This window comes from Pseudarthrobacter sp. efr-133-R2A-89 (assembly GCF_030209315.1).
In the GTDB taxonomy this organism is placed as follows: domain Bacteria; phylum Actinomycetota; class Actinomycetes; order Actinomycetales; family Micrococcaceae; genus Arthrobacter.
Genome location: NZ_JARVSE010000004.1, coordinates 222,658 through 325,413, shown reverse-complemented (window position 1 = coordinate 325,413; position 102,756 = coordinate 222,658). Strand labels below are relative to the sequence as shown.

At 67.2% G+C, this 102,756-nt stretch carries 85 protein-coding genes, 5 tRNA genes and 1 riboswitch (1 of these 91 only partly in view); of the genes, 44 read left to right on the top strand and 46 right to left on the bottom strand.

From position 1 onward, the window contains the following. Positions 1-347 (top strand): hypothetical protein (locus tag QRM95_RS09160; protein WP_285247466.1); only part of this gene is annotated, 347 nt, incomplete at its 5' end. A gap of 197 nt (positions 348-544) precedes the next feature. On the opposite strand, the gene QRM95_RS09155 is transcribed toward QRM95_RS09160, so the two are convergent. From QRM95_RS09155 to QRM95_RS09145, 3 genes are read right to left on the bottom strand one after another with little or no spacing between them, the layout of a single operon-like run. After that, on the bottom strand, positions 545-4,210 hold the full coding sequence (locus QRM95_RS09155; RefSeq protein ID WP_285247465.1) for a 1,4-alpha-glucan branching enzyme: 3,666 nt from the start codon (positions 4,208-4,210) through the stop codon (positions 545-547). A gap of 1 nt (position 4,211) precedes the next feature. After that, positions 4,212-6,005: a maltose alpha-D-glucosyltransferase gene (gene treS / locus QRM95_RS09150; protein ID WP_285247464.1), complete on the bottom strand. Its 1,794-nt coding sequence runs from the start codon at positions 6,003-6,005 to the stop codon at positions 4,212-4,214. Beyond that, positions 6,002-8,044 carry an alpha-1,4-glucan--maltose-1-phosphate maltosyltransferase gene (locus tag QRM95_RS09145; protein ID WP_285247478.1) on the bottom strand — a complete coding sequence of 681 codons (2,043 nt, stop codon included), beginning with the start codon at positions 8,042-8,044 and terminating at the stop codon, positions 6,002-6,004. Before QRM95_RS09145 ends, treS begins: the two co-directional genes overlap by 4 nt. A 192-nt stretch (positions 8,045-8,236) precedes the next feature. Between QRM95_RS09145 and glgP the strand changes: the two genes are divergently transcribed. Then, positions 8,237-10,855 carry an alpha-glucan family phosphorylase gene (gene glgP, locus QRM95_RS09140; protein ID WP_285247463.1) on the top strand — a complete coding sequence of 873 codons (2,619 nt, stop codon included), beginning with the start codon at positions 8,237-8,239 and terminating at the stop codon, positions 10,853-10,855. 75 nt (positions 10,856-10,930) lie between these two features. Here the strand turns inward: glgP and QRM95_RS09135 are convergent, their stop codons facing one another. The 8 genes from QRM95_RS09135 to QRM95_RS09100 form a co-directional block, all read right to left on the bottom strand. Further along, on the bottom strand, positions 10,931-11,287 hold the full coding sequence (locus QRM95_RS09135) for a barstar family protein (RefSeq protein WP_285247462.1): 357 nt from the start codon (positions 11,285-11,287) through the stop codon (positions 10,931-10,933). Positions 11,288-11,294: 7 nt separating this feature from the next. Continuing rightward, positions 11,295-11,783 (bottom strand): guanyl-specific ribonuclease, encoded by a 489-nt coding sequence (locus QRM95_RS09130; RefSeq protein ID WP_285247461.1) that lies wholly within the window; start codon positions 11,781-11,783, stop codon positions 11,295-11,297. 32 nt (positions 11,784-11,815) lie between these two features. Next, positions 11,816-13,924: a glycogen debranching protein GlgX gene (gene glgX, locus QRM95_RS09125; protein WP_285247460.1), complete on the bottom strand. Its 2,109-nt coding sequence runs from the start codon at positions 13,922-13,924 to the stop codon at positions 11,816-11,818. Between the two features lie 91 nt (positions 13,925-14,015). Beyond that, on the bottom strand, positions 14,016-15,005 hold the full coding sequence (rlmB, locus tag QRM95_RS09120; protein WP_109044715.1) for a 23S rRNA (guanosine(2251)-2'-O)-methyltransferase RlmB: 990 nt from the start codon (positions 15,003-15,005) through the stop codon (positions 14,016-14,018). 104 nt (positions 15,006-15,109) lie between these two features. Continuing rightward, positions 15,110-16,576 carry a cysteine--tRNA ligase gene (gene cysS / locus QRM95_RS09115; RefSeq protein ID WP_285247459.1) on the bottom strand — a complete coding sequence of 489 codons (1,467 nt, stop codon included), beginning with the start codon at positions 16,574-16,576 and terminating at the stop codon, positions 15,110-15,112. Positions 16,577-16,585: 9 nt separating this feature from the next. Then, a complete protein-coding gene (ispF, locus tag QRM95_RS09110; protein ID WP_285247458.1) occupies positions 16,586-17,086 on the bottom strand; it encodes a 2-C-methyl-D-erythritol 2,4-cyclodiphosphate synthase in 501 nt (166 codons plus the stop codon). Between the two features lie 8 nt (positions 17,087-17,094). Then, on the bottom strand, positions 17,095-17,874 hold the full coding sequence (gene ispD, locus QRM95_RS09105) for a 2-C-methyl-D-erythritol 4-phosphate cytidylyltransferase (protein ID WP_285247457.1): 780 nt from the start codon (positions 17,872-17,874) through the stop codon (positions 17,095-17,097). A 107-nt stretch (positions 17,875-17,981) separates the two neighbouring features. Beyond that, positions 17,982-18,464: a CarD family transcriptional regulator gene (locus QRM95_RS09100; protein WP_011690592.1), complete on the bottom strand. Its 483-nt coding sequence runs from the start codon at positions 18,462-18,464 to the stop codon at positions 17,982-17,984. 271 nt (positions 18,465-18,735) lie between these two features. Here QRM95_RS09100 and QRM95_RS09095 point away from each other — a divergent pair, with 271 nt between their 5' ends. Beyond that, a complete protein-coding gene (locus QRM95_RS09095; protein ID WP_285247477.1) occupies positions 18,736-19,299 on the top strand; it encodes a hypothetical protein in 564 nt (187 codons plus the stop codon). A gap of 106 nt (positions 19,300-19,405) precedes the next feature. On the opposite strand, the gene QRM95_RS09090 is transcribed toward QRM95_RS09095, so the two are convergent. Then, the gene (locus QRM95_RS09090; protein WP_026264738.1) at positions 19,406-20,086 is read right to left on the bottom strand and encodes a response regulator; all 681 of its coding nucleotides are present in this window, start codon (positions 20,084-20,086) and stop codon (positions 19,406-19,408) included. Beyond that, entirely contained in the window at positions 20,083-21,324 is a 1,242-nt protein-coding gene (locus QRM95_RS09085; RefSeq protein WP_285247476.1) for a sensor histidine kinase, read from the bottom strand. Before QRM95_RS09085 ends, QRM95_RS09090 begins: the two co-directional genes overlap by 4 nt. A 205-nt stretch (positions 21,325-21,529) precedes the next feature. On the opposite strand from QRM95_RS09085, the gene phoU reads away from it, so the two are divergent. After that, positions 21,530-22,192 (top strand): phosphate signaling complex protein PhoU, encoded by a 663-nt coding sequence (phoU, locus tag QRM95_RS09080; protein WP_285245793.1) that lies wholly within the window; start codon positions 21,530-21,532, stop codon positions 22,190-22,192. Between the two features lie 140 nt (positions 22,193-22,332). Here phoU and QRM95_RS09075 read toward each other — a convergent pair whose 3' ends face one another. Beyond that, a complete protein-coding gene (locus QRM95_RS09075; RefSeq protein WP_018762316.1) occupies positions 22,333-23,079 on the bottom strand; it encodes a phosphoglyceromutase in 747 nt (248 codons plus the stop codon). Between the two features lie 100 nt (positions 23,080-23,179). Here QRM95_RS09075 and QRM95_RS09070 point away from each other — a divergent pair, with 100 nt between their 5' ends. Beyond that, positions 23,180-24,034 (top strand): class I SAM-dependent methyltransferase, encoded by an 855-nt coding sequence (locus QRM95_RS09070; RefSeq protein ID WP_502934951.1) that lies wholly within the window; start codon positions 23,180-23,182, stop codon positions 24,032-24,034. Here QRM95_RS09070 and QRM95_RS09065 read toward each other — a convergent pair. Both QRM95_RS09065 and QRM95_RS09060 read right to left on the bottom strand, forming a co-directional pair. Continuing rightward, positions 24,019-24,372 carry a DUF2516 family protein gene (locus QRM95_RS09065; RefSeq protein WP_285247455.1) on the bottom strand — a complete coding sequence of 118 codons (354 nt, stop codon included), beginning with the start codon at positions 24,370-24,372 and terminating at the stop codon, positions 24,019-24,021. The genes QRM95_RS09070 and QRM95_RS09065 overlap by 16 nt on opposite strands. 9 nt (positions 24,373-24,381) lie before the next feature. Then, positions 24,382-25,572, bottom strand: coding sequence for a trans-sulfuration enzyme family protein (locus QRM95_RS09060; RefSeq protein WP_285247454.1), 1,191 nt, complete (start codon positions 25,570-25,572; stop codon positions 24,382-24,384). A 135-nt stretch (positions 25,573-25,707) separates the two neighbouring features. On the opposite strand from QRM95_RS09060, the gene tmk reads away from it, so the two are divergent. From tmk to QRM95_RS09040, 4 genes are all read left to right on the top strand, one after another. Further along, positions 25,708-26,400, top strand: a complete 693-nt coding sequence (gene tmk / locus QRM95_RS09055) for a dTMP kinase (protein WP_285247453.1) — start codon at positions 25,708-25,710, stop codon at positions 26,398-26,400. Then, a complete protein-coding gene (locus QRM95_RS09050) occupies positions 26,397-27,560 on the top strand; it encodes a DNA polymerase III subunit delta' (protein WP_285247452.1) in 1,164 nt (387 codons plus the stop codon). The genes tmk and QRM95_RS09050 overlap by 4 nt, the downstream gene beginning before the upstream one ends. Continuing rightward, the gene (locus tag QRM95_RS09045; protein ID WP_285247451.1) at positions 27,557-29,125 is read left to right on the top strand and encodes an alpha/beta hydrolase; all 1,569 of its coding nucleotides are present in this window, start codon (positions 27,557-27,559) and stop codon (positions 29,123-29,125) included. The genes QRM95_RS09050 and QRM95_RS09045 overlap by 4 nt, the downstream gene beginning before the upstream one ends. Positions 29,126-29,230: 105 nt before the next feature. Then, positions 29,231-29,303, top strand: a tRNA-Thr gene (locus tag QRM95_RS09040). A gap of 117 nt (positions 29,304-29,420) precedes the next feature. Here QRM95_RS09040 and QRM95_RS09035 read toward each other — a convergent pair. After that, positions 29,421-29,828: a hypothetical protein gene (locus tag QRM95_RS09035; RefSeq protein WP_285247450.1), complete on the bottom strand. Its 408-nt coding sequence runs from the start codon at positions 29,826-29,828 to the stop codon at positions 29,421-29,423. A gap of 173 nt (positions 29,829-30,001) precedes the next feature. Here QRM95_RS09035 and QRM95_RS09030 point away from each other — a divergent pair, with 173 nt between their 5' ends. From QRM95_RS09030 to QRM95_RS09015, 4 genes are all read left to right on the top strand, one after another. Beyond that, positions 30,002-30,313, top strand: coding sequence for a hypothetical protein (locus QRM95_RS09030; protein WP_285247449.1), 312 nt, complete (start codon positions 30,002-30,004; stop codon positions 30,311-30,313). A gap of 2 nt (positions 30,314-30,315) precedes the next feature. Further along, positions 30,316-30,450, top strand: a complete 135-nt coding sequence (locus QRM95_RS09025; protein ID WP_285247448.1) for a hypothetical protein — start codon at positions 30,316-30,318, stop codon at positions 30,448-30,450. A 377-nt stretch (positions 30,451-30,827) separates the two neighbouring features. After that, on the top strand, positions 30,828-31,175 hold the full coding sequence (locus QRM95_RS09020) for a hypothetical protein (protein ID WP_285247447.1): 348 nt from the start codon (positions 30,828-30,830) through the stop codon (positions 31,173-31,175). Continuing rightward, positions 31,172-31,312: a hypothetical protein gene (locus QRM95_RS09015; protein ID WP_285247446.1), complete on the top strand. Its 141-nt coding sequence runs from the start codon at positions 31,172-31,174 to the stop codon at positions 31,310-31,312. Before QRM95_RS09020 ends, QRM95_RS09015 begins: the two co-directional genes overlap by 4 nt. Before the next feature lie 482 nt (positions 31,313-31,794). Here the strand turns inward: QRM95_RS09015 and QRM95_RS09010 are convergent, their stop codons facing one another. Next, positions 31,795-32,526, bottom strand: a complete 732-nt coding sequence (locus tag QRM95_RS09010) for a PspA/IM30 family protein (protein WP_285247475.1) — start codon at positions 32,524-32,526, stop codon at positions 31,795-31,797. A 374-nt stretch (positions 32,527-32,900) separates the two neighbouring features. On the opposite strand from QRM95_RS09010, the gene QRM95_RS09005 reads away from it, so the two are divergent. Both QRM95_RS09005 and QRM95_RS09000 read left to right on the top strand, forming a co-directional pair. Beyond that, positions 32,901-33,815, top strand: coding sequence for a polysaccharide deacetylase family protein (locus tag QRM95_RS09005; RefSeq protein WP_285247445.1), 915 nt, complete (start codon positions 32,901-32,903; stop codon positions 33,813-33,815). Positions 33,816-33,937: 122 nt separating this feature from the next. Next, positions 33,938-34,576, top strand: coding sequence for a hypothetical protein (locus QRM95_RS09000; RefSeq protein WP_285247444.1), 639 nt, complete (start codon positions 33,938-33,940; stop codon positions 34,574-34,576). 16 nt (positions 34,577-34,592) lie between these two features. Here the strand turns inward: QRM95_RS09000 and QRM95_RS08995 are convergent, their stop codons facing one another. Continuing rightward, complete coding sequence (locus QRM95_RS08995) at positions 34,593-35,834, bottom strand: NAD(P)/FAD-dependent oxidoreductase (protein WP_285247443.1); 1,242 nt, start codon at positions 35,832-35,834, stop codon at positions 34,593-34,595. Between the two features lie 124 nt (positions 35,835-35,958). On the opposite strand from QRM95_RS08995, the gene QRM95_RS08990 reads away from it, so the two are divergent. The 4 genes from QRM95_RS08990 to QRM95_RS08975 all read left to right on the top strand — a co-directional run bounded on the left by QRM95_RS08990 (position 35,959) and on the right by QRM95_RS08975 (position 39,693). Continuing rightward, positions 35,959-36,933, top strand: a complete 975-nt coding sequence (locus QRM95_RS08990; RefSeq protein ID WP_285247442.1) for a hypothetical protein — start codon at positions 35,959-35,961, stop codon at positions 36,931-36,933. A gap of 181 nt (positions 36,934-37,114) precedes the next feature. Continuing rightward, a complete protein-coding gene (gene gad / locus QRM95_RS08985; protein WP_285247441.1) occupies positions 37,115-38,515 on the top strand; it encodes a glutamate decarboxylase in 1,401 nt (466 codons plus the stop codon). 18 nt (positions 38,516-38,533) lie between these two features. Further along, a complete protein-coding gene (locus QRM95_RS08980) occupies positions 38,534-39,403 on the top strand; it encodes a class II glutamine amidotransferase (RefSeq protein ID WP_285247440.1) in 870 nt (289 codons plus the stop codon). A gap of 104 nt (positions 39,404-39,507) precedes the next feature. Further along, on the top strand, positions 39,508-39,693 hold the full coding sequence (locus tag QRM95_RS08975) for a hypothetical protein (protein ID WP_285247439.1): 186 nt from the start codon (positions 39,508-39,510) through the stop codon (positions 39,691-39,693). A 180-nt stretch (positions 39,694-39,873) separates the two neighbouring features. Here the strand turns inward: QRM95_RS08975 and QRM95_RS08970 are convergent, their stop codons facing one another. From QRM95_RS08970 to QRM95_RS08930, 9 genes are all read right to left on the bottom strand, one after another. Beyond that, positions 39,874-40,719: an aldo/keto reductase gene (locus tag QRM95_RS08970; RefSeq protein ID WP_285247438.1), complete on the bottom strand. Its 846-nt coding sequence runs from the start codon at positions 40,717-40,719 to the stop codon at positions 39,874-39,876. Between the two features lie 117 nt (positions 40,720-40,836). Further along, complete coding sequence (locus QRM95_RS08965; RefSeq protein ID WP_285247437.1) at positions 40,837-41,280, bottom strand: hypothetical protein; 444 nt, start codon at positions 41,278-41,280, stop codon at positions 40,837-40,839. Between the two features lie 7 nt (positions 41,281-41,287). Then, positions 41,288-41,914 (bottom strand): bacterial proteasome activator family protein, encoded by a 627-nt coding sequence (locus QRM95_RS08960; RefSeq protein WP_285247436.1) that lies wholly within the window; start codon positions 41,912-41,914, stop codon positions 41,288-41,290. Positions 41,915-41,992: 78 nt separating this feature from the next. After that, on the bottom strand, positions 41,993-42,196 hold the full coding sequence (locus tag QRM95_RS08955) for a YbdD/YjiX family protein (protein WP_285247435.1): 204 nt from the start codon (positions 42,194-42,196) through the stop codon (positions 41,993-41,995). Then, complete coding sequence (locus QRM95_RS08950; RefSeq protein ID WP_285247434.1) at positions 42,196-44,493, bottom strand: carbon starvation CstA family protein; 2,298 nt, start codon at positions 44,491-44,493, stop codon at positions 42,196-42,198. The genes QRM95_RS08955 and QRM95_RS08950 overlap by 1 nt, the downstream gene beginning before the upstream one ends. 177 nt (positions 44,494-44,670) lie before the next feature. Then, on the bottom strand, positions 44,671-47,526 hold the full coding sequence (locus tag QRM95_RS08945) for an FtsX-like permease family protein (RefSeq protein ID WP_285247433.1): 2,856 nt from the start codon (positions 47,524-47,526) through the stop codon (positions 44,671-44,673). After that, positions 47,526-48,263 carry an ABC transporter ATP-binding protein gene (locus tag QRM95_RS08940; protein WP_285247432.1) on the bottom strand — a complete coding sequence of 246 codons (738 nt, stop codon included), beginning with the start codon at positions 48,261-48,263 and terminating at the stop codon, positions 47,526-47,528. The genes QRM95_RS08945 and QRM95_RS08940 overlap by 1 nt, the downstream gene beginning before the upstream one ends. Next, complete coding sequence (locus tag QRM95_RS08935) at positions 48,260-48,865, bottom strand: PadR family transcriptional regulator (protein ID WP_285247431.1); 606 nt, start codon at positions 48,863-48,865, stop codon at positions 48,260-48,262. Before QRM95_RS08935 ends, QRM95_RS08940 begins: the two co-directional genes overlap by 4 nt. 117 nt (positions 48,866-48,982) lie before the next feature. Next, a complete protein-coding gene (locus QRM95_RS08930) occupies positions 48,983-49,966 on the bottom strand; it encodes an NAD(P)H-quinone oxidoreductase (RefSeq protein ID WP_285247430.1) in 984 nt (327 codons plus the stop codon). Between the two features lie 109 nt (positions 49,967-50,075). Between QRM95_RS08930 and QRM95_RS08925 the strand changes: the two genes are divergently transcribed. Together QRM95_RS08925 and QRM95_RS08920 are read left to right on the top strand one after the other, a co-directional pair. Further along, positions 50,076-50,163: transfer RNA gene (locus QRM95_RS08925), tRNA-Ser, on the top strand. A gap of 421 nt (positions 50,164-50,584) precedes the next feature. Continuing rightward, positions 50,585-55,102: an ExeM/NucH family extracellular endonuclease gene (locus tag QRM95_RS08920; RefSeq protein WP_285247429.1), complete on the top strand. Its 4,518-nt coding sequence runs from the start codon at positions 50,585-50,587 to the stop codon at positions 55,100-55,102. A gap of 87 nt (positions 55,103-55,189) precedes the next feature. On the opposite strand, the gene QRM95_RS08915 is transcribed toward QRM95_RS08920, so the two are convergent. Then, complete coding sequence (locus QRM95_RS08915; RefSeq protein WP_285247428.1) at positions 55,190-57,121, bottom strand: FAD/NAD(P)-binding protein; 1,932 nt, start codon at positions 57,119-57,121, stop codon at positions 55,190-55,192. A gap of 83 nt (positions 57,122-57,204) precedes the next feature. On the opposite strand from QRM95_RS08915, the gene QRM95_RS08910 reads away from it, so the two are divergent. The 4 genes from QRM95_RS08910 to QRM95_RS08895 all read left to right on the top strand — a co-directional run bounded on the left by QRM95_RS08910 (position 57,205) and on the right by QRM95_RS08895 (position 61,937). After that, on the top strand, positions 57,205-59,454 hold the full coding sequence (locus tag QRM95_RS08910; protein WP_285247427.1) for a prolyl oligopeptidase family serine peptidase: 2,250 nt from the start codon (positions 57,205-57,207) through the stop codon (positions 59,452-59,454). Then, positions 59,455-59,985: a GNAT family N-acetyltransferase gene (locus QRM95_RS08905; protein ID WP_285247426.1), complete on the top strand. Its 531-nt coding sequence runs from the start codon at positions 59,455-59,457 to the stop codon at positions 59,983-59,985. Positions 59,986-60,120: 135 nt separating this feature from the next. Beyond that, a tRNA-Ser gene (locus tag QRM95_RS08900) sits at positions 60,121-60,209 on the top strand. A gap of 246 nt (positions 60,210-60,455) precedes the next feature. Beyond that, positions 60,456-61,937: an MFS transporter gene (locus QRM95_RS08895; RefSeq protein ID WP_285247425.1), complete on the top strand. Its 1,482-nt coding sequence runs from the start codon at positions 60,456-60,458 to the stop codon at positions 61,935-61,937. Here the strand turns inward: QRM95_RS08895 and QRM95_RS08890 are convergent. Then, the gene (locus tag QRM95_RS08890) at positions 61,861-64,056 is read right to left on the bottom strand and encodes a RecQ family ATP-dependent DNA helicase (protein WP_285247424.1); all 2,196 of its coding nucleotides are present in this window, start codon (positions 64,054-64,056) and stop codon (positions 61,861-61,863) included. The genes QRM95_RS08895 and QRM95_RS08890 overlap by 77 nt on opposite strands. A 152-nt stretch (positions 64,057-64,208) precedes the next feature. Between QRM95_RS08890 and QRM95_RS08885 the strand changes: the two genes are divergently transcribed. The 4 genes from QRM95_RS08885 (at position 64,209) to QRM95_RS08870 (ending at position 67,893) form a co-directional block, all read left to right on the top strand. Continuing rightward, positions 64,209-65,627 (top strand): phosphomannomutase/phosphoglucomutase, encoded by a 1,419-nt coding sequence (locus QRM95_RS08885; RefSeq protein ID WP_285247423.1) that lies wholly within the window; start codon positions 64,209-64,211, stop codon positions 65,625-65,627. A 6-nt stretch (positions 65,628-65,633) separates the two neighbouring features. Then, entirely contained in the window at positions 65,634-66,131 is a 498-nt protein-coding gene (locus tag QRM95_RS08880) for a hypothetical protein (RefSeq protein WP_285247422.1), read from the top strand. Between the two features lie 13 nt (positions 66,132-66,144). Continuing rightward, positions 66,145-66,594 carry an RrF2 family transcriptional regulator gene (locus tag QRM95_RS08875; protein WP_285247421.1) on the top strand — a complete coding sequence of 150 codons (450 nt, stop codon included), beginning with the start codon at positions 66,145-66,147 and terminating at the stop codon, positions 66,592-66,594. Positions 66,595-66,732: 138 nt separating this feature from the next. Next, positions 66,733-67,893 (top strand): globin domain-containing protein, encoded by a 1,161-nt coding sequence (locus QRM95_RS08870; protein ID WP_285247420.1) that lies wholly within the window; start codon positions 66,733-66,735, stop codon positions 67,891-67,893. Between the two features lie 97 nt (positions 67,894-67,990). Here the strand turns inward: QRM95_RS08870 and QRM95_RS08865 are convergent, their stop codons facing one another. Beyond that, positions 67,991-69,817, bottom strand: coding sequence for a phosphoenolpyruvate carboxykinase (GTP) (locus QRM95_RS08865; protein ID WP_285247419.1), 1,827 nt, complete (start codon positions 69,815-69,817; stop codon positions 67,991-67,993). Positions 69,818-70,094: 277 nt separating this feature from the next. On the opposite strand from QRM95_RS08865, the gene QRM95_RS08860 reads away from it, so the two are divergent. The 5 genes from QRM95_RS08860 to QRM95_RS08840 all read left to right on the top strand — a co-directional run bounded on the left by QRM95_RS08860 (position 70,095) and on the right by QRM95_RS08840 (position 75,193). After that, positions 70,095-70,171: transfer RNA gene (locus QRM95_RS08860), tRNA-Arg, on the top strand. Between the two features lie 76 nt (positions 70,172-70,247). Beyond that, positions 70,248-71,702, top strand: coding sequence for a dihydrolipoyl dehydrogenase family protein (locus tag QRM95_RS08855; RefSeq protein ID WP_285247418.1), 1,455 nt, complete (start codon positions 70,248-70,250; stop codon positions 71,700-71,702). 67 nt (positions 71,703-71,769) lie between these two features. Beyond that, complete coding sequence (locus QRM95_RS08850) at positions 71,770-72,519, top strand: ABC transporter ATP-binding protein (protein ID WP_285247417.1); 750 nt, start codon at positions 71,770-71,772, stop codon at positions 72,517-72,519. Further along, positions 72,516-74,552, top strand: a complete 2,037-nt coding sequence (locus tag QRM95_RS08845) for a YhgE/Pip family protein (protein ID WP_285247416.1) — start codon at positions 72,516-72,518, stop codon at positions 74,550-74,552. The genes QRM95_RS08850 and QRM95_RS08845 overlap by 4 nt, the downstream gene beginning before the upstream one ends. Next, complete coding sequence (locus QRM95_RS08840) at positions 74,549-75,193, top strand: TetR/AcrR family transcriptional regulator (protein WP_285247415.1); 645 nt, start codon at positions 74,549-74,551, stop codon at positions 75,191-75,193. Before QRM95_RS08845 ends, QRM95_RS08840 begins: the two co-directional genes overlap by 4 nt. A 604-nt stretch (positions 75,194-75,797) precedes the next feature. Here QRM95_RS08840 and QRM95_RS08835 read toward each other — a convergent pair. After that, a complete protein-coding gene (locus QRM95_RS08835) occupies positions 75,798-76,802 on the bottom strand; it encodes an EamA family transporter (RefSeq protein WP_285247414.1) in 1,005 nt (334 codons plus the stop codon). 73 nt (positions 76,803-76,875) lie between these two features. Between QRM95_RS08835 and QRM95_RS08830 the strand changes: the two genes are divergently transcribed. Beyond that, entirely contained in the window at positions 76,876-77,805 is a 930-nt protein-coding gene (locus tag QRM95_RS08830; RefSeq protein ID WP_285247413.1) for a LysR family transcriptional regulator, read from the top strand. On the opposite strand, the gene QRM95_RS08825 is transcribed toward QRM95_RS08830, so the two are convergent. The 3 genes from QRM95_RS08825 to QRM95_RS08815 form a co-directional block, all read right to left on the bottom strand. Beyond that, a complete protein-coding gene (locus QRM95_RS08825) occupies positions 77,783-78,310 on the bottom strand; it encodes a SixA phosphatase family protein (RefSeq protein WP_285247412.1) in 528 nt (175 codons plus the stop codon). The two genes, QRM95_RS08830 and QRM95_RS08825, sit on opposite strands and share 23 nt — an antisense overlap. A gap of 89 nt (positions 78,311-78,399) precedes the next feature. Continuing rightward, entirely contained in the window at positions 78,400-79,263 is an 864-nt protein-coding gene (locus tag QRM95_RS08820) for a winged helix-turn-helix domain-containing protein (RefSeq protein WP_018762395.1), read from the bottom strand. A gap of 571 nt (positions 79,264-79,834) precedes the next feature. Next, positions 79,835-80,764, bottom strand: a complete 930-nt coding sequence (locus tag QRM95_RS08815) for a hypothetical protein (protein ID WP_285247411.1) — start codon at positions 80,762-80,764, stop codon at positions 79,835-79,837. A 230-nt stretch (positions 80,765-80,994) separates the two neighbouring features. On the opposite strand from QRM95_RS08815, the gene QRM95_RS08810 reads away from it, so the two are divergent. From QRM95_RS08810 to QRM95_RS08785, 6 genes are all read left to right on the top strand, one after another. Beyond that, positions 80,995-81,735, top strand: coding sequence for a response regulator transcription factor (locus QRM95_RS08810; protein ID WP_285247410.1), 741 nt, complete (start codon positions 80,995-80,997; stop codon positions 81,733-81,735). A 13-nt stretch (positions 81,736-81,748) separates the two neighbouring features. Next, positions 81,749-83,224, top strand: coding sequence for a sensor histidine kinase (locus tag QRM95_RS08805; protein WP_285247409.1), 1,476 nt, complete (start codon positions 81,749-81,751; stop codon positions 83,222-83,224). An 82-nt stretch (positions 83,225-83,306) separates the two neighbouring features. Beyond that, complete coding sequence (locus tag QRM95_RS08800) at positions 83,307-84,734, top strand: bifunctional glycosyltransferase family 2/GtrA family protein (protein ID WP_285247408.1); 1,428 nt, start codon at positions 83,307-83,309, stop codon at positions 84,732-84,734. Continuing rightward, positions 84,731-86,836 carry an ArnT family glycosyltransferase gene (locus QRM95_RS08795; RefSeq protein ID WP_285247407.1) on the top strand — a complete coding sequence of 702 codons (2,106 nt, stop codon included), beginning with the start codon at positions 84,731-84,733 and terminating at the stop codon, positions 86,834-86,836. Before QRM95_RS08800 ends, QRM95_RS08795 begins: the two co-directional genes overlap by 4 nt. 6 nt (positions 86,837-86,842) lie before the next feature. Further along, positions 86,843-88,876, top strand: coding sequence for a glycosyltransferase family 39 protein (locus QRM95_RS08790; RefSeq protein WP_285247406.1), 2,034 nt, complete (start codon positions 86,843-86,845; stop codon positions 88,874-88,876). 146 nt (positions 88,877-89,022) lie between these two features. Further along, positions 89,023-89,183, top strand: a riboswitch (cyclic di-AMP (ydaO/yuaA leader). Between the two features lie 5 nt (positions 89,184-89,188). Continuing rightward, entirely contained in the window at positions 89,189-89,896 is a 708-nt protein-coding gene (locus tag QRM95_RS08785; RefSeq protein WP_285247405.1) for an aggregation-promoting factor C-terminal-like domain-containing protein, read from the top strand. A gap of 66 nt (positions 89,897-89,962) precedes the next feature. On the opposite strand, the gene QRM95_RS08780 is transcribed toward QRM95_RS08785, so the two are convergent. From QRM95_RS08780 to QRM95_RS08770, 3 genes are read right to left on the bottom strand one after another with little or no spacing between them, the layout of a single operon-like run. Beyond that, entirely contained in the window at positions 89,963-90,364 is a 402-nt protein-coding gene (locus QRM95_RS08780) for a glyoxalase superfamily protein (protein ID WP_285247404.1), read from the bottom strand. A gap of 44 nt (positions 90,365-90,408) precedes the next feature. After that, the gene (upp, locus tag QRM95_RS08775; RefSeq protein WP_109044758.1) at positions 90,409-91,044 is read right to left on the bottom strand and encodes a uracil phosphoribosyltransferase; all 636 of its coding nucleotides are present in this window, start codon (positions 91,042-91,044) and stop codon (positions 90,409-90,411) included. Between the two features lie 12 nt (positions 91,045-91,056). Beyond that, positions 91,057-91,860: a phosphatase PAP2 family protein gene (locus tag QRM95_RS08770; RefSeq protein WP_285247403.1), complete on the bottom strand. Its 804-nt coding sequence runs from the start codon at positions 91,858-91,860 to the stop codon at positions 91,057-91,059. A 55-nt stretch (positions 91,861-91,915) separates the two neighbouring features. Between QRM95_RS08770 and QRM95_RS08765 the strand changes: the two genes are divergently transcribed. Next, complete coding sequence (locus QRM95_RS08765; RefSeq protein ID WP_285247402.1) at positions 91,916-92,422, top strand: nucleoside deaminase; 507 nt, start codon at positions 91,916-91,918, stop codon at positions 92,420-92,422. A gap of 62 nt (positions 92,423-92,484) precedes the next feature. Here QRM95_RS08765 and QRM95_RS08760 read toward each other — a convergent pair whose 3' ends face one another. From QRM95_RS08760 to QRM95_RS08745, 4 genes are all read right to left on the bottom strand, one after another. Beyond that, positions 92,485-93,567 carry a glycosyltransferase family 4 protein gene (locus QRM95_RS08760; protein ID WP_285247401.1) on the bottom strand — a complete coding sequence of 361 codons (1,083 nt, stop codon included), beginning with the start codon at positions 93,565-93,567 and terminating at the stop codon, positions 92,485-92,487. Positions 93,568-93,569: 2 nt separating this feature from the next. Beyond that, positions 93,570-93,965, bottom strand: a complete 396-nt coding sequence (locus QRM95_RS08755; protein WP_285247400.1) for a 6-pyruvoyl trahydropterin synthase family protein — start codon at positions 93,963-93,965, stop codon at positions 93,570-93,572. A gap of 8 nt (positions 93,966-93,973) precedes the next feature. Then, positions 93,974-95,008 carry a zinc-dependent alcohol dehydrogenase gene (locus QRM95_RS08750; RefSeq protein ID WP_285247399.1) on the bottom strand — a complete coding sequence of 345 codons (1,035 nt, stop codon included), beginning with the start codon at positions 95,006-95,008 and terminating at the stop codon, positions 93,974-93,976. A gap of 152 nt (positions 95,009-95,160) precedes the next feature. Further along, positions 95,161-96,762: an HNH endonuclease signature motif containing protein gene (locus QRM95_RS08745; RefSeq protein WP_285247398.1), complete on the bottom strand. Its 1,602-nt coding sequence runs from the start codon at positions 96,760-96,762 to the stop codon at positions 95,161-95,163. 284 nt (positions 96,763-97,046) lie between these two features. On the opposite strand from QRM95_RS08745, the gene QRM95_RS08740 reads away from it, so the two are divergent. Continuing rightward, a tRNA-Ser gene (locus tag QRM95_RS08740) sits at positions 97,047-97,136 on the top strand. Positions 97,137-97,257: 121 nt separating this feature from the next. Here QRM95_RS08740 and QRM95_RS08735 read toward each other — a convergent pair. Beyond that, positions 97,258-98,277, bottom strand: coding sequence for a zinc-binding dehydrogenase (locus QRM95_RS08735; RefSeq protein WP_502934953.1), 1,020 nt, complete (start codon positions 98,275-98,277; stop codon positions 97,258-97,260). 438 nt (positions 98,278-98,715) lie between these two features. Here QRM95_RS08735 and QRM95_RS08730 point away from each other — a divergent pair, with 438 nt between their 5' ends. Further along, positions 98,716-98,883 (top strand): hypothetical protein, encoded by a 168-nt coding sequence (locus tag QRM95_RS08730; protein WP_285247396.1) that lies wholly within the window; start codon positions 98,716-98,718, stop codon positions 98,881-98,883. Positions 98,884-98,913: 30 nt separating this feature from the next. Here QRM95_RS08730 and QRM95_RS08725 read toward each other — a convergent pair whose 3' ends face one another. The 3 genes from QRM95_RS08725 to manD form a co-directional block, all read right to left on the bottom strand. Then, positions 98,914-99,522, bottom strand: a complete 609-nt coding sequence (locus tag QRM95_RS08725) for an SRPBCC family protein (protein WP_285247395.1) — start codon at positions 99,520-99,522, stop codon at positions 98,914-98,916. A 202-nt stretch (positions 99,523-99,724) separates the two neighbouring features. Then, complete coding sequence (locus QRM95_RS08720; protein ID WP_285247394.1) at positions 99,725-102,004, bottom strand: gluconokinase, GntK/IdnK-type; 2,280 nt, start codon at positions 102,002-102,004, stop codon at positions 99,725-99,727. A gap of 31 nt (positions 102,005-102,035) precedes the next feature. Then, positions 102,036-102,756, bottom strand: partial view of a D-mannonate dehydratase ManD gene (gene manD, locus QRM95_RS08715; protein ID WP_285247393.1) — the 3' portion only. The gene runs 509 nt beyond the window's last position; only the last 721 of its 1,230 coding nucleotides appear in the window; the start codon falls outside the window, past its right edge; its stop codon occupies positions 102,036-102,038.

Here is a 102,756-nt window from a genome sequence, read left to right as displayed (position 1 = left end):
GTGTTAAGCACGCCGCCAGCGTTCATCCTGAGCCAGGATCAAACTCTCCGTTGAAGAAAAACAGACACAACCAAGCAGGTGGAAATAACACCACACCCGGCTGCACAAAATTTGAAACCAGCCAAAAACACCATGCACACCACGGGGTGGCGGCACAGCACATTCAACCAATCCATAAAACAATTGGTATCAACAAACTTGGCACACTATTGAGTTCTCAAACAACAGACACACCCGGCACCACCACAACCAAACAAACAGTCGCAGATCGCTCCGGAGCAACTTTCCAAACTTACCGGCTGACTTCCAGCGTGTCAAATCGGCGTTCGCGATCTTCCTCAGCATAAGCTTGGGGGATCGGTTGTCCGCCTGACTCCGTGGAGCAGCGCGGAAATAAACTCTACCACCACTTATTCGGGATCGCCAGTCGGCGTGCAGCGACTGCCTGGGCCGCCGTCGCCCGGCCAGGTTCGCCAAGGCGAAGGGCCCGGAATCCTGTCGGATTCCGGGCCCTTCCGACTCACTGCGGAGAGTCCTTGGGTGCTCAGGCCGAGGTGGGAGCTCCGGGCTTGAAGTAGGACGCGCCCAGCGGAGGCAGCGTCACCGTCAGGGTGGCCGGCTGCCCGTCCTGTCCCTCGGCGGTGGCTGTCAGCTCCCCAGTGTTGAGGACGCCGGATCCGCCGTAGTTGGTGTGGTCGGTGTTGAGGACCTCAGACCAGGCGCCGGCCGATGGCACGCCCAAGGTGTAACCGACATGCGGGCCGCCGGAGAAGTTGATGGCGCAGACGATCGGTTCGCCGTCGGTGCCCCACCTGATGAACGAGAGGACGTTACGGTCTGTGTCTCCCCCGTTGATCCACTGGAACCCGGCCGGGACGTTGTCCTGGGTGTAGAGGGCCGGCGTTGACTTGTAGAGCTCGTTGAGGTCCTTGGTCAGCAGCTGCAGTCCCTTGTGCGCCGGAATGTCTGCCAGCCACCAGTCCAGCCCGTGCTGTTCGGACCATTCCGCTTCCTGCCCGAATTCCGTACCCATGAAGATGAGCTGCTTGCCGGGATGTGCCCACTGGTAGGCAAAGAACGCGCGGAGGTTTGCCAGCTGCTGCCAGCGGTCGCCCGGCATCTTGCGGAGCATGGAGCCTTTGCCGTGGACTACCTCGTCGTGGCTGATGGGAAGCAGGAAGTTCTCCGTGAACGCATACACCAGGGAGAACGTCACCGTTCCGTGGTGCCACCTGCGGTTGTAGGGGTCCTCTGAGATGTACTTCAGCGAGTCGTGCATCCAGCCCATGTTCCACTTCAGACCGAAGCCGAGGCCGCCGTGGCTCGTGGGGGCAGTCACACCCGGGAATGCCGTCGACTCTTCGGCGATCATGACGGCGCCCGGGTGTGTCTTGTAGACGGTGGCGTTGACTTCCTGCAGGAAGGAGATGGCTTCCAGGTTTTCCCGGCCGCCGAAGCGGTTGGGCCGCCACTCGCCTTCCTTCCTGGAGTAGTCGAGGTAGAGCATTGATGCCACCGCATCCACGCGCAAGCCGTCAATGTGGAACTCGTCCAGCCAGTACAGGGCGTTCGCCACCAGGAAGTTCCGGACCTCGGTGCGGCCGAAGTCGAAGATCAGGGTCCCCCAGTCCGGGTGCTCGCCAAGGGCCGGATCAGAGTGCTCGTAGAGGGGCTCGCCGTCGAAGCGTGCCAGCGCCCAGGCGTCCTTCGGGAAGTGGGCAGGGACCCAGTCCAGCAGGACGCCAATTCCGGCCTGGTGGAGCGTGTCCACCAGGTAGCGGAACTCGTCGGGGTGGCCGAAGCGGGACGTCGGCGCGAAGTAGGACGTGACCTGGTAGCCCCATGAACCACCGAACGGGTGTTCCGCCACCGGCATGAACTCCACGTGGGTGAACCCCAGCCATTTGACGTACTCCACCAGTTCCTTGGCGAGTTCCCGGTAGCCAAGTCCCAGCCGCCAGGACCCAAGGTGCACCTCGTACACGCTCATGGCCGAGTTGTGGGGATCGCGCTGGGCCCGTGCTTCCATCCACTCGGCGTCCTTGAAGGCGTAGGAGGGTTCCACCACCCGGGACGCCGTGAGCGGGGGAACTTCAGTGCCGAACGCCAGGGGGTCGGCTTTTTCCACCCAGTATCCGCCGCGGGTCAGGATTTCGAATTTGTAGCAGGCGCCCGCTGCAACCCCTGGGATGAAGACTTCCCACACCCCGGATGATCCCAGTGAGCGGAGCGAGTTTTCGCGTCCGTCCCAGGCGTTGAAATCGCCCTTGACGCGGACAGCCTGGGCGTTGGGAGCCCACACGGCAAAGGAGACACCATTGACGTCTCCGAGTGAAGATTTGTAGTGCTGGACGTGGGCACCGAGAACCTCCCAGAGTTTCTCGTGCCGGCCCTCGCCGATGAGGTGCAGGTCCACTTCGCCTACGGTGGGCAGGTAGCGGTACGGCTCATCAACCGTCACCGGCTCGTTGCCAGGGTACGTGACCGAGAGCCGGTAGTCGGGGACATGGCCCTGCTGCACGGGTTCCAGGACGGCAACCCACACGCCGTGGGCTTCGTGTTCCATAGGTACTTCGCCGGCTTGGGTTACGACGGCGACTGCCTCGGCCAGGTGCTTGACGGTCCGGACGGTGACATGACCGTAGTCGTCCAGGTGCGCTCCAAGGACGGAATGGGGCGCGTGGTGTTCACCGTTCGCGATCTTGCCCAGGGTGCCTTCGTCCACGTGCAGCGGACCCCCCGGGCGGTCAGTTTGTGCTGAGCCTGTCATTTCGTTACCTTCCGATGCTGCGCCGGCCTGATCGCCGGTGCCGTTACCGCTCAGGAGCCGCCTGGAAGCGTTCACGGGGATCGCCAGCCAGTCGGGCCTGTTACGCATTTCATAAACAACTTCGTACAGCGCCTTGTCCAGCCACAATGCCACAAACAAGGGCGAGGTCCGGTCCACCGTGCCGGGAATGACGGCCCCGTACCCCTCCAGGAACGCGTCCGCGCAGTCGTCCACCCAGGTGTCGGGGACCTGGGCGCCCTCCTGCTCGCGTTGGGCGGCGCCGGCCGCGTAGTCGAAGGACCGCAACATTCCCACCACGTCGCGAAGAGGCACGTCGGGGATGTTCCGTTCGGCGATGGGCCGCAGCGGTTCGCCCTCGAAATCGAGGATGGCCCACCGGGACTGGCCACCGGTTTGCCCTGCGACCTGCAGGATTTGGCCCAGGTGGAGGTCGGCGTGGATGCGCTGCAGGGGGCCGGTGGGTGCCCCGTCAAGGCCGGCCAGGAGGGCATCCAAAGCGGCGTCATAGGGGCCGACGGCGGCACGGGCTTCCGCCCAGGCGCTGCGGACGCGTTGGGCTACGGCGGGTCCGATGCCCTTGCCGGCGTTGGGCTCCGCTGATTGCCCCAGCGCCTCCGCCAGCCGCCGGTGCACGTTGGCCGTGGCGGCACCGAGGGCCCGTGCTTCCGCCGTGAAATCGGCACCCTGGCGTGCGGCGTCCACTGCCAGCCGCCAGGCATCCCGGCCGCCGGCCAGGAATTCGTGGGCTACCGCCAGCTCGCCCTGGACGGGCTTGCCCTGCCCCAGCCATTCTCCGCGGACCCAGCCCAGGGTTGCAGGCACTTCGGGAGTACCGGCGGTGGTCAGCGCCGCCCCCACTTCGATCTCCGGGTTCGTCCCGTCGGACAGCACCCGGAAGAATTTCACCATCGCCGCCGATTCGCCGTCGTCCACGATGACGGAACTATTGGACTGCTCTCCGGACAGCACTTTCACCACGCCTTTGGCGGTGGGAAGCCGGTATGGGCCGGCCACGCGGTGTCCGGTGGCGGTCCCGCTTGCGGCCTTGTCCTCCTGCCGGATGAGCTCCAGCCAGGCGCCGACGAAATCAGGATCGTGCACGGCGTCGTAGACCCAAGGGCGGGAGGGATCGGTTCCTGCCGCTTCGCCCACGAGCGCCCGTTCCATGCCACCGGCCGGTGCCGGGCGGAAGCTCAACGGCACCTGGACCACGGTGGTGCGGCGGCCGCCGTCGGGCCCGTCCGTGCTGACACTGAGGAGGAACACGGCCAAAGCGGCGTGGCCGGTGGGGTCCGCCAGGCCCAGGCTGCCTACTTGGGACATGGCGAAGTCGGGAGTCTTGATGGGGAACCAACGCTGCTGCGGCAGCCATTCCTTGAGCAGCGCGGTCAGGGCGGGAGTGAGGATTGGCTGGTTCATCTCAGTTCTCTATCGACAGGATGGGCATGGCCTGGGTGTAGGGCGAAGACGGGTTGGACCCCGCCGTACGCATCCGGAGCCAGAAGAAGTCATGGCTTCCGATGGTCAAGGTGAGGCTTCCGTCATCACCGATGCCCGGGAAGGGTTGGCCGCCGAAAACATCGCGCAGCCCCCTCCCCGCGTACTCGGGAATGGCCAGGGTGGCGGCCACGGGATGCTGGGAAAGGTTGAAGGCGCACAAAATGGTTTCGGCAGGGGCGCCGGCCGGGTTGCTGGCCGGCAGTTCGCGCAGGTACGCCAGGACGGCATCGTGGTCTGCTTCCACGTGTTTGAACCCGCCGAGGCCGAACGCGGGGTGGTTCTTGCGCACGCTCAGGATCTGGCGAGTCCAGCGCAGCAGCGACCCCGAGTGTGCGGCCTCGGCTTCGACGTTGGCCATGCCGTAGTTGTACACCAGCGACTGGATGGGCGGCAGGTACAGCTTTCCCGGATCGGCGTGCGAAAACCCGGCGTTCCGGTCTGGGTTCCATTGCATCGGGGTCCGGACGGCGTCCCGGTCCTCGAGCCAGATGTTGTCCCCCATCCCGATCTCGTCGCCGTAGTAGAGGAACGGGCTCCCCGGAAGTGAGAGCAGGAGCGCGTTGATCAGCTCGATCTCGGCCCGCGAATTGTCGAGCAGCGGCGCCAACCGGCGCCGGATGCCGATGTTGGCACGCATCCGGGGGTCCGGCGCGTACCAGCCCAGCATGGCCGCGCGCTCGTCAGCGGTGACCATCTCCAGGGTCAGCTCATCGTGGTTGCGCAGGAAGGTCCCCCACTGGGCACCGTCGGGGATGTCCGGTGTGTCTCGCATGGTTTCGATGATGGGCGCGGCCTTCTGGTCCCTGAGGGCGTAGTACAGGCGGGGCATGATCGGGAAGTGGAACGCCATGTGGCATTCGGGTTCCTCCTCTGTCCCGAAGTACTCCACCACCTCATTCGGCGGCTGGTTTGCCTCGGCAATGATCACACGGCCGGGGTAGCTTTCGTCCACCATGGCCCGCAGGCTGCGGAGGAACTCGTGGGTGGCGGGCAGGTTCTCACAGTTGGTGCCCTCTTCCTCGAAGAGGTAGGGGATGGCGTCCGCACGGAACCCGTCGATTCCCTGGTCCAGCCAGAACCTGACGACGTCGAACACGGCCTCGATCACCTTGGGGTTTTCGAAGTTCAGGTCCGGCTGGTGGCTGAAAAACCTGTGCCAGAAGAACTGCCGCCGGATGGGATCGAACGTCCAGTTCGATTCCTCCGTGTCGACGAAGATGATGCGTGCGTCCTGGTACTTCTCGTCCGTGTCGCTCCAGACATAGAAGTCGCCGAAGGGGCCGTCGGGGTCTTTCCGGGATTCCTGGAACCAGGGATGCTGGTCGGAGGTGTGGTTCAGCGGCAGGTCGATGATGACCCGGACGCCCCGGGCATGGGCTTCCGCCACGAGCCGTTTGAAGTCGCTGATGGTGCCGAATTCGTCCAGCACGGAGTTGTAGTCCGAGATGTCGTAGCCGCCGTCGCGCAACGGTGACTGGAAGAACGGGGGCAGCCAGAGGCAGTCGACGCCCAGCCACTGCAGGTAGTCCAGCCGGTCGATGAGTCCGGAGAAATCCCCGGACCCATCGCCGTTGGCATCCGCAAAGGCCCGGACCAGTACCTCGTAGAACACGGCCTTGCGGTACCACAGGGGGTCATGCTGAAGGCCGGGGGCATTTAGCTCGAACGTGCTCTTTGGGGTGAAGTGGCCGGAACTTTGCGGATTGAAACTCACGAATGCATTCTCCTCACGCTCAGGATGTGGGCCGGTTCCACGTGCGGGTCGAGCCGCACGTAGTTGTACTCGCCCCACTCCCAGCTTTGGCCTGAGATCAGGTCGTCCACGTAGAAGCCACCGCCCGGGGTGCGGTCCTGCGGGTCCAGTTCCAGGGCTGCCAGGTCCAGGACGACGCTGCATTCCTTGGTGACGTGGGGGTCCACGTTCACCACGACAATGATGGTGTCCTTGGTCCCGTCGGGGAGGGTCTTGTGCTTGGAGTAGACCACCGTGGATTCGTCGGTGCTCTGGTGGACCGTCAGGTTCTGCAGGTCCAAGAGGGCCGGGTGGTCCCGCCGGATGTGGTTAAGCCGCGTGATGTACGGTGCCAGCGAGCGCCCGGACTCCGCGGCGGCTTCCCAGTCACGCGCCTTGTACTCGAACTTTTCGTTGTCGATGTATTCCTCGGCGCCGGGCCGGGCAACGTGCTCGTAGAGTTCGTAGCCGGCGTAGACGCCCCACAGCGGGCTTCCGGTGGAGGCAAGCACCGCCCGGATCCGGAATGCCGCGGGACCGCCGTACTGGAGGTATTCGGTGAGGATGTCAGGGGTGTTGACGAAGAAGTTGGGGCGAAAGAACGCCGGGGATTCGTGGCTGACTTCGTCGAAGTACGCCTCGATCTCCTTCTTGGTGTTGCGCCAGGTGAAGTAGGTGTAGGACTGCTGGAAGCCTGCCCGGCCCAAGGCGTGCATCATGGCGGGCCGGGTGAATGCCTCGGCGAGGAATACGACGCCGGGGACGGCCTTATTCACCTCGGCGATAAGCCATTCCCAGAACCACACCGGTTTGGTGTGCGGGTTATCCACCCGGAAAATCTTTACCCCGTGGCTGACCCACAGCAGCACAATGCGGAGAATTTCGCGGGAAAGACCTTCCGGGTCATTGTCGAAATTCAGCGGATAAATGTCCTGGTACTTCTTCGGCGGATTTTCCGCGTAGGCGATGCTGCCGTCCACCCTGGTGGTGAACCACTCGGGGTGCGTCTCCACCCAGGGGTGGTCGGGGGCCGCCTGCAGGGCCAGGTCCAGCGCAACTTCCAGGCCCAGTTCGGTGGCGCGGGCCACGAAGGCGTCAAAGTCCTCGAAGGAACCGAGATCGGGGTGGATGGCGTCGTGGCCGCCCTCCTTGGCGCCGATGGCCCAGGGCGAACCCGGATCATGCGGCCCGGCCACGAGGGTGTTGTTGGGCCCCTTGCGGTGCTGGACGCCGATGGGGTGGATCGGGGGCATGTAAAGGACGTCGAAGCCCATGGCCGCGACGGCGTCGAGGCGGCGGGCTGCCGTCCGGAAGTTTCCTGAGGTCCAGACGCCGGTGTTGTGGTCCTTGACAGCGCCTTCGGACCGCGGGAAGAACTCGTACCAAGCACCCCGGCCTGCCCGGTCCCGCTCAACCAGAAGGGGGAACTTCTCCGAGACGGTCACCAGTTCGCGGATGGGCTGGCGGGCAACGATGTCCGCGATTTCCTGGCCGAACCCCGCAGCGAGGCGTTCCTCGGTGCTGCGGGACTGGTCAGCCAGGACTTCGGAGGCATGCCGGAGGGCTGCCTGGTCCACCTCGTCCCGGAAGTCTTCCGAGGAGGCTTCACCGAGCAGCTTGGCACCTTCGGCAAGCATGAGCTCGACGTCGATGCCGGCGTCGATCTTCACCTCGGCATTGTGGTGCCAGGTGCCGTAGCGGTCGTGCCAGGCTTCGATGACGAAGGACCAGTCGCCGGTTTCCGACGGCGTGAGGACGCCCTCCCACCGGTCGGTCCCCATTCCGCGTTCCCCGCGGGGCGGGGAAAGCCGGACCCGCTGCCGCTCGGCACCCGTGGGGTCCAGGAGCACGGCGCTGACGCCGAGTTGGTCATGGCCTTCCCTGAAGGCGGTGGCCCCCACAACAATGGCCTCGCCCGGCAGGGCTTTGGCGGGGACCTTTCCGCCGTCGACGACGGGCTGCACATTGGTGATGGGAAAACGTCCGAACCGCAGACCCTCGGTGATGCGGCGCTGGGGCATTTTGGTAGATGCGGCACTGGTTCCTGAGTTAGTCGTCACAGGCTCGACGTTAGCGAGAAATGCCCAGGATTGCTAAGGCTGCTCCCTAAAATCCATCGCGCCGCCGCCCATTTTCTTCACGCCCCTGTCATTTACCCAAAAGAAACCCAAAGCTTGTTCCGGCCCGGCATGTTGTCGGTTAGTGTGGCGCAGGTGAAGGCAATCCGCAGGTTTACGGTCCGTACAGTCCTCCCCGAGCCCATCCGGCCGCTGGCCCGGTTGGCCAGCAACTTGCGGTGGTCCTGGCACCGCCCAACGCGCGAGCTCTTCGCCGGGCTCAACCCGCGCCTGTGGGAGGAAAGCGGGCAGGACCCCATCGGTTTCCTGGGCATGGTCAGCCGGGAGGAGTTCCAGCGGCTGGCCGCGGACCAGTCCGTGGTGGACCGGGTCCGAGCGGCCGAAGAGGACCTTGACCGGTATCTCGAGGAGCCGCGCTGGTACCAGGGCCTGGGCCCGGATGCACCCGCCTCCATCGCATACTTCTCGCCTGAATTCGGAATCACCGAGGTCCTCCCCCAGTACTCGGGCGGCCTGGGCATCCTGGCCGGCGACCACCTCAAGGCGGCCTCGGACCTGGGCGTTCCCTTGGTGGGTGTGGGCCTGCTCTACCAGGCCGGCTACTTCAAGCAGTCACTGTCCCGGGACGCCTGGCAGCAGGAGACCTACCCTGTCCTGGATCCCGACGGCCTGCCCCTTACACTGCTCCGCGAGCCGTCCCCGGACGGCAACGGAAAGGCCGTGGAGGTATCGCTGCCCCTGCCCAACGGCCGCCGCCTGCTGGCGCATATCTGGCGTGCCGACGTCGGTCGCGTCCCGCTGCTCCTGCTGGACTCCAACGTGCCCGGCAACGACGACGCCGCGCGGAGCATCACCGACCGGCTGTACGGCGGTGGCGGTGACCACCGGCTGCAGCAGGAACTGCTGCTGGGCATGGGCGGGGTCAAGGCCTTGCGGGCGTTCCAGAGGCTGACAGGGTCCCCCGCCCCGGAGGTGTTCCACACCAACGAGGGACACGCAGGATTCCTGGGCATCGAACGCATCCAGGAACTGATGTCAGGGGAACAGGCCCTGACGTTCGACGAGGCGTTGGCCGCCGGCCGCGCCTCCACGGTGTTCACCACCCACACCCCGGTCCCCGCGGGCATTGACAGGTTCGAGATCGCCCAGATCAGCCATTTCTTCCAGGCCGGCCTGGCACCCGCCGTCCCGCTGGACAGGATCCTGGAACTGGGCCGCGAAAACTACGCCGACGGAAACCCCGCCGTCTTCAACATGGCCGTCATGGGCCTCCGCCTGGCCCAGCGCGCCAATGGCGTGGCCAAGCTCCACGGTGAGGTGTCGCGCGGGATGTTCTCTGCCCTGTGGCCGGGATTCGACCACTCGGAAGTTCCCATTACCTCCGTCACCAACGGTGTCCACGTGCCCACGTGGGTGGACAGCCGGATCTCCAAGCTGGCCCGGGACCAGTTCGGCACCGAGGCCGAAGCGCTGGGCAAATGGGACCTGGCCTACAACGTCAGCGACGCCGACGTGTGGGCGCTGCGCCGCGAAATGCGGGCGGCACTGGTGGACGACGTGCGCCGCCGGCTCCGTGCTGCGTGGAAGAAGCGCGGCGCGGCCGACGCCGAACTGGGCTGGACGGACAACGTGCTGGACCCGGACGTGCTCACCATCGGGTTTGCCCGCCGCGTGCCCACGTACAAGCGCCTGACCCTGATGCTGCGGGAACCTGCGCGGCTCAAGGCACTCCTGCTGCACAAGGACCACCCCATCCAGTTGGTTATCGCCGGAAAGTCCCACCCTGCCGACGACGCCGGCAAGAAGATGATCCAGGACCTGGTGCGGTTTACCGACGACCCCGAGGTCCGGCACCGCATCGCTTTCCTGCCCAACTACGACATCGCGATGGCCAGGACACTGTTCCCTGGCTGCGACGTGTGGCTGAACAACCCGCTGCGGCCGTTGGAGGCCTGCGGTACGTCCGGCATGAAGGCCGCCCTGAACGGGTCGCTGAACCTGTCCGTCCTGGACGGCTGGTGGGACGAGATGTACGACGGCGAGAACGGCTGGGCAATTCCGACGGCCAACAACGACGCATCCCCGGAAGAGCGGGACGACATCGAGGCCGCCGCCCTGTACGAGCTGCTGGAAACGCAGGTGGCGCCGCGCTTCTACGGGAGCACGGTGTCCGAGGGTGCGGGGGCCGCCGGCCCCTCCACCACCCGGAGCGAGACAGTTCCCACGCACTGGGTATCCATGATCAAGCACACGCTCTCGCACCTGGGACCCGCCGTGTCCGCCGAGCGGATGCTCCGGGACTACGTAAACATCCTCTACCGTCCGGCGGCCGACGCAGGCCGTAGTGCCACCGCGAATTCATATGCACAGGCGCGGGCACTGGCGGCCTGGACGGCCAAGGTTCGCGGCTCCTGGCCGCAGGTCCACGTGGAGCATGTGGATTCGGTGGGCGTTTCGGAGGACCCGCAGATCGGCGACATCCTCCAGGTCAATGCATACGTGGCGCTGAACGCACTGACTCCGGAAGATGTCTGCGTTGAGGTGGCGTACGGAAGGGCCGAGGAGAACGACACCCTGGCGGACATCACCATGATGGAACTGCAGGTGAAGGAAGACCTGGGCAGCGGCCGCCACCTGTTCAGCGGCTCACTGCTGATCGACCGCTCCGGACCGTTCGGCTACACGGTCCGGGTGCTGCCCCGGCACGAGGCACTGGCCTCGAAAGCGGAGCTCGGCCTGATCGTCAACGCCTGACCTGGTGTCCGGCCTGCCCCGGCCGGCCGGACCCCAGGTGCCTGCGGGAGCCCACCGCCCTTGGAGGCAGGAGCCTCAGAGCAGGACAGCCGTGACGGCAAGGTCCTTCCCGGCGTAGCGCTCGGCGTCCTGCAGGATTTCACAGACGATGCCGAAGGCCCTGTCGCCACGGAACGGGGCGGCCACCTGCCAAAGGACTGTCACCGGCGGATTGCCGTTGTCCGTGATGTTGTCCGCGAAGTCGTGCAGCGAATCGTTCAGCGCGTCCAGGTTCACACCGTAGTGCTCGGGGAAGTCCAGGACCTCGCCAAAGGTTTCCAGGACGGCGCGTTTGCTGTCGGCCGGCGGAACCACAAGGCTGCGACGCCCGGCGTCCGATACCTGCGCCTTCAGCTCTTCGAGGGTCCAAGTATCGCCGGAAAGAATTTTCATGGGTGCCCTAGCTGCCTTCCGCTATGTACTTGAATGTCGCGTAGTGGTCACCGGTGTAATACTTCTCCCCGCCGTCGCCTGCCACGATCCGGCGTGCTCCCCGGTCCGGTTCGCCGGGCGTTGGAACCGTGTACTCGCGGTAGTAACCCCGGTCCCGCGCGGGCAGGACGCGCTCAAAGTTGCCGAACACCTGGTCGTCCTGGCTGAACTGGTACGGGCCGCCGGCCCGGATCAGCGCCAGGACGCGGCGTCCATCCACCGGCAGCGCGGACTCACGGATTTCCGGCAGGCTGGACGGGTTGGCTCCCCGGTGTGGCGCCGCGCTCTTACCCGGCGCCGGCGAACCCGGGCCGCCGGGAGCCGCGCTGGCGCCGGAAGCCGCGCCCGGCGTCGTGCCTTCCCCTTGGCCGCCCAACAGCCCGGCCCCGCCGAACGCCACCAGCGCCAGCACCACCAGGGCGGTAAGGAGCAATGGAAGCATGGAGCGGTTGCGCATTGGGGTGTACCTGCCGGCCGGTTGTCTTGGGACTAGGTTCGGTAGATGCTGATGGAGTTGGCCTCGGCAACATCGGTCTCGCCCGACGCGACCCGGATACCCTGCCGCTGCTCGTGGAGCGGCGACGTGGTCAGGCGCAGCTCGAAGAGGCTCGGCGCCGCCCGCCCGAGGTCCGGCAGCGTGATCTGCACATCCGTGGCGCCGCCGTTCACCACTACCAGCCCGGCGAGGGCGCCGCCGTCATCGCCCAGCAGGAGTTGGAGGACGCGGTGGTTCGGATCGTTCCACCGCTCGGCGGACATCGGCTGCCCGAACTGGTCGAACCAGTAAAGGTAGGACTGCTCGTCCCGGACGGGAAAATCATGGGGCTGGGCGGCCAGGAACTCCTTGCGCAGCCGGATGTAGCGCTTGGTGCTGCGCAGCATTTCGTGCGCCTCCGGGGTCAACGTCCAGTCAAGCCAAGTCATGGCGTTGTCCTGGCAGTAGGCGTTGTTGTTGCCCAGTTGCGTCCGGGCCAGCTCGTCACCGGCAGTGATCATGGGGACTCCGAGCGAGACCATCAGCGACGCCATCAGGTTGCGCCGCGACTGCGCACGTTTAGCCAGGATCAGGCCGTTCTCCGTGGGCCCCTCCACGCCGTGGTTGTAGCTGCGGTTGTCGCCGTGCCCGTCCCTGTTCTCTTCACCGTTGTCCTCGTTGTGCTTCCGGTCGAAGGAAACGAGATCGTTCATGGTGAAACCGTCGTGGGCCGTAACGAAATTGACCGATGCCAGCCGTGAGCGGCCGGATGCCTGGAAGAGGCCGGCCGAACCGGAGAGCGAATCTGCGAGTTTGGCCATGGTTCCGCCGTGGCCGCCCGCATCCACGGCTGCCCGGTCCGCCAGCCAGAACGTCCGGACGGCGTCCCGGAAGTGGTCGTTCCAGTCCACCCAGCCTGGCGGGAACCGCCCGGTTTGCCAGCCGCCATAGCCAATGTCCCACGGTTCGGCAATCAGTTTGACGCCGGAGAGCACGGGATCCGCGGCGATGGCGGTGAGGAACGGGTGGTTGGGGTCGAACTCGTTCCCGGCGTTCCGGCAGAGGGTGACGGCAAGGTCGAACCGGAACCCGTCAACATGGAACTCGTCCACCCAGTACCGCAGTGAATCGACCGCCAGCTGGACCACATGCGGTTCGCCGAAGTTCAAGGTGTTGCCGCACCCGGTGGTGTCCACGTACTTTCCGTGGCTGTCCATCCGGTAGTACGCCTGCTCCCCCAGGCCGCGGAAGCTGATGACCGGCCCGTCCTGGGTTCCCTCCGCCGTGTGGTTGTAGACGACGTCGAGGATGACCTCCAGACCGGCGGTGTGCAGTGACTTGACCATGGCCTTGAACTCGTCCTGGACAGCCTGCGGACCCGCTTCCTGGGCAGCGCGCGTGGCGTACCCGGGGTGCAGGGCGAAGAATGCGGCGGTGTTGTAGCCCCAATAGTTGGTGAGCCCCAGGTCCTGCAAGTGCGGTTCGTCGATGTGGAAGTGGACGGGCAGGAGCTGCACGGAGGTGACGCCCAGGCTGATGAGGTGCTCCACCACGGCTGGGTGGCCCATGCCGGCGTAGGTGCCCCTTAGGTCTTCAGGCACGTCGGAGTGGAGCTTGCTCTGGCCCCTGACATGGGCTTCATAGAGGATTGTGTTGCGCCACGGCAGGGCCGGACGCTCGTCCGATCCCCAATCGAAGTCTGGTGCGGTGCGGACGCTGGCCAGGAGTCCGTCCTGTTCGTCCACCGCCCGGCCGTATGGGTCCAACAGCAACGGCGGGTTGCCGGCGTCGTCCCCGTTCCCGGAGGCGGATGCGTGCGGCGGCAGGGGCCGGCGGTCTGAGGACGGGCGGAACCCGTACCGCGAACCAAAGGGCAGGTCCTCGACGATGCCGTGATGGACGCCGCGCGCCACGTTCGGCAGGGTCCGGGACCGCCACTGGCCGCCCGGCGGGCAGTACAGAATATCCAGGCTGGCAATGGCTGGCGCGAAACAGGCAACATTGGCGCGGCCGCCGGCGTGGTGGCGCGTTCCGCCGGAATCAACGCGCGGGACACTGACACCGAGGGGAACGGCCGAGGAGGCGTCCATGGTGGATGCGGTGTCGAAAAGCGGCATGACCATCACCTAAATGATAGCCGCCCGGGGCGGTTGACCTGCCCCTTCACCCGGTACAGCAAGGCAATTGTGCGCCCGCACCGCGGGCGGTGGGCCACTACCCCGCCGCGCGCTGGCGGGAGACCTCGTACAGCGAGATGCCCACTGCCATGGAGGCGTTCAGGGACTCCATGGCGGAGTCGATCGGGATGGAGACAATCTGGTCGCAGTTTTCCCGGACCAGGCGGCTCAGGCCCTTGCCTTCCGAGCCCACCACGATGCAGACCGGCTCGGTGGCCAGGGTGAGGTCGGGCAGCGAGACGTCGCCGTCGCCGTCGAGCCCCAGCACGAAGATGCCCATGCCCTTGAACTGCTTCAGGGCGTTGTTCAGGTTGGAGGCGCGGGCAACGGGGACGCGGACCGCCGCGCCGGCGCTGGTCTTCCAGGCCGAGGCCGTGACACCGACGGAGCGGCGCTCCGGAACAATGACGCCGTGGCCGCTGAACGCGGAGACGGAACGGATGATCGCTCCGAGGTTCCGGGGGTCGGTGATGCCGTCAAGGGCGACGAAGAGCGGCGCGTTGCTGACGTGCCCCTTCTTCCACTTCTCCACCGTCTCCTCGGCCAGTTCGTACGCGTCCTGGTACTCGTAGGGCGGAATCTGGAGCACCAGGCCCTGGTGGACGGCGTCGTCGGTCATCCGGTCCAGTTCGGGCTTGCCGGTTTCGAGCAGCGGGATGCCGCGTTCGGCGGCGAGCTTCAGGGACTCCTTGACGCGGTCGTCCATCTCGATGCGGATGGCCACGTGCAGGGCCTTGGCCGGGATGCCGGCGCGGAGCGCCTCGACCACGGAGTTGCGGCCGGTGACTACTTCTTCGGTGGCGCGTCCCTTGGGGCCCGACTTGGCGGCGCCGGCGCTGCGTGCACCCGGGCTGCGCTTGGCTGCGGAGCGCTCGGCCAGTTGCTTGGCCTTGTGCGCCTTGTGGTACGGACGGTCCTCGGCCTTGGGCGTGGGGCCCTTGCCTTCGAGGGCCTTGCGGCCATGGCCACCGGTTCCGATGGTTGGGCCCTTCTTCGCTTTAACCGATCGGCGACCATTGTTGGCCATGATGTTCCACCCTTGATTGTGCTGACTGAGTCTGCCTACCAGTCTACTGACCGAAGAAAAATCGACGCGCTGGGGCTGCGGGCGTGCTCAGGGGCAGTGGCTGCTCAGTCCCGTTTGAGGCTCCAGGTGGCACCGTCCGCGCCGTCTTCCACCACGACGCCGGCCTGGTTGAGGGTGTCCCGGATGGCGTCGGAAGCAGCCCAGTCCTTGGCGGCACGGGCGGCGGCCCGGGCGGCCAGCTGCGCCTCCACCAGGACACCCAGGGCGTCGGCTTCCCGGCTGCCCGCCTGCCCGGAACCGGCGACGGCGTTGAGGCCCAGGACGTCGGTCATGGTGACGACGGCGTGCATCGCCTTGCGGGCAGCGTCGTCGTCCCCGTCCGCCAGGGCCGTGTTCCCGGCCCGCACGGCCTCGTGCAGCGCCGCCAGGGCACGGGGAACATTCAGGTCGTCGTCCATCGCAGTTGAAAAGGCGTCCAGGGCCTCAGCCGGGTCAGCGGAGCCGCCGGCCACAAACCCGAAATCGGTGCTGAAGCGGGCCACGGCCTTCGCCAGGAACCCGTCGATGCGTTCGACGGCGGCAGCGGCTTCCTGGAGGGACGTGGGCCGGTAGTCCAGGACGGAGCGGTAGTGGGCCTGGCCAAGGTAGTAGCGGACAACCCGGGGGGAAGCGAGTTCCAGCATTTCGGTGGGGCTGATGGTGTTCCCAACGGATTTGGACATCTTTTCGCCCTGGTAGGTCACCATGCCGTTGTGCATCCAGAAGTTGGCGAAGCCATGTCCCGCAGCCTGCGACTGGGCCATCTCGTTTTCGTGGTGCGGGAAACGCAGGTCCAGTCCGCCGCCGTGGATGTCGAAGGCAGTTCCCAGGTACTTGGTGACCATGGCGGAGCATTCCAGGTGCCAGCCCGGACGCCCCGCACCCCACGGCGAGGCCCAGCTGGCGGTGGCCGGCTCGCCTTCTTTGGAACCCTTCCACAACGCAAAGTCGCGGGGATCCTTCTTCCCGCGGGGATCGGCGTCGGGCGCTGCCTGCATGTCGTCGATGTTTTGCCGGGTGAGTGCCCCGTAGTTGCCCCAGGAACGGACGTCAAAGTACACGTCGCCTGATTCGTCCAGCGCGGGGTAGGCGTGGCCGCGGTCGATGAGCTGTTGGATCAGGGCGTGCATCTCGGGGATGTGCCCGGTGGCCCGGGGCTCGTACGTTGGGCGGGAGACGCCGAGGGTGTCGTAGGCCGCCAGGAATTCCCGCTCGTAACGGTATGCCAGCGCCCACCACTCCTCCCGCGGCACTTCTCCCGGCTCGGGGATGAAGTCCGGCGCGAATGATGCCCCGGATTTGGCGAGGATCTTGTCGTCAATGTCGGTGACGTTGCGGACCACAGTGACGCGCAGGCCCCGGTATTGCAGCCAGCGGGTCAGCTGGTCGAAGGCGATGGCGGAGCGGATGTGCCCTACGTGGGGCATTCCCTGCACCGTGGCCCCGCAGTAATAGAGGCTGACCTTGCCCTCAACGATGGGGGTGAAGTTCCGGACTTCGGCGGAGGCGGTGTCATAGAAGCGCAGGGTCACCGCTCCAGACTAGCCGATGGTTTCGCTGGTCCGCGGGTACACCAAGGCGGTGGCCACCGCGGAGATACCCTCGCCACGGCCGGTGAATCCCAGGCCGTCGCTGGTGGTGGCAGTGACGCTCACCGGTGCACCGGCAGCCTCTGAGAGGACGTGCTGCGCTTCCTCCCGGCGGGGACCGAATTTCGGCCGGTTGGCCACGAACTGGACGGCGATGTTGCCGATCTCGAAACCTGCAGCCCGGACGATCCGTGCCGCCTCGGCGAGCAGCGTCACTCCGGACGCGCCGGCAAATTCCGGGCGGTCCGTGCCGAAGTGGGTGCCAAGATCGCCGATGCCGGCGGCGGAGAACAGCGCATCGGCTGCGGCGTGGGCCACCGGGTCGCCGTCAGAATGTCCGGCCAAGCCGCGTTCGCCGGGCCAGAAGAGTCCGCCGAGCCACAACGGGCGGTCCTCGTCCTCGCCGGCGTACGCATGGACGTCGATTCCCACACCGGTCCGTGGCAGGATCATGTCCGCGCTCACCCTTCCACCCACCGGGCGCCAAGCGGGCCCTCAAGGAGCCCTTCGGCGAAGATCAGGTCAAGCGGCGTGGTGATCTTCAGGGACTGGGTTGAGCCGCGGACAGCGTAGACCGGCGTCCCCAGCATCTCCACGAGCATGGCGTCATCGGTGACGGCCGCCGACTGCTGCCGGTCCAGTCCCTCGGCGGACCGGTGCGCCTGCACCAGCGTGTCGAGGGTGAATCCCTGGGGTGTCTGAACGGCCCGCAGTTCCTCGCGCCGGGCCGTTCCCGTGACCACCTCCGGGGCGAACACGCTGCCCTCTCCTGAGGTGGCTGCAACGGTCTTGATGGTGTCCACGACGGGGAGAACGGGAATGACGGCGGCAGCGCCGGCGGCAAGGGCTTCCGCTACGCGGTGGAAGACGGACTCGGGCGTCAGTGCCCTGGCGGCATCATGGACCAGGACCGCTTCCGTGCCGTCCATCAGGGCAGCCACGCCGGCGCGGACGGAGTCAGCCCGGGTGGCGCCGCCATCCACAAGGGTGAGGAGGGGGCCGCCGTCGGCCAATTCGTCCCGGAAACCGCCGCAGAGGCGGCGCAGGCCCTCGTCTCCTGCGGGCAGCACCACGCAGACCTGGCTCGCAACACCGGAGGCGACGATACCCCGCAAGGCATGCATCAGGATCGGTTCGCCACCGAGCGGGACAGCCGCCTTGGGCATCCCGTAGCCGAGCCGTTGCCCGGAACCGGCGGCCACCACGATGACTCCCGTGACCAGGGGCTTTGAATCACTCATGCGGACTAGCCTACGACGCCGTGGCGGCCGCGACATGCCCGGGCCGGTGCCCGGTTTCGGGCAAAAAGAAGCCCCGGCGGCACTTGGGTGCTGCCGGGGCTAAATTCTTAGGAAGCCAGGACCTCGTCGAGAACGCTTGCTGCCTTCTCCTCGTCGGTCTTTTCAGCCAGCGCCAACTCTGAAATCAGAATTTGGCGGGCCTTGGCCAGCATTCGCTTTTCGCCTGCGGAAAGGCCCCGGTCGTGATCCCGGCGCCACAGGTCGCGAACGACCTCTGCCACCTTGATGACGTCACCGGAAGCAAGCTTCTCCAGATTTGCCTTGTACCTGCGTGACCAGTTGGTGGGTTCTTCGGTGAACTCGGCACGAAGCACATCGAACACGTGCTCCAGGCCTTCCTTGCCCACTACGTCCCGAACCCCAACAAGATCTACGTTTTCTGCTGGAACTTCAATGGTCAGATCACCCTGAGCCACCTTGAGCTTGAGATACATCTTCTCTTCGCCCTTGATGGTGCGCATCTTGATTTCTTCAATCTTCGCAGCACCGTGGTGAGGGTAAACTACTGTCTCGCCGACCTCAAATACCATGTGGACATTTCCCCTTTCCCGCAGACCAGTTTATCACGATTCAGGCATATGACCGGCCGGAGAAAGGGCTCCGAACCGCGAAAATACGCGGAAAATCGGCCCAATCGACCTCCTCAACCCCCTTGACGGATGAGGATATTAGTGCATCAGGTGAGCGTTCCCACAGTCGATGTGACGGCCTCGAATCCTCGTTTGACCCCGTTTGCGGATAGGCTATGGCTGCAAAAGACTTCAAATTTCTCGAGGAGTACGTGACGTGCGTTCCACTGCGATGAACCGGGCCCAGCGCGGCAAACTGGCACTGACGGCTGCTGCCCTTGGCGTCAGCCTGCTGACTGCGGGCTGCGGTTACATCACGCCCCAGCAGACCAGCCACCAGTACTCCGCCTCGGACGGCATCCGCGCAGACCTCGGCCCGCTGCAGCTGCGGAACATGCTCATCGTTTCCAGCGGCGAAGACGGACCCGGCCGCCTGATCGGCGCGGTCTACAACTCCTCTTCCAAGGACGTGAAGCTCACGGTCAACGGCGCCAAGGGCTCCCAGACCGAGGTTCCGGTGAAGGCAAACTCCTACACGCTGCTGAACGAAAACACCGATCCCGCCATCTTGAGCACCACCGGCGGAAAGCCTGGCTCGCTGGTGGACGTCAAGATCAGCGAGAACGGCACCAACGTCACCAGCACGGTCAAGGTCCCGGTCCTGGATGCCACCTTGAAGGAATACAAGGACTACCTGCCCACCGCGAGCCCGTCGGCTTCGCCGTCGTCGTCCGCCGGCGCCAGCGCAACGGCAACCGCCACGCCAAGCGCAACGGCAACAGCCACCAGCCGCTAGCGGCGGGCCCGCTGCGGCGGGCACCCCGAAACGTACAGCAAAGGGAGGGCCGGTTGGCCCTCCCTTTGCTGTTGCACTGGCCTGGGCAGCCTCGGCCGCCCGGAGCCTAGGGTTCGAACTTGTAACCGAGGCCGCGCACGGTGACCAGGAACCGGGGTGCGGAGGGATCCGGTTCGATCTTGCCGCGGAGGCGTTTGACGTGGACGTCAAGGGTTTTGGTGTCGCCAACGTAATCAGACCCCCAGACCCGGTCAATCAGCTGCCCCCGGGTGAGGACACGCCCCGAGTTGCGCAGGAGCATCTCCAGGAGTTCAAATTCCTTCAACGGCAGCAGGACCTGCTCGCCGTCCACGCTCACCACGTGGCGTTCGATGTCCATCCGGACCGGGCCGGCCTGGACCGTTGAGGAAATCAGTTCCTCCGGTTCGCCCTGGCGCCGCAGGACCGCTCTGACCCGGGCCACCAGTTCGCGGGAGGAATAGGGCTTGGTGACGTAGTCGTCGGCGCCGAGTTCCAGGCCCACCACTTTGTCGATCTCCGAATCCTTGGCCGTCAGCATGATCACCGGAACGCTGGAACGCTGCCGGAGCTGGCGGCATACCTCGGTGCCGGACAGGCCGGGCAGCTGCAGGTCCAGCAGGACCAGGTCGGCGCCGTTGCGGTCGAATTCCGTGATCGCGTCGAGGCCGTTGTCCACCACCTCAACCTCGAACCCTTCCTTGCCCAGCAAATAGGACAAGGGATCGCTGAATGACTCCTCGTCCTCCACAATCAAAATCCTGCTCAAGCGCTAGCTCCTCGTTCTGTTGCGCCGGCGGCGCGGGGTACTTGGGTGAGTGCCGGCTGGCCGGCCGGCTGCCGCGCCGGCGACGGTGCCGGTGCGTCCGGGACAAGACGGTCGCTGTCCTGTCCTTCCATCTCGGGAAGCCGCAGCGTGAAGGTCGACCCTTGGCCCGGCTGGGACCAGAGCGTCACCTCGCCGCCATGGTTTGAGGCCACATGCTTGACGATGCTCAGGCCCAGGCCCGTGCCGCCCGTCTGGCGCGAACGGGCGGCATCGACGCGGTAGAAGCGTTCGAAGACGCGTTCCTGGTCCTCGGGCGTGAGTCCGTCCCCCTGGTCGGTCACAGAGATGGACACCAGGCCTTCCCTGGAACGTACGCCGATTCCCACCCGGGTGTTGGCAGGTGAATAGCGGATGGCGTTGTCGATGAGGTTGCGCAGCGCGGTGACCAAAAGGTCCTGGTCGCCGAAGACTTTTCCCTCGGTGCGGCCGCCCACGACGATGCTGATGTTCTTGCTCTCGGCGGGCAGCTGCGACCGGTCCACGGCCTCGGCGATGACCGCGTTGATGTCTACGGGGCCGCCTTGCTGCGTCACGCTGGCGCCCTGCAGCCGGGACAGCTCGATGATGTCCTGGACCAGTGCGGCGAGGCGGGCTGATTCCTTGTGCATCCGCTTGGCGAACCGGCGGACCGCTTCTTCGTCGTCCGCGGAAGACTCGAGGGCCTCAGCCAGCAGGGAGATTGCGCCGACGGGGGTCTTCAGTTCATGCGAGACGTTGGCGACGAAGTCGTTGCGGATCTCTTCCGTGCGGGTGATCTCGGTCCGGTCATCGGCGAGGAGCAGGATGTATTCCTCACCCAGCATGGCGGCCCGGACCTGGACAATGATGGTTCCCTGCCCCAGCGGTCCGCGCGGGAGCTCCAGCTGCTTCTCCAGGATGACGCCGTCGCGCCGCACGCCCGCCGTCATGTCCAGGAGTTCCTTGTGGACCACGGTATGGCCGCGGACCAGGCCGTAGGCGTAGGCTGCCGGGCTGGCGCGGACAACGCCGTCGACGTCGTCCAGGACCACGAAGGCACGTCCGACGACGGCCAACACCTCAGCTGCCCCGTCCGGAAGCGCAGGTTCCCCGGCGTCGATCTCCAGCAGCTCGCGCTGCTTCTCGCTGACCCGGAACGCAAGCACGCCGAACGTGCCAAGCGCCAGGCCGACGAGGCCGGCAACCAGACCAATGAGCATAGGATCCACAGCTCCACTTTATGCTCTTGCCCGGGGGCCGCCGGCGCTTCCAAGCCCTTAGCGCGAACGGTTCAGCTAACGTTCACCTCCATGGGCATAATCGTTTACCGGGCGATGACAGAGTTAATGGTTAGAGCGCCCAATGGCGACACGATTCCTGCTGCCCTGGAGCGGCCGGCAGGAGTTCCAAGGAAAGGACGCCTACGTGCGTAAGGTTTTTCAGGAAGAGCTCACCCAGGTCGGTGACCAGCTGGTGGAGATCTCCCGGCTGGTCAGCGAAGCCATAGACAAGGCCACCACTTCGTTCCAGGTCGCGGACGTGGACCTCGCCCAGGACGTCATCGCGGCGGATGCGCGCATCGACTTCCTGCAGAACAGCCTCGATGAGCGGGCCATCGACATCCTGGCTTTGCAGGGTCCCGTGGCGAGCGACCTGCGCATGATCGTGGGCTCGCTCCGGATGAGTGCCTCCCTGGAGCGGATGGGCGACCTCGCGCGCCACATCGCCCAGCTGGCCCGCCTCCGGTACCCGTCCATGGTCATTCCGGAGTCCATGACCGCGACCTTCAACCGCATGGCCGAACTGGACCAGGAGATCGCCGACAAGTTGACGGTCCTGCTGGAGAGCCGCGACCTCGAGGTGGCCAGGGACATCCTGAAGGCCAATACCGCCATCAATGACCTGCACTTGAGCGTCTTCAAGGCCATCGCCTCACCTGAGTGGACCGAGTCGCCGGCGACCACCGTGGACGTGGCCCTCGCCAGCCGCTACTTCGAGCGGTTCGCGGACCACGGCGTCTCCGTCGCCCAGAAAGTCACCTACCTGGTCACCGGCGCGTGGCAGCCGAACGCCACTGAACACAGCTAAACCAGCGGATAACGACGGCGGGCTGGCCACCCCAGGTGACCAGCCCGCCGTCGTCGTTTCACATTTGACGCAGCGCGTTCTTCGGCCGGAGTGCGTCTAAGGGAGGAACGACCGAGCACCCGGCGAAGAACCGCGAAGTCTTACTTCTTGCCCTGGTTGGCTACGGCCAGGATGGCCTGCTCAGCGGCCTCGGGGTCCAGGTAGGTTCCGCCGGGCTTGACCGGCTTGAAGTCGTCATCGAGGTCGTACACCAGCGGAATGCCGGTGGGGATGTTCAGCCCGGCGATCGCCTCATCGCTGATGCCGTCCAGGTGCTTGACCAGCGCACGGAGCGAGTTGCCGTGGGCTGTGACCAGGACGGTCTTGCCTGCCTTGAGGTCTTCCTTGATGTCCGACTCCCAGTAGGGCAGCAGGCGCACCAGGACGTCCTTGAGGCACTCGGTGCGCGGGAGGGCGTCGCCGAGGCCGGCGTAGCGGGGGTCGTGGGCCTGGGAGAATTCGGAGTCGTCATCCAGGGGCGGCGGTGGAGTGTCGTAGGACCGGCGCCATTCCATGAACTGCGCTTCGCCGTATTCGGCCAGGGTCTGGGCCTTGTCCTTGCCCTGCAGTGCGCCGTAGTGGCGTTCGTTCAGGCGCCAGTCACGCTTGACCGGGATCCAGCCGCGGTCGGCTTTGTCCAGCGCGATGTTGGCGGTGTTGATGGCCCGCTTCAGCAGGGAGGTGTAGAGCACATCCGGGAGGATGTTGTTCTCCACCAGCAGCTCACCGCCCCGCGCTGCTTCCGCGCGGCCCTGGTCGTTCAGGTCAACGTCCACCCAGCCGGTGAACAGGTTCTTGGCGTTCCATTCGCTGTGGCCGTGGCGCAGCAGAATCAGCTTGTAAGTCATGATTTTCATCCTAGCCGAGCAGTGTTGCCGGCCGCCCAGCGTTACACGGCCGGGCACGCTTTGGGCCCGCTTCCACGCCTGCGGGGATAGTGTTGGGGCCGTGGTTCAAAAGGCTGAACGGGTGAATTCCCCGCAACTTTCCGGCAGGTCGTCTGCCGGCCGGCAGGGCCGTCCGGTAGGCAACGTCACCCGGGGAACCACCAACCCCAACCGGATGAGGCGGGTAGACCGCTGGCTGACGGGGCCGCAGGCGTGGCGGCTGCGGTCCGCGGATGACCCCCTCGTGGTTGACCTGGGCTACGGCGCCACCCCGGCCACCGCCGTCGAACTTTTTGAACGGCTCGCCGCAGTGCGGGCGGACGTCCGCGTGTGCGGCATCGAAATCGAGCCCGGGCGCGTGCGGGCGGCGATCCCGCTCCAGCGTCCGGGACTGACCTTCCATGTGGGCGGCTTCGAGCTTCCCGTCACCGGCCGTCCGGTCCTGGTCCGGGCCTTCAACGTCCTGCGCCAGTACGAGGAAGCGGACGTGCCGGGAATCTGGCGCCTGGTGCAGGACCGGTTGGCACCGGGCGGCCTGTTCATCGACGGCACGTGCGACGAAGTGGGCCGCCGGGTGACATGGGTTGCGCTTGACCGGCAGCGGCCGCTGTCCTTGAGCATTTCGGTCCGCTTCGGCAGTTTCGACCTGCCCTCGGAGGTGGCCGAGCGCCTGCCGAAGGCCCTCATCCACCGGAATATTCCCGGTGAACCGGTCCATGACTTCCTGCTGGCGATGGACCGGGCCTGGCTGGAATGCGCACCCCTTGCCTCGTTCGGCAGCAGGCAGCGCTGGGTGGGCATGTGCCGGAGCCTGCGCGACGCCGGGTGGCCGGTCCATGACGGACCTGCCAGATGGCGGCTGGGCGAACTAACCGTGGGTTGGGACGCCGTGGAACCTGGCTACCAGGGGCCGTAGGGTCCCGCGTTGCGGCTGCCGCCGCGGCCGGCGTCCTTCACGGCGGGGCGGACATCGGCGAGATAGACGGAGGCGGCCACCACCGCGGCGAGCCCAAACAGGCCAAGGGTGCTGACGATGCCGCCGCCGGCGCCGAACAGCGAAATTACGCCCACCAGTGTGGCGCCGCCGGTCAGCGCGAGCCAGAAGGCCTTGGTCCGCTTGCCAGTCGCCTCGAAGGCGTTGGCGCGGTGCCGGGCACAGTCCACCAGCGCCCACAATTCCAGTCCCAGGGCCACCAGGCCAAGGATAAAGAACACTGCCTGCTCTACAGGCCGAATAATCAGTTCACCGTCCACGAACCCAGCCTAGCCGCCCAGCGTGTCCAGCGCCTGCTTCAGGTCCGCCCAGAGATCCTCCACGTTTTCGACCCCCACGCTGAGGCGAACCAGGTTGTCCGGCACGCTGGCAGGTTCCGCTGCGTGCCTGCGACGGCGTTCAATCAGTGACTCGACGCCGCCCAGTGACGTGGCGGGGAGCCACAATGCGAGGGCCTCCACCACCTTGTCCGCAGCGTCGGCACCGCCCAGGCCCGCGGCCGCCGCCACCTGGATGCAGATGATGGAGCCGAAGCCCTTCATCTGGGCCGTGGCCCGTACATGGCCGGGGTCCGACGGGAGGCCCGGGAAGCGGACGGATTCAATGGCGGGGTGCGCCGCGAGGCGCTCCGCCAGCAGCATCGCGGAGCTTTGGGACCGCTCCACCCGCAGCGCAAGGGTCCGCAGTCCGCGCAGCGCCAGCCAGGCTTCGAAAGGTCCGGCGATGGCGCCGTGGATGATGCGGTGGTGCAGCAAGGCGGACCGGATGTCCGGGTTGGAGGTGACAAGCGCCCCCAGGACCACGTCGGAGTGCCCGGCGAGGTATTTGGTCACCGAGTGGAGCACGACGTCGGACCCGAGCCCGAGGGGCTGCTGCACCAAAGGGGTGGAAAAGGTGTTGTCCGTGACGACGATTGCTCCGGCGGCGTGGGCGGCCTCGGCGACAGCCGCCATGTCCGCGATCCCCAACATCGGGTTGGTGGGGCTTTCCAGCCAAAGCATGGCCGCGGCCCGGGCGGAGGGACCGGTTGGCGCGAGGGCAGCTTTGACCGCATTGGTATCGGCGATGTCCACGGTGCGCAGCTCGATGAAGCCCTTCTGGGCAAGTTCGGAGGCCATGACCAGCGAGCCCGAGTAGCTGTGATCCGGCATCACCAGCACTCCCCCGGCCGGGATCAAGGACAACGCCGAGCTGACGGCCGCCAGCCCTGATGCGTACAGCAGGCCCGGCAGTGCGGAGCCTTCCAGCTGGCCCAGCGCCTCTTCGAAGGGATCCCACGTGGGGTTCGAATACCGGCCATAACCCCGGTCCCCGTCGCCCAGCGGACCGGTGCCGAAGTAGGTGGAGGACAAGGTGATGGGCGGGTTGACCGGCTGGTCCCTTTCCCGGGGCGGACGTCCGGCCGCGACCACTACGGTCTCGGGGGAAAGGGACGCGGCCTGGTGCTCGGAAAGACTCATGTTCAACAGCGTACTGTCCGGCCGGGATCCGCCTGAAAGGGGTGCCGCCGTATGGACGCCTTGCGTTCACCGGCCGTCCACACAGGGTGCGGCGGCGGGTCATGAAATGTCGGTCCGGCTCGGTAGGCTTGGGAGGTGAGCAAACAAATGGCGGGCGTGTTCATCGCATTCGAAGGTGGCGATGGCGCCGGCAAGTCGACGCAGGCATTCCGGCTTGCGGCTGAACTGGAGTCACGGGGGTACACCGTGCGCCGCACCCGTGAACCCGGCGGCACCCCGGTAGGCGAAAAGCTGCGTTCGCTGGTCCTGGACCATGGCAACGGCGAGATCGATGCCCATACCGAGGCCCTGATTTTTGCTGCGTCCCGGGCAGCCCACGCTGCCCAGGTCATCCGCCCGGCACTCGGCCGCGGCGAAATCGTGCTGACCGACCGCTACATAGACTCATCAGTGGCCTACCAGGGGGCGGGCCGCGACCTCGGCCAGGACGCCGTCAAGTCCCTCAACGACTGGGCCACCTCGGGCCTGCAGCCCCACCTGACAGTCCTCCTGGACGTCGACCCGCGGCTTGGCCGCAGCCGCCGCACTGCCGGCCAGGCGGCCGAGGACCGATTGGAGTCCGAGGCAGATGACTTCCACACCAGGATTCGGAAGGCTTTCCTCGACCTCGCTGCCGCCCGCCCCGGAGCGTATCTGGTCCTGCCCGCAGAACTGCCGGTGGACGAACTCGCGGCGCAAATCCGGGACCGGGTCGACGCTCTGCTTGCCGGGCCGGCTCCTTCCAATGCGTCGTCCTCCCGGCAGGGGACGGACGGTGGCGGCTCGTGACTGTGTGGGATGACCTCCAGGGCCAAACCGCCGTCGTCGAACAACTGCGCCAGGCGGCAAGCGGCGAAGGCCTGACGCACGCCTGGCTGTTTACCGGGCCGCCGGGCTCCGGGCGCTCCAACGCAGCCAAGGCTTTCGCAGCCGCGCTGAACTGCGACCAGGAGGACGTGGGCCTGCGGGGCTGCGGCCGTTGCCAAGCGTGCCGCACCATCCTCGGGGAAACCCACTCGGACGTGACCTTCGTCCGCACGGAGAAGGTCACTATCACCATTGATGAGGCCCGCGAACTGGTGGCAACGGCGGGGAACCGGCCGTCCGCGGGGCGTTGGCGGATCATCGTGGTGGAGGATGCCGACCGGATGGCTGAGCGGACCACCAACGTGCTGCTGAAGGCCATCGAGGAACCCACCCCGCGCACCGTGTGGATGCTCTGCGCACCGTCCCCGGCCGACGTCCTGGTGACCATCCGGTCCCGCTGCCGCAGTGTTGCCTTGCGCCTGCCGCCTGCCTCGGAAGTTGCAGCCCTGCTGGTCAGGCGGGACGGCGTTGATCCTGAGCTCGCCGAACGCGCGGCGCGGGCAGCGCAAAGCCACGTGGGGATTGCCCGCCGGCTGGCCCGGGACTCCGCCGCCCGGGAACGCCGCCTGGAGACGGTGCGGTTCCCGCTCGGTCTCCGTGGCGTCACGGCGGCGGTGATGATGGCGGACAAGCTGGTGAAGATCGCGACGGCAGAGGCCACCAGCTCCAACGAGGAGCGCGACGCCGCGGAAAAAGCAGCCCTCCTGGCAACGCTCGGCGCGCCCGAGTCCGGCACGCTTCCCCCGTCGATGCGCAGCCAGGTGAAACAGCTTGAGGACGACCAGAAGCGGCGGGCCAAGCGGTCCATCACAGATTCCTTGGACCGGACCCTCACCGACCTCCTGTCCTTCTACCGGGACGTGCTGATCATCCAGCTGGGGAACGCCGTGGAGCTGGTCAACGTTGAGCTCAGGAGTGAGCTGGAGGAGTTCGCCGCCCGCAGCACTCCGGAAGGCACACTTGCCCGGATGGATGCCATCAATAAAGCCCGCGAACGCATCACCACCACAAACGTTGCCCCGCTGCTGACCCTCGAGTCCATGGCGGCCAGCCTGATCCAGCCCTCCAAGGAGACCCGATGACTGCCCGCCCCCTGCCCGCACGCCACAGGTCCTTGCTGGCCGCCGTCCGCGCCGCGGGCGCCATGGCCCTGGTCATGGTCCTCGCCTCGTGCAGCCTCCTCAACGGTGGGGACAAAACCCCGCCGGAGGCGGCCACCGCCAAGGCCGACCCCTCGATCGTGGCGTCCGCTCCCGCCGGGCTGGAGAAGTTTTACTCGCAGGAAGTCGTCTGGCAGCCCTGCGAAGGCGAATTCCAGTGCGCCAAGGTGACCGTCCCGATGGACTACGCCAACCCGGCCGGCGACACCATCCAAATCGCGGCGTTGCGGGCTCCCAGCACCGGCAAGAAAACGGGCAGCCTCCTGGTCAATCCCGGCGGCCCGGGCGCTTCCGGCTATGACTTCGTGAAGGACGCCGCAGCGACGCACTTCTCGGCGGCCGTCCGCAATGCCTACGACCTCGTGGGCTTCGATCCCCGCGGCGTCAAGCGTTCCGCTCCCGTGACCTGCATGACCGACGCGGAGCGTGACGCGGCACGCGCCAAGACCTACGCCCTCGAAACCGACACCGGGCTGGCGGCGGCGCTGGCGGACAACAAGGCGATCGCTGCCCAGTGCGCGGCGCAAACCGGCCCGGTCCTGGCGCACATCGACACCGTCAGCGCAGCCAAGGACCTGGACGTGCTCCGAGCGGTGGTCAATGACACCAAGCTGAATTACCTCGGATACTCGTACGGGACTTTCCTCGGCTCCACCTACGCCTCACTGTTTCCGGACAACGTGGGCCGGATGGTCCTTGACGGCGCCCTCGACCCTTCCATCAGCAACGAGGACCTGACCAGCGGCCAGGCCCGCGCTTTCGAGAAGGCCATACACACCTACGTCGCCAGCTGCCAGCGGCAGGGCAAGTGCCCGCTGACCGGTGGCGTCGACTCCGGCGTGCAGCAGATCCGGGACCTCATCGACGCCGTTCAGCAGACCCCCCGCACCGCCAAGGACGGCCGCCTGGTCAATGCGACGACGTTCGTCAGCGGCCTGATCACCCCGCTCTACAACGACCAGAGCTGGCCTGCCCTCACCCAGGCGCTGGAGGCCGCCATGAACGGGGATGTGAGCCTGGTGCTGCGCCTCGCCGACATCAGCGCCGACCGTTCGACCGACGGCTCGTACACGTCCAATTCCACGTTCGCGTTCAACGCGATCAACTGCCTTGACTACCCGATGGTTTCGGACACCGCCGGCATGCGGGCGGAGGAGAAGCGACTGGAACAGGACTCCCCCACCTTTGGCTACTTCTTCGCCTACGGCGGGACCAGCTGCGCTGACTGGCCGTACAAGAACGTCCGGACGCCGCAGGCCGTGGAATACTCGGGGAACTCCCCGATCGTGGTCATCGGCACCACAGGCGACCCTGCCACCCCGGTGGATTGGGCCGCCTCCCTGCGCAAACAGCTGGGGAACGCCTCGCTGCTCACCTGGAAGGGTGAGGGTCACACCGCGTATGGCCGGGCCAACAGTTGCCTCGAAGATTCGGTGGACAACTACCTGGTGGGCGGCAAAGTTCCGGCCGATAACACCGTGTGCTGAAGGCCTCAGCGGCTTCCGCCTGTCCCATTTTGACCGCGGCGCAGAGACTCTATTACAGTTGACTCTTGCATGAAGCGCCCGGTTCAGCCCGGGATTTTGTGCGGTGCTTCCTTAGCTCAGTCGGTAGAGCGTTTCACTCGTAATGAAAAGGTCATCAGTTCGATTCTGATAGGAAGCTCGGGATAAACCCCGGACAGCCCCTTGTTTTAGGGGTTTCCGGGGTTTTTCGCTGGTTAACGGGTGGCTGCCCACTTGGGGGCAGGCACCGATGGACTTAGGCGGTTGGCGATCCGGTTTACGGGGACGCGAAGAACGCAAGCAGCAAAAGGTAGCCGATCGTGTACGCGATTGTGTAGGGCCACCGTGACGTGGGACGCCGCGGCGCGTCCGCGTCGGCGTGGCGCCCCGCGCCCGCGTAACTCCACAGACTCGGGCTGGGCAGCTTGATCCGGTAGAGATAGACGGCTCCGAGCATGAACATTGCCGCGGCGACGCCTAGCAAAGGATGACCGGTGCCGGTAACAGCAGAAACGAATGTTCCGGCGACGGCCAGGAAGCCTTGCGCAGCGACGGCCGACAGGTTCACGCGAGCGAATTTCTCCTCGGCCGGACCCGGCCGCCTGAACGCCGGGAACCGCCACCTTTGCCAGAACAGTGCCGTGACGAGCCATACAGCGGAGGCGGCGACCGCGAGCGGGATCATCGTGTTACGCGCCGGTCTCGGATGCCTGGCGCCTCGGCGCGCATCAGGGTACCCATGAGCGAGAGTCTAAGGGGGACCCCGGCCTCCGGACACCCTTCATGCCATGGCCGTCGGCCACGAGTTCCCCGGCACAACGAGACCGACGACCAAAGGAGCGCACGCTCCGGGACTGGATGCACACCCAAGTGATCGACACCCGGGCCAGTGTGACGCTGGCCAGCAATGCCGTGACTGGCCAGGCCCGTGACCCGGTGGGAGACTGCGGGATGGGGAAAATACAGGCGGACCCGTACTTTCGAAGCATCTGGGCCCAGGCGCTCGGCGTCGTCATGGGGGTATGCCTCATCGCACCGCCCCTGATCCGGCTTAATGGAGGCCGTTGGAGCGGTATTGACTGGGTTTTCGTCATCGGCGGGATCGCATACGTCATCTTCTGGCTCTCGGCCGCGATCATCGGATGGCGAACCAGGCGAGGCGGGAAGTAAACATGAACATTGTTGACGCTGGAGCGGTCCTGTTCATAGCGCTTGGCGTGACGGCCCTGCTGGCCATCGTTGCCTTTGCCGTTGTGGCGGTCGTGCAGATCCTACGGGCAGGTGGGCTCGATAGGCCTGGCCGTTAGACTGGGCCGGGTCAGGACGGATTGGGGGATCCACGGGGCTGTGGCCGTTGTTCCGTTGGTCGGTCGAAGCCAGCACATCAAGGATGACCGTGACTTTCTTTCAGGACTTTCCCTCCCCGGACGTACCTTTATGGCCCAAGGCTCCGAAGCCTGTCCGCCCGGAATGGTCGGGTGCGCCCGACGACGAACTACCGGCCGTTGTCCATATTGGCCAATTCCTGCACCGGAGTCCGACCCGTATCCTGGCCGCCAGGGGTGCCAACGTTTATCCCACTGGATGTCTCATCGACGTCTCCTGGTTGCTGCGGCGCGGTGACGAGTCAGATCAGGAATGGGCCATCACCCACGCGACTTTCTTCAATTCAAGGCACTCCCCCATGAGTGCGAGCGAAGGCACGGAGCTGCTCTTCGGCGTCCAGTTCCCCGACGGATCCAAGGCCAGCACTGGCAGCATTACACCACCATTCATGCCTGAGGACTCGACCTATCGCCCCGAATCACCGGTCCTCTATCTTCAGAACCGGGGAGGCGGCGGGGGCGGTGACGAGCTGGCAGGGTCGGGAACCATCTGGCTGTGGCCGCTGCCGCCGGCCGGTGACCTGCGCCTGGTCGCCCAATGGACCGGCATGGGCATTCCCGAATCGTCCATCACGCTCGACGGCACCCAGCTCCGAGAGGCCGCTGCCGGAGCCCAGAAGTACTGGCCGGAAGGAAACGCGGGATGATTGACCCCGACAGCGTAGCCCCAACCCTGGTTTTTGCACCGGTCTTCTTCTACCTCCTCTACGGCGTCATCCGCGCCGCCGTCCGTGACGGCATCCTCCAAGCCGACAAACGTCGGCAGAAAATGCCCGCGGAGTAGCGCATCACTGAGATTGACGCCTGCCTGGCAAGAGAGGGCTGGACGACGTGGCTTAGCGCGTCGCGCGCCTAACCTCTTTAGGACCTTTGTCGCTAAGGCAGGCCCGTCGCCTGCCTGGGTGGCTGTCAGTACGATGGAGGCATTCCACCGTCGGAACGAGGCGCCATGCTCCAAGCCGTTCAGGGCTACGTCCGGAGAGCTGTCCGCTTCCCGAAAAGGTCCACGGAACTCCTTCGCGGGATGAAAGCCAGCAGCCATGTAATCGGTGTTTGTTGGCTGGCGTTGTCCCTCCTGTGGGATGGCGCGTGGCAAACGATCCTGTGGGCCGTGGTCGGCCTGGCTGGCCTTGTCCAGTCCGCTTTGGTCGAGAAAGAAATCCTTCGCAGGACGACTGGTGCTGGTAATCGTCCTAGACGCCGGCGTTAGCGTTCCAACGGAAGGCCGGCAGCAGTGCCAAGACGACAACTCCTAGTAGCGGCAACCTAGTTATCGATGGCTTTCCGGTCCATGGACTTGAGCGCCGCGAGCCGTGCCTCCACTTCGGTCTGCTCCCCGATGTCTTCGAGGGAGGCGAACTGTGCGTCCAGGGATGATGCAGCGAGTTCCTGCTGGCCGCGGACCGTAGCTTCCTGCCGGCGGATCCTCTGCTCGTAGCGGCCGATCGCCGAAGTTGGGTCCCCCGCGTCCAAGGCTTTGAGGGCGTCGTGGACCTGCGACTGCGCAGCAGCCACCCTTGCCCGGTTGACGAGCTGGTTGCGCTTGGCGGTCAGCTCACCGAGCTTGCCGCGCATCTGGTCCAGCCCCTGTTTGAGCTTGTCGACGACCTCGTTTTGCGCTGCCAGGGCAGGAGCCTGCGCCCTGGCTGTCGCTTCAGCGGACATCTGCCGCTGCAGGGCGAGCCTGGCAAGGGCGTCGAACTTGTCAGCGTCCACGCTGTTCCCCGCGGCCCGGAATTCGTCCGCCTTCCGGGACGCGGCCGCCGCCTTGCGACCCCAGGTGCCGGCGTCCTCAACGGCCCGGGCGTAGTCGTCCTCGGCCATCCGGAGATTGCCGATGGTCTGGGCAACAGCTGCCTCGGCCTCACGGATGTTCTCCGAGTAGTCCCGAACCATCTGGTCCAGCATCTTCTGTGGGTCTTCGGCGGAGTCCAGGAGGGCGTTCAGGTTGGCCTTCGCGAGCTGCGCGACGCGGGCGAAAATACTCTGCTTCACAATGTCTTTCTATCGGTAGTGGACATCGGATTCAATGTGGACGGCCCCGGCGAACGCGGACGCTCCCTGCACATCACCGTGATTCACCGGCAAGGACAGGTACCCGGATGTTGTGGTCCTCCTCCGGGCTTTGCGACGGTTACCCGCGCAGGCACTCCGCCGCGGTTCCGTGTTCACGGAATGTCAAGGCTGGCGCGGTATCATCGCGTCATGACCCCCTTCGTTCCGGCTGCAGTTCCGTGCGCCGTCGCACAGCCGGCAATGCCTTGCCCCGCCACGTCCAGCGCTCTCCGGTTCAGGGTCAACGGGGATCAGTCATGGGACGGTTTGAAGTCCCTGCGGGGTAACTAACCGTGGAACCACAAGGCGCACGCCACATGAGCCAGGACGGCAAAGGCCCCGGCCGCAGGACCGTCCTGCTGGCCGCGGTGCTCACACTTTCAGCTGCCGTGCCGGATCTCCAACCCGACCGGCGGCGGGCCGCTGACGCTGCCGAAACGGTCACGGAACCGTCAAGCGGTCACTCACACGCGCCGGCCCGGATTGTCGACATAAACCCGGACGATTCCTCTCCCCTCCCCGCCTCAATGCCGTCCGTGCCGTCCCGTGCCGACATTGTTGCCGCCTACGGAAAGCACCAGGCCCACTACTGGGGCCTGGAAGCGCCCGGCGTCCTGACAAGGCTTCCAGCCGCTTCACAGGGCATCTCCCTGACCTTCGACTTCTGCGGCGGACCCGGCGGCAGCGGCTATGACCAGGCGCTGCTGGACACCCTGCGCCAGCGGCACATTCCTGCCACGCTCTTCCTGAACTCGCGGTGGATCACCGCCAATCCCTCAACGGCACGGCAGTTGGCGGCCGACCCGCTGTTCGAACTGGCCAACCACGGAACGTCGCACAAGCCGTTGTCCACCACCGGAAACAACGCCTACGGGATCCCCGGGACAAAGAACGCCGGAGAAGTCTATGACGAGGTCATGCCCAACGACCTGTCGCTGGCGGGGATCACCGGCGCCCGCCCCCGCTACTTCCGCTCCGGCACCGCCTACATGGACGACGTCGCCGCCGACATCCTCCACGCCCTGGGTGTCAGGCCTGCAGGCTTCAGCATCAACGGCGACGGCGGCGCCACCTACCCTGCCGCCGTCGTCGCCAAGGAAATCGGCAAGGCCAGGCCCGGGGATGTGGTGATCTGCCATGGCAACCACCCCAACGGCGGAACGGCTGAGGGCGTGGCCCACGCCCTCGACAAACTGCTGGCGGCAGGAATGTCCTTTACCCATCTGCCCTGACCACCGCCGCCACAGGCGCTGGCGGCCCCACCGCTGATCCGTTACGTTGGCAGGGACGCCCGCATCTACCGGCCCGGCAGGGCCGCGCGGGCAACGGTTGCACGCTGACGTTAGGAACCCGAATGCCGGAACAGCACGAAGCCCCATCACTCGGCTGGGTCCCGGCCTGGGCCGACTTGCAGGGCCGCTCCGCCGAACCGGCCGGCGCCGGTTTCATCCTGGACGCTGCCCCCGGTACCCCCGCTGAGGGCGCGGAGTACGTGGCAGGCTGGCAGGGCCCGGATTGGGAAGAGCTTGCCGGCACGGCGGTGGGCAGGCCCGGGGCGCTGCTGACCCTGGTCGTCGCCGCAGCCGCAGCGCCGGTACCCTCCCCGCCTGGATTCTCCCCCGCGGCGGAGAGGATTCTGCTGAACGCCCCGACAGCGCAACTGAACACCGGCATCGACCTGCCCGAGAATTCCCAGGTGGCCCTGGCACCCATGGACAGCTACGACGCCGTCGAAATCACTGTCTTTGACCACCCGGTGGCCAAGGGCCGCATCCAGGTGCGGGACGAAGCTGCCGCCGTCACCATCCTCGAAGTCCCCGAGGGCCCGGACAAAGAAGTCTTCACGCGTGCACTGTTCGCGGCCATGGCTGAAGAAGCGTTCCTGCATGGCGCCGCGAACCTGCACATGGTGGTTGATCCCGATGCAGCCGCCGGCTTCCAGGCGTCCGGCTGGACCACCGCAGGCCGCCTCCTGGGCTTCACCACGGAATAACGACGGCGGCCCTCGCCTAGTCCGGCCGCCCCACCACCACCTGCGCCGGGCTGTGCGTGAGGTAACCATTCGCCCACGAGAACAGGGCCCGGACTTTCTGCTGGAATCCGGGCAGCAGGGCAAGGTGCACCGCGAGCCAGGACACGAACGCCAGCGGCCCCTGCAGTTGCAGGCGCCGGCGCCCCAGCTCCGCCACCGCGGCGCCCCGGCCCACCATGGCCATGTATCCCTTATCCCAGTAGCGGAACGGCTCCCGCGTGCCGCCGGTCAGGTCGGCATGGATGTTGTGCGCAGCCCATTTGCCCGACTGCTGGGCCACCGAGCCGAGCTGTGGCAATCTATCGCCGGCGGCATCGGTGATGTTGGCGGAGTCACCCAGCACGTAGACGCCCTCGAAGCCGGAAACCGTCAGGTCCGGTTGGACATCCACGCGCCCGCCCCGGCCCTGCGGCAGCCCGGACTCCGCGATGATCCGGCCCGCCTGGAGTCCACCGGCCCACACCACGATCCTGGCAGGAATAACCGTCCCGTCCTTGAGCGTCACACCGTCAGGCCTCACCTCGCCCACGGCCTGGCCCATGTGCAACTGGACGCCAAGCTTGGTCAGTCGGTCCCGCGCGTAAGCCTGGGATTTCTCAGAGAAGGCGGCCAGCACGTTGGGAACCATATCCACCAAATGCACGTGGCAGCGTGCGGCCAGCCCCGGCGAAAAGTACTTTGGCACCACGTATCTGACGTTCTCGGCCAGCGCCCCCGCGGTTTCCACACCAGTGGGTCCACCTCCTACCACGATCACGTCGGCCCCGGCGTTCGGCTCCCGGTCTGCCTCATCCAGCACTGCCGTGATGGCCGCGCTGAGGCGGGTGGCGTCCGCTACGGAGTACAGAGGGTAGGCGTGTTCGTCAGCGCCCGGAGTGTTGAAGAAATTGGGTACTGCGCCGGTGGCGATCACCAGGGCACGGGCCCGGTAACTGGATCCATCACGGGTTGTGACAGTGCGGTTGGCAGCATCGATGGCTGTCACCTCCGCGGTCAGGACCCGCACGCTGTTGATGCGCCGGAATTCGGAGCGGAGCGGCCGGGTGACCGCGGAGACGCCGATCTGGGACGCGGCGACCTGGTAGAGCAGCGGCTGGAACTGCTGGTAGTTGTTCGTGTCCAGCAGCAGCACCCGGATACCCTTGCGGCCCAATTCCTCGGCTGCTGACTTTCCGGCGAAACCGCCGCCAACCACAATCACCTGGTATGAATCGTCCATTCGAGCAACATACCCCTCCCCGTCCACGAGCAACAGGGACTCCGGGCACGGCGGTCCGGTGGGACTCGGCCGGCCGGCCCCGGAGGGCCCGGGACCTGCAGGAGCCGGCGCCTAAGATGGCGGCATGGAAGACGAACCCCTGGCGGACATTGCGGACAGACTCTATGCCGGGGATCTTGACGGTTTCATCGCGGCCCGGGCTGCCGCGGCCAAGGAGGCGGCGGGGCAGGACAAGGAGTTGGCGGCGGCGGTCAGGGCGCTGGCGAAACCATCCGTGGCCGCGTGGGCGGTGAACATGCTGGCCCGCCAACGGCCTGGCGTCCTGGCCGACCTGGCCGCCCTTGGCGAAAGGATGCGCTCAGCGCAGGAATCGCTGGATGCCGCTGCCCTCCGGGCCCTGGCACGCGAGCGCCGCACCCTGCTGGCTGCCGCCGTCGACACCGCACGGGCTGTCGCTGCGGAGCAGGGACGCCCCATCAGCGGCCCCATGGCCGCGGACGTGGAGGAGACGCTGCGGGCGCTGACCGCAGATAAAGGGGCAGCCGCGGCCGTTGCGAGCGGCCGCCTGCTGAAGGTCCTGGCCGCCGATGGCGTCAACCAAGTGGATCTGGCCGGAGCGGTAGCGCTCCCCGGAACGCTCCCCGCAGTGCCGTCCTCCCCCCGGCCAACGCCTTCCCTGGCTGCACCGGACCCATCGACAGCAAAGACGCGGACGACGCCGCAACGCACCTCCGAGCCCAAGCCCGCCAAACCCCGCCTTGAGGCCGTGCGGCAGACTCCCCGGCCGGCGTCGCCCCCGGCGCTGGAACGGGCCAAGGCTGCCCACACCGAGGCCCGGGCTGCCGAGGAAGAGGCCGCCCGGCGTTCGGCGCACCTGCAGGCGGAGGCCGAGGAGGCACGAACCGAGATCGCGGAACTTCAGCAGGAGACGGTCATGCTCCGGGAGAGACTGAAGGCCGCCGAGGAACGGCTGGAGAAGGTCCGCAGGAACCTGTCCGCCATGGACGCCGAAGCCAAGCAGGCCGCCCGTGCCGCCGACAAGGCGGGCCGTGCCGCCATGCTGGCGCATGAACGCGTGCTCCGGCTGGGCAGCAACTGACCAGGAGGCACCCGGGCCAGTTGCCGGTCATCAAGGGTGGACCACGGCCCGCTTGGTGAATGGGGCTGATTCGCACCGCTTGGGCGACATGCGCCCGCGGGGACAGCGGCGGCGGGCGTTCCTTTGTAACGTGGACACCAGCCGCACTGCCCGGCGTTCACGAGCTCGAAGGAACCCTGCAATGACAAGGTCACACCGGACACCGAAGCATGAGCCCGAAACAAGCGTTGAGCTGAACCCTTTGTTCAGCCGGGCGGGTGAGTCCACCCTCTTTCCCCGTTTCACGATGCCCGAGGGCGAATCCCTGCCCTCCACCGCTTACCAGGTGGTCCACGACGAGGCGATGCTGGACGGCAACTCGCGGCTGAACCTGGCAACGTTCGTGGGGACGTGGATGGAACGCGAGGCCTCACAGCTCTACGCGGAAACCTTCGACAAAAACATGATCGACAAGGACGAGTACCCGCAGACGGCGCTCATCGAAACCCGGTGCTGGCGGATGCTTGCGGACCTCTGGAACGCGCCGGATCCGGCGAAGACCGTTGGTACCTCCACCATCGGTTCCTCCGAAGCGTGCATGCTCGGCGGCCTCGCCCTGAAGCGCCGGTGGCAGCATCGTCGGCGTGCCGCGGGACAGCCGACGGACAAACCCAACATCGTGCTCAGCTCAGCCGTCCAGGTGTGCTGGGAGAAGTTCTGCAATTACTGGGAAGTGGAAGCGCGCTTCGTTCCCGTGTCAGCGGAACACCCCAAGCTGGACGGCCATGACCTGGAGCAGTACGTGGATGAGAACACCATTGGGGTGGTGGCCATCATGGGCGTGACGTACACCGGTTCGTACGAGTCCGTGGCGGGAATCTCCGCTGCCCTGGACAGCATCCAGGCAAACCGCGGCCTGGACATCCCCATCCATGTCGACGGTGCATCCGGAGCCATGATCGCGCCCTTCCTGCAGCCGGAGCTTGACTGGGACTTCCGGCTCCCGCGCGTAGCCTCGATCAACACCTCCGGCCACAAATACGGGCTGGTGTATCCAGGCCTCGGCTGGATCGTGTGGCGGGACGAGGAAGCGCTGCCCGAGGACCTCATCTTCCATGTCAGCTACTTGGGCGGCGACATGCCCACCTTCGCCCTGAACTTTTCCCGGCCCGGCGCCCAGGTGCTGCTGCAGTACTACCTGTTCCTTCGGCTTGGCTTCGCCGGCTACAAGTCCGTGCAGGCGACCTCCCGTGACGTCGCGCTGTATCTCTCCCGGGAGATCGGCGCCATGGACGCCTTCACCCTGTGGAGTGACGGCTCCGACATCCCGGTTTTTGCCTGGCAACTCACCGAAGGCCACACCAAGAACTGGAACCTCCACCACCTGTCCGAGCGGCTCCGGATGAACGGATGGCTTGTCCCGGCCTACCCGCTGCCCGACGGACTCAGCGACACCACAGTGCAACGGATCGTGGTCCGCAACGGCTTCACCCGCGACCTCGCCGCAAGCTTCCTGGACGACCTCAAGAAAGAAGTCGCCTACCTGGACGCACTGACTGCGCCCATGCCCTCGGAGGGGCAGACGCCCGCCTTCCACCACTAGCGCCCGGGAGGACGCGCCATGTGCCGATTGTTTGGGCTGCACGCCGGTCCGCGGACCGTCCGGGCGACATTTTGGCTGTTGGACGCCCCGGACAGCCTCACCGAGCAAAGCCGGCGCGAGCCCGATGGCGCAGGCATCGGGACCTTCGACGCGGGTGGCCGGGCCAGGCTGAGCAAACGGCCGCTGGCGGCCTGGGAAGACCATGCGTTTGCCCGCGAAGCACGCGAGCTGCGGAGCACGACCTTCCTGGCCCATGTCAGGTACGCGAGCACCGGTGCACGCACCGTGGCCAACACGCACCCGTTCATGCAGGATGGGCGGCTCTTCGCCCACAACGGCGCCTTCACCGGCCTCGACCGCCTTGACCGCCATCTCGCCGACCTGGGTCTTGCGGACTTGGTGCAGGGCCAGACGGACAGTGAGCGGCTGTTCGCCCTCATCACGGCCCATGCCCGCACGTCAGGCGGCGACATCGGACAAAGCATCGTCCGGGCCGTCGAGTGGGTCGCGGCGGAGTTGCCGGTCTACAGCCTGAACCTCATCCTCACGACTGCCACCGACCTCTGGGCGCTCCGGTACCCGGCCAGCCACGAGTTGTACGTCCTGGAGCGGAACCCGGCCACCGAACCGGCCCCGGCTGCGCCGCTGGATGCCCGAAGCCGGCGGATCCATTCCCGAAGCACGGATCTGTCAGTGTCTCCGCACGTCGTCTTCGCCACCGAACCAATGGACCACAATCCGCGCTGGCGTGCCATGGGGCCCGGAGAGCTGGTCCATGTGGGCCCATCGCTGGCGGTAACCTCCACTTTCCCGTTCCCGGCGTATCCTGCGCACCCGCTGACGCTGGCCGACCTTGAACCAGCAGCCGCAGCGTCCCAAAAACCGTGATGGCCGCCGGCGCCCAGGCCCGGACGCTCCCCCGGTTCCGGGCCGGATGGCAACACGCGGGCCGGATTCCAAAGAATGTCAGACCCCGGTTGCACACTGGATTCATGGAGAACCAAGCCGTACAGGAATTTCACGTCACCTACTTCGACGCTGATTGTGGCCGTGCCCGCGTCGAGGTCTTCGACACCCTGGTGGAAGCCGAGCGTTTTGCCAGCAGGCAGTGCACGGGCGAGGACAGCTGGGCCGTGGTGGACGCCGTCACCGTGGAGCAGGTCAGAATCGCTGCCTGACCGCCTGGCCGCGGGAACACGCAATGCGGTGACCCCGGGACCGCACCCCGACTGCGTTAAAGACGTCAGCCCATGCGGCCTGGCGGTTGCCGGCAGCACGGGCTGACGTTGGAGTGGCGGTAGTCCGCCGGCCCGGGTGTGGCCGTGGGCCGCCGTCGCGGATCTGTGGAAGCCGCGGGCTTACTGGAAGTCGGAAACGGCGGGATCCGGTCCGATGCGGCCCTCGCCGCGGGCAGTCCGGTCCAGAGCGTTGATTGCCTCGACGTCGTCGGCGTCCAGGGAGACCTCAAGGGCTGCGAAGTTCTCCTTGATGCGGGACTCGGTCACCGACTTGGGGATGACCACGTTGCCGATCGCGAGATGCCAGGCGATGACGACCTGCGCCGGGGTGGCCTGGTGCTTGGCCGCGATGGACGCCACGGCAGGGTCCTCCAGCAGCTCGCCGCCCTGGCCCAGCGGGGACCATGCCTGGGTCAGGATGCCCTTGTCGGCGCCAAATGCCCTCAGCTCACGCTGGCTGAAGTACGGGTGCAGCTCGATCTGGTGGATGGCCGGAACCACTCCGGTTTCGTCGATAAGGCGCTGCAGGCCTTCCGCCGTGAAGTTGGAGACACCGATGGACTTGACCCGGCCGCGCTTTTGCAGCTCGATCAGCGCTTTCCAGGTATCGACGTACTTGTCCTGCTTGGGCTGCATCCAGTGGATGAGGTACAGGTCCAGGGTGTCCAGGCCAAGGCGGTCCATGGACTCCTCGAAGGCGGCGAGGGTCGACTCGTATCCCTGGTCCGCGTTCCACAGCTTGGTTGTAATGAAGATCTGCTCGGGCGAGAGGCCGGAGCTGGCGATGGCGCGGCCCACGCCTGCCTCGTTGCCGTAGATCTTTGCCGTATCGATGTGGCGGAAGCCGGCCTCGAAGGCCTGGCGGACAACCTTTTCAGCCACATCGTCCTCAACCTGCCACACACCGTAGCCGAGCTGGGGGATCGTGTTTCCGTCGTTGAAAGTCAAGGTAGGTGAAAGAGTCATAGGTTCATCCTGCCAAAGCCGCAGGCCCACAAGGCCCTTTTTCCCGCCCTGTCAGCCAGACGCGTAACGGCAATATTCGTTCGCCTGACCGGGAATATTTTCGTGCCCAGGGCGGAACTACTCCCCGCGGAGCCGGCGTTCGGCGTCGTCAACCTGCTCGTGGACCGCCTCAGCCCGGCGACGGACGGACGCCGCCCCAACCGGCACCGGCCCCACGGCGAGCCGAAGCATGGCTGCCGCCTCCGCGGTGGTGGCCAGCGAGTTGCCCGCCTTGGACAAGGCGCGGTGCACATCCGCCAGTTCAGCCGGGATGTCCAGGCCATCACTGGGCGAACGGCGCTGGGCCTCCATGCACACTGCCCTGACCCGCTGCAGCAGGGCCGCGAGCTCGTTGGCAATCTCTACCAGTTCGCCGTACAGCTGGTCATCCTCCACCCCTTCGAGCACCTGGTGGAAGCGGTCCAAACCCCGGTGGAAGCGGTCGTGCGCCCGGCGCCACAACCCCTCGCCAAGTTCGGCATCATCTTTGCGCCCCTGCCTGGCGGCGCTGAAAAAGCCCAAGCGCAGCCTACAAGTACTGCCCGGGACCGTGGTCCGGGTCTTCACGCTGGTTGGGCGTGCCCTGCGCCGGCGGCCGTGCCCCGGCCGGCGCCCGCTGGGGCTCACCGTTTTCACCGATGACGACGCCGGGCGCAATCATGGTGCCCGGCGGCAGTTGGCGAAGCTGCAGCTGTGCCGCAGCGTGTTCCCGGGCAGCGTTCTGTGCCGCGATGGCCGTCTGGATGCCATGGAACAGGCCCTCCAGCCAGCCCACCAGCTGGGCCTGGGCGATCCGGAGTTCAGCATCCGACGGGGTGGCATTGTCGGAGAACGGCAGGTTGATCCTGTCCAGTTCAGCCACGAGTTCGGGGGCCAGGCCGTCCTCGAGTTCCTTGATGGAACGCTTGTGGATGGCTGCCAGCCGGCCCCTCGCGGCGTCGTCCAGGGGTGCGGACTTTACCTCTTCCAGCAGCTGCCTGATCATGGTGCCGATCCGCATCACCTTGGCCGGCTCGTCAACGAGGTCGTGCAGGCTGCTGCGCTGCGGCCGTCCGTCCGTTCCCCGCGGAGCCTGGAGCGGCGACGGGTCGTCCTCGACGGGGGTGCCTTCTACCGGGAGGTCCTCAGCTGCCTGAGTGTCATTGGGATCGCTCATGCGTTCATACTCTCATGCGCCATCGGGCCCCGGGACACTCCATGAACGCCTCCGGGGCCTTGTCCGCTGCGGGCTCAATCAGCAGCACCTGCCCTGCGGGTTGCTGTCCTGGCGGTCCGTGCGGTCCCGCCAGAATTCCCGCTCACCCAAGGGTGGTTCCTGGTGCCCGGAGGCCTTGTGGTGCTCCAGGTACTTGGCGTAGGCATCCGCACCCATGACACCGCCCAGGTACCTCGCAAACCCGCGGAAGCCATTTGCCACCGCCGTGATTCGGGCACTCATCAGTGTCCGCCCCGCCCAAGGCGGGCGTCGGCGGGCACCTTGTCCCACTCCGCGCCCAGCCCGCGCTCGGCAGCTGTTGGTACCAGACCGGCGGGGGCGAACACCCTGGAGGGCACGGCGGGGTCTTCGTTGTCCGTGGTGGCAGTCCCGGACGCCCGGTCCCGGAACGCCTTGGCTGTAGCCAGTACCGCCGTCGCGATCACGATGATGCTCAGCAGGACGAAAATGACTGACAGCCAACCCTGGATCGCGGTGTTTCGGACCACGGCCTCCATGGCTGCCACGGACTTGGCCGTGCCGAACTCCGTCTTGCCGTCGGCCAACGCCTTGCTGAACGCAGCGTTGTTGGCGAAGTACCCCACGGCCGGAACGGGCGAGAAGATCTTCTGGTAGCTGGCCGTAATGGTGACCACCGCGGCGAAGGCCAACGGCAGGGCAACAATCCAGAGGTACTTGAAGGTGCCGCGTTTGGCGACGATGGCCAGGCAGACGGCCAAGGCAATCGCCGCCAGGAGCTGGTTGGCGATGCCGAACAGCGGGAACAGCGTGTTGATGCCGCCGAGCGGATCGGTGACACCCATCAGCAGCACGGCACCCCACGCTGCGACCATGACGGCGGTGCAAAGCCAGGCACCCGGCCGCCACGAGGCCTCTTTGAACTTGGGGACGAAGTTTCCGATCGAGTCCTGCAGCATGAACCGGGCCACGCGGGTGCCGGCGTCCACGGCGGTGAGGATGAAGAGCGCCTCGAACATGATGGCGAAGTGGTACCAGAAGGCCATCATGGCCGTCCCGCCCACGAACTGGTGCATGATGTGCGCCAGCCCCACGGCCAGGGTGGGCGCACCGCCGGTGCGGGAGACGATGCTTTGTTCGCCCACGTTGGCGGCGGTTTCGCTCAGCAGCCCGGGGGTGATGTTCACCCCGCTCAGGCCCAGGCTGTTGACCCAGGCCGCTGCGGTTTCCACGGTGCCGCCGGTCAGTGCCGCGGGTGCATTCATGGCGAAGTAGAGGCCGCGGTCGATCGAGATGGCTGCCACGAGCGCCATGATGGCCACGAAGGATTCCATCAGCATTCCGCCGTACCCGATGTACCGGGTTTGCCGTTCCTTTTCCACCAGTTTGGGGGTGGTGCCCGAGGAGATCAGGGCATGGAAACCGGACAACGCACCGCAGGCGATGGTGACGAACAGGAAGGGGAACAGCGCGCCGGAGAAGACCGGCCCGTTCTCGCGGCCGGCGAACTCGCTGAAGGCAGGGACGGTGATTTCCGGCCGGACCACCACGATGGCCAGCGCGAGCATCACGATCACGCCGATCTTCATGAACGTGGAGAGGTAGTCGCGTGGCGCCAGCAGCAGCCATACCGGCAGGATCGCGGCGATGAAGCCGTAAATGATGAGGCCCCAGGCGATGGTCACCTTGTCCAGGTGGAACACCGCGGCGCCCCATTCGGTGTGCGCGACCATGCCGCCGCCGATGATGGCGGCCATCAGCAGGACGAAACCGATGATGGAGACCTCCATGACCTTGCCGGGCCGGAGGTAACGCAGGTACACGCCCATGAACAGGGCGATGGGGATGGTCATGCCCACGGAGAAGACGCCCCACGGGCTTTCGCCCAGGGCATTGACGACGACGAGTGCCAGGATGGCCACGATGATCACCATGATGAGCAGGGTGGCAATGAGGGCGGCGGTGCCGCCGATGACGCCGAGTTCCTCGCGGGCCATCTGGCCAAGCGACCGGCCGCCACGGCGCATGGAGAAGAACATCACCAGGTAGTCCTGGACGGCACCGGCGAAGACGACGCCGACGATGATCCAGATGGTGCCGGGCAGGTAGCCCATCTGGGCCGCGATGACGGGGCCCACCAGCGGTCCGGCGCCGGCGATGGCGGCGAAGTGGTGGCCGAAGAGGACATTGCGGTCGGTGCGGACGTAGTCCTTGCCGTCGGCCTTGTACTCGGCCGGGGTGGCGCGGCGGTCGTCAGGCTTGGTGATGTAGCGTTCGATCACCTTGGAGTAGAAGCGGTAGCCGATCAGGTAGGTGCAGACGGAGGCGAACACGAACCAGATGGCGTTGACGGTTTCCCCGCGGACCACCGCCAGCATGAACCAGGCAACACCGCCCACCAGGGCGATCGCCGCCCAGAGCGCGATCTTGGCCGGCGTCCATTTCCGGTCTTCGGCTTCGAGCGTTGCCTGGTCCACGGCGGGCGGGGGAAGGTCCGGGTCCGTCGCCAGCCCGCCCTCCGCCCGGGATCCGTTGTTCCGCTGGTCCGGTATTCCGGCCATGTCTCCTCCTTGAGAGTGTTCCCGCTTCTGCTAACCGGCACCCTACCAAGGCTCCCTCGGGCAGGAACGGCGGTGCGCGGCGCGCCCCGGGGCTGTGCGGTGAGCGGCGGCGAACCGGCGACGAACGAGCGGCAAGCGGGTACGGGGAACCCGGTGGGCGGCTGCCGGCTCCGGTTCCTACCCCAGGCTGCGCCGTGACATGGGCAGCCTGGAACGGGTGAGGACCCACGCGAGCGCCGCCCCCGTCAACGGCACCGCCGCCATGAGGACGGACAGGTGCAGCCACGGAACCTCGACGGCGGTCCGCAGGTCCGTGGAGAGCGCCAGGAGGACGGCGGGCACGGCTCCTGCCAATGTTCCCAGCACCGCCCCGACGCCGCCGGTGAACAGGGCCTGGGACCCGGCCAGGGCCTTCCGCAACCGCGGCGCGGCGCCCACCCCGGCCAGCGTGGCATGGTCTGTGCTGGCGTCCGCCATTGACAGGCCTGTGGTGATCCCCGCGGCACTGAAGGTGATGAGGGCACTGACGGCGACAATGACCCAGGTGGTCCACTGGCTGCCCTGGGAGATGCCCGGTTCAGCCCGGAAGGTTATCCCCGGCAGCCCGTAGACCGAGGCCGCCGCGGCGGACGCCGCGTCCGTTTCCGCCTCCGACGGGGCGCCGGCCAATTGGACCAGCAGGGCCGCTGGCTCCGGGTGCAGCTTAAGCCGCTGCGCCGTTTCGGGTGAGACGACGCCGTAGTAGGGGACGGGGACCACCGGTTCGAGCACTGCCGCGGCGAGCGGCGTGCTGCTGACCGTGGCGGGGACCGTGCCTGGCCCTTGCACCGCCGCCTCATGGGTCCGCACGTCCTGTGCCTGCAGCAGCACGTGTCCGTCACTGACAAAAACCGGGTTGGTTACCACCATCCCGCCGGCGTTCAGCACGGCCAGGGCCTCCGGCGTGGCGTCCCGGCCGAGCACGGCGCGAATATCCTTTTCGCCGCCCACCAGGACCGTCCCATCGTAGGGCGACCGAAGGGCCATCGAACCGCGGCACCGCCAATCACCCGGATCCGCCAGCCTCCCCTGCCGCGTTCGCGGACACGCGTTGGCCTCTGGCAGGGCCAGCGAATACTGGAGGCAGTTGGATGAGGGCGTCCGGGCCGGCGGCCCGGGGTCGGCCGGACCGTCCGTGCAGGTGCGGGTGCTTTCCGGGGCGGTGATGGGATGGGTCCATTCCACCGCGCCCAGGGCCCCGGCCACGGCGGCGGACAGTGCGGACGCGTCCACGTGCACGGGCGGCTGCCTGCTGCCGCCGGCACCCATCGGCGGGTCCACCACCAGGGGCAGGGACGCCTGGTTTTCCAGCCCGCCCCACCAGTGCGATTGCCGCATTCCCGCTTGTTGGCTGGCTGAGAGCACCATTGCGGCACTGGCCAGCGCCGCGGCTGCAAGTACTGCGGCGACGGCGGGAACGCTCCGTCCACGGTTCCTGGCCGAGTCCCGTGCCGCCATCCGGAGGGACAGGGTCATCCACTGCGTGCGGGAGGTCAGGCGGAGGACCAGCCAGCCGGTGACCATGACCAGGCCGGCAACGCCAAGCACGGCACCGAGGATCAGGATAGTGACCACCAGGGGCAGCTCCGTAGCCCGCTGGTCGGGATCGATGGTGGAGGTGCCCAGCACCCAGCCGGCCAGCAGGAGCGCCACCGCGGCCGCCAGAGTCGCGGCACCAGCAAGAGTGGAGCGCTGCGTCGTCGGAGCCGGTGCCCGGCCCGATTTCAACGCGCCAAGCACCGCCTGGCGTGACACCTGCCGGGCCGGAACCATGGCTGCGAGGACGCAGGCCGCCAGGCCCATGGCCGCGGCGGCCACGGTCATGGGGACGTCCGGGTGCACGCCCGCCAGCCGGACGGATCCGGCCAGTCGGACCAGATGGACGACGACGGCAGCGCCTCCCAGCCCCACCGCGGCCCCCGCGGCAACAGCGATGCCGCCGAGCCACAGTCCGCCTGCGGTGACCACCGCGCGGATGGTGGGGCTTTCCGCCCCGGAGGATGCCAGGAGCGCCAACTCCCGCACCTGCTGCTTGGCTCCCACGGCGAACGCGGCGCCGGCCAGCAGGCCAACTTCCAGGAGTGCGAGCGCGCCGACCAGGCCGAAGGTGGCGTAGACGGCCATCAGGGCAGAGGAGTCGTTGTGGGGCTGCGAACCCGGGACGATGCGCTGTTCGAGGGGCGGCGGGTCCAGGACCACGCTGCGTGACAGCACGGCGACGCCTTTGCTGTTGGCGTCCTTGATGTAATCCCATGTCACGGGCTCGGGCCCTACCAGGTAGTACGACACCGACAGATGGGTCTGCGGTCCGGCGGCCAGATTCGAGGGCACCTGGTGGGACTGCAGGTACAGGAAGCTGTTGCCGTCCGAGGCTCCGGCATCGCGAATGGTGCCGACCGGCACGAAGGTTCCTGCCGACGTCGTGATTTCCTGGCCGAATGCGAGGTTGAAGCGGGCCATCAGCCCGGGCGAGGCAAGGACTTCCGCCCCTCCACGCGGCGCCCGCCCGTCCAGGAGCGTGAATTTCCCGGCGAAGGCCGGATTAAGTGCGTCCACTTCGCGCCCCTGCAGCGAGACGATGGCCGGGCCCACCCCCGTGGTGAGCTGCAGCAGCCGCTGCGGCAGGACCTCGTAGCCGGCGGGCACGAGCTCGCGGGGGTCGGCCGGCTTGAAGTCCGGGTCGTAGCGGCCGGTGCTGGAGGCCACCATGGCATCGTTGAGCGGGTCCTGGAGCGAATCGGCGCCCGGAACCGGCAGGGCGCTGAACCGGGCCTGCGTTCGGCCAAGTTCGTAGTCCACGATTTCCGCGGGCGTCCGTTGGGCGCTCTGGTAGAGGGTGGCTGCACCGGTCATACCGGCCACCGGCACCATGATCAGCAGGATGATCAGCAGGGACCGCCCCCTGTGGCGGGCAATGTCGCGGCGCGCCAGCCGCAAGGCAACCCGAAGGCTGCTCCGGCGGCCATGGGGCGCCGGAGCCAGGTCCAACGGCATCAGAGTCCGGCCTGGGTGAGGAGCATGGTGGGGTCGTGCATGGCGGTGGCCTGGTCGATGATCCGGCCATCCCTCAGGAAAACCACCCTGTCAGCCCAGGCGGCGTGCCGCGCTTCATGGGTGACAAGCATGACGGCGGCACCGGCGTCGGCACGGGACCGCAGGACCTCCATGACCCCCTGGCCGGTGGTGGAGTCAAGGGCCCCGGTGGGTTCGTCGGCCAGGATCAGCCGCCGTTGGCCCACGATGGCCCGGGCAATGGCTACGCGCTGTTGCTGGCCGCCGGACATCTGGTCCATGTACCGTGAGGCGAGCTCGGGTATCCCCACCTGGCGGAGCGCGTCGGCTGCCTGCCGGTGAGCCTTCCTGGCGGATGTCCCGTCCAGTTCCAGGGGCAACGCCACATTCTCCCCGGCAGTCAGCGTGGGAACCAGGTTGAAGTCCTGGAACACGTACCCCACTGCGCGGCGGCGCAGCCGGGCCAGCTCGTTCAGGCCCAGCCCCGCCAGGGGCGTGGATTCCACGAAGACAGCGCCCGACGTCGGACGGTCCAGGCCGCCGGCCAGGGCCAGCAGGGAGGACTTGCCGGAGCCCGAGGGGCCCATGACGGCGACGAACTCCCCCGCGCTGATGGTGAGGTCCACATCGCGAAGCGCGGCGACCGCCGTCGCGCCCGCACCGAACGTCCTGCCGACTTTCGCGAGCTCAAGGACCTGCTGCGGCCCCTGGACCCTCACCGGCGGGCGTCCGCGTTCAGCGGGGAATCTTCCGTGACCCCGTTGGATGCCTTCCGGGCAGTGGCTGCCCCGGCGGCCTGTGCCTGCTGGACCATCCTGGCCTCGCAGAGGTCCAGCCAGCGGACCTCCGCTTCCGTTTGGAAGATCAGCGAGTCAAGCACCAGCAGCCAGGCGGTGTCCGCCGCGCGCTGGTTCGCCGCGGTGTCGCGGCGGGCCTTGGTGTAATCCTGCAAGGCCCTGATGGACGCCACGCGCTGGGCCTGGATGATGGCCTGGACGTCCACGCCGGGCAGCGTCACGGCGAGCGCGAGCTTGATGGCGAGCTCGTTGCGGGGCGGGTTGTTGCGCTCGACGGGCGCGGCGAACCAGTTGCGGACCTCGGCCTGGCCGGCTGGGGTGATGCTGTACACGACGTGGCCCTCGCCGTCGTCGCCGTCCTTGGCCACCAGCGCATCGCGTTCGAGCCGGTCCAGCGTGGTGTACACCTGCCCGATGTTCAAGGGCCAGGTGGCCCCGGTGCGGTTCTCGAACTCGACCCGCAGCTGGTAGCCGTAGCGCGGCTGGTCCTGCAGCAGGGCGAGGAGGCTGTGGCGTATGGACATTGTGCTCCCCCGGGCTGGTCTCTACCGGTGTGCACGAGCCCCCAAGACTCGTGCATACCGCGTATGGACCACACTAACGGGCGGAGTACGTTTACGGCAATACTGAGTATCTAGGTGCTACATGACCAGGAGGACCTTGCCCACGTGGTCCCCGCTGTCGAAGTAGCTGTGGGCCGCGCTGACCTGGTCCAGCGGGAAGGTCTTGGCGACGAGCGGGCGGATCCTGCCATCCACGATCAGCGGCCACACGGCGTCCCGGACGGCACTCATGATGGCACCCTTCTCCGCCACGGGCCGTGGCCGCAAGGCCGTGGCCACCACGGCCGCGCGCTTCTTTAGCAGCAGCCCCAGGTCCAGCTCCCCCTTGGTGCCGCCCTGCAGCCCGATCACCACCAGCCGGCCGTAATCGGCCAGGGCATCCACATTCTGGGGAAGGTACTTGGCCCCCACGACGTCCAGGATGACATCGGCACCCTTGCCGTCATTTTGGCGGCGGAGGCTCTCGGGGAAGTCCTCTTCTTTGTAGTTGATGGCAATGTCCGCACCCAGGAACGCCTTGGCGGTGCCCACCTTCTCGTCCGTGCCTGCCGTAGCGGCAACCCTGGCGCCAAACGCCTTGGCCAGCTGGATGGCCATGGTGCCGATTCCGCCCGTGGCGCCGTGGATCAGGACCGTCTCGCCCGGCTGCAGCTGCGCTGTCATGACCAGGTTGGAATATACCGTCGCCGCCACCTCGGGCAGGGAGGCCGCCGTGACCAGGTCAACCCCCTCGGGCACGCGCAGCACCTGTTCGGCCGGGACCGCCACCTGCTGGGCGTATCCGCCGCCGGCCAGCAGCGCCACCACCTTGTCCCCCACCGAGAACGGCTTGCTGACGCCGGGGCCGAAACCTGCGATCCGGCCCGACACTTCCAGCCCGGGGATTTCGGAGGCACCGGGAGGCGGCGGGTAGAAGCCGCGGCGCTGCTGGACGTCCGCCCGGTTCAGGCCGGCAGCCACCACATCGATCAGCACTTCGCCCTGCCCGGGTACCGGCGCATCCACGTCGCGGACTTCCAGCACTTCCGGGCCGCCCGGTTCCGAAATGTAGACGGCTTTCATGGACCTCTCCCGTTCCTGATTCAAATCCTGGCTGCAACCAGTGTGCACCGGACTCCTGCCCGCGGCCTGTTTTGTTGCAGGCAAGTGCCTATGAAACACTACTAGCTGAGGAAGGTTGTCCGAGCGGCCGAAGGAGCTGGTCTTGAAAACCAGTGTGCGGTAACCCCGTACCAAGAGTTCGAATCTCTTACCTTCCGCAAGGGAACCCCTGGCAGCCGGCACCGGCCGCCAGGGGTTTTTTGCTTTAAGGTCCCCGGCCTGGCCGTGTTGCCGATACGTAAATTCTTTGGATAAAGCCGCCGCAAACACCTGGACGCATTGCTACTGGCGGGTATCGTTTGTGACTGCCGGCACCACCCCGCGTTGTCGGCGAGCATCACTCCCGCCACCAGCACCTCCGGAACGGGCTTGGGGAAAAGCCCGGACCGGACGGTGGGGCGCTCCGCTGGGGAACGCCCCACCGAATGCACGCGCCAGCAACCTTGCGTTCATTCAGTGCTGTTGTCATGTGCCTGGACAACCATCAGGCCAGGCACAATCCTGCCCAGTCCGATCCATCAAGCATGGACGCACCCGCCGGGCCACCCACCCGGTACTCCTCAATGAAAGTAAGAGCGGATGCATCAAACACCTTGGAAGTTAGCGCTCGGCGCAGCATTGTCAGCGGGGCTCATCGCAGCCCCGCTGACTGCTGTTCCGGCGGCCGCGGAGGTTTCCGCCTCGGCCGGCACATCCCCCGTTGTCATCAACGAGGCCTACCTGAGCGGCGGCAGCAGCGGCGCCGCGTACAAGAACAAATTCGTGGAACTGTACAACAACTCGGACGCGCCCGTGTCCTTGGACGGCTGGTCGGTACAGTACCGCTCCGCCACCGGAACGGCCGGCCCCAGCGGAGTCGCCGCATTGTCGGGGTCCATTCCCGCCAAGGGCTACTACCTGGTGCAGGGCGGGAGCAACGGCACCAATGGCGCCGACCTGCCCGCCCCGGACCTCGTGGCCGGGGCGCTCAACTTCGGCGGCAGCGGAGGCACCATTGTGCTCGCCAAGCAGCCCACCGCCGTCGGACTTTCCACCGGGTCTGTGGTGGAGCCCGCGGGCGTGGCCGACCTCCTGGGCTACGGCAGCTCCAACACGTTTGAGACCAAGGCCGCCGCGGCACCCGCTTCCAACGCCGACGTGAAGAGCCTAAACCGGACCGGCGGCGCGGACAGCAACAGCAATGCCGCTGACTTCACGCTCAGCGCCGCCATCACCCCGACGTCCTCCGGCGGTACCGCGCCGGATCCCACACCGGTCCCGGACCCGGTGAACCGCACTATCGCCGAGATCCAAGGCACCGGTGCCGAAAGCCCGCTGGCCGGAGCCGCCGTCACCACCAAAGGCAAGGTCACCGCGGCCTTTCCCACGGGCGGACTGAACGGCTACTACATCCAGACCCCCGGCACGGGCGGTGACCTGAGTGCCACCAACCACTCCGCCTCCGACGGCATCTTCGTCTACTCGCCTTCAACGGTGGGCTCGGTCCAGGCCGGAGACTACGTCCAGGTCACGGGCACGGTTGCCGAGTACTACGGAATGACCCAACTGAACGTCACGGCGGCTGCCGGCCTCACCAAACTGTCCGAGGCCGCACCCGAGGTCAAGCCCACCATCTTCACGCTTCCGGCCGGCGAGGCCTTCCGCGAGTCCCTGGAAGGCATGCTGCTGGCACCCCAGGGCCCCATGACCGTCAGCGACAACTACAGCCTGAACCAGTACGGCGAGATCGGCCTGGCCGGCGGCACCACCGCGCTGGAACAGCCAACCGCCGTGGCACCCTACGGCTCGGCGGAATACGCCGCCGTGGTGGCTGACAACGCCGCCCGCAGCATCAAGCTCGACGACGGGTCCAGCACCAACTTCCTCAAGGACGCCACCACCAAGGCCGAAGTGCTGCCCTACCTCACCACCGCGGATCCGGTCCGGGTGGGCTCGCCGGTCAGCTTCACCACCAACGTGGTGCTGGGCTACGCCAACAACTACTGGAAGTTCCAGCCGCTGACCCACCTGACGGAGGCCAACAAGGCCACCGTCCAGCCGGCCCGCTTCGGCGCCACCCGCACCGAGGCCCCCGCTGCCGTGGGCGGCAACCTGAAGCTCGCGTCCTTCAACGTGCTGAACTACTTCCCCACCACCGGTGACCAGGTTGCCGGCTGCAAGTTCTACACCGACCGCGCAGGCAACCCCATCACCGTCAGCGGCGGCTGCAACGTCCGTGGCGCCGCCAACGCCGAGAACTTCAAACGCCAGCAGGACAAAATCGTCGCCGCCATCTCCAAGTCCGGCGCCGACGTCGTCACCCTGATGGAGGTGGAGAACTCCGCCCAGTTCGGCAAGAACCGGGACGACGCCCTGGCCAAGCTCGTGGAGGCCCTTAACATCCCCACCCCGGGCATCTGGGACTACGTCCGCACCCCCGCGAACGCACCCCCGCTGGCCGACGAGGACATGATCCGCACCGCGTTCATCTTCAAGAAGGCCGCCGCCGAGCCGGTGGGCGAATCCATCATCCACAACGACACGGTCGCCTTCGCCAGCGCCCGCAAGCCGCTGGCCCAGGTCTTCAAGCCCGTGGGCGCGCCTGATGACAAGAAGTTCATCGCGATCGCCAACCACTTCAAATCCAAGGGCTCGGCTGCCACTCCGGACGACACCGACAAGGGCCAGGGCAATTCAAACCTCGCCCGCACCGCCCAGGCTCAGTCCCTGCTGGCTTTCTCCAACGAGCTGCAGAAGTCCAAGGGCACCGACAAGGTGTTCCTGATCGGCGACTTCAACTCGTACGGCAAGGAAGACCCGATCAACGTCCTCACCGGCGCGGGGTATGTCAACCAGGACGACAAGGCCAGGAATGCCGACGGCACGGCCAAGCACTCGTACCTCTTCGGCGGCCTAGTGGGCTCGCTGGACCACATCCTCGCCTCCCCGGCGGCCAACGCGGTGGTCACCGGTGCGGACATCTGGAACATCAACTCGGTGGAATCCGTGGCGCTGGAGTACAGCCGCTACAACAACAACGTCACCGACTACTACGCACCGAACCAGTTCCGCGCCAGCGACCACGACCCCGTTGTGGTGGGCCTGGACCTCCCGGCAGTCCCTGCCACCGTTGACCTGAACCTCCTGAACATCAACGACTTCCACGGCAGGATCGATTCCAACACCGTGCAGGTCGCCGGGACCGTCGAGAAGCTCCGCGCCGCAGCCGCTCCGGGTGCCACGGCATTCCTGTCGGCCGGGGACAACATCGGCGCCTCGCTGTTCGCGTCCGCGGTCGCCAAGGACCAGCCCACCATCGACGTCTTGAACGCCTTGGAGCTGAAGGCGTCCGCCGTAGGCAACCACGAGTTCGACGGCGGCTGGGCGGACCTGCGCGACCGCGTCATCGCCGGCGGCACCAACGCGAAGTTCCCCTACCTGGGCGCGAACGTCTACAAGAAGGGCACCACCGAACCGGTCCTGCCGGAGTACACGGTGCTTGACCTGAACGGCATCAAGGTTGCCGTGATCGGCACCGTCACCCAGGAAGTCCCCGCCCTGGTGACTCCCGCCGGCATCGCCGACCTCGACTTCGGCGACCCGGTGGACGCCATCAACCGGGTGGCCGCCAGGATCACGGCGGAGAAGCTGGCGGACGTGATCATCGTTGAAGACCACGACGGCGCCGGTTCCGGGGTGGTGGAGGGCGCCACCCTGGAGCAGGAAGTGGCAGCCGGGGGTCCCTTCGCCAAGCTGGTCACCGAAACCTCCCCTGAGGTGGATGCGATCTTCACGGGCCACACCCACAAGGAGTACGCCTGGGACGCCCCCGTGCCGGGCGTCCCGGGCAAGACCCGGCCGATCGTGCAGACAGGCAACTACGGTGAGAACGTGGGCCAGATCCAGCTGACCGTGGACACGGCCACCAAGCAGGTGACCGGGTACAAGGCCGGAAACGTCAAGCGCACCACCGACCCCGCAGCAGAGCTGGCGGCCGCCTACCCGCGCGTGGCCGCCGTGGACGCGATCGTGAAGAAGGCCCTCGCGGACGCCTCTGTGGTAGGCAACCAGCCCATCGGCTCGGTCACCAAGGACATCACCACGGCGTTCACCACCGACGCCACCGGTGGTGCCAAGCGCGATGACCGCGGCAGCGAATCCACCCTGGGCAACCTGGTGGCCGACTCCCTGCTCTCTTCCCTGCAGCCGGCCGAGCTTGGCGGCGCGGAGATCGGCGTCGTCAATCCCGGCGGCCTGCGCAACGAGCTGTACTACGCACCGGACGGCACCATCACCTACGCCGAGGCCAATGCGGTGCTGCCGTTCGTGAACAACCTGTGGACCACGTCCTTGACCGGTGCGCAGTTCAAGACGCTGCTCGAACAGCAGTGGCAGACCAACCCGGATGGCACGGTTCCCAGCCGGGCCTACCTGCAGCTGGGCCTGTCAAAGAACGTCAACTACACCTACGATGCCGCCCGCCCGGCCGGTGACCGGATCACGTCCGTGCGGGTGAACGGCGACCTGCTGGACCCGGCGAAGTCCTACCGGGTGGGAACCTTCAGCTTCCTGGCCACCGGTGGCGACAACTTCCGGATCTTCACCGCGGGCACCAACACCCGCGATTCCGGGCTGGTGGACCGGGATGCCTGGATCGGGTACCTCCAGAAGAGCAGCCCGGTGTCCCCGGACTTCGCCAGGCGTTCGGTGGCTGTCACCAACACCACTGCCGCTGAGGTCAAGCCCGGAGAACCGCTTACGCTGACGGTGTCCAAGCTTGACCTGACGTCGCTGGGCAGCCCGGTGAACACGGCACTGGCGGCCTCGTTCACGGACTCCGCCGGCACGGTGACCCAGCTGGGCACGGTCCCGGTCCCCGCCGGGGCCGCCGCGGTGAACCTTGCCGTGCCGGCCGGCGCTGCAGCGGGGACGGGCACCCTGGTGCTCACCGCCGTCGAATCCGGCACGGTGGTCAGGACTGCGGTCCTGGTTGCGGCGGACACTCCGTCGCAGCCGGTCTGCGTCCCGCCGGTCAAGCCCACCCGGCCCGCGGACCTCAAGGGCCAGGCGAACTACGGACAGGCCATGGCCGCGTACCGGGCCTGCCTGCGCGGCTGATCCCAGGATGCGCCGCCACTTCCGGTTCCCTTCCTACGGTTTGGGGGCCGGAAGTGGTGGCGCATCGGTGTTTAAGCCCTGGCTGGGTTAACCCCTGTTGAGGATGGCCGCGGCGATTTCGTCGGCATCGCGGAGGGTGCGCTGGCCGCTGCGGTAGGCGGGGCCGCCCTCCTGGAAGGCTTCGGCGGCGATGGCGGTGCCCCATTGTGCCGATGACAGCTGCAGTCCCAGTACGAACAAGCCCTCCGTCACCGACCCGTTGGCCCCTAACGGCCGGTACGGGTGGGGCTCAACGTCCAGTCCGGTGGACTCCACCGGGGCGCCTTCGGCGGTCATCATCAGTTTGGAGCGGACCAGCCCGTCCGCCAGCAGTTGTTCCAGGACCGGGGATTCGTTGGCTGACACCCGGTTGCCGGGGGCCAGCGCTTCCACCATGGTCCGCGCCGTGGCGGGCGGCCCGGAAACCCACGGTGAGGCGGCGGTAAACCGCGCCGCCTTCCGGTCCACGCCGAATTTGGGGTCCGGCCCAACGAAGCTGACCACCCCGGCCCGGGCCAGCGCGGCGAGCTGTTCGGAACGGAGCGCCGGCGGCCCGCTGGCCAGGCCTTCCACGAAGGACTCGAACCAGCCGCGGAGTCCGGCCACCCAGGATTCGTCGGTGATGCCGCCGTCGGCCACTGCCGTTTTGAGGACGGCGCGTCCATGGTGCAGGGCGCCGATGGCCATCTTGACCGGATCGTCCTCGCCGAGCGCGGAACGGCGCGCGTCGTCGAGCAGGAATTCCACCACGGCGGCGTCGTGCTCGGCCCGGGACGCGAACGAACGGCCGGCCAGCGGCGCTGCCAGTCCCAGCAGGTCCAGGCGGTGCCTCGGGCCGACATGGACGGCAAGGACACTGTCCACCCCGTCCTCCCACTTTCCGGCGCTGTGCGCATGCGGCTGCAGGGCTTCCTCGAGCGCGGCAAGGAATGCCGGCGCGTCCGGGACCGCGCCCGGCTGCGAGCGCACCAGCGTGGAGTAGTAGGCCCACAGGGTGTCGCGGTGCAGCAACGGCCACAGGTCGTGGTCGAAGGAGGGCCGGATTCCTGCCTTGGCCAACCGCCCGATCGCGGCCTCGGTGAGGTAGCGCAGCCTGACGGAAGGGGCGTAGTAGCCGTCCAGGGCGGCCTTGGCGCGGTACGGGGTGCCGCGCCGGGAGGCCGCGATGATCACGGGCTCCTGGCCGGAGGGTTCGTACTCGAGCCGGTTGCCGGTGGAGACGAATTTTCCGCCGCGGCCTTCGGTGAGCTGTCCCATGGTGTCGAAGAAGTTCAGTCCCATGCCGCGGACCAGGACAGGTTCGCCGGCCGGGATCCGGGACCAGTCCACATCCGCGGGCGCGGCGGGCGGAAAGTACTGCAAACCCAGCCGCGCGGCCGAATCCTGGAGGTCGCGCTGTTCCGGGTTCAGCCGGGACGGGACGTGCCCCAGGGCGAGCACCACGGAGTTGGCCCTGATGGTCTCCCCGGTGGCCAGCCCGACGTCGAACATTCCGTCCCCGGCGGGGCGCGCCCACAGCGCGGACGTTTCGTGGAATTCGATGGTGACGCCGTCTGAGGCCTTGGCGAGCACGTCCGCCAGGGTGCTGCGAAGGTACCGGCCGTACAGGGCACGGCTGGGGAAGTCCCGCGAACCCAGCACCGCGATTTCGGCCCGTTCGTCATCGGTGAGGGACGGCAGCGGATCCCTCTGCTGCCTCAGCCGCCATTCGTCGAACGTGGTACCGGCAACCGGCGCCGGCAAGGACGGGTCTTGGGGAATCAGCGTGGGATAGAACGCCTGGGTATTCATGAGGAACAGCCGGGACTGATCCGGCTGCCAGACATGGCCTGGGCCTGCCGGGTACGGATCCACGACGTCGATGCGCAGCCGCACGGGGCGCCCCGCCGCGGCCGTGTGGGCGAGCAACCGCTCCAGCACGCTGGTGCCCCGGGGTCCGGCGCCGACGATGACGGCCCGGGTGCTCTGCGATAATTCCACGCCATCCAGCGTACGGGCTCAGGCCAACCGGCGCCCGCACGCTTGACTTGCCAGCATTGGGGGATGTTGTTTGGATGGGGCGCATGACCACCACAGCAGCTGATCAAGAGTCCGTTCCCGGTCCCGGCCGTGACACCACCGCTACCCCGTCCCCCGGCGCCGCCCCCGAACCAGTCGACGAGAATGTGTGGCTGGAGGACATCTACGGCGAGGAGCAGCTGGCCTGGGTCAAGGAGCAGAATTCCCGCACCGAGGACCTGCTCGAGGGCGCTGACTACGCGGAACTGGAAGCGGGCATCCTCGAAGTCCTGGATTCCACCGACCGGATCGCCATGGTGGGCAAGCGCGGCGACTGGTACTACAACTTCTGGAAGGACCGGCAGAACCCCAAGGGCCTCTGGCGCCGCACCACCTGGGAGAGCTACTGCACCGATTCCCCGGAGTGGGACGTCCTGCTGGACATTGATGCACTGGCCAAGGCTGAGGACGAAGAGTGGGTGTTCCACGGCGCCACGTTCCTGCGTCCGGCCGCGGGCGAGCCCTACCGGCTGGCCCTGCTGGCCCTTTCCCCCGACGGCGGCGACGCGAACCGGTACCGCGAGTTCGACGTCGAGGCACGCGGCTTCGTGGATCCGGCGGAGGGCGGATTCGACCTCCCGACCGCCAAAGGCAACGTGTCCTGGCTGGACGCGGACACCCTGCTGGTTGCCTCCACCGCGGATGGCCTGCCCCGGACGGCGTCCTCGTACGCCCGGACCGCGGTGACCCTGAAGCGCGGCGATTCCCTGGCCGGCGCCCCACGCCTGTTCGAGGTGCCCGAGGACCACATGATGACCATCGTGGCGCACGATTCCACCCCCGGCTTTGAGCGTACCTTCGCGGTGGACTACATCGACTTCTTCAACCGCACCAACCTGGTGCTGCGGGGCGACGAGTGGGTGCCGATCGACGTGCCCACGGACGTCAACGTGAGCGCCCACCGCGACTGGCTGCTCTTCCGTCCGCAGCAGGACTGGACTGTGGACGGCACCACGTACCCGTCCGGCGCCCTGCTCGCGGCCGGGTTCGAGGACTACCTCGCGGGCAACCGGCAACTCACGGTCCTGTTCACGCCCGATGCCCACACCTCGCTGCAGTCGTGGAGCTGGACCCGGAACTTCCTGCTGCTCAACCTGCTCCGGGACGTTTCCTCCGAGATCCGGGTGCTGGATCCCTCCCTGTCGGCCGACGGCGGCTGGGCGGCCACGCCCCTGGACGCCTGCCCGCCGCTCCACGACGTGAACGCCTACGCCGTGGACGACGAGGACGACGAGCCGGCCAACGGCGGCGCGGGCGATGACTTTTGGCTCATCGCCACGGGCTTCACCACCCCCACCACCCTCATGCGCGGCACCCTGGAGCGGAGCGCCCAGGACAGGGCAGGCGACGGAACGCCCGGCGTGGTGAGCCGGCACGCCGCCATCAAGGCCTCGCCGTCGTTCTTCGCTGACGGCGACTATGAGGTGGAGCAGCACTTCGCCGTGTCCGACGACGGCACCCGGGTCCCGTATTTCCAGGTAGCCCCGCGCGGGCTGGCCTTGGACGGGCAGAACCCCACCCAGCTCTCCGGCTACGGCGGATTCGAGGTCTCCCGGACGCCCGCGTACAGCGGCACGGTCGGCAGGGCGTGGCTTGAGCGGCGGACGGCTTTGTCGGACGGCAGCGACGGGAAGTCACAGCACTCGCGCGGCGGGGTGTACGTGGTGGCGAACATCCGTGGCGGCGGCGAGTACGGGCCGGCGTGGCACCGTGCCGCGCTGAAGGAAAACCGGCACAAGGCCTACCAGGACTTCGCAGCGGTGGCCCGGGACCTGATCTCACGCGGAGTGACCTCCCCGCGGCGGCTCGGTTGCGTGGGCGGCTCCAACGGCGGCCTGCTGGTGGGGAACATGCTCACCAGGTATCCGGAACTTTTCAGGGCGGTCTCCTGCGGTGTGCCGCTGCTGGACATGCGCCGCTACACCAAGCTGTCTGCCGGGCACTCCTGGATCGCCGAGTACGGCGACCCGGATGTTCCCGAACAGTGGGAGTACATCAGGACCTTTTCGCCGTACCACCTGCTCAAGGACGCGGTGGAGTACCCGGAAACCTTCATCTGGACGGCCACCTCGGACGACCGGGTGGGCCCGGTCCAAGCTCGGAAGATGGCCGCCCGGATGCTGGCCATGGGAATCCCGAACGTGTGGTTCCACGAAGCGTTGGAAGGCGGCCACGCCGGCGCCTCCGACAACCGGCAGGCTGCCGCGCTCCAGGCCCGCAGCCAGCATTTCCTCTGGAAGGCGCTGGCGGGCTGAATGGCGGCCGGAGTAGCGGTCCGCAGGGCAGTGGCCGGAGACATTGAACAGCTGGCCCAGGTACACATCCGCTGCTGGCGGGAAACGTACCGGGGCATGTTGACCGGTGCCTTCCTTGCCTCGGTGGATCCCGCAGGCCGGCTTGCCCTGTGGCGGCACCTGCTGGACCGTCCGGACCCCGCCGAGGCGTGGGTGGCCTGCGACGGCGCTACCGTGGTCGGTTTCGCCGGCCGGCGGCGGCTGCCCGCCCCGGGTTCCCCCGAGGGGCACCCGCCGCCCGCTTCCGGCGACCTGGAGCTGTGGGGCTTGTATTTGCTGGCCTCGCACCAGCGCATCGGCCTTGGCGGCCAACTGCTGACCGCTGCACTGGGCACCCAGGCGGCGAGCCTCTGGGTGGCGGCGGCGAACAGCAATGCCATCGGTTTCTACCGCCGCTTCGGCTTTGAACCTGACGGCGCCGAGGATGTCCTGGCTGACTGGGAGGACCTGCCGGAAATCCGGATGGTCCGCGCGGAGCGACGCCTCTCCTAGGCCCTCCCTGCGCCGGCATCCCGGGCCTGGCTGCCAGGGGTGGCGCCATAGCGGCCGGCGGGTTTGCCTGGCCGGGCACCGTTTTGCACTGCATGGCCGGATCTGCGTATCCTTGGTGGGCTAGGAATAGCAATTGGAGACGTGCCAGAGCGGCCGAATGGACTTCACTGCTAATGAAGGGTCGGGGTTAAACTCGACCGGGGGTTCAAATCCCCCCGTCTCCGCGTTTGGCCCCGGTCCCTGGACCGGGGCCTTTTGCGTTTCCGGGCCCGGCCTCGGGGGCGCCCCTGGCCAGTCCTAAGCCCGTTCGCGCATCAGCACCTTGAAGGGTGCGCAGACGCGAACAAGCTTCTGATACGACGGACTTTGCGCCTCGCCCACTCGGAAAACCGCCCCGTCCACTCGGAAAACGCTGTCCGGCAGCCGGACGTGGCGAGCGGTGCCTGCCGCCGCGGTGGCAGGATTGGCCCATGGCGCCACGCAGCAACTTACCCCGGCCCGAGGGCACCCGGACGGCATGGAATCCCCGCCTGGCACTCCTGGTGGCGGCGACCTTCTTCATGGAGTTCCTTGACGGAACGGTCCTCACCACCGCCATCCCCAGCATTTCCGCGGACTTCGCCATCCCCGCAGCGGACGTGAACATCACCATGACCGCCTACCTGCTGACGGTGGCCATCGGCATTCCCCTCAGCGGCTGGCTGGCAGAACGGTTTGGTGCGCGCCGGATCTTTTGCCTGGCAATCGCCGTCTTCACCCTGGCGTCGCTCGCCTGCGCCCTCAGCCAGGACCTCACCACCCTGACCTTGAGCCGTATTGCCCAGGGGGCGGGTGGCGCCATGATGGTCCCGGTGGGCACCCTGGTGGTCCTGCGCGGCACACCGAAGTCGGAGTTGCTGCGCGCCACCGCGTTCCTGGTGTGGCCCGGGCTCCTGGCACCGGTCCTCGCGCCGCTGGTGGGCGGAGCGCTCACCACCTACCTGTCCTGGCACTGGATCTTCCTGGTCAACCTTCCGCTCGGTGCCGCCGCGTTCCTGGCTTCGCTCCGGCTGGTCCCGGTAGCGCCGGGCGATCCCGGCCGGCGCTTGGACTGGCCCGGCATGGCACTGACCACTATCGGGGTCGGGGCGCTCGTGGCCGGCCTGGAACTTGCCAGCAGCCACCCCGAACTGCCCTGGGCCGGGATCAGCGCCGCCGCCGGGGCCGCAGCGCTCACGGGGGCCGTTTTGTGGATGCGGCGCACCCCGCATCCACTGTTCAACCTGCAAGTCTTCCGCGCCCGCACGTTCCGGGCCATGGCTACCGGTGGTTTCGTGTACCGGGTGACCATCAGCTCGGTCCCCTTCCTGTTGCCGCTGATGTTCCAGACCGGATTCGGATGGACTCCCCTGCACGCCGGAGCACTCGTGGCCGCAGTGTTCATCGGCAACATCGGCATCAAGCCGGCCACCACGCCGTTGATCCGGAAATTTGGCTTCAAGGCGATGCTGGTGTTTGCCTCGCTGGCGTCCGCCCTGACGTTCGCCGCCTGCGCCCTGCTGACGCCTGAGACCCCGGAAGCATTGATGTTCGCGCTGCTGGTCTGCAGCGGGGCGTTCCGCTCCATCGGCTTTTCGTCATATGCGTCCGTCCAGTACGCGGACATCCCGCCGGCCCAACTCACCTCCGCCAACACGGTGTCGGCGACCCTGGTGCAGCTTGCGACGGGGTCGGGAATCGCCGTCGCAGCCCTGCTGATCCGGACGTTTGATGGGGTTTCCCTCGGGCACCAGGACGCCGCCGGACCATTCCGGGCCGCGTTCCTGGCCATGGCCGTCCTGATGCTGGCCAGCACCGCGGACAGCATCCTGCTGCCGCGGCACGCCGGGGCTGCCGTCAGCCGGCCTGGGCCAAAATCAGGGGAAGCACCGCTCCCGCCCCGGCCTGCCGAAGGGCGCGCCCGGCGACCGTAAGGGTCCACCGGCTGTCCGCGAGGTCGTCAATCAGCATGACCGGCTGGCCCTGGGCGGACTGCAGCGCGGCTTCAAGTTCCGGCCCTACCACCAGCCGGTCCCAGACTCCGGCCAGCCTGTACGCGCTGTTCCCGCCACGGCCGCCGGTGGGACCGCCGTGCGCCAACTGCAGCTCGCCAAGGTAGGGGATGCGCCCGATATCCGAGATCCCGCGGGCCAGCGAACCCACCAGTTGCGGTTTGCTGCGGGAAGGGATGCTGACGATCGCGGCCGGCCTGCCGGCTCCGCTCCATCCCGGGTTCCGGGAGTCCCCGGTGCCCCATTCGCGCAGCACCTGTACGCAGGCCTGGAGCATCCCGGGATCCACCGGCCGGTCCAGCGCGCCGGAGGCGAACAGCTCCCGCAAGGCCCCGCCCCAGCCCAGGTCAGTCAGCCGGGCGAGGACCCGCCCGTCCGCAAGGCCTTCCCCGGGCTTGAGCTTGCCCTTCACCGGAACCCCCAGGCGGTCCATGCCGTTGGGCCACTGCAGGCGCGGCTCCAGGACTCCGCCTGCCCTGCTCAGGGTCTGGCCGGCGGCCGCCGTGGCCTCGGCCGCGACGTCGGCGGGGAACCATTGGCCTGCGCAGTTGTCGCACCGGCCGCAGGGCCGCGCCGTCTCATCGTCCAGGACCGAGGTGATGTACTCCATGCGGCAGCCCGCCGTGTCCTGGTAGATCACCATGGAGTCCTGCTCGTCCACGCGCGCCTCGGCGATCCGGCTGTAGCGTTCGGCGTCGTAGGTCCAGGGCTGCCCGGTGGAGCGCCAGCCGCCGCCCACCCGTTCCACGGCGCCGTCCACGGACAGCACCTTCAGCAGCAACTCAAGCGGGGTGCGCCGCAGGTCAACCCTGGCTTCGAGTGCCACCGTTGACAGCGCCGTTCCGGCCTCGGCCAGGGCGGTCAGGACGGCCCCGGCTTTCTTCTCGGACGGCATGGAGGCGGTGGCGAAGTATTGCCAGATTTCGCGGTCCTCGGAGCCGGGAAGCAGCAGGACGTCGGCGTTGGCGGCGCCACGGCCGGCACGGCCCACCTGCTGGTAGTAGGCCACGGGCGACGACGGCGCGCCCAGGTGGACAACGAAGCCGAGGTCCGGTTTGTCGAAGCCCATCCCCAGTGCCGACGTGGCCACCAGCGCCTTGACTTCGTTGTCCTTCAGCAGTTGCTCCGCCCGTTCCCGGTCGGCCGGATCGGTCCGGCCGGTGTAGGCGAGCACGTGGTGCCCGGCCTCGGCGAGCAGCCTGGCGGTGTCCTCCGCTGCGGACACCGTCAGGGTGTAGATAATGCCGCTGCCGGGGAGGTCTGAGAGGTGCGTCAGCAGCCAGCCCAGGCGCGCTTTGGAATCGGGAAGTGACAGGACGCCAAGCCGCAGCGAATCGCGGCCCAAGGCACCGCGGATGGTCAGGACCCCGGCACCGAGTTGTTCCTCGATATCGTGCACCACCCGCGAATTGGCCGTGGCCGTGGTGGCCAGGACCGGCACCGAATCGGGCAGCCGCGTGATGAGGTCGGCGATGCGGCGGTAGTCGGGGCGGAAATCGTGGCCCCAGTCGGAAATGCAGTGGGCTTCGTCGATCACGAGCAGGCCGGTCCGGCGGAGGAGTTCAGGCAACTGGTTGTCACGGAACGCGGGGTTGGTCAGCCGTTCCGGGGAGACCAGGAGGACGTCCACGTCGTCGGCAGCCAGCTGCTCACGGACCGTGTCCCACTCCAGCTGGTTGGCAGAGTTGATGGCCACGGCGCGGACCCCGGCCCTCGCAGCAGCGGCCACCTGGTCGCGCATCAGGGCGAGCAAGGGCGAGACGATCAGCGTGGGCCCGGCGCCCCGGCGCCGCAGCAGCAGGGAGGCCACGAAGTACACTGCTGACTTGCCCCAGCCGGTGCGCTGGACCACCAAAGCCCGCCGCCCGGCGTCGACCAATGCTTCAATGGCTTCAAACTGCCCGTCGTGGAACACTGCACCGGGATGCCCCACCAGGCCGCGAAGGACCTCGAGGGCCTCAGCGTGGGTGGCGGTTCCGGGGGCATCCGGACCTGCGGCAAGGGTAGTGGCGAGGGTGGACGTGTACTGGTTATCGGCCATTGATTCAGTATCCCAGCACCCCCTGACAGCGGGCACAGCCCGGTGCTGCTATGTGGAAAGCCCCGGCCGGTGCACCCGAATGCGCCCAGCTGTTACGAAAGTGCGCCCGGAACCAGCTTGGCTGCGCCCGCCGCCCACGTAAGATAAAGCCCGTGACTAGCGAACAGACAACGACATTTGATCTCTCGGCATCCTTCAAGGCCTACGACGTCCGAGGGATTGTGGGCGAATCGATCACCGCCGAAATCGTCGAAGCCGTGGGGGCCGCGTTCGTGGATGTCCTCAAGCTCGAAGGCCAGACCATCGTGGTGGGCGGCGACATGCGCCCTTCCTCCCCCGAGTTCACCAAGGCCTTCGCCAACGGAGCCGCAACGCGGGGCGCCAACGTGGAGCTGCTGGACCTGATCTCCACCGATGAGCTGTACTTTGCCTGCGGTTTCCTCAATCGTGCCGGCGCAACCTTCACCGCCAGCCACAACCCCGCCGCCTACAACGGCATCAAGATGTCCAAGGCCGGCGCCGTCCCGATTTCCTCCGAAACCGGCCTCAAGGAGATCCAGGCCCTCGCAGAGCAGTACCTCAACACCGGGTCCATCCCCGCCGCCGGCACCCGCGGAAACATCAGCGTCCGCGACGTCCTCAAGGACTACTCCGAGTACCTGCGCAAGCTGGTTGACCTCTCCGCATCCCGCCCGCTGAAGGTGGTGGTGGACGCCGGCAACGGCATGGCAGGCCTGACCACTCCCGCCGTGCTGGGCGACGCGTTGCTGCACAAACTCCCGTTCGACATTGTTCCGCTCTACTTCGAACTGGATGGCTCCTTCCCCAACCACCCCGCCAACCCGCTGGAGCCGGAGAACCTCCGCGACCTCCAGGCAGCGGTCATCAAGCACGGCGCGGACATCGGCCTGGCCTTCGACGGCGACGCAGACCGCTGCTTCGTCATCGACGAGAAGGGCGAGCCCGTGTCGCCGTCCGCCATCACCGGGATGGTGGCGCGCCGCGAGATCGCCCGCGCCAAGGCGCAGGGCGAGGAAAAGCCCACGATCATCCACAACCTCCTGACCTCCCGTGCCGTCGCGGAGCTGGTGGAGCACGACGGCGGACGTGCTGTCCGGACCCGCGTTGGCCACTCGTTCATCAAGGCGGTCATGGCCGAGGAAGGTGCCGTGTTCGGCGGCGAACACTCCGCGCACTTCTACTTCCGCGATTTCTGGAATGCTGACACCGGCATGCTGGCGGCCATGCATGTCCTGGCAGCACTGGGCGAGCAGGACGGCCCGCTGTCCGACCTGGCACGCGAATACGAGCCCTACGTCAGCTCCGGCGAGATCAACTCCGAGGTGGAGGACAAGCCGGCGGCGGTGGAGCGGGTACGCCAGGCTTTCGCGGACGAGGACCTCACCATCGACACCCTGGACGGCAGCACGTTCACGGCCAACGACGGCAGCTACTGGTTCAACCTCCGCCCCTCCAACACCGAACCGTTCCTGCGGCTCAATGCCGAGGCGACGGACCGGGCCACCATGGAGCGCGTCCGCGACCGCGTCCTCTCGCTGGTACGGGCCTAGCAGCGGATGGCAAAACACACCGGGCAGCCAACGGAGGGCTCCGGCGGCCAGGAGGGCTGGCGCGATTCTGTTCCGGAAGCCACGGCAACCGACCTGGAGAACCTCCTTGGCACGGGTGTGAGCGCGGCCCAGGAGCAGCTCCAGCGCAACGGCGGCTTCCTGCCCTTCGCGCTCACTGTCCAGAACGACGGCGAGGTGCGGCTGGTTGCCGTCTCCCCGGCGGAGGCCGGGGAGGACACGGACGGGGATTTCGACGCCGAGGCCATGATCCAGGACCTCCAGGCGCTCCTGCGGCAGAACCGGGACGACTTCCGCGCCGCCGCCGTCGTGTGCGACATCCTGCTGGTGGAAGAGGATTCCGACGCCATCCACGTGGCCGCGGAGCACCGGGACGGTTCCCTGTTCGCAGCCGTCCTGCCTTATGCCGCCAACCCCAGCACCCAGTCCTGGGATTTTGGCGAGCTGGGCGCGGATGCCAGCGAGCCGGCCATCTGGGTGGACTAGACCAGCGCCAGCCGTGAAGATCAACGCCTTCGCCGACGTCAGCCTGCGGGCACTCATGGTGCTCGCAGCGGTCCCGGACGGCACCCTGCTGACCACCCAGAGCATCGCGGACTCGGTGGGGACGCCCTACAACCACGTCAGCAAGGCGATGGCCAAGCTGCGGAGCCTGGGGCTGATCGAGGTTGTCCGGGGCCGCTCCGGCGGGTCCCAGCTCAGCCATGCCGGGCGCATCGCCAGCGTGGGGCAGATCCTGCGGCAACTCGATTCCCGGGCGGATCCGGCCGATTGCGTGTCGCCGGCCGGCAATTGCCCGTTGATCACGGAATGCCGGCTCCGCAGCGCCCTGGCCCGAGCACGCGAAGCCTTTTACGCGGAACTCGACTCCGTGGTGATCGCGGACCTTCCCCAGGCCCGCCAGATGGCGCCCGTATTCCAGGTGATCGGCCTCCGCCCGGGCTTGTAGCCCAACGTATCCGGGCATTACCTGCCAGTTTGATTTCCAACTTCTACACAGTGTAGAACTGAGGCCGAATACTTGTATTTGAAATACAAGTTTCCATCCGGCCGGACGAAGGCCCCGGCCATAACCTCAGGAGTTCAGATGCTCTCGGACAAGTCCCGCCCCGTCATTGAGGCCACCCTGCCGCTGGTCGGCTCCAGGATCGGATCCATCACCCCGAACTTTTACGCCCGCCTGTTCGCGGCGCACCCCGAACTGATGGATGGCCTGTTCAGCCGCTCCAACCAGCGCTCCGGGAACCAGCAGCAGGCCCTCGCCGGGAGCATCGCAGCCTTCGCCACCCACTTGGTCAACAATCCGGGCACCCTGCCGGAGGCGGTCCTTTCCCGCATCGCGCACCGGCACGCCTCCCTGGGCATCACCGAACCGCAGTACCAGGTGGTCTACGAGCACCTGTTCGCCGCCATCGCCGAAGACCTCGCCGAGGTGATCACTCCTGAAATCGCGGAGGCCTGGACCGAGGTGTACTGGCTGATGGCGGACGCCCTGATCAAGCTCGAAAAGGGCCTCTACGCCGCGCAGGCCAACGACAAAATGTGGACGCCCTGGCGGGTGGCAGCCAAGGCACCGGCAGGAACCGGGTCCATGACCTTCACCTTGGAGCCGGCCGACGACACCCCCGTCACCCCCGCCTTGCCCGGCCAGTACATCAGCGTCAAGGTGGCGCTCCCCGACGGACTGCGGCAGGTGCGGCAGTACTCGCTTTCCGGCGATGCCGGCACCAGCCGCATCTTCACCACCAAACTCGACGACGGCGGCGAGGTCTCTCCCGTCCTGCACCACACCGTCCAGGTGGGCGACGTCGTCGAGATTTCCAACCCTTATGGTGAGATCACCCTCAAGGACGACGACGGCCCTGTGGTCCTGGCCTCCGCGGGCATCGGCTGCACCCCCACGGCGTGCATCCTGCGGTCGCTGGCCGAGTCCGGCTCTGACCGGCAGGTGCTGGTGCTGCACGCGGAAAGCACCCTCGACGGCTGGGCCCTACGCGGCCAGATGACCAACGACGTCGAACGCCTGGACGGCGCAGAACTGCAACTCTGGCTTGAGCAACCGGTGGACGGCACCAGGCAGGGCTTCATGTCCCTGCGCGAAGTGGACCTCCCGGCCGATGCGTCCCTCTACCTCTGCGGCCCGCTGCCGTTCATGAAGAACATCCGCAACGAGGCCATCAACGCGGGCATTCCCGCCACCAGGATCCACTACGAGGTCTTCGGCCCGGACATCTGGCTCGCGAGCTGAATCCACCGCGCGGCCCGCTCCCGGGCCCGCGGGACGACGACGGCCCCGCACCTTCCGGAAAAGGTGCGGGGCCGTCGTCGTACTTATGAAGGGCAGGTCAGCCCAAGCGGGCCTTCAGGCCTGCCAGTTCGGACTGCAGGGCTTCGGGCAGCGAGCCGCCGAAGTTGGCGAACCAGTCTTCAATGGAGGCCAGCTCGGTGGCCCACTCGGCAGGATCGACCTTGACGGCCTCCTCAACCTGGGCAGCCGTCATGTCCAGGCCTTCGAGGTCGATGGCCTCGCCGGTGGGCACGTAGCCGATGGGGGTTTCGACGGCGTCTGCCGTGCCTTCGAGGCGCTCGATGGCCCACTTGAGGACGCGGGCGTTGTCGCCGAAGCCGGGCCAGGCGAAGCCGCCCTGGGCGTTCCGGCGGAACCAGTTGACCAGGAAGATCTTGGGCAGGCGCTCCGGGTTTGCCTTGGCGGACAGGTTTACCCAGTGGTTCAGGTAGTCTCCCGCGTCGTAGCCGATGAAGGGCAGCATGGCCATGGGGTCGCGCCGGACTACACCGACCGCGCCGGCGGCGGCAGCGGTGGTTTCGGAGGAAAGGGTGGAGCCCATGAAGATGCCGTTGGACCAGCTGCGGGCCTCGGTGACCAGCGGAATGGTGGTCTTCCGGCGGCCGCCGAACAGGATGGCAGAGAGCTCCACGCCGTCCGGGCTGAAGTACTCCTCGGCCAACATGTCGATCTGGTCGATCGGGGTGCAGAAGCGTGAGTTCGGGTGGGCCGCGGGCTTGTCCGAATCCGGCGTCCAGGAGTTGCCCTGCCAGTCGGTAAGGTGCGCGGGCACCTCGTCCGTCATGCCCTCCCACCACACGCCGCCGTCGTCGGTCAGCGCCACGTTCGTGAAGATGCTGCTGCCCTTGGCGATGGCCCGCATGGCGTTGGGGTTGGTGCCCCAGCCGGTACCGGGTGCCACACCGAAGAGGCCGGCCTCGGGGTTGACGGCCCGCAGCTCGCCTTCCTTGCCGAACCGCATCCAGGTGATGTCGTCACCGAGGGTTTCAACCTTCCAGCCCTTGATGGTGGGATCCAGCAGGGCGAGGTTGGTCTTGCCGCAGGCGGAGGGGAAGGCCGCGGAAATGTAGTACGTCTTCTGCTCGGGGGAGGTCAGCTTGAGGATGAGCATGTGCTCTGCCAGCCAGCCTTCGTCGCGGGCCATGACGGAGGCGATCCGCAGGGCGTAGCACTTCTTGCCCAGCAGCGCGTTTCCACCGTAGCCGGAGCCAAAGGACCAAATGGAGCGCTCTTCGGGGAAGTGGACGATCCACTTGTCCGGGTTGCACGGCCACGGGACGTCATCCTGGCCCGGTGCCAGCGGCGCGCCCAGGGAATGCAGGGCCGGGACGAAGAAGGCGTTGGTCTCGGTGATCCGGTTCAGGACATCCGTGCCAATGCGGGCCATGATGCGCATGGAGGCAACAACGTAGGCGCTGTCGGTGATTTCCACGCCGAACTTGGGGTCCTCGGCATCCAGGTGGCCCATGACGAACGGGATGACGTACATGGTGCGGCCGCGCATGGACCCGGCGAAGAGCCCGCGCAGCTTGTCCTTCATCTCGCGGGGGTCCATCCAGTTGTTGGTGAAGCCTGCGTCACGCCTGTTTTCCGAGCAGATGAAGGTCTGCTCCTCGACGCGTGCTACGTCGGCGGGATCCGAGAACGCGGCGAAGGAATTCGGGAACAGGTCCTGGTTGAGGCGCGTGAGAGTTCCGGCGGCGACGAGTTCGTCGGTGAGGCGGGTGTTTTCCTCTTCGGACCCGTCAACCCAGTAGATGCGGTCCGGCTGCGTAAGCTCAGCAACCTCTTCGACCCATGCCAGCAAGCCGGCATGTGTGGTGGGTGCTTTCTCAAGCAGCGGCTTCTGCGCCAGATCGCCCATTGCAGTTCCCTTCCTCGGGTTCATCGGTGTGAGCTAAATGCTATGGTCCGGACCACTGGAGTTTTTGGGGAGCTTGACTGACATCTCCGGTCAAGAAAAGTGAATTCCGCGGAAATTCAGGGAATTTTTGCCGCAGAATCGCCGATTAAGTGACAAAGGTCACCTATACCGGTCTAGTTGCGGAGATTACAAGCGTTTCGATTTGGCACTACGGCCCCGGCTCGCGTAAAGTAATTCGAGGTTCGGGGAGAGCGGTTCTTCTCCCGGAACACGGAATGCGCCCATAGCTCAGCTGGATAGAGCGTCTGTCTACGGAACAGAAGGTCAGGGGTTCGAATCCCTTTGGGCGCACCAACAAGGTCCGCACCGGTTCGCCGGTGCGGACCTTTTTTATGCCCGCCAGGCGGCGCGTCCCGGCTAGGCTGTGCACATGATGCCCGAGGCCGCTGAGCGCGAATTTGATGTTGTTGTTATCGGCGCAGGCGCCGTAGGTGAAAACGTGGCGGGCCGCGTGGTCCAGGCAGGCCTGAGCGCCGTCATGGTGGAAGCGGAACTCATCGGGGGTGAATGCTCCTACTGGGCATGCATGCCATCCAAGGCGCTGCTCCGGCCCGGAACCGCCCTGCACGGAGCGCAGACCACCCCCGGGGCCAAAGAGGCCGTCACCCGAACCCTGGACGCCGCCGCCGTCCTGGCACGCCGCAACTACTTCACGTCCAACTGGCAGGACGACAGCCAGGTCAGCTGGGCGGAGGACACCGGCATCGAGCTGGTGCGCGGCCACGGCTGGCTGACCGGGCCCAAGACGGTTGAGGTTGCCGGGCTGGACGGGGCGCAACACCTGCTGCGGGCCCGGCACGCGGTGGTCCTGGCCACCGGGTCGACCCCCAACAACCCTCCCATCGAGGGGCTGGAGGACGTTCAGGTCTGGGGCACCCGCGAAGCAACGTCCGCGGCTGAGATCCCCGAACGCCTCACGGTCCTGGGCGGCGGAGTGGCCGGTACGGAGCTGGCGCAGGCCTTCGCCCGCCTGGGCTCGAACGTTACCCTGGTGGCGCGCAGCGGCCTGCTGGGCACGTTCCCGGAGGAAGCGGCGGCGCTGGTCGCGGCGGGATTGCGGGCAGACGGCGTCACCCTCCGGCTGCATACGGCCACCGAACGGATCACCGCGAACGACGACGGGACGCTCACCGTCAGCCTGGGCGACGGAACCACCGTCACGGCAGAAAAGGTCCTGGTCTCCACCGGACGGCACCCGGCACTGGAAGGCCTGGGCTTGGAAAGTGTCGGCTTCGGGCCCGACGAATCAGGGCACCTGAGCCTGTCCACGGACACCACCGGCCTCGTGGAAGGCGCCCCCGGGGACGACGCCTGGCTGTATGCCGTGGGGGACGCCGCGGGCAAGAACCTTTTCACCCACCAGGGCAAGTACGAGGCCCGCGCCACCGGTGACGCCATCGCCGCCCGGGCCAAGGGCCGGCTCAAGGGAGCCCCGGGCGACTGGACCAGCTGCGCCCAGACGGCCAACCAGCACGCCGTACCCAGCGTCGTCTTCACGGATCCAGAACTGGCCAGCGTGGGCCGCACGCTGAAAACTGCCAGGAAAGACGGCTACAACGCCTCGTCCGTGGAGCTGCCCATCGAGGTGGCCGGCTCCTCCCTGCACTCCGAGAACTACGAGGGGTGGGCGCAGCTGGTGGTTGATGAAGACCGCAAAGTCCTCCTGGGCGCCACCTTCGCCGGGCCCGACGTGGCCGAGCTGCTGCACGCGGCCACCATCGCTGTAGTGGGCGAAGTTCCCCTGGACCGGCTGTGGCATGCGGTCCCTTCCTACCCGACCATCAGTGAGGTCTGGCTGAGGCTGCTCGAGAAGTACGGCCTGTGACGTCTATTTGAACTGACCGGTCAGTTTGGTTAGTCTTGATGCAGACTTCTTCTGCGAAAGGCAAGCCTTGCTCTCAGCACACCAGCTCCAGGCCAAAGGACGCCGGGACCCGCTGCTTCCTCCCACGTCCCTGACGGTCGCGCGTGGCGAGCTGCTGCTCGTTGCCGGCGACCGGCAGGACCAGCGCACCGCGCTGGCACTCCTGCTCAGCGGCAGGATGAAGGCCACCGGCGGCGCGCAGCTCGGCTGGGACGGCAACTCCCGGACCAAGCAGCTCCGCCTCGCGGCGGCACTGGTGGACTCCCCCGGCGTCAATGAGCCCGAGGAGCACCTCAGCGTCCGCGACCTGGTCACGGAGGACCTGGCCCTTATCCCCCGCCGCTACCGTGGTGCCCTGCTCAGCCGGCCCTGGCTCAAGGTCAACCGGTTCGAGGACATCGCGGACCTGTGGCCCGAACAGCTCGAGCCGCGGCGGCGGCTCGAGCTGCTGACGGAGCTGGCCCTGGTCAACCCGCGCACCGACCTGCTGGTGGTCGACTCCCCGGACCGGCACAGCGCGGATGACCTCACCTGGCTGCCGCGCCTCCAGGCGTTGGCGTACGACGCCGGGCGGCCCCTCGCCGTCGTAGCGGCCGTCAGTGCCGTCCCCGCCTCGTGGGACGGGCCGGTTGCCCGCATTGGCAACGAGGCACCCGAACCCGCGCCGGAACGGATCCCCGAAACCGATCCCGATGCCCCGGCCGGCAAGCACTCAGCGGAGTCAATGCCTGACCGGGAAACCCAGGAAACCGAACTCGAAACCGAGGTTGCCAAGTGACTGTCCTGCGGCTGGCCCGCTCCGAACTCAAGCGCATGACCGGCGGGCTGCTGCCCAAGCTGACCATCCTGGCGCTGACCATGGTCCCGCTGCTCTACGGTGCGGTGTACCTCTACGCGAACTGGGATCCTTACGGGCACCTCAACAGCCTTGACGCCGCACTGGTGGTGGAGGACTCGGGCGCCACTGCTGCCGACGGCACCCGGCTGGAGGCCGGAACCAAGGTGGCGGACAGCCTGGTGGAGGGCAACGTGTTCCACTGGGTTCCGGTGTCCAGCTCAACGGAGGCCGACGCCGGAGTCAGCAGCGGCCAGTACGCCTTCGCCCTTAAGATCCCCAAGGATTTCTCGGCAAACCTGGTCTCGCCGGGCAGCTTTGATTCCGCGAGCCAGGCCATGCTGAACGTCACCACGAACGATGCCAACAACTACCTGTTGAGCACCATCGTGGACAAACTGACCACGGCCGTCCACACCACGGTGGCCAAGGAGGTTGGGGAAGAGACCGCCAACCAGTTGCTCACCGGCTTTGGCACCATCCACAGCAAGATGGTCCAGGCCGCGGACGGCGCCGCCCAGTTGGCCGACGGAGTGGCCACCCTCAGGGACGGAACGGTCACCCTGCACGAAGGCACCACCGCCTTGAGCAGCGGCGCCGACCAGTTGTACGCCGGCCAGCTGAAGCTGCGGGACGGCGCCAACCAGCTGACCGACGGCGCGGGGCAGCTCAGCAACGGATTGTCCACACTGAAGGACAAGACCGCCACACTGCCCTCCGATACCCAGACGCTTGCCTCCGGCGCGGCCCAGGTGGCTGCCGGCAACGCCCAGCTGAACACCAAGGTCCAGGATGTGGCGTCCCAGCTGGAGGCAGCCGACCAGGGGCTGCGCGCCCGGGTGGTGGAGTCCAACAGCAGGCTGGTCGCCTCGGGTGTCCTGACCCAGGAACAGGCTGACAAGGTGTTGGCTGATTTCGACGCCGCCGCAGCGTCCAGCCCTGTGGCCGCGGCCAAGGCCAAGATCCAGACGGACGCCGAACAGGTCCAGCAGCTGGCCGACGGCTCCCAGGCGGTCAGCGTCGGCGCAGCCCAGCTGGCCGCCGGGATGCCGGCCCTGAAGGACGCCATCGGGCAGGCGTCGGCCGGGGCGAACCAGCTGCACACGGGGGCCGCAGCGCTGGCAACCGGTGAACAGTCCGCCGTCGACGGCGCCGCCGGCCTCGCGGACGGGGCCCGGAAAGTGGACGCCGGCGCGGCCCAGCTCGCCGATGGTGCGGGCCAGGCCGCCACCGGCTCCCGCACCCTGGCCGACGAGATCGGAAAGGGTGCCGGCCAGGTTCCGAACCCGGACGACACGCAAAAGAGCAACCTCTCCCAGGTGATGGCCGATCCTGTGGCGGTCAGCAATGTCTCGCAGGCCAAGGCCGGTTCCTACGGCGCGGGGCTGGCGCCGTTCTTCCTTACGCTCGCCCTGTGGATCGGGATCTTCATGCTGATCCAGGCGATGCGGCCCATCACCCAGCGGGCCCTGGCCTCGAACGCGCCTTCGTGGAAGATCGCGCTGGGCGGCTGGCTGCCGTTCCTGCTGGTCTCGGTGGTGCAGGCGTCCCTGCTGACCCTGGTGGTGGATGTGGCGCTGGGACTGAACCCGGCGCACCCGGTCCTGATGTGGCTGTTCCTGCTGGCGGCGGCGATGGCGTTCAGCGCCCTCATCCAGGGGATCGTGGCCCTGTTGGGCTCCCCGGGCAAGCTGGTGGTGCTGATCCTGCTGGTCCTGCAGCTGGTGTCATCCGGCGGCACGTTCCCGTGGCAGACCACCCCGGAGCCGCTGCATGCGGTGCACCAGGTCCTCCCCATGGGTTACGTGGTGACCGGGATGCGGCACCTGATCTACGGCGCGGACCTGTCCATGATTGTTCCCACCCTGGTTGGCCTGCTGGGGTACACGGTACTGGGCGCCGCCCTGTCCACCCTGGCGGTGCGCAAGAACAAGTACTGGACACTCAAGACGCTGAAACCGGAGATTGCCGTATGACCACCGAACCCCAGGCCGGGGCAAAAGCGCTCCGGCCTGCCCGAACCAACGCCACCCGCCAGAAACTCTTCGACGCCTCCATGGAGCTGATCGGCGAACGCGGGGCGGCCAACGTCACGGTGGACGAGATCGCCGCCGCGGCGGGGGTGTCCAAGGGCACGGTCTATTACAACTTCGGCAGCAAATCCGAGCTGATCGCCCAGCTGCTGCGGCACGGGGTGGACATCCTCAAGGCACGCCTGCTTGAGGCCGCTGCCGGCGGCGGCGGCCGGGACCCGCTGCTGGCCATGGAAGCGATGATTGGCCAGGCCATGGACTTCATGGCCGAATACCCTTCCTTCGCCCGCCTGTGGGTCAGCGAGAACTGGCGGATTCCCAGTGAATGGCAGGGCACATTTTCGGTCCTGCGCGGGGAGCTCCTCGCGGTCATCGGCCAGGCCGTGGAAAGCGTGGCCGCGGCGTATCCGGTGGATGGCTCGGTGTCCCGGGGCAGCCTGGAGACGGCCATCTTCGGCGCTTGCTTCGTGGTGGGCTTGGACCGGCAGACCTACAATCCCGAGCGGACCCGTGACCAAAGTGTTGCAGCAATCATGGCCATCATGCGCGGCTACGTCCTGAGGGAGGCCGCTCCTCGGGGATGATGGAGCACATGCGCCATACCGGAAAGAGCGGAAAGTTTGCGGTGATCTGCGGCGTCGTCGCCGCCGGGCTGCTGGTGCTCACGGGGATGACCCTTGCGGAGCCGGTGTTCGTCGCGTTCCTTGGCGTGCTGGCGCTGGCGTACCTGGCTGCGGTGGCCGAGATCGTGGTCCGCCGCCGGCGCTTCGCCCTGCTCGCCGCGGGGACCGGAACTGCCCTGGCCCTCGGCTTTTCCCTGGCGTTCCTCAGCACCTGGACGCTGGCGTACGACGACCAGTCCTCCTTCCTGGGCACCCCGCTGCCCACCCGCGACCCGGACAACTACTTCCTGGGCGCCGGGGGTGCGGCCGCCGCAACGTTCGGAATCCTCTTCCTGGGCGCGCTCTGGCCGGGGCGTCGGCGTGCAGCACCGGTCCGCAGGCCGGCCGGAACCACCAGGCGCCCGGCGGCGGCACCACGGACGGGCACCCGGGCCACATTGCAGGGCACCGCACCGCAGCGCACCCCATCGCAGCGGTCCGGTCCGCCCCGCAGCCCACGCGGTGCCGCACCACGGGCCGGCCAGGCGTCCGGGGCACAAACATCCGGCGCCCAGGCGTCCCCCGGTCAGCGGACGTCCGCCTCCCGCGCTCCCGTCCGGGGGACGTCGGCGGCAGCCAAGCGCCCGGCGTCGTCCGTGTCTCCGGCGCCCAAAACGGCACCACGGCCCGGCAGCGGCTCAGCCCCGCGCCGCTGACGGCGGCCGCCCGCTCCGGTAATCACCGCCGTCGCGACGCCGCCCAGGAGGAGCAGGCCGCCCGCCAGTTCTGTTGCCGATGGCACCTCGGCGAGGACCAGCCACGCCGTGCTCATGCCCACCACCGGGACCAGCAGCGTGAAAGGCACCACGGCCGACGACGGGTGGCCGGCAAGGAGCCGGTTCCAGATGCCGTAACCCACCAGCGAGGCAAAGATTGCCGTGTACAACGCGCTCAGGACGGTGGGCATCTGCAGCGTGGACAGCGACTGCCACACCGTATCGGGACCGTCCACCAGCACGGACAATGCCCCCAGCGGAAGCGGGACCACAGCCCCGGACCAGACCACCAGCCCCAGGCCGGAGGCGGCTTTGGCCTTCCGGGCAAGGACATTGCCGGCGGCCCATGACAACGCAGCGGCCAGGACAATGACCAGCGGGAGCAGCGGTGCCACGGCGCTGCGTCCTGCCGCCACGACGGCGAGCCCGGCGACGCCCAGCACCACGCCCGCCAGTTGACGCCGGCTGGGGCGTTCGCCCAGAAAGCCCGCGGCAAGGAGGACGGTCAGCAGGACCTGCGCCTGCAGGACCAGGGATGCGAGCCCCGCGGGCATGCCCAGCGCCATGGCCAGGTACAGGAGGCCGAACTGGCCCGCGCTCATGAAGAGGCCGACGCCGAGGATGGCCTTCCAGCTGATGTCCGGTTTCCTGATGAAGAAGATCCAAGGGAACACCACCAGGACGAAGCGCATGGCGACGAACAGCAGCGGCGGGAAGTCGTGGCCGCCGGCATGCAGCCCGAGGTCGATGGCCACGAAATTCAGGCCCCACAACAGGGCGACAAGGACGGCAAGCAGGGAATCGCGCAGGTTCACATCCCATACTCTGACAGCACAGCGGATGAAGCACCAGCGCTGGTTTGTACCGTAAATCATGTACCTTTGCTTCATGATCGACATCGGTTCACTGCGGGCCCTCGCAGCGGTGGAGCAGCACGGCTCCGTCATTGCGGCTTCGGAAGCCATGGGGTTCAGCCCATCGGCCGTGTCCCAACAGGTAAAGAAGCTGGAGAAGGAAGCCGGCTTCGCGGTGTTGGAGCGCCGGGGCCGTGGCGTCCTGCTCACGGAACGCGGACTGGCCCTGGCGGCATACGGCCGGCGCATCCTGGCCGAGCTGGAGGAACTGCAGTCCACGCTCCTGGCAGATCCGGCCAAGCCCAGCGGCAGCCTCCGGGTGGTGTCTTTTTCCACGGCCTGCCGCGGACTGGTGGGCCCGCTGCTGGCACAGCTCGAAGAGTCAGGCGCGGCGCTGAGCGTCGCCGTCCTGGCCGAGGATCCGCGCGAAGCCGTGGCCCGGGTGGCCAACGGGGAGGCGGACCTCGGCCTGGTGCACAACTGGAATTCGGTGCCGCTGGTGATCCCGGAGCATCTGACGCTCGAGTGGCTCTGCGAGGATGTGGCGGACGTCCTGGTGCACCGCAGCCATCACCTGGCGGGGCGCCCTGCGGTTGCACCGGCGGAGCTTGTTGACGAACGGTGGATCAGCACGCCGGCGGGGGCCATTTGCAACGAAGCCCTGCTGCGGATTTTCGCGGATTTGGGCCGGGTCCCGGACATCCGGGTTTACGATCCCGATTTCGCGACGCATATCGCGATGGTGGAGCAGGCGGTGGCGGTGGCGCTTGTTCCCCGGCTGGGGCGGCCGGCACTCCCCCGGGATGTGGTGGCCGTTCCGGTGGTCAACCCGGTCCAGGCCCGCCAGGTTGGGCTCATCCATCGCAAGACCATGACGGCCAGCCCCGGCATCAGGCACGTTGCGGGCCTGCTGCGGGAGATTGCCGGCAGCAGGGTTGCCGCTAGTGGGCCCGGGGAACTTTGAACCGGGTAATCCGGGCATCCTGACCATCCAGTTCCGCCCAGGGCTTTTCCGTCTCCAGCACGGTCAGCGCATTGGTGGGGAAGCGGGTGGCGGCGTCCATGTAGGCGTCGTGGTCGGAGTCCCGCGAGGCGAGGTGCATTGCCAGGTCCTGCACGCCGGGCAGGTGCGCGATCAGCATCAGCGTGGTCACGGTGTCCGGCACGTGGTTGACCACGGTGAGCATCCGCTGTGCTGAGGCCGCATACAAGCCGTCTTCAAGCTTGGGCGTGGGCGCCTTGTCCCCCAGCTCGGAGCACACCCAGGTGCACGTCTGCCGGGTGCGCAGGGCGCTGGAGCACAGGATGAAGTCGGGGACAATGTTGTGCTTGAGCAGCCACCGCCCGGCGATCGGCGCTTCCCGGTGTCCGCGCTCCTCGAGCGGCCGCTCATGATCGGCCACCCCACCCGGCCAGTCAGCCTTGGCATGGCGCATGATCACGAGGCGTCGAACATGGTGCGAACTCATGGCCCAAGCCTAGCCAATCCCGTGGACCCCCTAAGATGGTCCCGCAAAATGCTCCCCGCCCGGTGGGGCAGGACGGGTGGAACCCGACGCTAGATAGAGTATTCCGGAGCGGCCCAGACAACAACCTCGGGGTGCTCGTAGAACCGGTAGCCCTGGCCGCGGACCGTGCGGACGGTATTGGCAAGGCGGCCCAGCTTGGAACGGAGGCGCCGGATGTGGACGTCGATGGTGCGCTCGTTGGGCACCTCTTCGGCGTTGCGCCACAGCCCTTCGAGCAGTTCGTCGCGGCCCACGGTGCGGGTGCCGTTCTCGACGAGGTAGTTCAGGAGTTCGAACTCCTTGAAGGTGAGGTTCAGGGATTCACCGTCGAGGTGGACTTCGCGACGGGCGAGGTCGATCAGGACACCGGAGGGGCGCGGTTCCTGCGGCTGGGCAGGACGGGCGGCCTCGGTGCGCTGGCGGGAGTTGACCGTGGGGTCGCCGAACGTGGAACGGACGACGTCGAGTGCGGAACCGGGGGTGCCGGCCGGAGCTACCGCAACGGCGGCGTAGCTCTCGGCGCCGGAGACCAGGGACTGGGCGTAGGCACGGATTTCCTGGGCAAGCTTGGCGATGGAGGTACCGGCTGCTGCCGCGGTCTCCTCATCGATCCCCATGTACAGGACGAACCCGCGGGCCACGTTGTCATTGGCCACCGGGCGGACAGCGTTCGGGCCGGCCACCACGGGCGTGGGGGCCGTGACCGGAGCGGCCTCTGCAGGCTGCACGGCGCGGAGCTGGCCGTAGGAGTTCGGGTTGTATCCCTGCGGGGCGTAGCCCTGCGCGGGGAAGGCGCTTCCGGAAGTGGGAGCAAGCGAAGGGCGGGGCCCGAAACCGGGGCGCAGGCCCGAGGGTTGGCCTGCCTTGGCGGCGTTACGGACGGAGATGTGGACGTATCCGGATGCAACTGACATGGAATGCTTACCTCAATGTGAATGGCCGTGTTCGCGGCTCGAATGCTGGATTCCCCGTAGACGCGGACCGGGGAGGGGCGCCCGACGCTGGGCTGGGGGGCGAATGCCTAAGAACTTCAGGGGTGCGAAGGTCAGGCGTGCATTCGACAACAGCGCATGTCGGCAGCAGCGGATGTGCTGGGCCAATATTCTGCGGCTGCAGGTGCTGTTGAGTTCTTGTTCACATTGGAAGTGTGCAGCGTAACAATGCCAACTTGCAAGTAACAATGGACCAATTCGTCCACATGGTGAGACAAAACCGCCGATTGTGCTTTAGATCACTATTTCGAGATGGGGAAATAATAACGTTCGTTATCCGGAGAAGAGTCTCGGTTAGCCGCCAATTCGGAGGATAATTCGATAGAAGGCTAATTCTCCGAATCTCCCCGAAATTCAATCGCTTGACATAGAATCGGCCGGACGACTGCGCGCCATGTCCAGTCCCGGCCCTGCCGGCGGCAGATTTTTTTGCCCGGACGGCGGGCGTGGGCCGGCGGCAGGACCTGCCTGGGAGTGGTACGGCATGCTTGGGTCAGTTGCTGCTGGTTCCGGTGCCGGCCGAGGTACCGGCACCTGCGGAGGCAAGCTGGATGGCCTGGGCGGTGTAGGAGTCGCCATCCTTGAGCGCGGTCACGCGAACGCTGGCCCCTGCGGTCACGTTGGACAGGCTGAGGGTGCTTCCGGTGGATGTGCCCCCGCGCTGCCTCATCCCCTGTGTGACCTGCACATCGGACCCCACGGCATAGGTGCGGGAGAAGCCGTCCTCGCTCTTGACCGTCAGCGACGTGGCCGATACATCCGTCACGGTACCCGCCTGGCCGGCCATGGTCACATAGTTGGAACCTTCGAGGACCACATACTCGGAGTGGATGGCAGCGTTCAGGCCGGCCGCCCCCGTCCCCAAGCCCCCTGGGCCCCCGTCCATGCCCATGCCGCCGGCCGCGCCGCCGTTGGTACCGGACTGGGTGCCCGGCCCGGCCATGCCGTTCTGCCCGCCGGGTCCGAACTGGCTGGCCGCGCCCGCGCCCTGGGCGTTGGCTGCCGTGCCCGAGCCATTTCCGGCGGCGTACGCGCCGGCGCCGGCTGCTGCACCCAGGACCACGGCCGCGCCGCCGACCAGGAGTCCCTTCTTCGCCGTCCAGGCGCCTTTCGGCCCGCGGGACGCCGAGGTGGAAGCGTACTGCTGCGGTGCGCCCCAGCCAGTGCCTGCGCTGTGCGCCTGGCCGTTTGCCGGCGGCGTACCCCACCCTGCCGATGGCGGACCTTCGGGCGCTCCCCAACCCTGCGCAGGCTGCCCCTGCCCGACCGTTTCGTAGTTTCCCCTGCCCTGGTTGCCCGGCAGCTCCCGATCGTGGGCAGCCGCGCCATGGCTGCTCCCCTCTGGTGAGCCTCCCCAGACGGGGGCCGGCTGCCCGTTCTGCCCTGACGTACCCGGGGCTGGCTGGTTGTTGTGCTCGTCCATTGTCATTCTCCAAAAAGTCGAAACTGATAGTGGTGATGCTGGTTGTTCCAACAGGCTCTGCCGAATTGCTGTGCAGAGGCTGTGCAGCAGGCCACCACCGCCTGTGACCTGCACGCTTCCCCTGCCCGGTTAGCCGCCTGGCCGCGGGTCCAGGTGGCTAGGCTGGAGCTCACAGCTGGAACACAGCAACGGCAAAGCACCGGCACACCGGTAGATCGGAGAGTTGTCCCATGGCATCCCCGCACTCCATGACCAACAACCTGCCCCAGCTCACCCACCCCGACGGTTCTCCGATCCGGGCCCTGGTGGTGGATGACGAACCCAGCCTGTCGGAGCTGATGAGCATGGGCTTGCGCATGGCGGGCTGGTCCGTGGCCGTGGCCGGGGACGGACCCACGGCGGTCAAGCTTGCCAAGGACTTCCATCCGGACGTCCTGGTGCTCGATGTCATGCTGCCGGGGTTCGACGGCGTGGAACTGCTGGGCAGGATCCGCGCCTTCGCGCCCGAGGTGCCCGCACTGTTCCTGACCGCAAAAGACGACGTCCAGGACCGGATCGTGGGGCTGGCCGCCGGCGGCGACGACTACGTGACCAAGCCCTTCAGCATGGAGGAAGTCCTGCTGCGCCTGCACCGCCTGGTCCAGCGCTCCGGCGTGGCCGCCATGGATACGGCCGAACTGGTGGTGGGCGACCTGGTCCTCAACGTGGACACCCGGGAGGTCACCCGGGCCGGGGAGGAAATCCAGCTGACGGCCACACAGTTTGAACTCCTCCGCTACCTCATGGAAAACCCCAAGCGCGTGGTGAGCAAGGCCCAGATCCTGGACCACGTGTGGGACTACGACTTTGGCGGCCAGGCGAACATCGTGGAGCTGTACATTTCCTACCTGCGCAAGAAGCTCGAAGCCACCCATCCGCCCATGATCCATACCGTGCGCGGAGCCGGCTACGTCATCAAACCCGCAGACTAGCCAAAGGAAACGCGTGTCTCTTTCCGGCGTTCCCCGCCCCACCGGCCGATCGTGGTTCAACCCGGCCACCTGGCATCTTCGGACCCGCCTGATCCTGCTCTCCATGGCCCTCCTGGTGGCCATCTCGAGCGCGATCGGCGTGGTCAGCTACGCCTCCATGGACGTCGTCCTTTCCAAGCAGTTGGACGAGCAGCTGACCATGGCTTCACGCGGCCGGCCGCCCGAAGGCAATCCCTCGGGCCGTCCCGATCCGCTCGACGCGCGGGGTCAAAGCGTGGGAACCCTCAACGCCAGGGTGGTGGGGGGCCAGATCACGCGGGAAGCAGGTTTCCTGTCCGCGGATTTCACCCGCACGGCGCTGACTTCCCGGGACACGGCCACCCTGCAGGCCCTCCCCCGTGACGGCAGCCAGGTGGACCGGGCGCTGTCCAACGGCGACTACCGGCTCATGGCAACACAGACCCCCTACGGCGACGTGGTGATCACCGGGCTGCCGCTGGCAACCAAGGAAAGCACCGAGGCCTCGCTGGTGTTGACGATGGTGCTGGTGTCACTGGGCGGCCTTGTCCTGATCGGGCTGGCCGGCACGGCCTTGATCCGCCGGACCATGCGGCCGCTGGAGCAGCTGTCCGACGTCGCCACCAAGGTTTCCAAGCTGCCGCTCGACGCCGGCGAGGTAGCCCTGGCGGTGCGTGTCCCGCCGTCGGCAGCGCATCCCACCACGGAAGTGGGCAGCGTGGGACACGCGCTGAACCTCATGCTGGACAACGTCTCCAGCGCGCTCGAAGCCCGGCAACGGAGTGAGATGAAGGTGCGCCAGTTCGTGGCGGACGCCTCCCATGAGCTTCGGACCCCGCTGACCGCCATCCGCGGCTACACCGAGCTGATGCGCATGACCGAAACGTTCACCGAGGACGGCCAAAAGTCGCTGGGCAGGGTGCAGAGCCAGTCGGAGCGCATGACCGCCCTGGTGGAAGACTTGCTGTTACTGGCCCGGCTGGATGAGGGCAAAGCGACCGAAACCACCGATGTGGACCTCACCCAGCTGGTGATCGAAACCGTCAGCGACGAAAAGGTCATGGCACCGGACCACACCTGGCAGCTGACGTTGCCCGACGAACCGGTAACCGTCCGCGGCGACACCACCCAGCTCCACCAAGTCCTGGCAAACCTGCTCTCCAACGCCAGGAAGCACACGCCGGCCGGCACCACCGTCACCACCGGGGTCATGCGCTCCGCCGACGGCAGCGTGGTGGTCACGGTCACCGACGACGGACCCGGCATTCCCGCCGAATTCCAGGGCAACATCTTCTCCCGGTTCACCCGGGCCGATGCCGCCCGCTCAGGCTCCGAAGGATCGTCCGGGCTGGGGCTTTCGATCGTCGAATCCATCGTCGCGGCCCATGGCGGCACCGTGGAACTGGTCTCCCGGCCGGGCAGGACCGAGTTCGCGGTCCGCTTGCCGGCAGCGGCAACCGCCACATCCTGACTCCGCGCGCCGGCCGCACTTACACAGGCACGTCACAGGTTGCGCCTAAAGCCCTCAAATACGGCGGCGCCACTCTTGATTCATGACGCTCACCGACTCCACTTCAGGAACCCTGCCGGACGCCGCGGTGGCGCCGGTGGGCATTCCATCACGGGGGCGCGCCGGACGGCGCGCCCCCGTGGACACCCGCACCACCGCGCCGGTCCTCGACGTAACCATCCCGGTCTTCAACGAGGAACGCGACCTGGAGGAATGCCTCCGCAGGCTTCACGCCCACTTGCTCGATTCCTTTCCGCACGCGTTCCGGATCACCGTGGCGGACAACGCCAGCACGGACGGCACCTTGAAAATCGCCGAACGCCTGGCCCGGGAGTTCCCCGAACTCGCAGTGGTCCACCTCGACGAAAAGGGCCGCGGAAATGCACTGCGCAAGGTGTGGCTGGCCTCGCCGTCGCCGGTCCTGGCCTACATGGACGTGGACCTCTCCACCGACCTTGCGGCCCTGGCACCACTGTTGGCGCCGCTGATCTCCGGCCATTCGGACCTTGCAATCGGCACGAGACTGACACGCAACTCCCGCGTAGTCCGCGGACCCGAGCGGGAATTCATCTCGCGCGGCTACAACCTGATGCTGCACTCCTTCATGGGTGCCCGGTTCAGTGACGCACAGTGCGGGTTCAAGGCGATCCGCGCAGACGTCGCCCAACAGATCCTTCCGTACACCGTGGACAACTCCTGGTTCTTTGACACCGAGCTCCTGGTCCTGGCGGAGCGGTGCGGCCTGCGCGTCCATGAAGTTCCCGTGGACTGGATCGACGATCCTGATTCAAGCGTTGACGTGCTCCGGACGGCGCTGGCGGACGTCCGGGGCATGGCACGGCTCACCCGCGACCTGCTCTACGGCCGCATCCCGGTTCCGGAGCTGCGGGCAGCCCTGGCGCGGGGGCCGCTGCCCGCCTCGTCCCGGGCGGCCGAGCAAACGCGCGGCGGCAGCCTGTTTGGCCAGTTGGTGCGCTTCGCCGCCATCGGTGCCGCGTCGACCCTGGCCTACCTGGCGATCTTCGTATTCTGCCGCGGCTTCATGGATCCCCAACTTGCCAACTTCCTGGCCCTGCTGATCACGGCGGTGGCCAACACGGGAGCCAACCGGCGCTTCACGTTCGGCATCCAGGGTGGCAACCCGGTCCGGCACCACTTTGAGGGGCTGATCGTGTTCGGCATCGGCCTGCTGCTCACCTCGGGTGCGCTGGCACTGGTGCACAGGACGACGACGCCGGACCGGTGGGCGGAAATCCTCACCGTCGTGGCGGCGAACCTCGCCGCCACCGCCGTGCGGTTCCTGCTGTTCCGGCTCTGGGTCTTCCGGGAGCGGACGCCGCGGACAGCACCCACCGCGCACCCCGGTCCCGGGCCGGGCCCGGGACAGGGAACAGCTTCCACCGGAACCCCCGCGGCATCGTCCGCCGACGACACGACAGCCACCGCCTCCACAGAAACGGCAGCATCATGACCTCCACCATTTCACCGGCAGGCGCCGGATCGACCACCGAATCAACCGCCGGTCCACAGCACCGGTCAGGTTCCGCAGTTTCCTCTGCAGGCCCCGCACAGCCTGGTCCGCGCTGGGCCCGCTACGCCTTCGGCGGCCAGCCTCGCTGGGTGCGGCCCTCGGCCGCCGGCCTCCTGGTGGCCACGGCAATCCTGTACCTCTGGAACCTGGCCGCCACCGGCTACGGAAACTCCTTCTATGCCGCCGCCATCCAGGCGGGCACCAAGGACTGGACGGCGTTCCTCTTCGGATCGCTCGACGCCGGAAACGCCATCACCGTGGACAAGCCGCCCGCGGCGCTCTGGATCCCGGCCCTCGCGGGCCGCATCTTCGGCTTCTCGTCACTGAGCATGCTGGTGCCCGAGGCGCTCATGGGAGTGGCCGCCGTCGGCTTCCTGTACCTCGCCGTGAAGCGGGTTTCCGGGCCGACGGCAGGCCTCCTGGCGGGTGGCGCCCTGGCACTGACGCCCGTAGCGGCGCTGATGTTCAAATTCAACAACCCGGACGCCATGCTCACCCTCTGCCTGGTGCTGGCGGCGTACTTAACCACCCGGGCCATCGAACGGGCCGGATGGAAATGGCTGGTGGCGGCGGGGGCCGCGATTGGCCTGGCGTTCCTCAGCAAGATGCTGCAAGGCTTCCTGGTGGTCCCCGCGCTTGGACTTGCGTACCTGTGGGCAGCCCCGACCCCGGTGGGACGCCGGCTGGTGCACCTGCTCGGCGCGCTGGGCGGGATCATCGTGGTGGCCGGCAGCTACGTCGCCCTTTTCCAGCTGACGCCGGCCTCGGAACGGCCGTACATGGCCGGGTCCACCACCAACAGCTTCCTGGAACTGACCTTCGGCTACAACGGCCTGGCCCGCATCACCGGTTCGGGTGAAGGAATGCCCGGAGGCGGAGCCGGGGGCCCGGGCGGCGGTGCGGCGGGCGGCTTCGGCGGCGGCAATGCCGGCTTCGGCGGCGCGGCCGGCCTGCTGCGGATGTTCGGGACCAGCTTCGGCGGCGAGGTGTCCTGGCTGCTGCCCGCCGCGCTGGTGCTGCTGGTGGCAGGCTTGTGGTTCACCCGCCGCGAAGCGCGCACGTCCCGGAGCCGCGCGGCCCTGATCCTGTGGGGCGGCTGGCTTCTGGTCACGGCGGGCGTCTTCAGCTTCATGAGCGGCATCGTCCACCCCTACTACTCCGTGGCACTGGCCCCGGCCATCGCCGCGCTGGTGGGCATCGGCTCGGTCGAACTCTGGCGCGGCCGCGCGTACTGGCCGGCACGGACAACTCTTGCCGTCGTGGTCCTGGGCACCTCCGTCTGGTCCTCGGTGCTGCTGGGCCGCGACACTGCATGGCTGCCGTGGTTGCGCATCGCCACCATCATCCTCGGTGTCCTCGCGGCGGCCGCCATCCTCGTCCGCCTTGACGCCAAGGGCGCTGCGGGACGGTTCCGGCGCTCCGGGACGGCCGCCGTCGTCGTTCTCTCTTTGCTTGCCGGGGGCCTTGGAACGGCTGCCTGGACCCTGGCCACCGCCGCGTCCGCCCACTCGGGATCCATCCCGACGTCGGGGCCCGCGGGTTCCTCGGCGGGCGGTTTCGGGAACAGGGCTGCCGGGTTCCGGGACGACGCCGCGCTCCGTGGCGACCGGACCGACGGAACGGATGCCGCAACCGGTACCGGCGGTTTTGATCCCGCGAACGGAGCCGGCGGCGTCCCCGGAGCCGGCGGGGCCGGCGGTCCCGGCGAAGGCACCGCCGATGCAGCCGTAACCGCGCTGCTCACGGGCACCACCACGAAGTGGTCGGCGATTGTCTCCGGGGCCAGCCAGGCCGCCAGCCTGGAACTGGCCACAAACACCAGCGTCATTGCCCTGGGCGGCTGGAACGGCGGTGACCCCTATCCCACGCTCGCCGAGTTCCAGGCCATGGTGGCAAAGGGTGAGATCGGCTACTTCATCGAAGGCGGCATGGGCGGCGGCATGGGCGGCCGGGGCGGCAACTCCGAGGTGGCCGCCTGGGTGCAAGCAAACTTCCAGGCCCAAACCGTGGGTAACTCCACGGTGTACCAACTCACCAAGTAGGATCCCATGGCCAGCTCTTACCCCACCCCCGTGCAGGCTCCCTCCGCTCCCGCTGTCCCCGGCCCTGGTGCTGCGGCCCGCGTGCGGCGGGATCCCCCGGCCCTCCGGCACCGGCTGGAACTTGCAGCCGTGCTGGCAGCTACCGCCGTGCTGTACCTGTGGAACCTTGGGGCATCCGGCTGGGCCAACGCTTTCTACTCCGCCGCTGCCCAGGCCGGATCGCAGGACTGGGCGGCCTGGTTCTTCGGCTCCTCGGACGCCGCCAATTCCATCACGGTGGACAAGCCACCGGCGTCCCTGTGGATCATGGGCTTGTCGGTCCGGATTTTCGGCCTGAGCTCCTGGAGCATCCTGGTTCCTGAGGCCCTGATGGGCGTCGGCGCCGCCTGGCTGCTGTACCTGGCCGTCCGGCGGCCCGCGGCGCCGGCCACCGGTGACCCGCGGCTCGCCCACCGGGCAGGGCTGCTGGCCGCCGTTGTGCTGGCCTTGACGCCCGTGGCCACGCTGATGTTCCGGTTCAACAACCCGGACGCCCTGCTGGTGCTGCTCATGACCGCTGCCGGCTACGCGGTGCTCCGCTCCGTGCAGGAGGACCGGCTGCGCTGGCTCCTGCTGGCCGGGGTTTTCCTGGGCTTCGGATTCCTTGCCAAACAGCTGCAGGTCCTGCTGGTGGTTCCCGGGTTTGCCCTCGCCTACCTGGCTGCGGCGCCGGCCAGGCTGGGGAGGCGGCTGCTGCACCTGGTCGCCACCGGTGCCGCGATGCTTGCCGCGGCCGGCTGGTGGCTGGCGGTCGTCGAGCTCATCCCGGCTGCGGACCGTCCGTTCATTGGTGGTTCGCAGGACAATTCCATCCTGGAATTGACCCTCGGGTACAACGGCCTGGGCCGGCTGACAGGCGACGAGACAGGGAGCGTGGGCGGCGGCAACGGCTGGGGCGTTCCCGGGCTGCTGCGGATGTTCAACAGCGAATTTGGCGGCCAAATCGCGTGGCTGCTGCCCTCCGCCCTGATCCTTGCTGCCGGCCTGCTGTGGGTCGGACGCCGGGCGCCGCGGACTGACGTCGTCCGGGCGTCGGTGCTCATTTGGGGTTCCTGGGTCCTGGTGACCGGCCTGGTCTTCAGTTTCATGGCCGGCATCATCCACCCCTACTACGCGGTGGCATTGGCGCCCGGGATCGCAGCCCTGGCCGGCCTGGGCCCGGTCCTCCTCTGGCAGCACCGGCGGCAAGCCGCCGCGGCGGTCTTCCTGGCCGCAGCAGTGGCCGCGGCAGCCGTGATGGCCTTTAGCCTGCTGGGAACCACGTCCGCTTACGGTCCGTGGCTGCGCTGGGTGGTGCTGGCGGCAGGCCTGGCGGCCGCGGCAGGAACGGGGTTGAACAGGTTCATCCGCCTTCGCTCCGTGCAACGGACGACGACGGCGCTCGCCCTTGCGGCATCGCTCGCCGGACCGCTGGCCTTCTCCATCTCGACGGCGGCGACGGCGCACAGCGGGGCCATTGTCAGTGCCGGGCCGGCGACGTCATTCGGCGGCCCGGGCGGGTTCGGCGGAAACCGGACCGGCGGGTTTGGCACGGGCGGCACGTCGCGGCAGTTCAACGGGCAGGCCGGACAAGGCCAGGGTGCCGGCCAGGGCGGGGCAACCCAGGGCGGTCCGGGTGGCACCGGTGGCCGCGCCGGCGGGATGGGCGGCCTCCTGGGTGCGCCCACGCCGTCGGCCGGGCTGGTGGCCGCATTGAAAGACGGTGCCTCAAACTACACCTGGGCGGCGGCAGTAGTCGGTTCGAACAATGCCGCAGGCTACCAGCTGGCCACGGAGCTGCCGGTGATGGCCGTTGGCGGCTTCAACGGCACCGACCCCTCCCCCACGCTGGAACAGTTCCAGGCGCTGGTCGGCCAAGGCCGGATCCACTACTTCATTGCCGGCGGGACCATGATGTCCAGCAGCGGCTCGGACGCCTCCGTCCGGATTGCGCAGTGGGTGGCGGCCACCTTCCCGTCGCAAAGCATTGGCGGGACCACGGTCTACGATTTAGCGGGATAAACACGACTCCGGAGACCGGGCCGCAGCAAATCGACGCGCCAGAATTCGTGACTTCCGTTACCCAAATGTGACTAATGCGCAATCTTCCTGTACCGTCGATTGGGTGCGGTCCCCGTTCGGGCCGCATATCCCGGGTTGACGCCAAGCTCTGCCGCTTCCCGGATTCCGCTTGAGCAACGGCAGAGGCGGGGGACCCACCGTCCCGGGCAATTATTGCCCTTGGGGTTAAGCCAGCACGTGTTTTTTCCGTGCGGCCGGATGCCCTCATCCGAACCCGACAGCTAACTCCGCAGGTGTGAGAGGCGATCAATCATGTCTAAATCCATGGCAAAACCATGCCTGCAACCCAAGGCAAAACATCGGGCCAAACCCCAGCCCGCCAAAAAGACCACCGTGGGGCGGCGTGTTGCGGTCCTCGCTGCATCATGCGCAGTGCTGGTTGGCGTTGGCGCGGCAGGCCAGGCGACCAACAGCATGACCCAGGCGTCGTCCACCGGGTCAAGCGCTTCCACGTCGGCGGCGGATGCCCAGATGAGCATCGAGAAGAGCGAAATCCGGTCCAACCCGGCCGCGAACCCTGCTCCTTCCGCCATCAGCGTGGCACCGCAGGCCGCGGAGCCGGCCCCCGCACCTGCTCCAGCCGCCCCGCCGGCTGAAGCACCCGCCCCGGCACCGGCCCCCGCACCTGCGCCTGCTCCCGCCGTCGCGGTTAACGATCCCGCGGGCGCCCAGGCCTACGCCGCCAGCCAGCTGTCCTCCTTTGGCTGGGGGCCTGACCAGATGCAGTGCCTGCAGACGCTGTGGACCAAGGAATCCGATTGGACCACCACCGCCACCAACGCCAGCAGCGGTGCGTACGGCATCGTCCAGTCGCTGCCTGCGGAGAAGATGGCCACCTTCGGAGCGGACTACCTGACCAACTACCGCACGCAGATCAACTGGGGCCTGGACTACATCAAGAAGAGCTACGCCTCGCCCTGCGGAGCGTTGAGCTTCCACTTGGCCCACAACTGGTACTAGGCACCACCAGCACCAGGCACAATGCAAACCGCGGGCCGCATCACGTTGATGCGGCCCGCGGCTGCGTTAACCAGCGCCCTGGACGTCGCCCGGGCCGGAGTTCCGCCATGGGATGTACTGGACAGACCACTTATTGCCGTCCGGATCGGCGAAATACAGGAAATGGCCCCACTGCTGCACGTCTACGTCACTGACATCCACGCCGTTGCCCTTGAGCTGGCGGTGGGCAGCTGCGATGTCGCTGACCACCAGCTGCAGGTTGGAGCCGGTGCCGGGCGGAGCGTCGGTAAGCCCTTCGCCGATGCAGATGGAGCAGGCGGAGCCGGGCGGCGTCAGCTGCACGAAGCGGATCGACTCCGAGGGTCGTTCGTCGTAGTCGGCGTTGAAGCCAACCTTGTTGACGTAGAAATCCTTGGCACGGTCAACGTCGGATACAGGGACAAAGACAAGTTCAAGTTTCCAGTCCATCCGCACAGGGTAGCGGCGGGAACCGTTTTGAAAAAGGGTGGAACCTACCCGGCGATGCCGTACAGGCGGTCGCCGGCGTCGCCCAGGCCAGGGACGATGTAGGACTTCTCGTTGAGCTTCTCGTCGATGGAGGCCAGCACGATGTGCACATTGGCGTCGCCCAGTTCTTCCTCCAGCTTGGCCAGGCCCTCCGGGGCTGCCAGCAGGCAGATGCAGGTGACGTCGGAGGCGCCGCGCTTGAAGAGGAACTTGATGGCCTCACGCAGGGTCCCGCCGGTGGCCAGCATCGGGTCCAGAACGAAGACCTGGCGGCCGGTGAGGTCCTCGGGAAGGCGCTCGGCATACGTGATGATGTCAAGGGTTTCCTCGTCCCGGGCCATGCCCAGGAAGCCCACCTCAGCGGTGGGAACCAGCTTGGTCATGCCTTCCAGCATGCCCAGGCCGGCGCGCAGGATGGGTACCACCAGCGGGGTGGGTTTGGTGAACGCGGTGCCGACCGTGGTGCTGACGGGCGTCTGGATGGTCACGGGCTCGGTGCGGACCTCCCGCGTGGCCTCATAGGCCAGGAGGGTCACCAGCTCTTCCGTCAGCTGGCGGAAGACCGGCGACGGCGTGTTTTTGTCCCGCAGGACGGTGAGCTTGTGGGCGACCAAGGGGTGGTCAACAACGAGAGTACGCATCCCCTAAAACTATCATCCGGCGCTGCCTTTATCGGGTTCGGAAGAACCGCCGTCCTGCAGTTCCTCCGCCACGACGTCACGCACAATGGGACGGTCGAACGACGGCGCGGCACCCACGTGTTCCCGCCTGCGGACAATGTGGAACAGCCGGTGGGCCATGATCACCACCCCCACCCAGGTGAGCCCCAGCAGCCAGCCGGCCATGACGTCCGTGAGCCAGTGGTGGCCCAGGAAGACCCGACTCAAACCCATGGCGATGATGAACACCGCGCCCGCTGTGATGGCCAGGACCCGGACGCGCATGGCGTCGAACTGGAGGCAGATCAGATAGACCACCAGGCTGATCACCACGGTGGTGTTGAGGGTATGCCCGCTCGGGAACGACGGGGAGTCCTCGTACGGCGGAACGGCGTCAGCGTGATCCGGACGCGTGCGTCCCACAAGCTTCTTGCCGAGGGTGGTGGCGGTAATGGACACGGCTGCGGCGCCGCCGATCAGGACCAGAGGACGCCAGTTGCGGCTTAGGTAGGTCAGCCACGCGGTGAGGATGCTGGCCAGGATGGGCATTCCGATGCCACCGCCGATATTGGTGAAACCGGTGACGAACGCGTCGAGCCCGGGGCTGCGGAGGCTCTCGGAGAGGGCCAGCGCCGGCTTGTCCAGGTTGGCCAGCCCGGCGGAGTCCACCACGTTGTCATACACCTCGGCGCCCAGCAGGGCGAGGGAGACGATGACCACACCGCCCACAAGGATGGTGAGGACCAGCGCCGCGTAGGGTTTGAACCAGGTCCCCAAGCGGTCCCGAAGCGTATCCATGGTGCCTCCCGGCATCGGTAAGTAACCTGAGTATCCCCGAAACTATCATTGAGCCATGCCGTTGCCCGAAAAGAAACACGACGCCTGGATGGGCTTTGCCCTCGCGGAGGCGCACCGCGCCATCGCCACGGAGGACGTGCCCATCGGCGCCGTGGTCATTGGGCCCGACGGCGGGGTGCTGGGTTCCGGCCGGAACCAGCGGGAGGAGCTGGGTGACCCAACAGCCCACGCCGAGGTGGTGGCCATCCGGGAAGCTGCCGCACAGTTGCAGGAACGGGCCAGGCTCGACGGCGGCCGGGGCGACGGCTGGCGGCTCTCCGACTGCACGTTGGTGGTCACCCTGGAACCCTGCGCCATGTGCGCCGGCGCGATCGTCCTGGCCAGGATCCCCCGGGTGGTTTTCGGGGCGTGGGACGAGAAAGCCGGCGCCGCAGGATCCGTGTTCGACATCCTGCGCGAACGGCGGCTCAATCATTGGGTTGAGGTGTACCCGGGCGTCCGCGAGGAAGAGTGCGCCCGGTTGCTGCGCGAGTTCTTCGCGGCGCACCGCAGCAGCCTTTAGCGCGCCCCGGCGGGCATCTTTACCTCGGCGGGTTTCCGGCAGGCCGCGGCCTGCCCGTTCCGTCAGTCCTCCGCTGCCAGCAGGGCCAGCAGGGCCTGGGCCGTGCTGCTCCAGCCGGGGAGATCCTGCCGGGCCTCGGCTGCGGCTGCGCGCCAGCCCTCGCGGACCCGCGCGTCCTCGAGCCACTGCCGCAGGACCGCAGCCAGCCGGCCGGGACTCTCCTGGCCCCCGACGGTCAGGGGAACCGCTGCCCCCGGAAGTCTTGGCCCGCCGTCGGACGTTTCCAGTCCGGCGAGGGTGAGCGACTCCACCGCGCCCGTGCCTGCCCTGACCAGCGCGGGGATGCCGTGGGCCAGGCTCTCGGTGACGGCCATCCCGAAGGCTTCCGTCCGTGACACCAGCAACGTCAGGTCGGTCCGGGCCCACTGTGCCTCCAACAGTTCGCCGGTGAGCTCGCCGGTCAGCCGCACCCGCTCCTGCAGACCGTTCCCGGCAACCGCAGCCTGGACTGCCTGCGCATACACCGGATCGGCTTGGTCCGACCCCACGAGCGACGCAGTCCAGTCAAGATCCCGGACCCGGCCCAGGGCCTGGACCGTGAGCAGCTGGTCCTTGTTGGGCAGGAGCGCCGCGACGACGGCAAGGTGGGGCGGCGTGGAACCGGACGCGAGGGGTGCCGGCTCCACGCCGGGGAGGACAACCCGCGCTTGCGGGAGCCCCCGTTTGCGGAGCTCGTTTGCTGCCGTCGTGCTGGTGCAGATGACGCCGGATGCGGCGCGCAAGGCCCTGGCTTCGCGGACAAGGGCCCGGCTGCCTGCATCTTCCGGCACGGGCATATGCACCAGGACCCATGTTTGCCGGCCGGCTTTCGCAGCGAATTCCAGTTCGTCCGGAGCGCCCACGGCCACCAGCCCATCCACGATCGCCACAGGCTGCCCGGGATGTGTTTCCGGGTCCCACGCCCCGAGGAGGGCGCCCAGCCGGCGTCGTTCGCGTGCGCCGGCATCCGGCCAGGTGCCCTCCACGGCAATGACCTCAACCCCGGCACCCAACGCCTGGAGGCCGGCAACCAGCCGCGCGTTGTAGACGTTGCCGCCCGAGCTGTGGCGGATATTGCCCGGGACGAGCAGCCGGAGGGGGCGCACGGTCAGTCGGACAGGTCCAAGGCACAGGTGGCCCAGGCGTCCGGATTTTCCCGGAGGGTGACGTCGATTCCCGCCAGTTCGGGGCCGTCTGCGGTGTCCTTGATCCTGGCCGCCACCTTCCGGGCGATGTACTCGGCCAGGGCTTCAGTGGTGGTGAGCTTGCCCTCGAAATCCGGGTGCTCGTCCAGGTTTCGGTAGTTCAGGCCGCCCAGCACGTCCTCGATGATGGTCCCGGCGGCTCCAATGTCCAGCACGATCGCGTCCGGGTTCAGGGCACGACGCCGGAAGCTCACCTCAGCGACGAATGTTGCGCCGTGCAGTGCTTGTGCGGGCCCGAAGGCCTCGCGGGGAAGGCTGTGGGCGATCATGAAGTGGCGGCGGACGGTCAAGCTGAACATGGGCTACCTTACGTTTCGGAGTTGTGGGTTGCTTGGCTGGGGGCCGGGTTGCCGGAAGGGTATTCGACCACGTGGCACAGGGCTTCCAGCGTGCCGTCGGACAGGCTCTGGACCACCTCCGGAAGGTCCTCGAACCGGGACGAACCGGTCAGGAACGCATCGAATACAGGGTCCTTGAGCAGCGATACGGCAAGGTTGAGGCGGTCCGCATTGGTGCGGCGGTGGCGCCGGGACCGGGCCACCATGCCTACCTGGCTGGCCCTGATGGACAGCCTGCGCGCATGGAAATCCTCACCCAACGGTATGGTGACCGTCCTGTTGGCGTACCAGGACATCTCGATGACATCACCGTCGTCGCCGACGAGCTGGAGGCTGCGTTCCAGTCCTTCCTGGGAGGCGGAGCAGTGGATGACGATGTCGCAGTCGGCCAGGGCATCGTCGGGATGGACGAAGTCGACACGGATCGCATCGGCCAGCTGCTTCCTGCCCGGGTCCAGGTCCACCAGTTGCAGGCGCTCCAGCGGGAACGTGCGCAACAGGGTGGCCACCATGCCACCCACCAGGCCCGCGCCGACGACCGCAACCCGGTCCCCCAGGCGCGGCCCAGCCTCCCACAGGGCATTGACTGCGGTTTCGACCGTGCCGGTCAACACTGCGCGCCGGGACGGAACATCGTCCGGGATCCGCGTCAGTGACTCCAGCGGCACCACATAACGGTCCTGGTGCGGGCTCAGGCAGAACACGCGCGCGCCCTTCCAGCCCTCGGGTCCCTCCTCGACAACGCCAACGGAGAGGTAGCCGAATTTTACCGGCCCCGGGAACTCCCCTTCCTGGTGCGGAGCGCGCATCTGCCCAGCGACCCGGGGCGGAACAGCGCCGGCGTGGACTACCATTTCGGTGCCCCTGCTAATACCGGAATACAGGGCACGGACCAACACCTCGCCGGGACCGGGTGCGGGCACTTCTTCGGGCCTGAGTTCGCCGTGCTGCTTTGCGGTGGTCCAGTATGCGGTTGCATGGATCGGAGGCTGTGGATTCATCATCTTGCTGATGAATCTAGTCCGACGTGCACGCGCCGGGAAAGTCCGACGACGCGTGGCGGCGTTTCCGGTCACCGTTCCGTTTGGGAAGAGGCGGGTGAACGGCCCGGCGGATCGAGTGCGCACCGCAGCTTGGGCGTGGGGCTTCATGCGGCCTAAGCAGAGGGCGGGTGGAGAATGCGGTCCAGGCACGCTTCGGCCAGCGAGTAGTCGATTCTGCTCAGGTCCGCGACGCTGAAGGGCACTCTTTGCGGGGGCCTTGGCTCTGCTCTTTCCAGCTCCGGCGCCGTCCTGTCGTGGTCGACGAATCCCGGTGGCCACTTTGTGGGTTCCCAGTCCTGGTGTTCGCTGTGGTAGTGGCGGCCGGCCGGTGAGGTCCATCCCGGTGGATCGGTTTTACTCGCCGGGGTGGGCTTCCAACCGGTGGTATGCCGGAGCCGGTGATGTTTCGGGCACGGCTGTCCCAGGTTACTGATTCCGGTAGTCCCACCATCGGCCCAGGCGAGGATGTGATCGGCCTCGGTATCCAGTGAGCTGTTGCTGCACCCCGGGAATGGACACTTACCGTCCCGCATCCGGAGCCAGTTCCGCATGGCCTTGCCCACCCGGTAACTGGTCCGGCCAATCTCCAACGGTGCCCCGTCCCGCGGGTCCACGAACACCCGGTAAAAGGACCCCGCCCCGTTTGCGACAAGTTGACGGGCCATTGACGGCGGGATCGGCCCATACCCGTCCAGCACCGCCGGTTCATCCGTCAACCCCAACAACGAAAACACCGGCACCGTCACCAACACCTGCGCCCGGATGGGCGAACGCGGAAGGTCGGCTTCGTCACCAGTCCCCGCCCCGTCCCTGACCCCGTCGTTGGTCCTGGTCCCGGGCCCGCTGCCCGGGCCGTGTCCGGCTGCGTGACCAGCCCCGCCCGCAATACCGTCGGCGGCTACGCTGCCGCCGCCCAGGATTGCCCCGGCAAAGGTGTCGGCACGCAACTGGGTGAGGGTCCGCGTCTCCCCCGGCCCCTGCGCGCCGCGCGAGATCGCGGTGAGCCGGTTCCACCCCGCCGCCGCTTGGTCTGCGGGCAGGAACGCCCCCAGCCACGCCATCCCGTCCCGGTCCTGCCGGTACTCCACCCGCCGGTCCGCCACCGACTTGGCATGACGCTTCTCGATGCTCTCACCATGGTGGCGCTCCCGCCAGGACCGGGCATTCGCCCGGAACCGGTGCGCCGGCAACTCCCCCACCGCACACCCCCGCACCGGATCCGGTGCATCAGGGTCCAGAAAATGAGCTTCCAACGCCGCCGCCCCCGCAGCATCCAGCGACGCGGCCTCATCGGCCATCACCACCGCATGCCCCCACGAAATCAGCCCGGCCTGCAACGCGGCCAAAGTCCGCGGCAACGAGTTCACCACCGCGTACGAGGTGCCAAGGAACGACGACGCCGCCCGCGGACCTAACGCCAGCACACACCCGACCTCCGCGGCGACCGCCATCTCCTGCGCCACCACCGGCACCCCAGCCCCCGTCACAGCGCCCGCACTCTCCGCGTACCCCACCGCAGCCTTCGCCTTCAACCCAGCCACACCGGCTTCCACCTCACGGACACCGGCCAAGACATCCAGGCACCCATCCGCCAACCCAGCCAACGGATCAGCCACCGAGAACGGCTCAGTACCGCACCCATCGACCTCCGCGAGAAGCACGGCAAGGGCAGCCCGGATCTCCCTGAACGCCTTCACCACCGCCGCTTTCCCCATAAACCCATCATCACAAGGGGGTACGACATTCAAGGGGCCGAGATGAGGGCCGCGCACCACAACCGGTCACCCAAAGCAGGGCAGTTTGGGTTTCGACACGCTCAACCACCGACAACCCACCCAAGCCCCACCACCGGGGCCGGGTTTCCACAAGCCCACCACCGACAGGCCCACCCACCGGGTTTCGACAAGCCCAACCACCCACAGCCCACCCACCGGGCAAACCGACCGGATCCGGCTTCGTTTTGGGGATGACGGCCTCGCTCCGGTACCCTATTGAGGTTGGTGACGTGTCCGAGCGGCCGAAGGTGCAACACTCGAAATGTTGTTTGGTGTAAAAGCCAACGTGGGTTCAAATCCCACCGTCACCGCCACGTAGAAAGGCCCTGGTTCCATTGAAACAATGGAACCAGGGCCTTTCGCTTGCCCGGGCCGGGATGGGGTTCAATTCCTCGGGCGGACCGACTTACCCGGGCAGACAGCCCGTCAGAGGCGTCAGCGGCTCGGATCGATCATGGTCATGCCCGCGACGTTTGCGCTGTCCAGCCGGGGCAGCATCTCCGCGGCCTCTTCCAACCCGATGACGCGTTCAATGAGCTTCTGCGGCTGGAGTGCGCCGGATTCGATCAGGGCCAGCATTCCGGGGTAATCCGCCGCGGCCATCCCGTGGCTTCCGAAAACATCCAACTCCCACGCAATAACCCGGGCCATATGAACGCGGGGGTGGCCCTCAACCGGCGGCAGGAGTCCGATCTGGACGTGCCGCCCGCGTCGCCGGAGGCTCAGGATCGCGTCGGCGCAGGTCTGCTCGCTGCCGACGGCGTCGATGGAGACGTGGCTTCCTCCCGTCAGGGCCTGTACCTTCGACGGAATATCAGAACCATCGGCGACCACTACGTGATCGGCCCCGAGGGAAGCCGCCACATCAAGGGCGACCGCGTTCCGGTCCACGGCAATGACGTTGCCGCCCAGTGCCTTGGCAATCATGACGGCGCTGAGGCCAACACCGCCCACGCCAACAATGGTGACCCATTCACCGGCGGCCAGGCGTGCCCGGCTTGTCAGGGCCCGGTAGGCGGTGGCAAAACGACAGCCCAGGCTGGCCGCCGCTTCAAAGCTGACCCCCTCAGGGATCGCCACGAGATTGGTGTCCGCCGCATGGATCACCACGCGCTCAGCGAAAGACCCCCAATGCGTGAAGCCCGGCTGCTGCTGGTCCGGGCATACCTGTGCATTGCCGCCCAGGCACCACTCGCAGGTCCCGCAACCTTCCACGAAGGGCGCCGTCACCCGGTCACCCACCGCCCAGCCGGTTACTCCGGGACCGACCTCAACGACGACGCCGGCGAACTCGTGCCCGGGAACGTGCGGCAGGGCGATGTCATCGTGTCCGGCCCACGCGTGCCAGTCGCTGCGGCACAAGCCCGTGGCGACGACGGAGATCACCACGCCTCCTACCGGGGCCTCAGGCTGGTGTACGTCCTGGACGGTCAGCGGTCCGGCGATCTGGCGCATGATAAGGGAACGCACGGGCCCTCCTTCGGTTTGATTGTCCAGCCCAGTCTAGGTGGGGGCGAGGGTGAACCGGGCGCGCCTTCATCGTTGCGCCGGAGGTCCCTGTGGCCCCCTCCCAACGGCCGGTACGCGTCCCGCGACTGAAGCGAACGGCCAGCAGATGTGCGTTGTGCAACATTCATGCAGAATAGGGTTTCAATCAGGCATCTGCGCCTGGAAAACAGGCCTAAGAGCGGAGCGGGGCACGGATGAACGAGTTTTTCGCGGCGTCCTGCGAGCGCGGGGTTCTGCGGCTGCGCTGGGCCGGGACGTCCACATAACGTACGAGATTGCCGTTCGGGCGGCGCGGACCCTGGAAGGCTTCAGCGACGGGTGGGTCCTGCCACTCCTGGTTGACCTGAACGGAGTGGCAGGGTTGACGCCCGAGGCCAGGGAGGCATGAATGCTTACCGGGGATTCTCGGCGGTGGCCCTCATCGGCGACGGACCCATGGGCAAGGTCGTGGCGGCGTTTTCCCAACGGTCGCTGACTCCCACCGCGTACTTCACGAACGAGGGCGAAGCCCTTGATTGGTTGTCGGGCCAGGGCAGCAGGACCGCGAAGTAGCGCAGAGGCCAACATTCGGGGCCGTTCCCTTCAGTGGGGGGCGGACGACGGCGGCCCGTTGGCTCCCCCTTCGGCGCGCTTTTTGATGCCCAGCAGCATTGCCCGGTCCATCACGAGATAGCCGGGCCGGAGGAGGAAGTCCATCACACGCAGCCCTGCAGGCCGGCCCGCGCCGTACCGCGTCCTGAGCAGGAGCCTGGTACCGGAAGGGCCGGCGTCGTGCAGCACGAACTGCCACGTACCGGTCACTGTTCCGGGCGGGGCACCCGGGCTGGAATCCAGGACGAGGTGGCGGTCCTCCGCCAAGTCCACGACGCGCGGCCCCCGCCGGCCGCCAGGGTAGCCACCAGGTGTGAAGGCGATGATGTCTCCCACCTTCAGGTCCTGCCACTCGGGATGGATGCGGTCCGCGTTGGTGACCCCCAGGCGGAGCAAGCCGTTCTCCACCGCCGTGTAGGAATACAGGCCGGCGCGGTCTACTCCCATTTGCACGAGCCATGGCCAGACCTGGCCGGGGGGTGCGGCGACGGTAACCGCCATGGTCCAGACGTCGTCGGCGTTCGGAATCAGTTCGTCGCCCGGAAGCGGCGCAGTCTTTTCCGGCCCGGTGGCACCCCATGTCCGCAGGACGCGCGGCAAGAGACCATGCGTGGACAGACCGGTTGCGACGGCGGCCGCAAGGAAACCGCGAAGCCGGCGTCGCCGGGGGCCAGACCCGGATGGTGGACCGGAACGGACGCCGAAACCCGCCGCTGTGCCACCCATGGCGCACCTCCTCTTGGTTCCAGGGATGCCTCGAGGCTACAAACCGACACCCCGAGGCCCCCAGAGTCCAAAGCCCCTACAGCCGCGTGTCGAAGGAACCGCAGAACACGTTCTCGTTAAAGGTGCCCTGGAAGCCGGACTTGCCCTGGATCTTCTCCACAGTGGCCCGGATGGCCTCACGGGTCCCGGCGTGCGCGTGGATTGCCGTCTTGACCATAGGCACGTCGATGAGGTGGTTCGGCTGGTTCAGGGACACGAACACGGTGGGCACCTCGGTGACATACCAGGGGATTTCCGCCGCCATGGGCGAAGACCACTTGATCCGGATGGCGGCCTCCTGCGCAAAACCCTTCACATTGGCGAACACGAAGGCGGCGTCGTACTTCTCCGCATAGTCCCCCGTGGCCTCCTCGGAGATGACGGACATGAAGTTGACCCCGGTCTCCCCGGCCGCCTCGCGCTGCTCAGCCGTCCGGTACAAGGACACCTGGAAGCCGGCAGCCTCGAGTTCCTCCTTCACCACGTCCAGGTAGGCCAGCGGATCAGCCCGCGTGAAGTCGGCACCGCCGGAGATACCGTAGAGGCGGATCCGGGGATGGGTTTCGGGTGTGATGGGCAGGTTCCCCGCGGTGTCCTTGACCAGGGTCACGGTCTTGTCGGCGATCTCCGCGGCCACCGAACGGTGCGCAGCGGATCCAATGACGGCAAGGGCCTCGGCAGGCGGCACGAGCTGGTCTGCAGCCTTCAGGTGCAGGCCCAGCGACGCCTTCAGCCCAAGGATCCGCCGCAGCGCGTCGTGCAGCCGCTGCTCGGTAATGACGCCCGACTTGTAGCCATCCAGCATGTACTGGAAGTCCTCGGCCGGGTTCCGGAAGAAGAGGAACATGTCGCAGCCGGCGGCGATCGTGGCAGGCACCAGGTCCTTGCGCTTCATGGCCTGCGTGAGGCCCACCATCTGCGAGGCATCCGTGAGGACCAGCCCGTTGAAGCCGAGCTCCCCGCGCAGCAGGTCCTGCAGGAGCTCCGGGGACAACGTGGCCGGCAGGATCTCTGCGTCGGCCAGGCCGGGCCGGAAGTGCCGCGAAACTTCCGGCGCTCCAATGTGGCCCACCATGATCGACTGGACACCGTGGCCGATCATTTCCCGGTACACGTGCCCGTAGGTACGGTTCCATTCGTCGTACCCAAGGGTGTTGTAGGAGGTGACCACGTGCTGGTCCCGCTCATCGATGCCGTCCCCCGGGAAGTGCTTCATGGCGCAGGCCGTGGGTGATTCGCTGATGCCGTCGAAGTACTCCTTGGCCCGCTCCACCACAACGTCCGGGGTGTTGCCGAACGAGCGGGTCGAGATCACGGTGTTCCGCCAGTTGTAGTGGATGTCCACGATCGGCGCGAAGGCCCAGTTGCAGCCCAGGGCCGCGGTCTCCACCCCGGCCACCTGCCCCATTTGCCTGGCAATATTCTTGTCCGGGTGGGAACCGGCCTGCAGGTGCGTGGAGACGAAGGTGCCGTCATCGCAACTGCCTGCCCCGCCCATTTCCGGGTTGGACGCAACCAGCAGCGGGATCCTGGACCTGGACTGGGCGTACCGGATGTGTTCCTGCACGGCGGCTGACGGTCCGGGGCGGTAGCGCATGCCGCCCACGTGGTAGTTGTCCAGCACGCCGTCGAGGTAGCCGGGCGAGTAGTCATTGTTGTGGTTGATGAACAGTTGCCCGATCTTTTCCTCAAGCGTCATCCCCGCAAGGGTGCCCTCCACCCAGGCGATGGCTCCGGCGTCGAGGTTGAACGGCGCGGCGGCAAGGTCGACGTCGAACTGCCGCGGCTGGCTGCCCCCGGCCGGGCGGGGTGAAGGTACGACGGCGGAGATCCCCTTGAGTGCCTGGGCCACCACGTCCGGAACCGGCGCGGCGATGTCCACAACGACCCCGCGTTCATCCCCCTGCAGCGGTTCCAGGGTGGCCAGCTGTGAGTCCAGCAGCGCGGGAGGCATGAAGTGTCCGGTGCGGCCTTCCGTCCGGGCCTTCAAGACCTCTTTGCTGCCATTCAGGTGCAGGAAAATGGTGTCCGGAGCCTGTTCCCTGATGGCGTCGCGGTAGCTGCGGCGAAGGGCCGAACAGGCGAGGACCAGTCCGCCGTCGCCTGCCTTGGCAAGCTCGGCACCCACGGTTGCGAGCCAGGGCCACCGGTCCTCGTCCGTCAGGGGCGTGCCGGCAGCCATCTTGGCGACATTTTCCACAGGATGCAGGGAATCGCCGTCCAGGAACGGGATGCCCAGTTCGCGGGCCACGAGATCGCCGATGGTGGTCTTGCCGCTGCCGGAGACGCCCATGACGATGATTCGGATCTTGCTCATCGGGTGCTTTCCTTACCAGTCGCGGCCAGCCTCACCAGTCATGCACCGTGCCGTCGACCAGGCGGTTGTAGGGCAGGTACGCCTGCTGGTAGGGGTAGGCGGCGGCGGCTTCCTCGTTGAATTCGACGCCGATGCCGGGCTTGTCGCCGGGGTGCAGGTAGCCGTCAGTGAAGGTCATGGACTGCTCGAAGACTTCGTTGGTCTTGTCCGAGTGCTGCATGTATTCCTGGATGCCGTAGTTGTGGATGGCAAGGCCCACATGCAGCTGCGCGGCGAAGCCCACGGGGGAAATATCCGTGGGGCCGTGGAAGCCTGACTTGATCTGGTACTGCGCCGCGAAGTCCATGACCTTCTTAAGCGGCGAAATCCCGCCGAAGTGCGTGGACGCTGCCCGGACGTAGTCGATCAGCTGTTCCTTGATCAGCGTCTGGAAGTCGAACACGGTGTTGAAGATTTCACCGATCGCCAGCGGTGTGGTGGTGTGCTGGCGGACCAGGCGCAGGCCTTCCTGGTTCTCCGCCGGGGTGCAGTCCTCAAGCCAGAACAGGTCGTAGGGCTCCAGTGCGTTGCCCAGTTTCGCGGCCTGGATGGGCGTCATCCGGTGGTGTCCGTCATGCAGCAGCGGGATCTCGGGGCCGAACTCGTTACGGACAGCCTCGAAGACCGTGGGCAGGTGCCGCAGGTAGGCGCGGGTGTCCCAGTCCTCTTCCTGCGGGAACGCTCCCCTGCCGGCGGGCTCGTAGTCATACCGT

Coding starts and splice junctions, on each gene's coding strand:
- QRM95_RS09155 (WP_285247465.1), bottom strand. CDS start 4,210: ATGAACCAGCCAATCCTCACTCCCGCCCTGACCGCGCTGCTCAAGGAA.
- QRM95_RS09145 (WP_285247478.1), bottom strand. CDS start 8,044: ATGCCCCAGCGCCGCATCACCGAGGGTCTGCGGTTCGGACGTTTTCCC.
- QRM95_RS09135 (WP_285247462.1), bottom strand. CDS start 11,287: ATGAAAATTCTTTCCGGCGATACTTGGACCCTCGAAGAGCTGAAGGCG.
- QRM95_RS09130 (WP_285247461.1), bottom strand. CDS start 11,783: ATGCGCAACCGCTCCATGCTTCCATTGCTCCTTACCGCCCTGGTGGTG.
- glgX (WP_285247460.1), bottom strand. CDS start 13,924: ATGGTCATGCCGCTTTTCGACACCGCATCCACCATGGACGCCTCCTCG.
- rlmB (WP_109044715.1), bottom strand. CDS start 15,005: ATGGCCAACAATGGTCGCCGATCGGTTAAAGCGAAGAAGGGCCCAACC.
- ispF (WP_285247458.1), bottom strand. CDS start 17,086: ATGATCCTGCCACGGACCGGTGTGGGAATCGACGTCCATGCGTACGCC.
- ispD (WP_285247457.1), bottom strand. CDS start 17,874: ATGAGTGATTCAAAGCCCCTGGTCACGGGAGTCATCGTGGTGGCCGCC.
- QRM95_RS09100 (WP_011690592.1), bottom strand. CDS start 18,464: ATGGTATTTGAGGTCGGCGAGACAGTAGTTTACCCTCACCACGGTGCT.
- QRM95_RS09095 (WP_285247477.1), top strand. CDS start 18,736: ATGAACCGGGCCCAGCGCGGCAAACTGGCACTGACGGCTGCTGCCCTT.
- QRM95_RS09085 (WP_285247476.1), bottom strand. CDS start 21,324: ATGCTCATTGGTCTGGTTGCCGGCCTCGTCGGCCTGGCGCTTGGCACG.
- QRM95_RS09075 (WP_018762316.1), bottom strand. CDS start 23,079: ATGACTTACAAGCTGATTCTGCTGCGCCACGGCCACAGCGAATGGAAC.
- QRM95_RS09060 (WP_285247454.1), bottom strand. CDS start 25,572: ATGAGTCTTTCCGAGCACCAGGCCGCGTCCCTTTCCCCCGAGACCGTA.
- QRM95_RS09045 (WP_285247451.1), top strand. CDS start 27,557: ATGACTGCCCGCCCCCTGCCCGCACGCCACAGGTCCTTGCTGGCCGCC.
- QRM95_RS09035 (WP_285247450.1), bottom strand. CDS start 29,828: ATGATCCCGCTCGCGGTCGCCGCCTCCGCTGTATGGCTCGTCACGGCA.
- QRM95_RS09030 (WP_285247449.1), top strand. CDS start 30,002: ATGCACACCCAAGTGATCGACACCCGGGCCAGTGTGACGCTGGCCAGC.
- QRM95_RS09025 (WP_285247448.1), top strand. CDS start 30,316: ATGAACATTGTTGACGCTGGAGCGGTCCTGTTCATAGCGCTTGGCGTG.
- QRM95_RS09020 (WP_285247447.1), top strand. CDS start 30,828: ATGAGTGCGAGCGAAGGCACGGAGCTGCTCTTCGGCGTCCAGTTCCCC.
- QRM95_RS09015 (WP_285247446.1), top strand. CDS start 31,172: ATGATTGACCCCGACAGCGTAGCCCCAACCCTGGTTTTTGCACCGGTC.
- QRM95_RS09005 (WP_285247445.1), top strand. CDS start 32,901: ATGAGCCAGGACGGCAAAGGCCCCGGCCGCAGGACCGTCCTGCTGGCC.
- QRM95_RS09000 (WP_285247444.1), top strand. CDS start 33,938: ATGCCGGAACAGCACGAAGCCCCATCACTCGGCTGGGTCCCGGCCTGG.
- QRM95_RS08995 (WP_285247443.1), bottom strand. CDS start 35,834: ATGGACGATTCATACCAGGTGATTGTGGTTGGCGGCGGTTTCGCCGGA.
- QRM95_RS08990 (WP_285247442.1), top strand. CDS start 35,959: ATGGAAGACGAACCCCTGGCGGACATTGCGGACAGACTCTATGCCGGG.
- gad (WP_285247441.1), top strand. CDS start 37,115: ATGACAAGGTCACACCGGACACCGAAGCATGAGCCCGAAACAAGCGTT.
- QRM95_RS08980 (WP_285247440.1), top strand. CDS start 38,534: ATGTGCCGATTGTTTGGGCTGCACGCCGGTCCGCGGACCGTCCGGGCG.
- QRM95_RS08975 (WP_285247439.1), top strand. CDS start 39,508: ATGGAGAACCAAGCCGTACAGGAATTTCACGTCACCTACTTCGACGCT.
- QRM95_RS08970 (WP_285247438.1), bottom strand. CDS start 40,719: ATGACTCTTTCACCTACCTTGACTTTCAACGACGGAAACACGATCCCC.
- QRM95_RS08960 (WP_285247436.1), bottom strand. CDS start 41,914: ATGAGCGATCCCAATGACACTCAGGCAGCTGAGGACCTCCCGGTAGAA.
- QRM95_RS08955 (WP_285247435.1), bottom strand. CDS start 42,196: ATGAGTGCCCGAATCACGGCGGTGGCAAATGGCTTCCGCGGGTTTGCG.
- QRM95_RS08950 (WP_285247434.1), bottom strand. CDS start 44,493: ATGGCCGGAATACCGGACCAGCGGAACAACGGATCCCGGGCGGAGGGC.
- QRM95_RS08945 (WP_285247433.1), bottom strand. CDS start 47,526: ATGCCGTTGGACCTGGCTCCGGCGCCCCATGGCCGCCGGAGCAGCCTT.
- QRM95_RS08935 (WP_285247431.1), bottom strand. CDS start 48,865: ATGTCCATACGCCACAGCCTCCTCGCCCTGCTGCAGGACCAGCCGCGC.
- QRM95_RS08930 (WP_285247430.1), bottom strand. CDS start 49,966: ATGAAAGCCGTCTACATTTCGGAACCGGGCGGCCCGGAAGTGCTGGAA.
- QRM95_RS08920 (WP_285247429.1), top strand. CDS start 50,585: ATGCATCAAACACCTTGGAAGTTAGCGCTCGGCGCAGCATTGTCAGCG.
- QRM95_RS08910 (WP_285247427.1), top strand. CDS start 57,205: ATGACCACCACAGCAGCTGATCAAGAGTCCGTTCCCGGTCCCGGCCGT.
- QRM95_RS08905 (WP_285247426.1), top strand. CDS start 59,455: ATGGCGGCCGGAGTAGCGGTCCGCAGGGCAGTGGCCGGAGACATTGAA.
- QRM95_RS08895 (WP_285247425.1), top strand. CDS start 60,456: ATGGCGCCACGCAGCAACTTACCCCGGCCCGAGGGCACCCGGACGGCA.
- QRM95_RS08890 (WP_285247424.1), bottom strand. CDS start 64,056: ATGGCCGATAACCAGTACACGTCCACCCTCGCCACTACCCTTGCCGCA.
- QRM95_RS08880 (WP_285247422.1), top strand. CDS start 65,634: ATGGCAAAACACACCGGGCAGCCAACGGAGGGCTCCGGCGGCCAGGAG.
- QRM95_RS08870 (WP_285247420.1), top strand. CDS start 66,733: ATGCTCTCGGACAAGTCCCGCCCCGTCATTGAGGCCACCCTGCCGCTG.
- QRM95_RS08865 (WP_285247419.1), bottom strand. CDS start 69,817: ATGGGCGATCTGGCGCAGAAGCCGCTGCTTGAGAAAGCACCCACCACA.
- QRM95_RS08855 (WP_285247418.1), top strand. CDS start 70,248: ATGATGCCCGAGGCCGCTGAGCGCGAATTTGATGTTGTTGTTATCGGC.
- QRM95_RS08840 (WP_285247415.1), top strand. CDS start 74,549: ATGACCACCGAACCCCAGGCCGGGGCAAAAGCGCTCCGGCCTGCCCGA.
- QRM95_RS08830 (WP_285247413.1), top strand. CDS start 76,876: ATGATCGACATCGGTTCACTGCGGGCCCTCGCAGCGGTGGAGCAGCAC.
- QRM95_RS08825 (WP_285247412.1), bottom strand. CDS start 78,310: ATGAGTTCGCACCATGTTCGACGCCTCGTGATCATGCGCCATGCCAAG.
- QRM95_RS08820 (WP_018762395.1), bottom strand. CDS start 79,263: ATGTCAGTTGCATCCGGATACGTCCACATCTCCGTCCGTAACGCCGCC.
- QRM95_RS08815 (WP_285247411.1), bottom strand. CDS start 80,764: ATGGACGAGCACAACAACCAGCCAGCCCCGGGTACGTCAGGGCAGAAC.
- QRM95_RS08810 (WP_285247410.1), top strand. CDS start 80,995: ATGGCATCCCCGCACTCCATGACCAACAACCTGCCCCAGCTCACCCAC.
- QRM95_RS08800 (WP_285247408.1), top strand. CDS start 83,307: ATGACGCTCACCGACTCCACTTCAGGAACCCTGCCGGACGCCGCGGTG.
- QRM95_RS08795 (WP_285247407.1), top strand. CDS start 84,731: ATGACCTCCACCATTTCACCGGCAGGCGCCGGATCGACCACCGAATCA.
- QRM95_RS08790 (WP_285247406.1), top strand. CDS start 86,843: ATGGCCAGCTCTTACCCCACCCCCGTGCAGGCTCCCTCCGCTCCCGCT.
- QRM95_RS08785 (WP_285247405.1), top strand. CDS start 89,189: ATGTCTAAATCCATGGCAAAACCATGCCTGCAACCCAAGGCAAAACAT.
- QRM95_RS08780 (WP_285247404.1), bottom strand. CDS start 90,364: ATGGACTGGAAACTTGAACTTGTCTTTGTCCCTGTATCCGACGTTGAC.
- upp (WP_109044758.1), bottom strand. CDS start 91,044: ATGCGTACTCTCGTTGTTGACCACCCCTTGGTCGCCCACAAGCTCACC.
- QRM95_RS08770 (WP_285247403.1), bottom strand. CDS start 91,860: ATGGATACGCTTCGGGACCGCTTGGGGACCTGGTTCAAACCCTACGCG.
- QRM95_RS08765 (WP_285247402.1), top strand. CDS start 91,916: ATGCCGTTGCCCGAAAAGAAACACGACGCCTGGATGGGCTTTGCCCTC.
- QRM95_RS08755 (WP_285247400.1), bottom strand. CDS start 93,965: ATGTTCAGCTTGACCGTCCGCCGCCACTTCATGATCGCCCACAGCCTT.
- QRM95_RS08750 (WP_285247399.1), bottom strand. CDS start 95,008: ATGATGAATCCACAGCCTCCGATCCATGCAACCGCATACTGGACCACC.
- QRM95_RS08745 (WP_285247398.1), bottom strand. CDS start 96,762: ATGGGGAAAGCGGCGGTGGTGAAGGCGTTCAGGGAGATCCGGGCTGCC.
- QRM95_RS08735 (WP_502934953.1), bottom strand. CDS start 98,277: ATGCGCCAGATCGCCGGACCGCTGACCGTCCAGGACGTACACCAGCCT.
- QRM95_RS08730 (WP_285247396.1), top strand. CDS start 98,716: ATGAATGCTTACCGGGGATTCTCGGCGGTGGCCCTCATCGGCGACGGA.
- QRM95_RS08720 (WP_285247394.1), bottom strand. CDS start 102,004: ATGAGCAAGATCCGAATCATCGTCATGGGCGTCTCCGGCAGCGGCAAG.